This is a genomic window from Aequoribacter fuscus (assembly GCF_009910365.1).
In the GTDB taxonomy this organism is placed as follows: Bacteria; Pseudomonadota; Gammaproteobacteria; order Pseudomonadales; family Halieaceae; genus Aequoribacter; species Aequoribacter fuscus.
On sequence record NZ_CP036423.1, the window covers coordinates 2,762,734 to 2,877,334 of the forward strand.

Consider the following 114,601-nt stretch of genomic DNA (forward strand, 5'->3'; position numbering starts at 1 on the left):
CGCGAGGTCGCCAGTGCCTTTGTATGCGATCTGCGCATTGGCCAGTCTTTGAGACAACACCGAGTTATCCATTTGAATATCTGTTGAACGAACGATGCCCCGCACCTGTATGAATTCGGACCCTTCCGTCATCGAGAGCTGTTTTTCACCTTGCACAACCAAATTTCCGTTCGGAAGCACCTCTGTAACCATTGCGGTTATGACACCTTCCAAAGATGCGTTTTGGGCAGTACTCCCACCACCTTCCGATTTAACGGTCGCCCCATCGCGTTTTAGATAGGGCAGTGCCTTACCGATAAAGCCAGTTTGCGGAAAAAGCTCACTTGGGCCTCTCGTACCGAGCACATTGTTTTCAGAGACTCGCTCGGTCGACAGATTGGTGTTGCGACTCGCCTGTGTGGTTTCGCTGAGCACGATGGTGACGATGTCACCCACATACCATTCTCGCTGTCCCTCAAACAGTGACAGCCCGCTGCGATTATTCAAAATAGAGCCTGTCGCAGGACCCGTCACTACCGGTTGTAAAGGTCGGATAGGTGCGAATTCGTTGTACCTTTCCAAAGATGGCTTAGACGCGCAACCTACGATCAAGCTCAATCCCGCCAACAACATCCAGTATTTCATAATTCCACTCCGCTCTTTACGGGTATTACAGGTTGTTATTCAAGAAACGTAACATCCCGTCAGCTGCTGAGATCGCCTTCGAGTTCACTTCATAGGCCCGCTGCGTTTCGATCATATTGACCATCTCTTCGACAACGTTGACGTTTGAAGCCTCGAGAGAACCTTGCGTGAGCTCTCCTATCCCCGATATGCCAGGAACGCCAACTTCAACCGGTCCGCTGGCGGTAGTCTCACGGTATAGGTTGCGACCGATGGACTGCAGCCCCGCCTCATTGATAAATCGAGCCAACTGTATCTGCCCAAGAGTCACCTTGCCCGCCCCCGCTTCCAACTCTGCATCAACCGTTCCATCTCGCCCAACAGTCAGACTGGCTGAATTAACTGGAACCGTGATGGCAGGCACCATCAGTTGCCCGCTCGCTGTAATCACTTGACCTTGATCATTAAGCTTGAATGAGCCGTCGCGGGTGTAGGCAAATGTGCCATCCGCCTGTTGAATTTGGAAAAAACCACGCCCAGCAATGGCCAAATCGAGCGCGTTCTCAGTTGATATCATGTTTCCTTGTCGGTGAATCTTTTCGGTGGCGATAATCCGCGTTCCAGTACCTAACATCAATCCGGTGGGAGCGATCGTCTGTGCATCTGCTGAAGCACCGGGTTGTCGAACGTTTTGATACAAAAGATCCTCAAAAACGGCACGATCTTTCTTAAATCCAACCGTGTTCACGTTTGCCAGATTGTTCGCGATAACAGTCATTCGCATCTGTTGCGCGGTCAATCCCGTCTTAGCTACCCATAATGAAGCGTCCATGTCGCTCCTCCTTTAATTAATAGACCCTATGCCATCTTGATCATCGATGAACCCGCTTCATCCAAATCTCTCACTTCTTTGATTAACCGGATTCGGCTCTCGAAACTGCGGTTGTAATCAAGCAGTTGTGTCAGCATCTCTGATACATTTACGCTCGATCCTTCGAGGGCACCCGATAAAATCTCGGGTGGCGTTGGTCCTGATTCAAAATCCCCGCCACTACCCGCTTGAGTCGCGGGCTCAAATAACCCGTCAAGTCGTCTTGCCAAAACCGTCGCACTCGCATCTCTCAACATAAGTCGCCCCACTTCCGCTCCAGGAGCTTCGGGTAACTCAGGATCGTAAGCGACAACTGTTCCGTCCGCACCGATCTCTAAATCCTGCCCTAGAGGCACTGAGATCGGGCTACCAGCATCGTCAACTACGAGCTGCCCAGTACCCAGCTCAAGCTGCCCGATCTCGTTGACTCTTAAATCACCTCTTCGAGTGAAAGCAATTTGTTCATTGCTCGCCTGTACCCCCAACACGGTCTGCGCTTGCATAAAAATATCTAGCTTGCGACCAGTTGATTGCATCGGCCCGGCCCTCAAGGAAATAAAGTCTTCAGAGGCAGCCACGGGCTGATAGGTCGTCTCGAAAGCAGTTGACGCCACTTTTACTGATTCCGTCGCGTGCCGGTAACTTTCTTTGAACCCGACTGTTGACACATTAGCCAACATGTTCGTGGTTTGGGCACGTGCTTGATTCACCTGTTTCACACTTGCCATTGCCGTGTACGCGACTTTCATCCTAAATCCCCTTCAGTCTTATCGACCGCTATTAACTACGCATGTTGATAATGGTTGATGTTAAGGTCGAGCTTGTCTCGATTGCCTTAGCATTCGCTTGGAAATTACGTTGCGCCGTGATTAGGTTGACCAATTCTGCAGTCAAATCGACATTCGAACGCTCGGTAGCACCCGCTCGAATTGTGCCGAAGCCGGCTGAGCCAGGCTCACCCTGCCTTGCCTCTCCCGACTCGGAGCTAGCAACAAAACCGCTGTTACCGACTTGCCGAAGCCCTTTCGGAGTAGCGAAGTTAGCTAATATGATCTTACCCAGCGACTTCTGAGAGCCATTAGAGTAGCTGGCCACCACCAGCCCGTCCTCACCGATATTAACACCTACCAAGTCTCCTTCTGGCGCGCCGTTCTGAGATTGCGATAAGACGGCAAATGGGCTGTTGAACTGCGTACTCGCGGCGTAATCTAGATTAATTTGATTACCAGTAATCTCGCTCGATGCCAAAGTGACCCGATTAACGGGAGACACAAGAGTACCGCTAGTGTTGAAGGTTAACTCACCCTTATCCAAGAAAATTGGGCGCCACTGCGGTATGTCGTTTTCATCAAAGTCTTGCTTATCGGTGGTCTCGATCCAAGTACCATTTCGATCTTGAAAAACGTAAAGCGGCGTCGATGCACCCTGTGTATCTGGATCCAGCTCGATATAAGTGGAAGTCTGCCCGAACGCCGAATCCACGTCTTCAAGACCGAAGTCAGCGGACCCCGCAACCTGAAGAAACGAATCATCGGTCGCCGTGGCACCAGTAAATCGGATGACGCCCAGGTCAAAATCCACTTTTACACCTGACACTTGACGGCCGACGTTATCCGCCATTAGGTTGATTTTTTCCTCGACCATATCGGTAAAGTCACCGATCTGGTAATCACCCAAGTCGAGCTCAATCTGCGCCGATATATTGTCGACAATCACAGTAAGATTTCGATTGTCAGCGGTTACAGAGAAGGGCGCATTGGGATCTACGCCCATCTGATTCCCTATGACGATCGCTGGTGTCGAGGCCGTTCCCCGAACAGCGGGTCTGTTAGCTATCGCAGAGGTTTCGGGATCCACTTTGATCGTATTTTCGGCATCTGATAGCGCGCTGTCATACTCGAGCCCAAATAGCTGCAGACCCAATTCATTAGCACTTTTTGTGACTCCATCCGAAGCAGTCAGGATATTGCGCACCGCGATACTAGAAGCGTCACCCGTGGTACCAGAAGAGATGTTGAATTTACCATCAAAATAGGTGATCTGTATGCCATAGCGCTGATCACGTGCTGGCAAAATCAAATCGCCTTTAGGGACTACATTACCCAAGAGTTTGATGGCAAGATCCCTATCGGCCGGAGGCACACTCGGCACCTCGTCTAATTTAGTGCCAGCAACCTTCCCAGTGGTTCCATCCAACTCTAAATCTATAACCGGAATCCCAAAGGCGCTTTCTGCCGTACTCGATGTTACATGCAGCGTTTCTTCACCAGTTTGAGTAATAGTCAGCCCCTTACGAGCCAAGTTGTAAGCAATTTCTATATCAGTGACGCCAGCAGCGTCTAGCCCAGCGTTTAAAGCGAATACCAGCTCCTCATAACTCACTTGCGGGTCTGTGGTGTCGAACACGACGTTACCAAATGCCTGCTGATCTAGTAAAAGTTGGCCAACATCAAGCTCGATTGTGCTCTCGTCATCAAGACCGTAGTTGCGCGTTAGCTGCATTGTGGTGTTCGAGGATGTACCGTCAGCATTAAAGTAGTCCGACATATCAAACTTTCTGCCGTCTCCAAAACGCTCATTGGCGATTCTTGTAAGTTCTGTGGCAATAGTCTGCCCTGACACTGCCCCCATATTTACCGTACCAGCTAAATGCTCCAAGCCCAAAGAAACGTATGATGAACCATCTACGCTGAGGCTCAGCATATCTCGCAACTCGCTCCGACTCGCCGCTGACAAATCGAAACCGCTTTCCCCTCCTGCCAAGGATAGCTGCTGCCGGGTCGTCTCGTTAGCAGATGAAATAGATACCGTCGCGGGAGTGGACTGAATTGCCTCATCGAGCTTATCGAAAGAGTACTTTCGATATACGGTCCCCTGAGTCACTAAGTACTCCGAGCTATTAGTACTATTTTTCTGCAAAAACTCCAGCTCCGATGCGGTCTTGAGCTCACCATACTTATTCACAAAGAACTGATCGCCGCCGCTATCTGTTGCCTGAATGAGCTCCGAATCCACGCGCTGGCCGTCGAGATAAACATGAGTTTGCCATTTGTTCTCGGGCGTATCCGCCGTGGCGTTCTGAGTCTTCACATAATAAATTGTCGCGAGATGCTGTGAACCCGACGCGCCGTAAACGGTAAGTGAGGTTGTGCGGTGATAAGTCTCAGGCTTATTGGGATTAAAGTTTGCGGTTATCGGCTCGACATTCGACGGCAAATTTAGCCCGAGTTCAACCTCCGTCGTCGCGCGAAATTCGGACACTGTCTGGCGAGGAATCGACAGCGCAGAGGGTGGTTGGCTAAAATCTGCTTTATTGGTGGAGTCAACGGGCAAAGACAGCAGCGCCTGCCCAGCTGAGTTGACCATCTGATTCTGCTCATTGAGCATAAAACTCCCATTACGAGTATATACCCGACTGCCGTCAGACGACTGGAGTGGGAAGAAGCCGTCTCCTGTGATCGCTAAGTCTAGGGAGTTTGAAGAAAATTGAACGAAGCCTTGACTAAACTCTTGGCTAATCTCCTTCAAAGCAACCCCTTGTCCAACTACAGCCGATGCTCTTTGAAGTGGTGAGGTCGCAAAAATGTCGCCGAAGCTAGCAGATGATCGCTTAAACCCCGCTGTTGCGGAGTTAGCGATATTGTTGGAGGTCACCGAAAGTTCGGTGGTTGCAGCATTCAAACCTGTTAATGACGTGTAAAAAGACATGAGATAACCCCTATGAGTTCTTAGTTAGAAATTGTTCGTATGCCATCAAGCGACACGGACGAACCGTCGCGCAACTGAAGGTCAAGTTGTTGATTTGAAGGATTCCAAGTGACACTTGCCACTTCATTCAAAACCGATGTGGGGGTCGCAACAAGTTTTCCGTCAATAATGGCGCTCGCCGTAAATCGATATTCGCCCTTCGGCATTTGATTGCCATTGGCGTCAAGACCGGGCCAGCCGAAACGATGTTCGCCCGCGTCGAGCGCACCGATCTCTTCTCGATATACGAGCGAGCCATCTGACCCGCTGTAGACACTGAGTATCAGTGAATCGGCATCATTCGGGAGTGAAACCATTGTCTCTGTGACACCACCGCCGCCGCCCGATCCAACACCTCCATCGATAGCGACTTTTTTCCCCACAAGAGAAGAGCCCGTGAGAAGCGAATCGGTCCGCAAATTTGACACCAAGGTTTCTAACGATGCCTGCATCCCTTTGATGCCCTCGACCGACGAAAACTGGGCCAGCTGCGCGACAAAAGCCTCGTTCTTCATTGGGTCGAGAGGATTTTGGCTCTTAAGTTGCGCTGTGAACAGCTGAAGAAAGGCATCCCTGTCGAGATCGTCTTCTCCATTGTTGTACACAGCATTGCGTTGCTGCGCCATGTAAGACTCAGTGGTCAGAATATTAGGGGTCAACGCTGTCATCGCTCATTTACTCCTTCAGGCCTTTAAAACTTCAAGTGTTCTGGTCATCAGCTGCTTCGCTGTGTTGATGACCTCTACGTTGTTCTGATAGCTCCTTGCAGCCGCTAGCATTTCAACGACCTCTTCCACCTCTTCCACGTTCGACTGATACACATATCCATCTTCATCTGCCAGTGGATTGCTTGGATCATAGAGCTTGCGATGTGGGGAAGGATCATCTTTCACGCCATCGACCAACAGAGAACCCGCAGGTCGCCTGACATTGCCAATTATCTGATCTTCAAGCACCGTTCGGAAAACAACACGCTTGGCCTTGTAGGCATCTTCAGCGGTTGAGGACACGTTAGACGCATTCGCCATGTTACTTGCCGTGGCGTGCAGCCTAGTCGTTTGGCCCGCAAGTGCACTTCCAGCGATGTCAAAAATGTCTGTTAAACCCATCTCTACTCTCCTTTGAGGGCACGTTTAATGCCACTGATTCTTCTTTGCAGAAACTCGAGAGATGCCCTGTACTCGATAGCTGCCTCACCGTATTTGGCTTGCTCAGCAGAGATTTCGACCGTGTTTCCATCTAAACCCGCGTTGTACGGATTGGTGTAGACCAGTCCATCTTGATTCGACAACGCCGTTTTTAAATGCCGTTTGTGAGTGGTCACGAGACTGCCGAAACCCGCCTGCGCTGCGAGAACCTGTTTAAAGTCAACATCTCGCGCCTTGAACCCAGGGGTATCGGCATTAGCGATATTCTTCGCCAAGACTTGGAGTCTCTGCGACTTTAGTACTAAAGCTTGCTCATGCACCCCAAAAATGCTGTTCATTTTGTCAGACCTAAAAGTTTCACACTCGCATTAGAAGCACGGTTCATGCCATAATCAAAAAAACTCAATTAAACAGTTACTTAATCGTTATAATCGCGACTTTAAAGCGGTAAAATTTCGCCGAAGCGGCAAGTTATTTCCGCTGGCGGCCTCTCTTTTGCCGCTCACATTAGCGCCGCAATTCACAGATCCTCTAAACACTTGAGAAAATTTGCTAAGTAAAGCCCAGCCGCCTTAACATAGGCGACACATAAGGAATGAAGACCGCTATGGCAGACGACTGTGTTAATCGGATTAGGGGGCTATTGACGCTAGTGCTGCTGGTCTTGGCAAGCCCTCATCTGCTGGCGACCCAGCTGGATCAAGTCACCCTCAAAAAAGAACTGGAAGAGCAGTTGATTCGGACTGCAGCAGAGCTTACCGGGGCGAAAGCAAGCAACATCGAGGCCCTCATCTGGGATAACCGGCTGAAGATCATAGACTGTGAAGAGGAATACTTAATTACTTTTCCATTCAGCGATGGCGTCACCGCGAAAGTGGTCTGCCCGGAAAACTCTTGGAGCATTTTTACTCGAATTAAGATCCACAATAGCGAGTTCGGGTTCCGCTATTTGCGAAACCTGTCTGAGGGCGACACGCTATCCCGAGGCGATGTCGAGCGCCAAGCGATTAATCATAAACTTAAAGGCGATATGGTGACTCACATCGCGGACGTTATTGGCCGCAGCCTTAAACGATCCGTAAAGGCAAGTAATGTTGTCATGGTCGAGGATTACGAGGAAATTGGCTTTTCAGGTGCAGCAAAAGACGATGATCGCAGTGCAACCGAAACTTATGTTTTAATCTCTAATGGCTCCATAACACGGGGGCAAAGGCTTTCTCCGGAACTTTTCACCCCTACCATACAAACCGAGCAGGCACCAAAAGACGCCCTGCTTCAAGGCGTTGAGGTAAAGCACCTAGAGACTACGCGTGACCTCACTTCGGGTGAGTATCTCCGCAAATCGAATACTAAGCCAACATTGGCAGTGCGAAAAGGCGAGATTCTGACACTATCAATAGTAAGAGGCATGATCTCAATTACAGCGCAAGTGAGGGCCTCTGAAGGAGGCAAGATTGGAGAGGTCATAGAATTAGAAAATATTGATTCGGGAAATCTTGTTCTCGGCATGGTTGTCGATATCGGGAAGGTTGAACTGCTGAACTAATAAGTCTACTGTGTGCTAAAGTTTCAGGGAGTGATGCCGATAATTACTTCAGTGATGAATCGAGGTGGAGATTATGACAAATATCTCAGATGTAATGAGCAGCTTTTCTAAAGCAGCAATGGGGCAGAAGGTAGATAAGCCTCTTAAACAAGACACGCAGGCGCAGGGCACCATGAGTGATGCTCCGCAACAAGCGGTTGTCAAACATGATCAGGTAGACTTCAGTCCACAAGTCAGCAACATTCTTGAGAATGCGTCGTTCGATAGAGCCAAAGTCGAGGCCATAAAAGAAGCTATTCAGAATGGCAACTATCCTTTAGACGCGCGTAAAATAGCGGAAAGTATGGCTGGGCTTGAGAAACTGATCGGTGGATAAGCAATATTGCTATGGCGTCGCTTAAATCAGACCAGAAGGCCATTAGTGAGGCCTTGCACAAAGCTCAAGCTCTGCGCGATATCCTCGAGCAAGAGTTTACCTTTCTGAAGAACAATGAACTCGACGCTTTCGAAAAAATTCAAGTGAGAAAGAGCGATACACTGAACTACTTGACTGAAAACTCACCTGCGATTTATGAAAAAGTCGAACAGACACTCTACGACAGCCTGATCGAAGCCTTCAAAGTTCAGATGAATGAGTGTAAGTCCCTGCACCTTCGCAACGCGCTGCTCGTCGATCGGAAGCTCGCTTCCACACGCAGCGCGCTGGAACTTTTCAAAACACCACATAATCATAGCTTCGGTGAGACTTATGATAAACTCGGTAAATTGTCAAAGTCATCCAAGGTAAAATAGCCGCGATCTAATGCGGTCCCTTGACCACTGCGGTCTTCTTAAAAAGGCTGCTCTCCACGGATCCAGAACACCCACGACAAGACGATCGCTACCGAATGGTAAAGCTCTTCTGGGATTTCCTCATCGATTTCTACTCCCTCTAGTAACGCCGCCAGTTGAGGATTCTCTATTACTGGAATTTGCAGATCTCTCGCCGCTTCGATCAAAATCTCTACGTCATAGCCCGAGGCTTTTGCCATAACGGTCGGCGCTGCTTTACTGCCATACTCTACCGCGTAGGCTCGATCCGATAATCTTGTACCCGACTCCTTTGCCATCGCTATACCTTAAAGTCTAGGGGTTTCTCTACCGTCTTATTCGGCGGAACACGGTCGTACAGAGCATCTTTAGCGCCATCGTAAAGAGTGATTTCTATACTGCGCAAACCGGCACTTTCTAACTCTCTCTGAAGATCGCCACGAACCTGAGTTGCCACAGTGTGGAGACTCTTGTTGGTCAGCCAAATAGAGACACAAATGCCCACTTCCTTCATCAAAGTTAAGCTCACCCAGATCCGGTCATCCGGGTTTATCTCACTATAAAAATCCACCTGCCAATAGGGTCTAGCGTCTTGAGGCGAAGAGTCTTTGTCACTGTGTGAACGCTCTTTCAAAGCCACAATCATATTGAAGGGGATTTGGTTGACAGAGCCTATACTTTCAAACAGTAATTGACCTTGCTGCAGCGCCCGTGTGCTCACTTCTTGGCGAAGCACAAGACTCTCAAACAATTCTCGAACCCGTGATCGTATATTTTTCCCGAGTGCGTCATCTGAACGTATCAAAACGAGAAGCAGTTTGGCCAGCGGATTCTTTGAGTCTGAAGCGAGAACGCCGTTATTTAAAAGAAAATTCTTTATAACCTCTGCAGAGAGCACCGGCGGAGATGACAGATCAGTCGTTCTGACCCATTCTTTCAGACCCGCTAGCGCCGAGGCACCCTCTCTTGGGGCTGACTCAATCGCATGTCTCAACTGGCCCAGAATCGAGGCCAATTGAGCGCTCTGATAGGTATCAACCTTATTCGCTGCGACCATCTCTGGGGATACGCTTGGTGCCAGCAGCCCAGGCGTCAAGGGAACCAAAATCGCCCCGCCCTGAGTAAAACGAACAAGAAAACTAACGGTTCTACCCTGTATTTTCTTGAAGGTATCCGGCAGTTCAAATCTTCGCTGATTAAAAAAGAAAAACTGTCCTGACTTATCGACTTCTACGACAGTTCGGATTGTCTGATGGTTAAGCAGACCCAATTCCTTAGGCACCGGGTCCAGAAGCTTGAGGCTAGGTACACCATCTGAGAACAGCGGAGTTGGACGTATTGCATAGTTGACCATCTCTGGACCAAGCACGTTTGCAATCGCCTATGGATAGCGAACCCAGTCTCGCGAGCTGGTATCACTCTTGGTCTTTGATCCCGGGAAAATATAGTTTCGGAAATCCTGCTCAGACGGGAGTTGTAAATCCTTTCCTGATAGCAACCAGTTTGGATTGCCTCGCGGGAAGGCGTGCGGATTTAAATCGACGATCACATCACTGATCAACACAGGGTTGACATCTACCCCACGAAACTCGCGTGTAACAATAGAACTCAGCGTGTCGCCTTCCTGGACTTTGTAGATGCCATCCACCGCTACTGACCCCTTTTGGGCCGCCTTCATCACCCTGCCGATATCACCTACAAACGCACTGAGACGAGCTATATCACCCTCGCTTAGGGTTTCATTTTTTGGCTCTTGGGCCACCACCGCAATGGGCAGGCATAACCCTATCAACAGGAAACATTTTAGTATTGTATTCACAAATCACCTTTCCATGTCATAACAGACTCGCTTCTTCATAGCAGCGTAGCAAAAATATCTCCAGCAACACCCTTATCTTTTAACAACGTTTTACTAGCGGGGGGAGAGAGTAGCTCAGCAACTGCCACACCACTTTTAACGCTTTTGACTCTCGCAAGATATAAAGATTCAAAATTTATGCTATTGAGCTGACCGTCAATCAGTAACTCACGCTGTCCAACCAAAAGCCAATCGCCTTCGTTAACGCCATCTTCACGCCCACCTTGAACTTGAAACTCGTCCTGGCCATAATTTTTAACGTGAAAAACTCTCGGAAGGCACTGACTTGCATCTAGTGCACGATCGATTTCAGCAAGTGTCCTTCGCAACTTAGAAGTGAGATTTGTATCGACTGCGACCTCGCCAGACTCATAAGACACGGTTGGTGTCGACGCGAGGTAGACCTGCTGCCTCACCAAGTCAGTCGACCTGATCACATCCGCGAAAACGATCTCGATGGTATACTCGTATTTCGGAGGGGTGGGACGCAACTGCTGGTTAAATAGTTCGCTGAGCCCCCCTGAGAAAGATCGGCGTGCCCCTTGATACATTCGCGAACCCCAGGAGTTCGGGCTGATAGCCACTGAAACACTGACTCTGTAATCGGCGCTGTGTCCCGAGGGAGCTCTTAACAATACTTTTTGATACTGCGAAGCAGAGACGTCTATTAACTCACTCTCAGACGCCCTCACCACGCGCATGCCCCGCTCAATCAAGGCCGCTTGCATGCTGCTTGCGACCAGTTCTTCAACAGGAGCAATCACGTGCCTGAGGCTTGCTCCCTCAGTTCTAATGCCTGGTGAATTAATCGACAAACTCACGCTTCTGGGGAGCGGCGCCGAGTTCGCCATCGACCAGACGCCACAAACATCTTCAATCCCAACCGAACCCCAAGACTGATCTGCCCCAGCCCGCATCTCGTCTATGAAAGTTTGAATCTGAATCCCGTTAACCGATTGTTTAGCGCGGTAAAGAGTCGACTGATGTAAAGCACCTTTCTCATCGATATAGGACAAACCTTTGACGACAGCACCTTTCTCAAATGCGACCTCCATCAACTTTGCTTTAAAACCCTCCAGCAAAGCCTTCGCTTCCATCTCTGCCGCTATTGACTCGGAACTCCTGGCATCAAAACTGAGACCTACCAAAAGTGCAGAGACGACTGGAAGCAAAGTGTGCCTTAAATGCATAGCGACTTTACTCGGTGGGTCTAAAAGCAACTTGGTTCAAGTAAAGCAGACGCAAATCATTTACCAAAGCTTTGTCCAAAGCCATTGTTACTTCATACGTTTCGGTACCAACCGGCTCAATACGAACGACCGTGGCACCGTAGATAACACCTTCAACTCGGCTACGAAATGTATCACTCTTCACTGCCATTTGAGATACCGTGACGGTTGAATCGAGGTATTGGCCGTAAACCTGCTCGGTCAGCGACCGATAAGCATCAAGTTTGGCAGCTCTGATGGCAAGCAATCGTCTCTGGGCAGCCATGTCCGAATCCTGAATGTCAATTACGGCATAACCCGTTGCCATCAAGGTGTCTCGCTTCTCTACGATCGGCCGAAGAACAGAATCAAACCCGTTTGGTGAGGTGGTCGTGCAGCCACTGACCAACGCCAAAACACATACCAAAGCGCTTAACTTTCTCATACCACCCATTTGACGCTCCTTATGTAAAAAACTTTACCATCTCTGGTTAAGTATCGTACCTAACTCATAAATCTTTATCAAAAATACTTTGACTAATGCTCGCAAGTGGCACGTATTTTGCTGATACTAGCTTTGAAAATAGACTATTTCATTGGCCTCGCAAAAGAAAGATAGAAGAGACCATAACTAACTGAATTTTGGAGAGTTATTTTGATAGGAATACTGTCAGAATTTCGACAGTCAATCTCGTCAGCGCAAGTGAGTAGTATCGCGATGCCACTCGTGGTTCTATTAATCATTGCATTGTTGATATTGCCGCTACCCACTCTCCTTTTAGATGTCCTTTTTACTGTCAACATCATTGTGGGGTTAATGCTGTTGATGATTGCAATGAATACTAAGCATCCGCTTGAATTCTCTGCGTTTCCCTCAGTCTTGTTAATAGCCACCCTGCTTCGGCTTGGTGTCAATGTCGCATCGACCCGGATCGTTCTCGTCAACGGACACAACGGCACCGATGCCGCCGGATTAGTCATCGAGTCTTTTGGGGAATTTGTTATTGCGGGAAATTATGTGGTCGGTTTCATCATCTTTATGATTTTGATGATCATCAATTTTATCGTGGTCACGAAAGGAGCGGGAAGAGTTTCAGAGGTAACAGCGAGGTTCACTCTGGACGCAATGCCCGGAAAGCAGATGGCTATTGATGCTGACCTCAATGCGGGCATGATTAATCAGGAAGAAGCCAAGAAGCGGCGAGAAGATCTCAGCCAGGAAGCTGATTTTTTTGGTTCAATGGATGGCGCATCGAAGTTTGTTCGCGGAGATGCGGTTGCCGGACTGTTAATACTCGCGATTAATATCATCGGTGGCCTCTTGGTTGGGACAACCCAGCACGATCTGAGCTTGTCAGACGCTGGGCGTATTTATGTGTTACTGACCATCGGAGACGGTCTGGTTGCTCAGATACCCACGCTTCTGTTGTCTTTCGCGACAGCAATATTGGTGACGCGAGTAACGACCGAACAGTCGACCGCAGAGCAAGCCGGCAGCCAAATGGCCAATGAAAATGCTCTTTTCCTTGCTGCAGCCATCATTCTTATTCTTGGGCTGATTCCCGGGATGCCACATGGTATTTTCTTACCATTAGCGGCAATTACTGCTGGTATTGGTTACTACGTTCGTCTGCAGACCCAGCAACAAGATCAAAACAAAAAAGATGTGCAGGCGCAGGTAACCGATGACCTAGAAGCAAAATCGTCTGAACTTTCTTGGGATGATCTGGATCAAGTAGATGTCGTTGGCATCGATATCGGGTACGGCTTAGTTCCGCTTGCGAATACCCAATCGGGGGGGCAATTACTCACTCGGATTAAAGGGGTTCGGAAAAAGTTGTCCGCTGAATTGGGATTCTTAGTTCAACCCATTAGGATCCGAGATAACTTGGATCTCAGACCGGACTCCTATCAGATCATTTTAAATGGGGTTGCTCGAGGAATAGGCGACTTGCGAGTAGGGCGTCTTTTGGCCATTAACTCCGACGGTAATGTGAACACCCTGAAGGGTGAGAACACAGTGGAACCCGCTTTTGGTCTGCCCGCGGTCTGGATAGAAGCCTCTCAAGGCGACCTTGCCCGGGGAATGGGCTTCACTGTCGTAGATGGACCCACGACTATCGCAACACATCTCAGCGTGATACTGAAGGAAAACGCCCACGAGCTTCTTGGGCAAGATGAGACCCAACAACTTCTCGATAAAGTAGCGATCAATTACCCGAAACTCGTGTCTAATTTAATCCCTCACACGGTGCCGCTGTCTACGGTCACCCAAATTCTTCAAAACTTGCTCGCAGAGGGAATACCGGTAAAAGATATGCGATCCATTATCGAGGCACTAACCGTCTCGAAATCGGGAGCCACTGACGCCGATACCCTTACCAGTGAGGTGAGGCCAAAGCTAGGTAGAATGATCGTTCAGCCACTCCTCGATTCAACGGGCACGCTGACAGTAGTGACATTCGCCGGTGACTTAGAGAACATACTCGAAAACAGTTTCCGCCAAAGTAATGGCAACCAGGTGGTTTTGGAGCCTAGTCTAGCCAACTCAGTATTAGACGCGCTGGCAGAGAACGCCACGCAAATACAAGAAAAAGGAGCCACACCCGTTCTGGTGGTTTCACCGCAACTGCGCCAATGGTTAGCGCGCTTTGTTCGGACTCGAGTACGTGACCTACACGTGATATCCTACACAGAAATTCCTGAAGATCAGAAAATTAAAGTGTTTGGTAGTATTGGTGGACTGAATGCTATCGAGGGCAAAAGGGAATAATCCATGGAAATAAAGATTATCGAGTGTGCGATGAGCAACGCTGCCCTGGAAGAGGTGAAGCGACAGTATGGTGCCGACGGTCTTATCGTGAGTAGCATCGCAACAGCGACCAAAAATCTCATTATTTTGGCTGTCGAGAACGTCTCGATGCGCGAACCCCAAAAAACTCAGGAAACTCAGGAAACTCAGGAAACTCAGGAAACTCAGGAAACTCAGGAAACTCAGGAAACTGTGACCACTAAAGTGGATGGCGAACACATCACTACGAATTCAACTCTCACAGACGCCGCGGACGTGCTGCGAGCAGATCACATCGCAGTCAAGCCCGATTTTGAAAGCACAGCAAAGGACAGCTTCAGACAGATATTAGATGAGCTTTCCAGCATTAAATTTGCAGAATCAGAAGTAAGCAATACCGAATCAGAGGGTCTTAAAGAAACAGGCGAGGCTCAAAATGGCCTGCAACCGGCCGAGGAAAACAAGGTAACCGGTGTTAAGTCAGAGAGATCAGATGGCCATTCTCGCGACAATTATAGCGTTGATGAAACGATTTATGCCGCCGCGCTGAATCATACTGAGGTCGAGGTAAAGACGATTATTGATACCAGCGGTGCAGAAAAAGATCGCGATGAACAGTTTGCCCTGTTTAAGGCTTCTATGAGCGTAACCGCACTAGAGTTAACCGCCTTACTGCAGAGTACTGCCGACGAGATACTCAAAGAAACGCAGCCCAAGAGGGATAAAAATGTCCTCGAGTTTAAAGCAAATGTCTGAACACATTGGGTCTAATATTAAGTATATTATGAGAGCTCCCGTTTAAAATGGGCGAGGATTTTTTATGAAAGTGATAGGGGTATCAAGCGGCAAAGGCGGCGTTGGTAAAACTACTGTAGCAGTCAATCTAGCTACCGAACTCGCCAACAGGGGTCTAGGTGTCATGTTGCTTGATGGCGATTTGGGGCTGAGTAACGCCCAAATCCTGCTAGGTACCAGAGTAACGCATACTTACGCGCATGTCTTGGCAGGCGAAAAAAGCATAGAGGAAATCATTGTGTCAACCGCAAGTGGCGTAAAGCTTGTGCCCGGCTCCAGCGGTTCCAAGACACTCTCGAGTTTGTCTAGGTTACAATTGCTGGGGTTAATACATGGCATCTCTAACATTCCTGACTGCGATGTCCTGATCGTTGATACTGCGGCAGGTATTACAGATAACGTCACGGTTCTTTTTTCGGCGTGCGATATCCGCTTAGTCGTTGTGCAAAACGAACCCTCATCAATCGCCGATGCCTACGCCATGATTAAAGTCTTAAAACATGAGTACGATATCACGCAACTCCATCTCCTTCCCTGCCAAATCAGGTCTAAAGAAGAAGCCAAAACAATATACGAGCGTGTCAACAAGGTCACCATGCAATATCTTGATCTCCATCTCCAATATGCTGGTTCATTGCGAAAACAGAATGAGCTGATTTTGGAATCTGCACGCAAAGGGATCCCATTCGTGAACTTGGAACCGAAATCACCCATTGCGACTGATATCAGTGCTATAGCAGATAACTTGATGTCCGATGACAATGGTCATGACTCGGGCTCGATAAAGTTCTTTGTTGAACGACTATCAAAGACCATTTGAGATGGTAAAAGAGTATAAAAACTACTCAGGCGACCCACCATCCCCAGGAGGATCGACCGATCTGGTCCTAGAGCACATAGGCCTTGTCCAGAGGATTGCGATGCATCTGAAGGCACGGCTTCCAGACTATGTCGAATTAGAAGAGCTCGTGCAAATTGGTATGATCGGTCTGTTAGAGGCTTTTAAAAGCTTTGACGAATCCCAAGGAGATGATCTTGCATCCTTCGCAACAAAGAGAATTCGCGGCGCGATTCTAGATGAAGTAAGAAGGCGATCACCTCTGTCACGGCAAGACAACATCCATGCAAAAACCAGAGAAGCGATTATAGATGACCACCTGGCTAGAACGGGTAGACGTCCGTCCGCGGTCGAGATCTCGAGTGAAATGGGTGTAACTTTAGAAGACTACCACCGCTCTGAGATGAAAACACATACCTATCAGTTATCGTCATACGAGGTACTGACGGAAAACGGTTTCGAACAAGCCCATGATGCTGATTCACCAGACGAAGAGATAGAACATTCTCAGACCTTAGGTATTTTAGAGACAAGAATTGGGCAGCTTGAGCAGCGAGATCAGTTAATTCTCTCCCTATATTACGAAAAAGAGCTTAACCTAAAAGAAATCGGTTCGATATTGAACATCAGTGAATCGCGTGTAAGTCAGCTTCTGAGTAAAATCGTGACGCAACTACGTGCGGAAGTTAGACTTTAAGTCAGTGGAGACAGTAAATGGCTTTCTTCAAAAAGTTCAGTAAACCCTCCGCGAAGGAAGTAGCCCTTGCGGATTACGAACGATGCGGCACCCTTGACGATAGCCACACAAGTCACGTATTCCGGACCAGGACTGCACTCAGAGTGCGGGCTAACCTAAACAAAACTTTTATCCAAGGTGCCAAGCGTGAACTGAAGTATCAGGCCGACTTGGTCGCCGCCATAAAGGCAGGCAAGGCAACGCCTGAGCGACCAAAAGTTGAGAGCGGCTATCAGGTAATCAGCTCCTCGGTTGGGAAACTGATAACCTATGTTCCGATTCATCACGCACAAAAAATGTATGATCTCGGTGGCAAGTATCAAACCACAGAGCTAAGTATAGGGCAGGTTTTTGAGGAAGCTGCATCAATAGCGAACGAAGTCACTAATGACTTAAAATTTACGTCAAAAATAGAGCTTCTGGAGTTTCTAAGACAGGAAAGTGACAACGAGGCAGAACCCACATTAAGCTAAGATACTCTATTCGCCACTGAGTGAATCCGAGCCACCGAGGAATCATAATGCAAAATTTTGGAATCGTATTAATCATCTTGCTCGCTCTTTCCGCAGTCATTCTGCTGGTTTATGTTTTAAGCAAACTTTCCGAACTGGAAGCAATCGCAGGGAACATTATCTCATCAAGAAATCAAACCGAGGGTCAATCAGCGACAGCAAGCGAGCAGTCAATCTTCTCTGGATTGCAAGGCCAAGCACTTTGGCAGGCCATCACAGGCGACTCCAGAGATACTGTTCTCAGCAACGCTGATGAAATACTGACTTATCAAATCATCTTGGAAAAACACCTCCGAAAAGTGGCTCTGATGGGCTTTCAAGATGGTCTCAATGGCAGCAGCGCTCGGCCACCACAGAGCGAAATGATGATCTCAATGTTACGCGGCGATGTGCTTTCATGGCTGCCCGCTAGCGCCCTTGCGCAACTTTACACGTCCTCTTACGACGCTGCTAACGTAATGCCTAATGAAGTAAAGCTATTAGCCGAGCAAGTGAGTTACACGATAACATCCGTGTATAACTCAGTTACATTGGACGCAGACGACTTCGTCGATGAAATCTTAGTCCTGCTACGTCTGTTTACTGCACCCGAGTAGTAGACTCTTGTTCAGGCGTAAAAACGATAATTTCTGGCGAATAGCTTGGGCCTGTCGGCTCACTTGCTTCCTCTTCCGCCAACTTGGCCGTTTCGAGCTCAATTTGACGAGCCAGTAATTGCCGTAGGTTGCTCTTTTCAATATCGACCAATGCGGCAACATCTGACCTAAGCGCATTCAAGCTGTTAATTGTGGGCTTAAACTGGTCAATATCTCGCTGAGTGCTGGCAACTTGCTCTTTAAGCTCACTCACCTGATTCAGTAATGCGTCCAACTCAGTAGTATCTTGCGTTTGATTGGCCAGGCTCGTCGTCGCCGTTAACAGCTGTCCACTGAAATCTTCCTGCGACAATCGCAAATTCTCGGCAGTCGCATCTAGCTGACGAAGAATAGACGCTTGCCCCTCATCCAGCATCCCAAGACCTTGCTCAAAACGCGCAAAGCTCTCCAACGCCGAGTTCATATTCACAATCCGCTTCGAAATCGCTAAGGTAGCAGATTCAAGGTTGCCAACTTCACCAGCCAGTCTGCCAGCTGCAACAAAGAGCAAAATCCCTGTTAGGATAATGACCATAATCGCGCCGTATCCGACTCGCTGAGCGATCATCTGCTGACGCATTGTCTGATTCTCTATGTGCTTGATGACCGGCGCTAACCTATCCAGGATCAATGATTCAAAATGCACCCTATCAAACTCTGGAAACTCAGAATTCCGTACACGAGCGCCAGGTGCCGTATCCTTTTCGGATCTGAGGAAGCTAGTGTCTGTATCGCCCCCCGTACGCAAACCACCGCGTTCGGATGAACCTGACTCTTCCCGCACAACGCGCGCTGCCACACCGTCACTTGTGCCTGCTGGCTCATCGACGTCTTGATTCTTTTCGTCACTCATAATTGGTCCTATGCATATCAACAATTAAAGGTAGTATCGGACGACCTCAAAAAATCTGAAAGTCCGAAAGCGTCAACCAGTCCCATATCAAAATAATTTGACGTCTAATAAACAGTACGAAACCTATTACATAATCTAGAAAACGCTTGTCAAACCAGACTATCGAACTGACTGCCAAGATCGCCATTAACACAAGCAGTAGGCTCCATACTCGGCCACTCCTCTTTACTGCAATATCAGCCAATTCGATGCCTTTTTCCACGTCCGTTACGGCCCCTAAAAAATCTTTAGAGAGCTTGCTAAAAAGCACCTGAGCTTTTTCTTGCAAATGAGGCTCGTTAATCTCCTTGATGCTCTCTAGATCGGTTGCGGTCAAGACCGGCAGATAAAGCAGCTGAACTCCTAGATCCGCGACAAAGTCTGAAATTGCGGCCTCAGAAACACTCCGAGTACTCGAAAAAATTAAAACACTGACATTTGCGCCAACGAATGTTTTCAACAGCTTGGTCAGGATGGTCCAGTCTGAGGCAGAGAAACCACGAACCTCTGGAATAATCAGAATATCTCGACTCGTGACTGAGCTGGAGCGAATCGCCTCATCAATAGTCAAAGAGTCCACTGCTTTGTTAAAAGTCTTTAGGAGCTCCTCGGTAACTGCAGGATATAAACGCCGCGGCGTTAAGCCGTCTGTGGCTCTGATTATCTTGTATGAAGCATAACAAATTGCGTCCAGGTAGGTATCCGAGTCGCTGCAAACAATGATATGTCGCCCTTCTCTACAAGCAGAAATTATCTGATCTAGCAGCTCAGGGTCTCCAGAGTGGGGCATTAACACATTCTGAATTTCGATTGACATATCGCTTTCTCTCGTAGAATCGTCAGCTCAGGGAATCAGCTCTTTTCTGGCTCGCCATTTTTATCAAATCTCATACCTAGAGGAACTCTCGGAACCGGTATCTCAGAGTTTACTCCACCTCGATTAAAACTATTGATGTTAAAAATAAAGGCGATGACCTGAGCAACGGCTTCGTATAAAGGCTCTGGAATGTAACCGTTGAGATCTGTCGTGAAAAATAAAGAACGCGCCAATATGGGTGAGGTAAACAGAGGGACTCCTTCCTCTTTGGCTCGCTCTCTAATCTTTTCAGCAATGAAGTCAGACCCCTTGGCAACTAATTTAGGTGGTAGGTCACCGGTTGGATCGTATGCCAGTGCAACTGCAAAGTGCTCTGGGTTAGTGATAACGACATCTGCGTCCGCTATTGCTTCAAGCATTCGCATCGATGCTAATTCTCTCTGCTTCTGTCTGATACGTTGCTTCACTTCCGGGCGGCCATCGGTGTCTTTGGCTTCTTCTTTGACCTCCTGCTTTGTCATTTTCAGCTTCTTATTATACTCTTGCAGCTGATAAGGCGCGTCAATCATTGCAATAATAATTAGGGCGAGAGTCGCCACCAAAAAAGAAAAGACAATAATTGATCCACCGAGTGCTAAGCCCCCCTCAAAGTTCATCAGCGAGGTAAACATTAGCTGTCCTACATAGTTGTCAACCAGCAGATAGGTGAGGCCACCCACTAAGAGGAATTTCCCAATCGTCTTGAAAAAATCGAAGACGACCTTCATGCCAAACATGCGCTTAAGACCGGATAGGGGGTTTAGCTTCGAAGCCTTGGGCGCGATCGCTTTCCAAGAAAAGTTATAGCCCCCCAGCACACCTGACACTAGGAATGAAACCACGAATGCTGCCGCACCCAAAGGGGCTACGACTAAGAGCGCGTCCATGAGACCCTTGCCCACTCTAGACGTCAGACCACTTACATCAAAGACATGTTTTGGATCAAACACGAACGCAGCCGCAAACTGCTCCGATATTTTGATGATCATCGCGCCACCGAAAAGATACATAAAACCCGCGACTGTGATCACCGTTGCTGCGATCGATAGTTCTTGTGATCGAGCTACCTGTCCATCATCTCGAGATTTTTGTATCCGTTTATTGGTTGGCTCCTCCGTCTTCTCCTGGGTACTGTCATTTTCCGCCATTTAAACACCTACCCATATATCTCTTGCAGTTGTGAAGGCCTCAACCCATAACCATTCTATTCTGTGCGCTATATTGGTTAGATTAATAATTAGTAGGGCGAGTCCCGCGAGTATCATCGCGGGAAAGCCCACAGCAAAAATATTCAGGGCCGGAGCCGACCGAGTTACAATCCCAAGGCAAAGGTTGACAAGCAACATGGTCAGCATTATCGGCATCGCTATTAATATCCCACCTAGGAAGACCATTGAAGTCCAAGCCATTACCTTAAGGATAACCGCATCGAGATCAAAGGCCGCTCCAATAGGAACGAACTCAAAGCTCTGAAGTATTAAGAAAAAGAGTAAACTATGCCCCCCAAAACTCATAAAAATCAGGGTCGAAAAGATTATTAAGAAAGAGGAGAGAACAGGGACAGTTCCTGCTGATGGATCCATTATTTGCGCCATACCTAAGCCCATACTCATAGACAAAGCTTGCCCTGCTAGGATAAGTGCTCCGTTCACCACCTGCAATGTAACGGCAATTGCTATTCCCACAAACATTTCCCGCACCAGAATCACCATCCCCTCAGGAGACAATGGATTCAGATTTGGCACCTCGATAAGAGGGTATATCACCCAAGTCAAGACAATTGCTAACACGATGCGGATAGGCAATGACACGACATCAAGCGAGATCAGTGGCGCTGCTATTATCATAGCGGAGATCCGCAACATGGGAATTAAGCCTGTCGCAAGCAAGTTAACAATATCGTCAAAGACAATGTCCATTAGCTCAGAAACATGTACTGCACTCGCTCAAATATGCTCTCATAAAATTCCACCATTGTGGCAAGCTGCCACTCCCCAAATATGGCAAGCGCCAAAGCTATTGCAATTAATTTAGGGATAAAACTGAGCGTCATCTCTTGTATCGAGGTTGCCGCCTGGAGGATACCTATGATCAAACCTACAGCGAGCGCTGTCAAAAGAATAGGAGATGCCACAAGAGCAGCTGTCCAAATGGCACTCCCCCCCAGATTAATGACATCTCCTGCTTCCATATCTACACCCTCATATCTGGGCAAAACTTCCGGCTAGAGACCCAATAAGTAGATTCCACCCATCGACCATCACGAACAGTAATAGCTTGAAAGGGAGAGAAATCATCATTGGCGAGAGCATCATCATACCCATAGACATTAGAATACTGGCAACAACCAAATCGATGACGACAAAGGGAATGTAGAGCATAAACCCAATTGTGAAGGCGCTCTTCAACTCTGACGCGATGAACGCGGGTACTAGGATATTCAGTGGTAAATCATTCGGGGTGTTGTACTGGACGTCATCATTCAGAAGGCTAATAAAGGTTTGAATATCTGACTCTCTTGTTTGCTGCAGCAAAAAGGTCTTGATTGGCACTTGCGCTCTCAGTAATGCGTCTTCAAGCCCGATCTCGCTGTTTACATAGGGTTGAATCGCCTCCTCGTTCACGACAGTAGCTACGGGAGTCATTATGAAAATCGTTAAAAATAAAGCCAGGCCCAGAAGGACTTGATTGGGGGGTGTTTGAGCCGTACCCATGGCTTGTCGCAAAAGCGATAAGACGATGATAATTCTCGTGAAACTGGTCATCATGAGCAGTAATGATGGCAGCAAAGTCAAAATGGTCATCAAGCCCAACAATTGCAGGGTTATTGAGTACTCGGTTTGACCATTTTGCAAGGCGTTAGACGTGACAATCGGTATCGTGCCTTGTGAAAAACTGACATCCGCAAACAAAACAAGCAGCAAGCTTAGACCGGGCTTTATTAAATTTTTCATTTACTCATGTCCTGAAGCGCTTCATCTAAAGTCGAAACGGGTTCTAAGCAAGTCAAAATCGTCATGTTCTCTTTCGTAACACCGATCAACAATCTCTGGTTCTCGATCTCTATCACATAAAGTGAGGCATTGTTTTTTAACATGGTATGTGAGCGCACTTTAACACCCACGTTATCGCGGCGAAAATTTAAGTGAGTTTTGCTGAAGTAGAGTATGACGAGAAGCAGACCGAAAGTAACGAGAATCGCCGTCACCCACCGTGGAATATCCAATTCATACATTGTCGACGAATTACACGTTCTTTATTCTGTCTTCAGAGGGGATTACATTAGTCAATCGGACACCATAGCGCTCGTTTACTAAGACAACCTCTCCTTGAGCCACAACGGTATTATTGACTAGCAAATCTAGAGGCTCTCCAGCGATCCTCTCTAACTCGAGGACACTACCCTGTTTTAACTTGAGTAGGTCCTTAATACGTATTTTAGTTCGACCCACCTCAACGGAAATATTGACCGGAATATTCTGTAATACCTCTGTATTGAACGATGATTCCCGATCAACGGGCTCGTCCTTTAGAACCTCGCTCTCATCAGCCATGTTTATTCATCTCCTATTGGGTTGCGCTCTTCTCGGGCCAAAAATGAGTTAGAGTTCACTATTTTGATTGCAACTTGACCTTTCACGGTACCAACGTCAGCAGCGAAAACAGGGACTCCCTCTATAATCATCTGTGCATCTTCATACTTTTTAAACCACAGCACATCACCGGACCTTAGCGATTGAAATTGATGCAGAGGTATTTCTGTCTCACCGAGAGTTACGACGGCTTCCAGCTCCGCATAGCTAGCGGAGGTCTCTAAGTCATCATGCCAGAGACCGGCATCCCTCGGGGTATCAGTGTCACTCTGAACGCGAGCTCTGAGCTCGTCACGGATCGGTTTTAATGACGCAAAAGGATAAACAATATCGATTCTACCCACTTCCGCTTCGCTTATCTCCACCGACAAATGACAGACAACCACGAGATCTTTTTCATCTGCTATTTGAACAAACTGGGGATTTATCTCTGCACTGACATTCTCACATTCAATCGGCATAATTGGGGCCCATGCTTCTTTCAAAGATGCAAAGATCAGCTCCATCATGATGTTGATGATTCTTGTTTCAGTGGGGGTAAACATTCTTCCTGGCGGCAACCCCGCGATACCGCGTCCGAAACCTCCAAAAAAATTATCAAGCGCCGCGAATACTACATTGGGATCTAAAACAACGAGCGAACTTCCGCGCAAAGGATTAATCCGAATGGTATTTACAGAAAGGGGCGGGGCCAGATCAGACAAATATTTTTCAAAGACTACGGTTTTGACTGCATCAACATGTATCTTTGGACTCGACCTGAGAACTTCTAACAAGCCCAACCGGAAATGACGCGTAAACCGCTCGGTGATCATATCAATGGCACCGAGATTGATACCTATTGTGCGATCCTCGTTAGCGAGATTGTGCGGCGCTAGATATCCTAGCTCTGAAGAAATGTCGTGCGAAACCCCAGAATCCTCAGACTCTAAATCAGATAGCGCCGCCACCTCTTCCTCTGTTAACTGTCTGCTGTCGTCCGCCACAATTCCACCTTATTTCACTGAACCACAAACTCTGTGAAAAATACTTCCTCGACACCACCGAAATCCTCGTATCTCTCAAGGACACTATTGGTTGCCATTTTTAGATCCTCGGCTAACTTTTTGCGAAAGTCATCTTTGGCCAGCTCTGATTCACTGACTTTTCGCAGCACATCGAGCATTTCTGATCTGACTGCAAACGCATGAGTTTCCATATTGGCGATCACTCTATCATCATAATGCGTCATAATCGCGACTTTAACTTGCATCACTTTTCTAGAGTTCAGGATATTCGCTACCAAAGGTGCCTCGATCTCGAGATATGAATTCTTGAACCTCTGTAACTGCGGTGCGTCAATCGACACTTTATCTGGACCGCGCGCCAGCTCCTCGGCTCTGGAACGAGCTTGTTCCGCTTCCTGCTCCAATTGCTGAACTGCTTTCTCGATTTCTTCGTCTTGTTTAGCATCGAAAAAACCCAAGAAGTAAGCAGTGATGCCAACGCTTAGGGCCATCATAAAAATAAAGATGAAAGCGATTAACACATACCTAAGAATCGGCGGTTTTGCTTTAACAACTTCATCTGTGTCTTCATCTGCCATAAACCGCTACCCCCTTCTGTCAAACCCAAAGATCAATATTCAAATTGCTAAAATCAATAACATGACTTTCTGCTACAGCCTCTTCTCCCGTCGTTGCAACCAACTTGTCACCACTTTCCCCTGCCACCTTAGCTGGTCGCCCGGTGCTCGCAGTATCATCTCGCAATGAGCGCTCAGAACCACTCGCCACGTCTAAGCTCGACAAATTCACGCCGCTACTCATCAAAGAATCTCGGAGTCTGTTGATACCTTCGCTCAAGATATCTCTGGTAACACTATTGGCAGAACTTAAAATCGCGTCAAGTTTTCCATCGCGATACTCCATAATCACTTCGATTTTCCCGAGATCACGAGGCTTGAGATCGAATTCTAACTTATAGGTTCCGTCTTGGACTTTCGAAACAAAACGTTGAGCGAGCTCGGCCGAGAACCGCGATAGGAACTGCTCTTTTACAGATGCATTTTGTTGATCTTGCGCCACGAACTGAGTCAGATTTGCGCCTCTCTGGGCCTCAGCCGCGAGCGGACTGACTTGCCCTAGGCCACTCGCGGGCTCCGCATGCATTCCCGAAAGAGGAGTAGCAATGCTGCCCAAATTAATCGCGGTGACCATCTCTGCAGACCTTGCTGGGACTAATATCTCCGTGGGATTAGGTCTGTAAACCGAGGCGCCGGGATCTCTGGATTCAGCATGCTTAGAATACTCAAGAGTCTTAGTGGCTATTGCCGATCTACCCGACTCTTTACTGAGGCGTTCTGAGCGCGACTGCATACTCAGCTGGTAAGCCAACGTGACTTCTGTTCTGCTGGCCTCGTCTCCCTGCCCGATAGACGCAAGACCAGTAGCGATTGGCACCGCTTGACCCGGGGTCTGGTTAGGTGAGACTGACCGTGTAACAGCCACATCAATTCCTGGGTCAACTCGTCTCATATCCCCATCACTGCCAACCGCTATATTTGGTTTGACCGTTACCTCTGGCGCAGACCCAGGGACCCCGCTGCCATATCGCAAGGCGTCGTTGGTGCTGAGGTTTAGAGACATCGCCTCTGGTATCGCAGCGGCCGGAATAGTCGGAGCGCTAGTAGTGCTAAGAGCGCTAAGAGCGCTTGGCGCAGTCATACTGGCTTTAACCGCTACATCTCGTTGTGCCAGCCCAGAAGTTTGCGCCGCTCCAAGAGAGGTGCTGGCATAGCGCAAAGCGTCGTTGGCGCTGAGATTTACAGACATCGCCTCGGGTGTCTCAGCGACTGGCACAGTAGGGGCGCTAGTAGTTCTAAGAGCGCTTGGCGCAGTCATACTGGCGTTAACCGCTACATCTTGTTGTGCTAGCCCGGAAGTTGGCGCCGCTCCAAGAGGGGTGCTGGCATAGCGTAAGGCATCGTTGGTGCTGAGAGTTACAGACATCGCCTCTGGTGCGTCGTCGACAGACATAGCTGCCATGCTGGGAGCTCTCAAGGCGGTCACGCCTGGCTGAAGCGATAAGGCCTGAAATGCTGCGCTACCACTAGATGGCAGAGAGCGCCCGTCAGAAGCCAAAGATTTTGCCGCATCACCGTCAAACAACTGAGATATCGTACTAGACGATAGACCCGCTTCTCGCCCAAAAGCCATTGCTTCTTCAACTGAAGCTTTTTCTCCAATCACAACTAAATCGAAACTATCACCATCTATGACATCTAAGGACACTGATTGCCCAAGTCTGTCAAAAATACCCGATTGAGTCTCTGCTCCGACCTTAACGGCATGATTTGCCGCTGTCGGCAAAGTATTGCCAGATTGGCGGATTTTTTCAGCCGCCAATGTCTCGCCCACGATGCGCTTAAAGTCTGCACCCGTTTGTGCCTGAGGCGACTTAGAATCGCTGATCTCGGTACTTTTCGACCCAGCAGTCAATCCTTTGATCACCGAACCTATTATGGAGTCCACTTGCCTCAATCCTCTTACATTGCATCGACACTGTTATCTATGCACAAAGCGTGCCAGCACTATCGGAGCGGCCGAGCCATGATGATCCTATCATCTAACTCAGCATCTTCTTGACGTCGTAACTTTGCTCTTTCGGAGAGTTCGATCGACTCTACCAACTTCTCATACTTCTTTTTCTCTTTCATTAAGTTGTTCAGTTTTACCGTCAAGCCAGTTAAATCATCTTCTATTACGCTGAGGTCGTCATAACATTGCTGCTTTAGCACACTGAGCCGGGCAAGGAAATCGCGCGAAACCTTCAAACTGTATCCTACATATTCTTTCTGGAGAGCTCTCTCATCATCAATAGCATCAATTGCTTCTTGGAGAGATTTTAACGAGCCATGGACAGAGACCCTCTTTTCTTCACTAGACCGGATTTCCAGTAACAACTCAGACTGAGCGTTAGCAATTTTTGCTATCACGGCAGTCCATTTCTGCATCGCTTATGACTCACCCATTAGGGCCAGAAGACTTTCCGCCGATTCATCCATGCCAGCAGCCAAATCGACCGATTGTCTCGCAAACTTAACCATACTGGAACGCATCCTTACTGCCACATCCAGACTTTCGTCTGCGCCAGATTTGTACGCACCTATGTTTATGATGTCTTTATTTTGCTCGTACAAAGACCAATACCTACGGTATCTCGTTGCCGCGTCAAGCACCTCGTCTGATACTACTTTCGCTGCCAACCGAGAAATAGATCCGTTAAGATCAATCGCTGGATAGTGCCCGGCATCCGCTAACTGCCTTGATAGCATTATTTGCCCGTCTAAGGTCGCTCTCGCTATCTCTACGATAGGGTCCATACCCTCATCATACTCAGCCAAAACCGTGTATATCGAGGAAATACTCCCGGAGCCGGGTCGACCCATCCCTCCGCGCTCCATTAACTTGGGAAGTTCAGTGAACACTGACGGGGGATACCCTTTACTTGTCGGAGGCTCTCCAACTGCGAGTCCAATCTCTCGTTGCGCATGAGCCACACGCGTTAAACTGTCGCAAAGTAGTAAAACATTCTGACCCTTATCTCTAAAATACTCGGCTAAGATATGGCATACCTCTGCCCCTCTTCTACGCATCACTGCAGTTGTATCGGAGGTCGCGAGAACAATAATTGCCTTTCTCAATCCTTCCGGACCAAGCGTATCTTCGATGAACTCACGTGCTTCCCGCCCCCGTTCGCCGATAAGACCGACAATGACAACATCGGCATCCGTATGCTTGGTAATCATAGCCATCAAAGTACTTTTACCGACGCCAGAACCAGCAACTAATCCAATCCTCTGACCCTTTGCCATCGTTAACAAAGCATTTATGACTCGCACACCAACATCAAGTGGCTGATTTATGCTCGCTTTCTCAAGAGGTGGGATTTTTGACCCGGAGAAGTGTGTCGCGTTTCGCGAATCACGTGTTACCTGCTGCGAGTCGATGATTTCTCCGAGAGGATTGATCACACGTCCTAACAGATCATCACTTACGGATAGCCCAACACTTTCAGAAAAAAACCTCACTCGACTCCTACGAGACAGTCCGGTGGTCTCATGATACGGAATCAGCTTAATAGTCTCTTTATCGAAAGACACCACCTCAGCAAGAACTTCTGGATGGCCACCGCTCGGATCATCGATAACACACATCGCTCCCATTCCAGCGACAAAACCCTGACTTTCAATAATATTCCCAGTTACACTGAGGACTAGTGACGACCGCTCAGCGTCTACCGACCTGAGGTCGCGCTTGACCCAACCCATCTCAAAATCAATGCCCATCAGCGACAATCTCCGAGATGCGTTGACTCAATAACGCAGCATCTGCTGTTAGCATTTTTTCCACCACGACCTCGTCGAAGCTAATTCGGATATCACCGATTGACAAAGAGGGATCAACCTTTATCGTGACGCGATCATTAAAATCCAAAGTCAACCCAGACTGCGCGAACCACTCTTCAACCTGGCCATTCAACTCCACAACGACAGGGACCTGCTCTTTAATACAGGCTTCCTCTATCACAGATTTGTAGAAACGACTCAAAAGCGAGTCATCAATCGACAATTTTTCCCGCACAAGGGTCTCTGCGACGAGAGATGTCAGCTCCCCCAATTGTGACCAGAGTGGAGGCATCGCTTCTAGCTTGGCTCGAATATCCTCCAAGACTGACTCGCACCCGTGGAGGTTCTCGGCTTGAAGTGATCGTTCCTCCGCCTCGAGCCGGCGACCCTCCGCGAGACCAGCCAGAAAGCTCGTGCTCTCTAAATCTGAGTCTACAGACAACTGCTTCTCGTCTTCGAGCTCCTGACCTTCGTCTATCTCAGAGTCCGAAAAAATTTCAGCGTCCTCTTCGGATTCAAATTCGAGCACCTGTGAACTCTTGTTTTGCTCAACCCCCGACGGCACTGCGGGCACAATTTCCTCATCAGATGCCAACCCAAGCTCCAAGCTAATATTATCAACAGTCGCTGCTGCGGGTGCCAATGGAGCGATGGAATCCAAATCTGAGAACTGTTGCCAAGCAATCTTTTCAAAGCCACCGTCGGTCTCCGATAGATCGGCCAAAGTGGCGCTGGAAAAGGATTTGGCGCGCTTATTTGCGGCGAGGAGCTCAGTGAGCTGCCATGATACTGCACCACGGTTTGGATCTGGGTTAGACAAAGTCATCACCTCGTCCAGCGAGCACTAATTCACCAGCGTCTGAGAGCTTTCGTGCGAGACGCATGATGGTTTTCTGAGCATCCTCTACATCAGATATGCGCATGGGGCCTTTAGATTCCATATCATCAACGAACATTGCTCTGGCACGCTGAGACATGTTACCGAAGAACTTCTCCTTCACTTCTTCACCTGCACCCTTTAAGGCTACCATCAGCATGTCTTGATCAACATTGCGCATGAGAACCTGTATCGCCTTGTTATCTACCATCGAAAGATTATCGAAGGTGAACATATTATCTTGGATTTTTAACATGATGTCTTCATCGATTGCCGAAAGATCACCCATGATCTTGCTTTCAAGGTCGACTTTTACGAAGTTCATGATCTTGGCCGCCGTTTTGACACCACCAAAACTAGAGGACTTAGCAGATGAATTACTGGAGAACTGCTGTTTCATGATCCGCTCCAATTCTTCCATTGCAGATGGTTGAACAGATTCCAGGTTCGCGACTCGCTGCAAAATCTCGGCTCGCTTTTCGGCCGGTAAGAAATTCAGAACATCAGCAGCAATGTCGTATTCCAAGACCGAGAGAATAATGGCGATGACTTGAGGATGCTCGCCAGAGATCATGTCGGTTATCGCCCTTGGATCCATCCACCTTAAGATCTCTAAGCCCTTACTTGAGGCACCTGGCAAGATTCGACCAAGAACCGTCGATGCTTTGTCTTCCCCCAGTGCTCTCTTAAACACCGTCTCTACATATTCGTTAGTCCCGAGCCCTAAGTTGGTTTGCTTCTTGATTGTTTGCACAAAGTCATCGAGGACGGCATTCACAGATTCTTGCGGGATATCGGCAACAGACATCATGGCAGAACCCAGAGCCTGCACCTCTCTCGGATTGAGATACTTGATAATATCGGAGGCTTGTTGCTCACCCAGCAATAACACAATGATCGCCGCTTGCTCTGTGCTCGTCATAGAAATGAACTCGCTATCAAGAGCCCCTGAAGTGCTTGATTTGTCTGCCATCATCAAATTCCTATTGTATGCCCACTCCCTACTTTAAGCCGGCTTGATCATTTTCTTGAGCACGTTAGCCACTCGTCCCGAGTCTTCGGCCACCAAAAGCCTGATGAGTGCCACTTTATCATCATAGGTGTTGGCAGTATCCAACATATCGGCTGATATCGACGATTTCTTGGGCTTGAGTTTCGCTTTGATTTCTTCGAGCGTCTCCCCTTTTTCAAGAGCTTCTAGTTCTGCCGGGGTGAGCTCTCCATCCTTCATCTTCTCTGCGAGAACGGCTAGGTCATCGACACTTGGTTTGGGCATATAGAATGCCATGATGGGTCTAACGACAAGAAGCAAGAGAAACAGAAACGCAATGACAGTAAATCCGTGCTTACCCCATTCAACGATCCCTTCCTGCTCCCACCATGGCGTAATAATCTCTATCGGAGCATCAATATAAAATGGCGCCGCGGCAATGTTAATGCTATCACCCCTTACGTCGTCAAATGGAAGAGCCCTTATCACGAGCCCCCTAAACCGCTCGATCTCGATGTCCATCTGCTCGTTGATCTGCTGCTCTGAAAACTCTTCCAACCCGACTGAGGTTGCGTTCACATCACCCGCACTGTCTGGTGCCAATCTCCCTTCTAATGGGGTCGAATTGGATGTGGTACCAGCAGCTTGTCGCAACTTTATTAATACTAAATCTCTCAGGGCCGACTCATTAAGCATAATAGCTGCGGTCAACCCTAAAACCCGTCCTGGCTGCTCTTTGACATATCTGACAGCTTTATCTAACTCGTAGTTGCGCGTTGTTTGAGTCCGCTGAGTAGTCTCTAGCCCTGCACCCGCACCAGCTGCCGCGCCGGTGGCCTCTAACTCTGGAGCATCAGGCGCTATGTTAGAAACGCCGCCGGGAATCCCAGCCGCAGCTTGCCCTATAACTTCGTCGTTACTTAATACTTCTGATCTGGTTTTTGGTCCGGTTCCGCTTCGATCAAATTCTTCAAAAGTTGACTCTGTCTCGGTAAAGTCTACATCCACATTGACAATGCTCTTGACATTACCCTCGCCCAAGACCGGCATTATCAAGTCCACAATCCGACCTGACAGCTCCGCTTCCATACGTCTTTCAAAATCGATGTTTTTCTGTGTTCCGAGACTATCGTCGCTGCTATCTGATGACAGTAAGATTCCATAGTTATCAACTACGGTGACATCGGTCGTTGACATGTAGGGAACGCTCGAAGAAACCAGGTGGATGATGGACTGGACCTGTGGCTGCGTCACCACCCGGCCAAAATAGGGTTTCACAACCACCGAAGCTTTAGATGGCATCCGCTCTCGCACGAAAACGCTTTGCTTGTTGACCGCTATGTGGACTCTGGCACTCTCGATGGAATCTATCTGGCTTATCGTTTTTGCGAGCTCTAGCTCCATTGCGTTGTTATATTGGACCTGTTCCATGAACTGGCTTTGCGTCATAGACGCGTTTTCATTCAGCGCGCTATATCCCCCAGCAATGGCAGACCTCGGGAGACCTTGTGAAGCCAAGAACAACTTGGCTTGCTGATATGATCCATCTGGGACTTCTATCATTCCTGACGCGGGATTAATCCTTACCTTGTACTGAGATGCCAGCAGAGCGTCGTATGATGCCTGTCGATCAGGCTCACTCATGCCATTGGATATCGAGCGGTAACCGGTTGAATTTAGCATTGAGCCAAAAATGACAAAAAGGAGTACCGCCAAAAGAACAGAAATCGCGGGCATTGAACGCTTCACGGCAGGCTGCTGGAGCACTCTCCTGACAGTTGGAGCGAGGCCCGTCGCTGTGGTGCTCAGCGCTGTATTTTGGTTCGGCTCCGACGCCGTTTTAGAGGAGCCGGCACCGCCCGCATCATCCTGACCAGAAAGACTAGGGACACCAGCCCCGCCCCGATTCGAGGCGTTGTCGATCATAACAGTTTCCATAATTCACCTGCTCGCATTAAACTGGCATACTCATGATATCTTGGTATGCCTTGAGAACTTTGTTTCTTATTTGAAGAGTTGCTTCAAAAGCAATCGACGCTTTCTGCGTGTCCAGAATAACCTGAGTCAGCGGCATGTCCTCTGAGTACTCGAATGATGCCCTGGTTTCGCTAGCTTGCATCTGCTGCGAATTGACATCCTTGATCACGTCCATGATGCTGTCAGAAAACTTACCCGTTGTAGCGGAAGATTCCAATCCAGAGAAAGCCGCGAGCTCCGAAGATTTTCTGTGCACTTCCTGTGCCTGCTGCAAAAGCCCTAGAACTCCATTGACAGTCTTATCGCTTATCATGAACCAAACCCTCCGATCGCTTCAGATCTCTGCTCTGTAACCATAGATCCAAATTGTTTGAACTTTTGCAACTTATGTCTTAGTGTCCTCGGGCTAATCCCTAGAACAGCCGCCGCCTCTTCCCGAGTACTCGTCTCTTCGATGGCCCTGAGGATCCACTGCTGCTCCAGCTCCTCTTTACTCGCAGACAGGCTTGATACCGAGCCCTGAGGCACGTCTGACGTCGCTTGAAGGCTCGAACTCTCGGGATCTGGGCTCTCGTCAATGAAGCTCACAGAATCGAACACAATATGTTGTGGCTCGATGACAGCGGCAACCGCCAGAACTTTAGCGCGACAAATCACGTTCTCAAGCTCACGAACATTACCAGGCCAACCGTAAGAGATTAGCTTCTGTATCGCTTCCTCCGTGAGTTCGGCAACGCAACCTCCGATCAGTAATGAGGATGCACAGAATAGTGCGATGTTTTTGATATCTTCTGTCCGCTCCCTCAAGCTCGGTATTCTGATGTGGAATGCGTTTATCCGGTAAAACAAATCTTCTCTAAACTTTTTCTGCTTGACCAGCTCATGGAGATCCTGATTAGTAGCAGCGAGCACTCGAACATCGAAGCTGTGCTCCTTGTGCGCTCCCACCCTCGCTGACCGTCGCTCCTGCAACAACCTGAGGAGTTTTGGCTGGACATGAAGAGGAAGCTCACCAACCTCGTCCAAAAAAACAATCCCGCCATCAGCCTCCTCAAATACTCCAGGCTGATCTTTAACAGCACCGGTAAATGCGCCCTTGCAATGCCCAAACAAAAAACTTTCTACTAAGTTTTCAGGAATTGCGGCGCAATTAACCGCGATAAAAGGCTTTCTTGCCCTCGCAGACATTTTGTGGAGAATGGTGGCCACGACTTCCTTCCCTACTCCTGACTCACCCGTGAGCAAGGTAGACACCTCGACCCCTGCAACGCGCTCTATCAGCGCCAACATGCTTTTGCTTTTGGGGTCACTGAAAATCATGGATTTTCGCGTGCCCTCTCTGCTAGATACTGCCCCAATGAGCTGTTGAACTTGAGTAGCCAAAAACAACCACGCATCGGAATCACTGGTATTTTCTGGAATAGGAAATACCCTTTCGCAGCCCATACGACCGAGGAGCAGCGCCAGCTCGATGGCATTCCGCGGAATCAAGAACACACTGCTTTTGAACTCAAGAGACTCAGCGAGTACATAGAGCGATGCCTGAGACTTCATGACCTCATCACCAACGCAGCAGACTGTGCAAGAGGGCTGCATTACTTCACGACTCGAAAGATTATCGAGAGAGACCTCTTCTATTGCGAAGTCGTGGCCTAACGACTCAAAAGCCCCCTTGAGATGACCCGAGAAATCGGAGCCGTTGAACATCTGTAACAATAAACACTTCACTCGAACTTGATCTCGCTATGCATTTTTTTGTTTCCATGCAAATCATGCGCCAATAAACATTAGTGGCTGAAAATTAAGGGAATTTTTGTTTTTACTCTGCTGGGCTAAGCGGCGTGTCGGTTTTCCGACACAAGGAGAATCCTACAAAATTTCATACCTATTGATCTTATCGATCAGCGTCGTCCGGTTGACCTTTAACAGTCGGGAGCACTCTGACACATTGTAATTAACCAGTTTGAGCGCAGACGAGATGAGCCGTTTTTCTATTTCGGTCATCGACTGTTTTAAGCCCTCCGACACATCGAGATCCTCTAAACCAATCCCGATCCACCGATCGAAGTCTTGGAGTGTATGAAGAGAATCTGTTTCACTTTGCGCAGCCGCAGAATCGTAGTCAGCAGCGTTCAAACCGATACTTTCGAGGTCGGGGAGCGCAGAGCCAGATCCGATCGCTGCCACTTCACTAATGATTGATCGCATACCCGGCGGGATAAATTGTTGTGAGATAGATCTAACGTTAATTTTCTGCCCAGGGTAAAAAATCGACAACCTTTGACAGAAGTTTTCTAACTCTCGGACATTGCCCGGCCAATCGTAGGTCATGATTAGTGCACTAGAGTAGGGGCAAAGGCTGATCGGGGGGTGACTAGACGCATACTTATTCGCAAAAAACTCGAAGAGATCGGGGATTTCCTCCTGCCGCTCGCGGAGATCAGCAACGAAAAGAGGCACCACATTTAATCTAAAGAATAAATCTTCTCTAAAAGAGCCTACTTTTATAGCTTCTTCCATATCGAGATGCGTTGCCGATATTATTCGCGAATCTGTCTGTATCTCTTTGTCTGCACCAAGGGGCCTGACCCTCCCATCTTGGATAATACGAAGAAGTTTGACCTGCAATTGCTCAGGCATATCGCCAATTTCATCAAGGAACAGTGTCCCACCATGAGCCTGACGGAATCTGCCTTTATAGTCAGATATTGCGCCCGAAAAAGCACCTCTGACATGTCCGAATAACTCGCTCTCAAGCAGATCGTGTGGTATCGCGGCACAATTCACTGCAACGAACTCACCCGAAGCCGCGCGATCGGACGATCGATGAATATACTGGGCAACAATTTCCTTACCCACCCCAGAGGAACCGCGTATTAAGACCGGCGCATCGGTATTCGCAATCTGAGAAACTAAGCCCTTAAGCTCGAGGGTCTGCGAGGATGAGCCAATCCAACTATTAGACATAAGCACCAATCAAATTTCAGCTTGAGAGTGTTTCGCCGCAATAACGGAATGCAGTGCGGCTAGAACCCCCAAAGTTAACACAAAGGTCCGCATTCCAAAAATGAATAATTAGACTCTCCAAAACCTCCCAAAATTTCCGATCATGCCTATATAGTTTGGTATACCCCCCATGACCTCCTGCCTACCCCTATAGGCTATGGAGTCAAGTGGCACTAATAGTAGCACCACCAATTCTCTTGAACCGCTACCAGCATATGGCAAACCAATGAAAATACGCAATGCTTTTGTTGCTGTGTCTATGAACTGCTAGAGCACCCGGGCACCATCCTTCCCAAAAATTTCAATGTTTCAATACATCATGCTCACGCTGTGTGCACGGTTTTGTCACGCCATCGCCTTTTTCATCGTTCAAACACTAACACCTCAGAAGTCGTAACAATAATTACACAAAACCGTCACGTTAATGACACGCCTCTGAAATAAAAATGTAGCGTAAATGTCACTTTGTAATAAAAGTGACATAATTTAACGATAGGATCCCGCCATCGATAAAGAGACCATAATTATGCGCCGCTCACTCCCACTTGCTCTTGTCCTCGCATCAGCACACACAATCGCCGCCGGTAGTGACGATGTGGATGCACTCAAATCCGAGTTAGATCAACTCAAAGCGCTGGTTATGAAGCTTGAGCAACGCCTTGCCGATGTCGAAGGACAAACAATACCGGTTGAGGATTTGACCGCCTTAACCAAGCTGAACCCCGTCGCCGTAAAATCAGCACAAGAATCACGAGTGACACTGGCGAGCGATTTTCGCCTGCGCTACGAATCTATTGAGAAACAAGGCTCAGATCGGCGTGAGCGCGAGCGCTTGCGTGCGCGCGCGTCGCTCACCTACAAAGGTGATGACTTTACTGGCGTATTCGCGTTAGCCTCGGGTGGCGATAGCCCAACATCAACCAATCAGACCCTAGGCGGTGGCGGCACCAGCAAAGCTCTGCAGCTTGATATGGCGTATGTTATCTACCCCTTAAATGATCAAGTGAACGTGCTTGCGGGCAAAATGAAAAACCCACTGCATCGCCCAGGCAAATACGGTTTGGTGTGGGATTCTGACTACCGTCCAGAGGGTGTGTTTTTGACAACCGAGACGGGTGACTTTGAATTGACCGCCGGCAGCTTTTGGCTCGAGAGCGACAGTAAGAACGGCAATGAACGCGCAGTCTACGCTTTGCAAGGGATGTACAAAGCCCAAGTAGGCGACACGAAGTTAAACCTTGGTTTGGGGTATTTCGAAGCCAATCTCTCTGGCGACAAAGCCTTTTGGTCGGGTGACACCATCAAACTGGGCAACTACCAAGACTGCAGCAATGGATCCTGTGTTTTCACGAACGACTACCACGTCATTGAGGCATTCGCAGAAGCCAACTTTACCAGCAGCGTCAACGGCTTTGCGCACTGGATCGAAAATACCGAAGCGAATAGCGACAACACGGGCTACGTGCTTGGCCTCAATATTGGTAAAGCAAAAAATGCTGGCGACTGGGCTTTTCAGGCCGCTTGGCAGAATCTTGAAAACGAAGCCACGGTCGCACTGCTCACCGATTCAGATTTCGCGGGTGGCGGTACCGGGGGCGAAGGGTCACAGTTAACGCTGAGCTACAAGGCAAGCTCTAGCCTCGCTATTAACCTGTTGTACTCGGATACCGAAAGAACCACCTATATTGACCCAAACCCGCTGGATTACAAGCGCCTGGTTCTAGATTTTTCGATGAAATACTAGCCACAAAAAAGCCCCGATCTTGCGAAAGACCGGGGCTTTTTATGAGTGACCTCTCAGCTTAATTAGCTAAGCGCTATCGACTGAACGTGGTTACCCACATCTTCGGCGTTGTCGGCAATATCGCCAATCCATACCAAGACTTCGTACAAAAACATGGCTTCGACTGGCGACAGGTCTTTCTCTAGCTTAAACAGCTGCGCACGCAAATCGCTTTGCATGGTATCGGTTTGCCGCTCGGCTTCATCGATTCGAGCCAAGGCCGCTTCAACACGCTCTAGGTTGTTTTGTCCGAACCCAGACTTCACGTAGATATCCAGTTGATTAACGGCTTCTTTCGCGTAGCGAACCGCCTCGACGGAAGTTCTTACGAAATCGAGCACCCCAGCGCGCATAGGCTTTGGAAACCGCATTCGACGCCCGACAATAATGCCGGCGATGTCTTTCGCGCAGTTAGCAATTTTGTCTTGCGATGTAATCAGGCGTAACAAATCGGTGCGCGATACCGGCATCATCAAGCGCTTTGGCATATTCTTGCGAAACTCGGCTTTTAATTCATCGGCGCGATGTTCACTGGCTACCACAGTCTTATGAAGCTCTGCGGCTTGCTCCCAGCTTTTGCTGAACTCGGCTTCTAGAAATGGTATCAACGCCTCGGTCGCTTCCAGCGTAGCGGCGATGTGTTGGGTAATGGTTTCGATTGGTGACTTAACCAGCAAATCAGCAATAGGCATTCTAATCGACATTTTTCGCTCCGTACTCTCACGAGTATGATTAAAAAGGTAAGGTTTTTAGGAACCTACAAGCGGTTCTTAGACGCATTGTAACAAAACTGTAAACTAATTGTAATACTTGTCACAAAGGGCAGTATTACCATGATGTTAATTAATATCCGCCGCCACAGCGCAATTGCGCCCTGATTTTTTGGCTTGAAACAGAGCGTCGTCGATCTTAGTGATATTACGATCGATACTCACCACAGGGTTCAACAAACCGAAGCCAAAACTTGCAGTAACCTCAAGGCCGCTACTGAATGTGGCTTCAGAAATCGCTTCACGTAAACTATTAGCCAAGGCCTTCAGTCCACGCTCATCGGCATGCAGCAATCCGCTTCGCTTCAATTGCTTAAAGATTCGCTGCCCCAACTCGTCACTCGTGGCGCCCAATGGGAACAAGTCTAACTGCATCATTTGTTCCGTTACGGCCGCCTCGTACCGCAGAGCCGGCGCGCTTTTTTGCTGAGAGTAACGCGTCAAAATCATGTCTATGACTGCATCGACATTCTCGAGCGCATATTCCCAACCACGGTTCGTGGCCTCAACAAACCGCTGTGTCTGCTCCGGGTTTTGGACCACGGCATTTTGGGTCGCCAGGACACTCACCGCGCTACTCACAAAACCATAATCCGCCGGATCAATCACGTTGTAGGCTACGCCCAAACGATCAAGCTCGTAGAGTTGATTCGAGCGAAAAGCGCTCATGGCATCGACCTTACCCTGGATAAAGTCATCGATACTAAAGGTGTGCTCACGAATATCGGAATTGGTGGAGTTAACGTAAAAGTGATTCAGCAGGAGTGCGAGCGAGCTATAACGAAACTCATCGGTCGTGCCCATAATACGCTTGCCAACCAAATCGCCGGGAGTCCGAATCGACGGGTGGGTTACAAAAATTAAAGGTGATCTCTGAAAGTAGGTGGCTAGCACCACAACCGGCGCAATGTGGCCACCGTGTACCACCAAGTTAGAGTTATGCACCACATAATCCGCATCGCCCTGTATCAGCGACAAAACATTGTCGACCGATGGCTCGTATTCCACCAAGTCGACATCCAATCCGGCCTCTTGATAATAGCCCAGCTCTTTGGCGGCGATGAAGCCTGCGAATTCGAATTGATACTTCCATTCAAGTTGAACGCGAACGTATTGCAAATCGTTTGCAAACACAGTGTTGCAAAAAAACAACAGAACTAGGCTAAGTCTAAACTTCATCGGCGCTCCACGAGATTGAAATAAGTGTAAAACGAAAACTTCTAATTGGCATTAAAATGAACGCCTCAGTAAAAATGCTTACATTAACTTACACTTTAAACACTCCATTAACGCCTGAGACCCCGGTATCAAAAATAGGCGAATTCAGGCAAACTCGACGGCATTGTCTTTGCAGGTTAACTATGAGTGTCGGAATTTTAATACTCGCCGCGGGGCGCAGCCGCCGTATGGGAACCGACAAACGGTTGCTGCCCTGGCGGGAAACGCGGCTACTTGAGCGATCAATACAGCTGTGCCGCGACAGCGGTTTGAGCTACCGTATTGCATTGAGCTGTCGGGAAGACGACGATCTTATCGCGCAAAGATTTGAACCAAATTGTATTCGCATTAAGGAATCAGATCTGGGCTTGGGTCACACACTTGCTCACGCCATTGGCAGCTTACCTCGGTCTTGGAGCGGCGTTATCGTGCATCTCGCTGATATGCCCTTGGTGCAGGTATCGACCTTTCAGACAATTGCGCACGAACTGCAAAAGCACCCGATTGTGATTCCAAGCTATCAACAGCAGTGGGGCAACCCACGCGGTTTTTCGCAATCACTGTGGCCCGAACTGGCGTTACTAAGGGGCGATCAAGGCGCTAAAGACTTAATCAAAAAGCACTCAGATTTGTGCCATGTGTTAGATCTTACCGATGCTGGCGTCTTAGTCGATATCGATACCCAAAAAGACTACCAAACCTGGCAGCATTGACCATCTCTCGTTCTGATTACGCGACGCTTAGACAACTGTGAGCGGACTGACTCATAGCACCGCGCTTAAGCTGGGTGAGCTGAGCCAAGATCGACACCGCAATTTCCATCGGTGTTTTGCTGCCAATATCGATACCCACGGGCGCGTGAATACGCGCAAGTGCCTCTTCACTTAAACCTCTTGCTCGCAACCGTGAGCTGCGATTCGCACTTGTACGTCGTGAACCCAAGGCACCAATAAAGGTATAGGGCATATCTGCAGCGGCAAACAAGGCGTTATCATCGATATCGCGGTCATGGGTCAGGGTAATCAAACTGGTGTGTGAATCGGCGTAGCCGGCGAGCTGATCGATTCCTCTCAACACCTGAACACTCACGTCAGGGCCCCGCCATTCGTCGACCTTATCCTGACGCGGGTCAAGCACAATAATCTGATACTCCATTTGTAGAGCAAGCGCTGACAGGGTCTCAGCCAACTGCCCCGCCCCGATCAACACTAAACGATGCTCTGGACCTAACCGGTGCACACCGCAGGTTTGCTGCCAAGCAACCGCCGGCGAATTCGACATCGAGGTGGTATTCAAGGAGCAGTGGTAAGGCTCAAGTTTGATGGCTCGCTCGACAAAATGTCGAGCCACAAGTGTAGCGTGCAATTCCTGCAGCCAAGGTTCATCACGCGCTCCCAGTGCTTCGACTAACAGCGTTAATTTACCGCCACAGGGCAGCCCATAGCGCTCGTTATCATCGGCATCGACGCCATACTTGGTTAATCTTGCCGTACCTGCGGGAAACTCTCCCAACTGCAAACGCTCGATCAGGCACTCTTCAACACAGCCGCCCGAGACTGACCCTAAAGTCGCCATCTCGCTATACACCATCATCGAGCCTAGAGGTCGCGGCAGCGACCCGGTGATTTCAACAATAGTGACCAGCCAAGCATCAAGCCCCTGGCGAACCGCTTTAAGCGCTGCTCCGATAATCTCCGCTTGTGTGACCAGAAGCTTAAGCGACATTAAAACCCTGCTTCGCAACCGGTAATTCACGCACACGTACACCTACAGCCGCATAAATGGCGTTCGTTATCGCGGGCGCAATGGGCGGCGTACCGGGCTCGCCTGCACCCCCAGTAGGCGCACCGCTGTTGAAGATATCGACCTCAATTATTGGGCTTGTCGCCATGCGAACCGATGGATAATCGTGAAAGTTTGACTGTTTAACCGCACCGCCTTGGATCTCGATGTTACCGCTCAAGGCCGCCGACATGCCGTATAAAATGCCCGATTCCATTTGCGCTCGATAACCATCGGGCGACATGGCAAAACCCGGGTCCGCCACACAAGCGACGCGATGCACTTGTAATCTGCCATCTCGCACCGAGACCTCTGCCACTTGACCCACAATCGACCCAAAACATTCGTGTATCGCGATACCTCGACCATGACCTTCGGGCAGAACCTGCTGCCAGTTAGACAGTTCTTCTAAACGGTTAATAATGGCGAGGTGGCGCGGTTTGTCTTGCAGTAACGCTCGACGAAACTGCAGCGGATCTTGCTTGGCTGCGTGCGCCAACTCGTCAATCATCGACTCGGTAAAGAAAGCGTGCTGCGAGTGATCGACACTGCGCCACGGGCCTGTTGGAATGGGCATTGGCTTTTCAACCGAACCAATCCAGACATTGGGGATGGCGTAAGGGATATGCGGAGCCTCGTGTGGCTCACCTTTGTTCACGAACAGATTACGCCACGCCACAGGCTGACCCTTCGAATCAATCTGTGCTTGAAAACGGCTGCTAAACGCTGGGCGATAAAAGTCGTGCTGCATGTCCTCTTCTCGAGACCACACCAGCTTTATAGGGCTACCCGCCTGCTGCGAAATTTTGGCGGCTTGCACGATGGTATCGTAAAAGGAACGACGCCCAAAACCCCCTCCCATCAGATAATTGTGAATGATGATATTCTCAGCCGGAATACCCAAGGCTTCTGCAACAGCGTGTTTGGCACCCAAGGGGTTTTGACTGCCCACCCAAATTTCGCAGGTGTCACCCACCACCGAGGCCGTCGCATTCATAGGTTCCATACACGCGTGCGCTAAGTACGGTGTTCGATACGTCACATCCAAGATAGAACTGGCGTGCGCTAGCGCAGCATTTGCATCACCAACATTGACTTCGGGCTCTATTTCATCGGACGCCAAAGCGGCATCAATCGCGGACTCGAACTGCTCAAAAATTGCGGCTTGATCTATGCTGCTGTTCTCGTGCTGCGCCCAACGAATATCGACGGCATCTAAGCCCTTTTTGGCATTCCAGTACGAGTCGGCGACCACTGCCACGGCGTCATCCAATGCAACCACCCGCTCGACACCTGCCAGCGTTAGTGCCGAACTTGAATCAAACGAATCGATCACGGCCCCAAATACTGGCGCTGCCTTAATCGTCGCCACCTTCATCCCGGGAACAGATACATCGATCCCGAATATCGCACTGCCGTCGACTTTGGCGGGCAAATCTCGGCGAGGGATGTTCTTACCCATCAAACGATATTGCGATACCTCTTTAAGTTTTGGCGAGTACGGTGGTGTCTTCTCACCCGCTGCAGCCGCGAAGTCTGAGTAAGGCGCGGCGATACTACCGTCACTCTTAAAGATCTGACCTTGATCTGTGCGAAGTTGCTCCACGGGCACATCCCAGACTTCGCTGGCCGCTTCTAGCAGCATTTCCCGCGCAGCAGCACCGGCAATACGCATACCGTATTCACCGGTGGTACGAATACTCATGCTTCCGCCCGTAATTTGCATGTGCATGGCCTTGCCCGCCTGCAGCGTCAGCCCCGTTAGGGTACCCACCAAAATCTCGGGCACCTGCATACCGCCGAATAAGTATCCGTAGCCCAACGCGTAGTTAGCATACTCATCTTCCGCGGGGGCTTCCAAGATGCTGACGTCGTCCCACTTTGCATCCAATTCATCGGCCAACATTTGGGCCAAGACGGTTTGCGCACCCTGCCCCATCTCCGAATGCGGCACGATCACCGTCACGCGATTGGCTGAGTCAATTTTCAGCCAGGTGTTCACCAGTACTTCATCAGGCCCCTCGACGTAGGGGCGAAGCTTATCGTTGCGATTGCCCGGGCGCAGTGCAACGCCCACCACTAATGCGCCCCCACCGATAACACCGGCGGTGATAAACCCTCTGCGCGTCCACTTACCCATTGGCCACCTCCACGGCAGGATCGAACATCTGCACACCAGCGGCTTGTTTTATGGCTGCGCGAATGCGCGAATACATACCGCAGCGACAGATATTCCCCGACATAGCCGTATTAATATCTTCATCACTTGGGTTGGGGTTAGTCTCGAGTAAAGCCACCGCAGATAAGATCTGGCCTGACTGACAGTAGCCACACTGTGGCACCTGCAAATCTAACCAAGCTTGCTGCACAGGATGCAATTGCCCGTCTTGCGCCAAGCCCTCGATCGTCGTGACTTGTGCGCCTTGAGCTGCCGCCACTGGAGTAACGCAGGAACGAATCGGCGCACCATTCAAATGCACCGTGCAAGCGCCGCACTGCGCGATACCACACCCGTATTTGGTCCCCGTTAGGCCGAGCGTATCGCGTATAAACCAAAGTAGCGGCGTATCGGGCGCGACATCCACCGAATACTGCTGTCCATTGATGGTGATTTGCATGAAAGTTCCTTATTCGTCTTTGTGGCTAAACTTGTACCTTGTTACGCCTCACGGAGCAAGATGGACGCTTAGTCCACCTGCAAAAGTATTTAGTCTTGATTTATAGCACAGATCTGGCGACATTAAGCGCCTAAACCATAACGATCCGATATTCGAGTTCTCAGCATGACCGAGTCACAAGTCATTGTGCTTGCGATACCCGTTTTCTTTGCCTTAATCGGCATGGAATTGTTGGTGGGCATTGCGCGCAACAAAAACACATACCGACTTTACGATGCCATGAGTAGCATAAGTGCCGGCATGCTCAGTCAGCTTGTGAATGTTTCTGTCAAAGCACTGGGCTTTGCGGTGTATGCCATGGCCTATCCGTACTTGGCACTGTCGCCCCTGTCGGCCGACGCCTTGTGGGTTTGGGTCGCAGCAATCGTTTTATACGACTTAGCCTATTACTGGAATCATCGCGCGGGCCATCGAATCACCGTATTCTGGGCGGCGCATGCTGTGCACCACCAAAGTGAAGACTACAACTTATCAACGGCCCTGCGGCAAACGAGCACCGGCTGGATGTTTGGCTGGATTTTTTACCTACCCCTTGCGGTGCTGGGCTTTCCACCCGAGGTCGTGGGCGTCGCTGGGTTGATCAACCTACTGTACCAGTATTGGGTGCACACCGAGCACGTCGGCAAGTTAGGTTGGTTCGACCGAGTGTTCTGCTCGCCCTCAAACCACCGTGTGCATCATGCCGTCAATGACGCCTACCTCGACAAAAACTATGGCGGCATTTTGATTCTGTGGGACCGATGTTTTGGAACCTTCCAGGAAGAAGATGAAAACGACCCCTGCCGCTACGGTACGCGCTCGCATTTACACAACTGGAGTCCACTTGCCGCCAACCTGCAAGTCTATCGTGAACGCTTCGCCGAGATGCGCGCAACCCAAGGCGTGGGCAACAAACTGGCATTGTGGTGGAAAGGGCCAGAGTGGCACGCACAATCCAAACCTGCATTTCAGTTTGATATCGACTTTATCAAATACGAACCGGAGGCAACGGGACCACAACAGGCACTTGCTACAGCGAGCTTTGTGCTGTGTTTAATCGCAGTTACCGCGCTACTTTGGTACGCCGAGCAACTTGGCGCTGTCGTGGTGTTAGTGGCGACATTAACGCTTGGTTTAATGATGCATGTGTTTACGCGGTGGCACAAATACCCCAGCACTAATTCAATCACGATAGAAAATCATTCCCAGGTGGAGACGACTTAACGAGACACACCTCGTCTGAAGTTTCGCACCGCATTTGCACTAAGAAATCTAACAGTTGCAGTTACGCTGAATATTGATGCCTGCCGCCACTAGCGGTTAGAGTGAGGCATCGCTGTTAATGATAAAAGGTAAAGCCATGAGCAAGTCCACACCCACTGCCGTAGTCACCGGCGCCGCGAGCGGCATTGGCCGCGCTATCGCCCTACTGGCCGCCGAGCGAGGTCACATCGTTATCGCGGTCGACAAAGATCAACAGGGACTCATGTCGCTCGAACCTGAGCTACAAACTCACAACGCTAAGGCGTTTTGCAGGACCATCGACGTTAGCGATGCCGATCAAATGACGGCTTTAGCAGACGAGGTTTTTGATCGTTTCGGACAGGTCAATTTACTGTTCAATAACGCCGGCATGGTTGTGAACAAGCCCGTCCTTGAGCAAAGCGTGGAAACATGGCAAAACGTCGTGAACGTCAATTTGATGGGCGTTGTTAACGGTCTGTTGGCTTTTGTGCCACGCATGATTCAACAGGGCTCGCGCGCCCACATCGTTAACACCGGGTCAGTGGCGTCATTTATTTCAGGTGCTGGTTTAGGGTCCTATACCGCGACCAAGATGGCGGTGCGCGGCATTACCGAAACCCTACAACAGGAACTCGCAGAAAAAGGCGCTGATATCGGTGTTTCTATACTGTGCCCGGGCCCAGTAGACACCCCCATCTTGGCAGGTTCTGGGTTGATCGCCGACAACCTGGAAAATGGGCCAATTGACGATGCTGGAAAAACCGAAGAGCCTGATTTAATGGAAGCCATCTCGCCAAGACGCTGTGCTGAAATTGTGTTTCGGGGTATCGAGGCGGGCGACTTTGCGATATTCACCCACCCAAGCTATAAGCCAGTTTGCCAGGCGCTCATCAATGCAACGCTTGGCCTATAGCGTATTGCTCAGCTACGCTTGAAAGAGGTCTCCATTTAAATGGGCCATAAGGGCCCTCACACTGTGTTTTTGGCAATTATCAGTAGGCTAAATCACGCTCTGAATCTCGGGTTACTTTATGGCACTAAGGTGTCCATCATTGCACCAAACAAGTGCAAACTGGGGCGCATGACGCACCAATCAAAAGCAAATACGTCAAAATAATCAATGCATATCAGACACTTATAGCAGATTAAAAAACTTTGGAGTATTCTCGAAAAAAATCGACCACAGAGTTCAAATAATGGCGACATCGTCTTGGCAACCCTACCAGCAAGATGAGCACTACGACGAGTTATTGACCAAAACGGGACGCTCACGCGCTGCCGCCAAGCGGGCAGTCCAGTTCTTGCGTAACTCATCTCATGAAGCTCTATTACAACGCCGAGCCGCGGCAGATCTCACCATCAAAGAAATGGGCGTGAGCTTCACCGTCTATAGCGATGGCGAGAATATCGACCGAGCCTGGCCTTTTGATCTGATACCAAGAATTATCCCAACCTCGACTTGGCAGCACGTGTCAAAAGGCTTGGTTCAGCGCAACAAAGCTCTCAACCGTTTTATCGACGACGTCTATAACCGGCAAAAAATATTAAAAGACGGCGTGGTACCCGCTGAGACCGTGCTCGAGTCGCCTAACTTTAAAAAGCCCTGCGTAGGGTTTTCACCCAAGCATGGAGTGTGGGCGAATATATGTGGGTCCGATCTAATTCGAGACCGCGACGGCCAATTCTATGTGCTAGAAGACAACCTACGCGTACCTTCTGGCGTCTCTTACATGCTCGAGAACCGCGAAGTCACCAAACGCGTGTTACCTGAGCTATTCGAACACTACAGCATCCGCCCGGTAGATGATTACCCAGCCAAACTCTTCCGAATGCTGGCATCGCTCTCCCCTCGATCAAGAGCAAAACCCTGCGTCGTTGTACTGACCCCGGGAATATTCAACTCCGCCTATTTCGAACACGCCTACCTGGCACAGGGCATGGGCGCAGAGTTAGTAGAAGGCGCTGACCTATCTGTCGATGACGATGATTTTGTCTACATGCACACCGTCGAAGGACCCGTTAGGGTTGATGTCATTTACCGACGCATTGACGATGACTTCATGGATCCTGAGGCGTTCCGCGAGGATTCCGCACTTGGCGTAGCGGGTCTAACACGTGCCTGGCGGGCCGGCAAAGTCGCAATCGCTAATGCCCCGGGAAGCGGCGTAGCGGACGACAAAGTGGTCTACGCATTTGTGCCCGAGATGATTCGTTATTACTTAAAAGAGGAGCCGTTACTCGCCAGCGTTCCGACTTACCTTTGTATGCATGAACAAGATCGGGAATACGTGCTGAATAACCTGGAAAAACTGGTGGTGAAACCGGCGAATGAGTCAGGCGGTTACGGTCTTATGGTGGGGCCTCACGCCGATACCAAAACCCACCGAAAGTTCGCGAAGTTAATCGAGGACAATCCGCGGAATTATATCGCCCAGCCCACGCTTTCACTGTCTACCGCCCCAACCTTCGTCGATCATACGATTGAGCCAAGGCACCTCGATTTGCGGCCGTTTATCCTTCAAGGGGCGGATACATGGGTCACCCCAGGAGGTCTCACGCGAGTCGCGATGCGTAAAGGCTCGCTTGTGGTCAACAGCTCGCAAGGCGGCGGAAGTAAAGACACCTGGATTGTGGAGGATACCCCATGATCTTACTGTCCCGCGTCGCTGAGCGCTTGTACTGGCTAGCGCGCTATTTAGAACGCGCTCAAGCCACTGCCAGACTCACCAAGTCCTTTACCCACTTAATCATGGATTTACCCATCGGTCAGTCGCCCGAATGGGACGTGTTAATCGAGACCTTCGACGCCCAAGAAGCCTTCAGCCAGCGGTTTAACGCTAACTCTGAAACGAATGTGATGCGCTACTTATTAGCACTGAATGACTCGACCAACAGCATACCTTTTTCAATTTCATGTGCCCGCGAGAACGTCCGAACCACTCGAGGCGTCCTCAGCGATGACGTTTGGGAGCACGTGAACGAACTGCACTTATACGTTCAAGAATATGCAAGTCAGTCGGTCGCCCGACGCAATCGATACGAATTTTTGGAGGAAGTCATCGCACGCACCCAACTGATTTTCAGTGCGTTTCAGCACTCGCTCAATCGTGACCACGTCCATCGTTTTATCACCATGGGTAGGGTCATTGAGCGCGCGGATATGGCGACGCGCATACTCGACACAGGTGCTAAAGCGATTCATCGTTTAGGGAAAAAAGCCCTCGCGGTTGAATCTTTACTGTGGGGTAACGTGTTAGAGTCTCAACTGGCACTGAGCGCTTACCGCAGGAGCTATGGGCCCGTTATTGATCGTGATACGACCGCCACATTTTTGCTTCAGTCTCTTAAATTTCCAAATTCGGTAGCCTTTGGTCTAAATGACATGATTGAACTGCTGGCACCACTCCCTAAAGCACAACCCGCCCTCAGGACTGTTCGAGCCGTTAATAAAGAGTTGGACCGGTTCAAAATAGCCAGTGCGGAAGTGAGTGAACTACACGAGTTTATTGACACGCTACAACTGAGACTGATGGAGATTGACGCGATCATTCAACACACTTGGTTTAATATGAGCCCCGAATGATTCAATCAACTTGCCAGTGTGGCGCCACCCTGTTCTTTGATAGCGAACGCTGTAGCCTGTGTGGCGCGCGCGTGGGCTTTGACCTAAACACCGGACTTGAGAGCCTAAAACCCGATGGTGAGGCATGGCGGTCAAGCGCCGGGCAGCACTACAAACTGTGTCGCAATACAACAGAGTTTGGCGTCTGCAACTGGCTTGTGCCTGAACACGACGTGCAAGATTATTGCCCAGCATGCCGCTTTAATCGAACGGTCCCCGACCAGTCCAAACCTGATAACCGACTGCTGTGGTGGCGAATGGAGCAGGCGAAAAAGCGCATGTTGTTTGGTATCTACCAACTCGGACTGTGGCCCGCCTTAGGTTGGACCAGCGCCGATGGCTTGCTGTTCGACTTTATTGAAGACGGACGCTCTAACTGGGACTTCGCCGAAACCTTTGTCACCACGGGTTTCGCCGGAGGCATTATTACCCTGAATATCCTCGAGGCAAATGATGTGGCCCGCAAGCAAGCGCAAGAGGATATGCAAGAGCGCTATCGCACCCTGCTCGGCCATTTTCGCCACGAAGTTGGGCACTACTTTTGGGGGCGCTTTGCTGAAAATCAGGCCTGGCTAGACCGTTTCAGAGAGCGCTTTAACGACGAGCGAGGCGATTATGGCCAAGCACTAGAGACCTATTACGCCACCGGCGGCGACCCAAAATGGTACCAAAAGTACATCAGTCGCTATGCCTCAGCCCACCCAGTCGAAGATTGGGCCGAAAGCTGGGCGCATTACTTACACATGATGGATGCGCTAGACACAGCGCATAGACAAGGCTTTATCCGCTCGGATCCTTTTGACGCAGACTTTGACACCAAACTCAGGCAATGGCGCAGTCTATCGGTGGCTTTAAACGAGTTGAATCGAGCGGTTGGCCACAACGACGCCTACCCTTTTGTGATCGCCGAACCTATTGCTAAGAAGCTTGAGTTTGTACACGACACGATTGCCGCGGCTAACGAATAGAATGAGCGTTACGAACAATCGTCATCAGCGGCATTTGCGTTAGCAGCACTGCAGGAATCCGTCAGCACAAACGGCCTTACTCGAACACCTCAGCAAGTGAAGGCAGACCGCTGAAGGCGTTAATCAAACTCTCATCCCAAGATTTGCGCAGCCTCACCAAGTAAGGGTGGTTCTCTTCAAGCTTGACGTAGGATGACAAAGGCTCCAGCGAATCCTTGCGGTAAAACCCACATTCAATCGGTGGACCAACCGTCGCGTTAGAACGCATGGTAGAGTCAACCGATACCAAAGCGCAGCGCATGGCGGTGTGTGGCTCGGTTTCACTGCGGATAATACGATCTAAAATCGGCTTGCCGTATTTGGTCTCGCCAATCTGCAAGAACGGATGCTCACCCGAAACAGTAATGTGGTTACCTTCTGGGTAAATCAAATACAACTCAGGGGCATGGTTGCCTATCTGCCCACCAAGAATGAACGTTGCCTCGGCATTAAAACCTGCATTCGGGCCACCGTTGGCGTATTTACTCTGTTCAGCGAGGCAAAGCTTACCCACGTAATCCGCGACTTCCGAAACATAGGCGGCTTGAGTGTAGTTACCTTCAACGCCATTTTCAGCGTCGCGCTGCATCTGTGCCACAACCGCCTGACTGGTCGCCAAATTACCCGCTGTTAGTAAGACAAGCTGACGATCACCAGCGTGCTCAAATCGGTGCATTTTGCTGTACGTACTAACGCGATCTGCGCCCGCGTTAGTGCGCGAATCAGAACAAAATACGAGTCCTTCTTGTAGGGCAATGGCTAAACAGTAAGTCATAAAGTTGATGCGATAATAAGGGCTGACAACGCCAACAAGAATACTGAGGCCCAAAGGAAATTACTACTCCCTGAGCCCCGCTTTTTCATTTATTTACCCTTAGCGATCCCAAGTCACTATCGAAGCTTATAAAGGCCGGTTTTACGCCTAAAGGATGACGCCGGCTAGGTCAATCTTTGGGCAGGTTCAACGATCCTGCGACCAACTTACATTGTGTGTTTATCCAACGCACGCAACCGACGCATGACCTCACCACAATACTCATCGGCCAGAGCTCGCAGCGCAGGATCTTCTATCTTTTTCGCAAGCTGAGCTGGATTGAGTAAAGCAGCGGCACGGTCTAACCATTCGACATTGGCAGTAAGTCCAAAAAACTCAGCGATATCGATCAGAGACTCTTTGGGTGAGGCCATAATGCGCTCAAAGCTCAGCGCCCGGTACTGCTCCTCTGTGAGCTTATCAACTGCTGCCAAGCCAGCGAGGGAGGTATCTCTGACGTTCTCTAAAAACGGCTCAAGTGGGACGGGGTGACGCATAACCGACGCCAGACGCTCAGACATAGGCCTGCGGTTATTCAAATCACTTTCATCCAAATCGGCCCATCGAATACCGTCATCGGTTTGCAAATCCAACATCTCGAAAGTCATAACCCGAAAATGATTGTGCTGCTGCATCGAGAGCGCCACATCCAAGGGGTCTCGGTACAGATACAGAAACTGTGCTTCAGGGAACAGCTCGAGCAAGGGATCAACACAAAAAATAGAGCCCCCACTGCGCTCTATCCAGATTAATTTGCCCGCCTTTTCGCACAACCATTCAAAAATAAAACGGTATTGGTCGGTCAGTAACTGAGTGGGCAGCCGCTTAGCCACAGCGATCAGTTCGTGAAACACAGGTTCAGGGTCGTCGAATAACTGCGATAGAGGAATCAGTAATATCTCTGGAAACACACCGTCTTTGTAACCCTCGGCGGTTTCGGGCAGGTTGTCGGGCCCACCCATGTACATAATTTCGGGCGTACGCAAATGATTCACAATACGCTTATATTCGCCGGCGCCGGCTTTGACCCCACAGTCGAGTAAATCGGCAAAATCCGCGCCCGATATTTCTCGTTGACCCAGCCTGTTGACGATATCCATCGACACCATGAACTCGGACAGAACAGCGACATCTGGGTGTAGATTCATCATTTTTGACAGTATGGTCGAGCCACACCGTCCCGTTCCTACAATAAATCGAGCTTTTTGATACGGCATCGCATAGTCCTTATTGGCCTTGCCTATTATTCTCTAATTTTTTAGCCTGAGCGGTAGTTAATGACCCGCCTCTAAAAACTAATCGCACATCGATGCGCTCTCAAGGACCAAACAGACTAATGGCTAATTCGTTACCCGCTGAAGACACGCTCGCCGTTCACGAACTGCTTGCACGTTACTGCCACGGCATGGACGCCGCACGCGCTGACCTGGTCATCGATTTATTCGCCGACGATGCCGATATGCAAACGCAAGTCGGGAACTCATCGGGAAAGGCGCAGATCAAAGCGTGGATTGACGAGCGCATCGCCCAACGCGACCCCCATTTCCAAGTCGGACATTACCTATTAAACCCCCTGGTACTCGCGATATCAGCATCAGAGGCGAGAGTGCGCAGCATGCTGTTGTATACCAAGCAGAGCCTGGATTTCAGCGCCCCATGTGAGCTAATCGCAACGGGTATTTACGAAGACGTGGTTATCAAAACGGCAAAAGGCTGGAAATTTAAATCTCGTCAATCGACCCTGAATGCGCCTTTAGATGACCGTTACTTTGCATAAGCGGTCGTGACCACTTTTACGACACATTGATGCTTCACCAGAAGCAGGTCTAGATTACGCCTGCTTGTGTCTCATCTTGATAACTGCCACCTACTTGATCCTAAGGCGAAATGATTAAGTCGTAGCCCATCCGTTGCATACACGGCACCATAGCAATATTCTGCTGCCGCGTAATTTCAGCTTCACGGCGGCGTCGGTCACCCAAGGAGGGCTCGCACATTTCAGCGATAGCGTCGTCATCCAAAGACTTTAGGCCACCAAAACCATCATCAACATAAGTGGCCTTCGCCTCGGGTGACTGTCGAATAGCCAGCTCGCATTCACGTCGCTGGGCGTTCTCCTCAAGAATAAACTCTGCGCGCACCTTAACCATGGTCGGAGTTACTTCTTGCTGGCATTGTGCCAAAGTCGAGTCAAGGTCGCGAGCTGAGCTCGATTTTGAGGCCCACGAGGTTTCAACTATAGGCGTCGAGGTACAGCCACAGAGTACCAAGCCCACTAAACTCAATAAAACGCGTCGCTGAGACATAAGACCAAACCCTCCCAGAGCATATTTGGCAGTATTATGATGAAGATTTGCGTGTCTTGCTCGGACCAACGGGAACTGGGCCCGAATCAATAGCTAGTGTTCTACTGCATACGACAAAGTGCAACCCATGTGTCCGGTATGCACCCTTTGATTATTGGTCGGTGTGAGAGGATTTGAACCTCCGACCCCTTGCTCCCGAAGCAAGTGCGCTACCAGGCTGCGCTACACACCGATGTAAAAATCATAGCAAAGCCAATTGGGTAGATCTATCCACCCATCACCATTACCATTAGAGAAACTGTGCTCATTTCAGAGCGGACTGACTGGGGACGCAGACCCAATCGGGATTGGCAAGATTAGACGCAAAAGCAAGCGTTTACGCAAACAACACCCGAGCAAGTAGACTGTCGCCAACTCGACACTTCCACAAGCCGCACCGTGTTACGCTTTACTCTGTTCACAAAACAGAGAATCCACTGTGGCTATTCTTAAGTTTGACCACTTTAATATTCGAGCGCCGCGCGAACTTCTCGATGAGGTAAAGACCTTTTACGAGGAAGTCGTCGGACTGAAGGTAGGCCCACGCCCCAATTTCCCCTTTTTTGGGTACTGGCTTTATGTCGAGAATCAACCGATCTTGCACCTAATGGATTGGGGAGAGGCTCCCCAAAACGATGAGCCTTCGGCTCGCTTTCTAGATCATGTAGCTTTTGCCTGTGATGATTTAGAGGGGTTTATTCAAAAGTTCAAGGGCTTAAAGGTAGACTTTTCGTCGCGCAGTTTCGACTTGCCTGCTGGGGGCAAGCTCACTCAATTGAACATCACCGATCCTTGTGGGACGGGTGTTGAGCTCAACTTCACTCAACCGTAGGTAGCCTTTTATAGAGCATCTAACAAAAGTTATCACTCGCACACAAAGCGATAGCCGACTCACGGATCGCTTACCAATCTAGACAAAAAAAGCCGAGTCGCTGCTCGGCTTCCTAATCACACGACGGTGATTATTTTTTGGTTTTTACCGGCCTTGCCAACAACTTGATATCCGCCGAGCGTGGATGAATTTCTTCCCAAAGTCGCTCGTAGTTGGTGGTTTTAATCTTCCATTCACCATCCACTTTAACGTAGGTATCTTCGTAAATAGCCGAGCCCATGACCGTGGTGTTTTCTTCTAAGTTAATGAAGATATCCTGCAGATACCAAAGGCCAGTGGCATTGTCGCCATCCACACTGATCTCGGGATGGTGCCCATTGTGCATTCCGAACTTTTCTTCAGTAAACGAGTACGCATAAAACTTTAAGAGCTTATCGCGACCCTGCACGTCGATATCGTAATGACCCCCAATAAAATGCGCAGTCGCGTCCTCGGTAAATACCGATTCCAAACCTTCCTGGTTACCCGTATCCAAAAAACGGAAGTAACGCGCCTTTAACTGCTTAATCAGCTCGATGGCTTCTAGGTCTAACATACTTAATCCTTGTAGTTATTGATGTGCTTGGCGGCTTGATACGCCATCGTCATCGCGGGGCCCAAGGTCGCGCCCGGACCAGGGTAAGTCGGCAACAAGGCCGCAGAGGCATTACCCACAGCGTATAAACCTTCAATAACGCCACCTGCTTCGGCTTTCACTTGTGCATCAACGGTTGTATCCAATCCCCCCAAGGTACCGAAGTCGCCCGCGTCAATGCGCATTGCATAATAAGGCGCTTCATCGATAGTCGCCAAACAGGGGTTGGGCTTAATCGCAGGGTCGGCGTAGTAACGGTCGTAGGCGGAATCACCACGTCCAAACTCTTCGTCTTTGCCGGTAACGGCATAGTGGTTCATTTTTTTAATGGTTTCTTCCAGACCGTCGGGGTCAATGCCGAGCTTCTCCGCCAACTCGCGAATGGTATTGGCTTTCGCCACCAAGCCCGTATCGAACCATTTTTTCGGTATAGTCCAGTCAGGCTTCATGGCCGACGTCATCAGGGGGCCGGCAATGTAGGTGCGGCGGAACCGCGCATCAAAGACGTGGTAAGCCGGTGCACAGGGATTATCATCGGTGTGCGCCTTAAAAAGCTCTTTCTGGAAAGCCATATAGTTCTGTGATTCGTTGGCAAAACGCTTACCCGCTTTATTCACCACACAAGAGCCGGGGAACGACTTTTCCATAATGCTCAAGCGAGGCTGAGGCTCGTCAGGTACACAAACGGTGGTCGTCCACCACGCGCCGTTAATCAATCGCGTCTTAGCGCCAACATTTAAACCCGCCTGTAAAGCATCGCCCTGGTTAGTTTCTGCACCAGCACTCCACTCTTTGTTGGTGGGCGCGGGTAGATACTGCTCACGAAGTGCTTGGTTTTTCTCAAAGCCACCCGAGGCAAGAATCACACCTTTGGTCGCCTGCACGCGCAGAGTCTTGCCATTTTGCTCGATAACTGCACCTACAACTCGGTGATCCTCGACGATTAACTCTTTAAACGCCGTATTCAGTTCGATCGGAATATTGCGCTGTTTCGCTGCCAAAAATAGACGACCCACGCCCGCTGAGCCACAGCACAAGCGACGCGAGATTTTCGTGCGCAAACGCCAAGGAATGTCGATGGCGTAGTCCCACAACATTTTCATGAGCACTTTTATCCAACCCGGCATTTGCACCATCAAGACCTGAGCCTCGACTTGGGTAAAATGGATCAAACCAAACATACGCATCATGTGGTGGGTGTAACGCAATTTTTTGTAATCGCTCCCTAGCTCCGAAGCCATAAACGGCGCGGGCTCGAGTGAACGGTGCCCTTCTTTTGCGCCGGGTAAATTCGTGTAATAGTCGGGGTAATGGTCGAGCGACTCATAACGAACGGGCGTGCGATCGTGCAAAAATCGCAGCATTTTGGGGCCGTTCTCGAGGTAGTTATCAATCAACTCCGGCGGGACATCCTCGCCTTCCAACGTTTGGCGTAAATACTCGCGTGCTTCCTCGATCGAATCCTGAGCGCCAGCTTCCTGAGCGTAATGGCTGCAAGGAATCCAAATGCCACCGCCGGAGGAGGAGCTGGTCCCACCGACCTCGTTGGCTTTTTCAATGACCAACACATCTTTGGTGCCCATTTCGTAGTTGCACACAGCTGCGGTTAATCCGCCGTTGCCCGTGCCTACCACTAACAATTCAACTGATCGATCCCAAACTTGCTCTGACATCTTCTCCCTCACTCAGCTGTTCGTCGCGTGCTGTACGCTATTCATGGTTATTATGAGAAAACGGCCGTGGCCATTGTCTAGTAAGTAATGTTACGGGTGCTGACTCGATACCGAGACGATTTCGCCCGTCATATAGCTCGAATAATCCGACGCTAAGAACATCATCACGTTCGCCACTTCCCACACCTCAGCGGCACGCCCAAAAGCTTCTTTTTCGGCCAGTTTCTCTAACAATTCTGGCGGTGTGGTTTTCTTTAAAAAGGCATGTAACGCAATACTTGGCGATACTGCATTAATTCGTACGCCAAACTCAGCTGCTTCCATCGCCGCACAGCGCGTCAATGCCATGACGCCCGCCTTTGCCGCCGCGTAATGGCATTGCTCTTTTTGTGCACGCCATCCCAGTACAGAGGCGTTGTTCACAATCACACCCGCACCGCGAGTTTGCATGACCCGCATCATCGCGCGCGTCATGCGCATGGTGCCGGTCAGCGTAATATCCAACACCCGATCCCACTCTTCGTCGGTCATATCCACCAACAGCTTCGTACCACCAAGGCCGGCATTGTTGATCAGCACATCTACACCGCCAGTGGCGTCTTCAGCGTGCTGTATTAGCGCCTGGACATCGTCTTCGACGGTGACGTTACACAACTTCCCTGAGACGGTGCACTCGGGGTTTATTGCCTGCAGAGTTTCAACCGCTTGTGCCAAACGACCTTCATGAACATCACTGATAACCAGAGCCCGAGCGCCCTCTTCTACCGACTTTTGTGCGGCGGCAAAGCCAATACCAGCGCCGGCTGCGGCAGTTATCAGTACCGATTTACCGGCCAGTAGATTGTGGCCAGGGACGTAGTTTGGAATGGTTGTAGACATAGGTATACCTTATTAAGCCGTACCGCGGGGCTCGCGGGGCATACCCAGAGCGCGCTCAGCAATCAAGTTACGTTGAATTTGGTTGGTGCCACCGTAAATCGTGTCAGCACGAGTGAACAAAAAGAGTGACTGCAGTCTATTCAACTCATAAGGCGCTTCTAGCAACAACTCGCTATCGGGCCCGAGCACGTCCATAGCCAACTTACCCAAATTACGATGCCAAGACGCCCAGTACAATTTGTAAATCATGGCCTCTTTCTGCAGCGAACCGTCTTCTCCACCCGACATCATGCGCATACTGTTGTAACGCATGATTCTGAGACCGATGTGTGCATCCGCCAACCTCTGCCGAATGGATGGGTCATTCGCAGCGCCATTTTCTTTGGCGATTTTTACGATCTCATCCAGCTCTGACTGGAACAGCATTTGTTGGCCCAGGGTCGATACACCGCGCTCAAAACCAAGCAGAGCCATCGCAACACGCCAGCCATCACCCGGCGCACCCACAATATCTCCCGCCGAACACACAGCGTCATCGAAAAAGACTTCGTTAAACTCGGCCGTGCCCGTCAACTGCACAATGGGACGGATTGTGACACCCGGCTGGTCCATATCCACCAAGAAAAAGCCCAACCCTTTTTGACCTGTGCTCGCGGGGTCAGTGCGGGCAACGACAAAGCAAAACTGGGACTCATGCGCTAAGGAGGTCCATACTTTTTGGCCATTCAAGACCCATTGATTTGAAGCTTCATCAAATTGCGCCTTGGTTTTAACGTTGGCCAAATCCGAACCCGCACTCGGCTCCGAGTAGCCTTGGCACCACAAATCTTTACCCGCGCGGATACCCGGCAGGTACTTTTCTTTCTGCTCGGCAGTGCCGTAGGCAATCAAAGTTGGGCCTACCAAGGTCTCGCCGATATGTCCCATACGCCCGGGGCCGCCAGCGCGCGCATACTCTTCGTTAAAGATCACTTGCTGCTCGATACTGCAGCCACGTCCACCGAATTCTTTAGGCCAGCCAATAGCGGTCCAGCCACCCTCGGCAAGTTTCTGTTCCCAAGCTTTGCGCTCAGCGACAAAGCTATGCTCATCGCCAGGGCCACCACGAAAACGGATCGGCTCGAATTCACCACATAGGTTAGCGGCCAGCCAACCAGCCACTTCTTGTCTAAACTGCTCGTCTTCGGCACTGAAGGTTAATTTCATTTCAGCACTCCCCTGCCAGTAACATCTGTGCAATGCGCTCGCGGTGCTCGGCACCGGCGCCCAAGAAGGTCTCGGTCGACTTCGCTCGTTTAAAATAGAGCTGTATGTCGTACTCTTCGGTAATACCCACCCCACCAAACAGCTGAATACCGCAACCAGACACAAAGAAAAATGCATCGCTACAATACGCTTTGGTCATGCTAGCTGCTTCCGCTAACTGCGCTGCGTCATACCGACCCTGTAGCCATTCATCAATCGCACAGGCAGCGTAATACACGATCGAACGCGAGGCCTCCACTTTTAACATCATATCGGCGCACTTGTGCTTAACCGCTTGGAAGGAGGCAATCGTGCGCCCGAACTGAACACGCTCTTGCAGGTAATCGACCGTCATGTCCAAGCTTGCTTGCGCGCCACCTAACTGGTCAGCCGACACAAAAATCGACAGAACATCCACCAACTGGGTCAAAGCCTGGCCTGCGTTACCAGGGCAACCCAAACTTGCGTTCGCGGCGACTTGAACCTTATCAAGTGTGACCTCGGCTAAAGGTCGAGTTTGATCCATCGTCGGCACGCGCTTGCGGCTCACACCCTCGGCCTTAGCATCCACTAAGAATAAACCAACACCTTGCGAACCCTCGGAACCCGCGGCACGCGCTGCAACCAACAGGATATCGGCGCTGTGACCATGGCTGACAAAGCGGTAGGTACCCGACAACTCATAGCCGGAATCGATGGGACTCGCCGTCGCCGTCACTGCAGCGGTCGACCAGTGTCGGGCACGATCGATCACCGCTACGGTTGCGCTCTCGCCTGACATCAACCGCGCAAAATACTCGGCCTGCTGGTCTTCGCTGCCCCATTTAAGCAAGGCAGTAATGACCGCCGCAGTATCGGCAAATGGGGCATTGAACAAACGCATACCCATACGCTCAAGTATGCCTACCAACTCGACAAATCCAAGACCCAAGCCGTCATGTGCTTCTGGTATCAGAATTGCCTGCCAGTACATTTCCTGGCACAAGCGCTCCCAAACCTTTGAGTCATAGCCCAAATCGGTCTGCATAGCTTCTCGAACTGCAGGTGCAGTCGATACCTCTGACAAGAAGGCGTCAGCGGTATCAAAGATCATGATCTGCTCTTCGGTAAACGCAAATTCCATGGCGCGATTAGGCTCCCCAGATTTTTTGTGCGGGCACTTCGGTCTTCAACAATTGATCGATGGCGTCACCAACTTCCGCTGGTGCCCAACGGCTACCTTTATCGACACCTTGCGTCGTGCGCCAACCGTCGGCAATACACAAACGCCCACCTTCAGCCTCAAGTACACGACCCGTAAAGTGACCTGATGCTTCCGAACACAGCCATGTCACCAAGGACGATACGTTCTCTGGTGCAAACGAATCAAAGCTACCATCTTCAGGCGCTGCCATACGCGCTGCCATTTCAGGCACCGCGGTGGTCATACCGGTACGTGCGACCGGTGCAATGGCGTTAGCGGTAATACCGTAGCGCGCCAATTCAGCGGCTTGGTTCAGCGTCAATGCTGCAATGCCCGCTTTGGCCGCTGCATAATTTGATTGACCGATCGATCCCTGAAGACCTGCGCCTGAGGTGGTATTCACGATGCGTCCTGAGACCGGCTCGCCCGTTTTGGACAGGTGACGCCAATACTGTACCGCGTGTGACGTAATGCAAAAGTGGCCCTTTAAATGGACCGCCATGATGGTATCCCATTCTTGCTCGGTCATAGAGGCAAACATGCGATCGCGGTTCACGCCCGCGTTATTCACCACACCGTGCAGGCCACCAAAGATCTCGATAGCTTGCGATACCGCACGCTGACTGTCGGCATAATTGGTAATATCCGAATCGTTAATCGCGGCGCGGCCACCGGCAGCTTCAATTTCATCGACAACGCGCTGCGCGGCCTCTAAGTTAATGTCGTTCACGATGACGCATGCACCCTCTGACGCCAGCACTCGTGCATGAGCCGCACCCAAACCACCGCCCGCACCGGTGACAATGACCACTCTATCTTGGCAAATACCTGTCATTTTCCTACCTTATAACTTTTCTAAAATGGTTACGTTGGCTTGGCCGCCACCTTCGCACATGGTTTGCAAGCCGTACCTCACGTTGCGACGCTCCATCTCATGCAAGAGCGTTGTCATCAATTTTGTGCCGGTCGCACCCAGTGGGTGACCCAGAGCAATAGCACCACCATTGACGTTAGTTTGTTCGTGCGAATAGCCAGTGTCTTGAAGCCACGCCATCGGAACCGAAGCAAAGGCCTCGTTGATCTCAACCAAGCCGATATCGTTTAAAGACATGCCCGACTTTTTCATCGCGTATTCTGTGGCAGGAATAGGTGCGGTTAACATCCAAATAGGATCAGCAGCGCGGACACTCATGTGCGCAATACGTGCGCGCGGTGTCAGGTTATAGCGTTTCAAAGCGGCTTCTGAGACAACCAAGACGGCGGATGAAGCATCGCAGGTCTGGCTCGAGACACCCGCGGTGATGGTGCCGCCTTCCATTAAGGCTGCAAGCTCAGCCATTTTCTCGAGCGAGGTTTCTCGCATCGTTTCGTCGTACTTTACATCGCCAAACGGCACAATTTCGCGATCGAAATAACCCGCCTGAGTAGCAGCAATACCTCGACGATGCGATTCAAGTGCAAACTCTTCCATCGCTTGACGGCTAATATTCCACTTATCGGCGATCATTTGCGCCGAGTTAAACTGAGATACAGGCACATCGCCATAACGTGCCTGCCAACCCGTGCTGCCTGAAAACGGGTTATCAAAACCCAGGGGCTGAGCCGCTAACATAGCGGACGATATTGGAATCGACGACATGGTTTGCACACCACCCGCCACAACCACGTCCATGGTGCCTGACATAATCGCTTGCGCCGCAAAATGCACGGCTTGCTGCGAGCTACCACACTGACGATCGACAGTAGTACCCGGGACTTCATCCGACAAACCGGCCGCCAGCCAGCAGGTGCGGGCAATATCGCCAGCCAATGGGCCAATGGTGTCGACACAACCAAAGATGACATCGTCATATTCGTTATCAGGAATACCGTTACGCTCGACAATAGCCTTAAGCACATGAGCACCTAAGTCGGCGCCATGAACCTGTGCAAGAGAGCCGCGGCGACGCCCAGTGGGTGACCGCACAGCATCGACGATGTAGGCTTGAGGTGTAGACATAATTCGTTCCTTTTAGGCGGCAGCGCTGTCGGTGTTGTCGATATAGCGCTTACCAAATGTAAATTCAGGTCCTAGCAGTGCATTAGGCTGCAGCAGCCATTCGTGAATACGGTTCTTGTGGAAACCCGCATCGCCCCATTCTTTCGCTAAAGCCCAAGCGCGTTTCACCCAAATGTGCAAATCGCACTCCCAGGTATAACCCATGGCACCATGTACTTGAGTGGCATTACGTGCACTCAACTCGGCTGCAGCACCGGCCGCTGTTTTAGCGTGGCTAACCGCCCAATCAGCGCGCTGGGGCGCAACCCCTACCGTGTAGGCGGCGCGGTAAACAGCGGGTTTTGCAAATTCAATTTGTACCGCACAGTCGGCCATCAGGTGCTTAACAGCTTGATTGGTGCCAATCGCCTTGCCAAACTGTTCACGCGTCGAGGCGTAATCGACAGCCTGCTGGACCATGGCTTGCGCCAAACCCAACAATTGCGCTGCTGCGGCCAATGCGCCTCGGTTCAAGGTGGCTCGCTGGAGTCCAGCCCCAACCTCGCCATCGGCGACTCGGGTTTTGCGCGAGGGCGTCCAATCAATTTTCTGCAAACGACGGCTGGGATCGACGCTTTTTAATGCGGTAAATTTAAGCTCTGATTTCGGCACCAAATGCACGTCATTGCCGTTGGTCAACAACATCCAGTCTTTTTGCTGCGCAAAATTGCTGTAAGGGTTAATAATATGCGCGCAGCCTACGCGGGCTTCGCCGGCCGCAACCGCACTTAACAGTTCTTGCACCTGATCGGTGTTAATCCCCAAGTGAAGCAGGTCGGCTAATAAACCACCGGCAACGACCGCGTCTTCGACAATCGATTCGGGCAGCGCCGCTTTGCCGCAAGCCTCTGCTAATAACACAAAATCCACCAAGTCCATGCCCAAACCGCCGCACGACTCGGGCACAAGCAACGAGCTCATCCCCATTTCGTTCAGCATGGTCAGCATATCGGCGTTTTCGCCAGAGTCGCTCGTCCAACGCTCGCGAATCGAGGTCGTAGTGACCTCGTTTTCAAGCATCGATTGCACCGAGTCGCGGAAGGCCAGTTGATCGTCTGTAAATGTAAAATCCATAGTTCCTACCCGACCTTATTTACGTGGCATTCCGAGCATGCGCTCAGCAATGATATTACGTTGAATCTCGTTGGTACCCGCATAGATGGGGCCAGATTGACTGAATAAGAAGCCATCGAGCCAGGTGCCAAGCTCTGCGTGATCCTCTGCGGTTTCCGGCTCGACCTCGGCACGCGCACCGAGCAAACTCAACGCGGTTTCATGAATGCGAATATCCAATTCCGACCAGAAAATTTTGTTACACGAAGACTCAGCGCCAATGTGACCACCCGCGACTAAACGCGAAGCGGTTTGATACGTAGACAAGGCGTACGCCTCAGCATCCATGTAACAGCGCACGACCGAATCTTCGATTGAAAGATCCAGAATGTCGTTTCGACGCTTGCGATACAGTTCGACTAATTTGCGTGAAGCCTGCTGAAAGCGCGCCGGCGAGCGCAGCATCAAGCCGCGCTCAAAACCCGCGGTTGACATGGCAATTTGCCAGCCCTGATTTTCACCCCCAAGCAAGTTAAAATCGGACACGCGCACGTTATCAAAAAAGATTTCGGCAAAACCGGGCAATCCGTTTAACTGCTCGATGGGACGTACCGTAACCCCGGGAGCATCCAGTGGCACCAAGATGAACGATAAACCGTGGTGCCGGCTCGACTCAGGATCGGTGCGAAACAAACCGAAAGCATAATCAGCAAATACCGCGCGCGTAGACCATATTTTCTGACCGTTAATGACGAACTCATCCCCGTCACGATCGGCTCGACAGCGAATTGCCGCCATATCGGAACCCGCGTTGGGCTCAGACCAAGCCTGCGCCCAGATCTCTTCGCCGCTGGCCATAGCACTGATAAAGCGTTCTTTTTGAGCGTCGGTGCCATACTCCATTAGAGTCGGCCCCAACAAAAAAATACCGTTTTGGTTAACGCGTAATGGCGCGCCGGCGCGGTAATACTCTTCTTCAAAGATCAGCCACTCGATCAAATCGCAGGCTCGACCACCGTATTCTTTGGGCCACGTCACCATACCCCAGTTACCAGCGGCCAGTGTTTTTTCCCATTGACGGTGCTGCTCGAAACCTTCCGCGGTATCGAACGAGGTCAACTTTTTGGCGGGCACATGTGCCGCCAACCAAGCACGAACCTCTTCTCTGAACTGAGTTTGGCTTGGCGTATACAGTAAATCCATCCCCAACGACCTCGTGCTTAATCTTCTTTCTTGTTTTCGCGGGCCATCGCTTTCGCGTCATAGCCACCCAGTTTGTCACCCGACACCAAGTCGTTGTGCGCGTGAGTAAAATGATGCCACGCAAACACTGCATCCATACCGGTACGCTTACCTTGCAAATCTTCAATGTGATTAATGGCTTGTTTGGTCAGCGCCAAGCCCAAGCGCGGCATAGCACCGACCTTGTGGGCTAAGGCTTTGACGTCATCCGCCAACGTTTCACGCGTTGAGATACGATTGACCATACCCATTTGATAGGCGCGCTCAGCCGACATTTTCTCGCCAGTGAACAAAAACTCTTTTGCAATGCGAGGGTGCAACTCGAAGGGGTGTGCAAAATACTCCACGCCGGGAATACCCATGCGCACGACGGGATCCGAGAAGAACGCGTCATCAGTCGCAACAATCAGGTCACAGACCCAAGCAAGCATCAAACCACCCGCAATACACGCACCTTGCACTGCGGCAATCGTGGGTTTGGGAATTTCGCGCCAGCGGCGACACATGCCCAAATACGCTTCAGCCTCACGAACATACAGGTACTCGCCACCCTCTTTATTCGAGTGGTCGTACCACATTGTCACGCGCTCTTGCGGTAGGTGCACATCGCGCCCGGGCGTACCGATATCGTGCCCAGCCGAGAAATGCTTGCCCTCGCCACGCAACACAATCACTTTGACATCGTCGTCGGCCACCGCCTTACGAAACGCGGCATCCAACTCGTAAGTCATTTTGCCATTCTGCGCATTGTTGTACTCAGGCCGCGCCATGGTCACATACGCAATGCCTTCTTCGACTTCGTATTTGACTGTGGGGGCGTCGTAATTGAACTCGGGTTTATCCGACATGATGTCTCCTGCCTTAGCCTCGGCGTTCGCCGGGCGGGTTATCTTTTAGCTGCTTAGCGCGCGCATTCATCGGGTCGAGCTCAGCAATAATAGCAAGTTGCTCAACCGTAGGCGCTGGCGTCACACCAAGATTATCGACCACAGCCAACTCAAAGCCCGTATTGTCACGGACTTCTTGCTCGGTCACACCAGGATGCAAGCTCACAATACGCATTTGATGATTTGGACCATTAAAATCCATCACGCACAAATCGGTGATGACGGTGCGCACGTCGATATCATCTAAGCTGTAGCCCTTCGGTAGACGATCGGGGTTATATCCGATAGAACCCACCACATCACACTCACCCTCAACGAACACGCGAGTCGAATGTTTGGGCACAAAAAACGAGTTGCCATGTGATATGGAGTTGCCAGGAAAGCCGCGAACGCCTAGCAGTTGCACTTTGGGTTGCTGATACGTGCCGCCCAAGGCTGAGATGTTCGCCTGTCCAAAGCGGTCAATCTGACTGGGACCCACCATGGCGTGACGCTTGCCACTCCAAACGTTATCAAAGACCGCCCGAAAACCCAGCCAAGTCTCGTTGGCCTGACCCGCATGGCTTTTCATGCCTGACACCGGGTTAGGTTTAGACAGCAAAAACGACTGGCTGTCCGTCATCATCAAATCAGGATTGGTTGTACTCATCGCTAAACTCGCGGCCAAGCGAGGCAACAGGCCAATACCCGTTGCCAACACTTCACCTTCGTTATCAAACACCCGCGAGGCGGCAACGACCATCAGTTCTGCCAAGCTGTAGCTTGAGGCTACTTCACTCATTGTCTTACTCCTTAATACGCGGGCAAAGGCAGCGCTTTGATGGCTTCCAAGCCACCCACAGCTGCTTGATAATCTTGTTCGGTTTTGCCGCGCACATGCGCATCGACGTAGGCATCAAACTCACCCGCACCTACCGCTTCGCCGTACGCTTTAAAATGCTTAACATCAAAGCCGTACAGAGGGTCAGACGAGCTAGGGTGCGCTCCACCGGGAATGTGCACCACAGACTGAGTGTGACAACGCTCCCAGAACACCGATCGCGCGACGGCCGGGTCGGCAAAATGTTCCGTTGGCACGACTTCATCACACGACACGATGGTGTGCTTTGCCGCGCGTGCGAACAAGTCATCCATATAAACATCGGGGCTTGCAATTTCGCACACGCCACGCACATCACAACGGGTCGCGTGGATCAGTGCTACATCCATATTCAGAGCCGGCATTGCCACCCACTCTTTGTCGTCGTAAGGGCTATCGATAACCTTCAGTTCAGGGTTGCGCGCGACCACGTCTGTACCGAGGCCGACATTAGTCGGGATGAACGGAATGCGCCAAGAGGCGGCGCGCAAACCCTGCAGCATCATGCCTTCATCGATTTCTAGCACCTCTATGGCGCCGCTTTGGCGTGCAACCCTGAAGCCGGGTTCTAATGGCATAAAATCCAAAGACACAAACGCAAAGATAACTTTTTTAACCTTGCCGCTCGCACACAACATGCCGACATCAGCACCGCCATACGCAACAACCGTAAGGTCGGTGACATCCGAGCGCATCAACTCGCGCACTAAGGCCATTGGCTTGCGGCGAGGACCCCAGCCCCCGATCCCAATGGTCATACCGCTTTTTATCGAGGCAATGGCCTCTGCGGCTGTTTGCAATTTATTCATAAAGCACAGCGTCTACTATTCGAAGAATGAGAGGATCATTATGGTTCTCCAGCCCCTATGCCTCATCATCCATGTAGACTATGACAATACCTGAGGACTACATTAGGGTCTGCGTTCTAGAAACTTGGAATCTATTTCAGTGCCAAACTCCTCACCAAGCACCACTATCGAGCTTATTTATCGAGCCGCCGAGCTTTATCAAGACCGTCCGTTCATAGAAGAAAACGGCACACAACTTAGCTTCTCGGAATTCAAGCAAGCCTGCATTGAAACCGCCGCAGGCCTGAAACAGCTCGGGTTTAAACCTGGCGACCGAGCCGCGATATGGGCGCCCAACATTTCTGAGTGGGTCATTGCAGCGTTCGGGACGCATTTTGCGGGCGGTCAAATCGTAACGCTCAATACGCGATACAAAGGTGAGGAAGCGGCGGCTATTTTAAACGACAGCCAGGCGTCGACACTGTTTGTCATGGGGCAATTCTTAGGCAATGATTATCTGGGAATGATCGCCAACCTAGCGCTGCCGCACCTGAAACACCGCGTTCAATTACGAGGCGAAGCAGAACCGTCAGCCACCCAACATTGGGATGAACTGCAAAACACAGGACGCGCATGGATCGCCGAGCACGGCAAGGAAGCCATCGAGCAAGAAGCGCTGTCGATATCCGGTGAGGCGATTTCCGACATCATGTTCACGTCAGGCACCACCGGTCGCGCCAAGGGCGTGCTCTGTGGTCACCAACAAAACGTTCAGGCTTTTGCGACGTTTTCTGAAATCCTCGGACTCGACGATACCGATCGGTATCTCATTATTAATCCCTTTTTTCACAGCTTTGGCTTTAAAGCAGGCCTGCTGGCTTGTCTTAGTCGAGGTTGCACGGTATTACCCGAGGCCGTATTCGATGTGGACAAAATCCTAGAGCGCATCGACAACGAAAATATCACTGTCATGCCAGGACCACCGACGATATTTCAATCAATTTTAGCCCACCCCAATCGCAGCAAGTACTCACTTGCAAGCCTGACAAAATGCACAACAGGCGCGGCGGTAATTCCCACCGAGCTCATCATTGCCATGCGTGATGAGTTAAAAATTTCCACTATTATTACCGCCTATGGCTTGTCCGAGAGCTGCGGCTTGGCGACCATGTGTCGACAGGGTGATGCACCGGATACCATCGCGAAAACATCGGGGCGCGCCATTCCCGCCGTCGAAGTACGCTGCATTGACGAACAAGGCAACGAGGTCGCAGTGGGTGAGCAAGGTGAAATCGTGATTCGAGGCTTTAATGTCATGCAGGGCTATTTGGACAACCCAGAGGCTACCGCAGAGACCATCGACGCAGAGGGCTGGCTCCACACCGGCGATGTAGGCCGAATGGACGAAGAGGGCAACCTGACGATTACCGATCGCTTAAAAGATATGTACATTAGCGGTGGCTTCAACTGCTACCCCGCCGAAATTGAATCGACCCTCTTACGCCATGCGGACGTCGTGCAAGCCGCTGTTATTGGCTATCCTGATGAACGCATGGGAGAAGTTGGCTGGGCGTTCGTGACCTTGAGGCAAAACGCATCAGCTAACGCAGAAGACATTGGCGCTTGGGCGCGAAATAACATGGCGAATTACAAAGCCCCGAGAAAAGTCATCGTCGTCGATGCGCTGCCACTGAACGCATCAGGTAAAGTACTCAAACCCACTCTGCGCCAAGAGGCGTTGGCTGGGAAGTTCAAATAAGGAGAGGCATAATGGCCATTAAGAGCTTGGGTTACATCGGAGTCAATTCTACGGATCTATCGCAATGGCGAACCTTTGCTTGTGACGTCATGGGACTGGAAGATGTCAGCGCGCATTTGTCGTGCAACGAAAACACCGCGTTGTTCAAAATGGATGACCACCCATACCGCCTGATCGTGAATAAAAGTGATACCGATCAATTTGCTTTTTGCGGCTGGGAAACCAACAGCGAGGCGGGTCTGCGAGAAGTTGCCGATGCTCTCACGGCTGCAGGTGTCGCTGTCACATGGGCAGATGCCGACCATATCGCCGAGCGCCGCGTCACGCAACTGTTGAGCTTCACAGACCCCTCGGGTACACGACACGAAGTGTTCTACGGCGTAATTTCTGATTTCAAACGCTTAAATTCGCCCGCGGGCGTTAGCCACTTTGTGACTGGATCTCAGGGCCTTGGACATGTCGTACTGCCCGCACCCAACTTTGATGAAACCTCATCATTCTTCACCGAGGTTTTAGGCTTTGGCCTGTCCGATTTGATGAAAATCAAGTTTACGCCAGATCCGGCAGAACCCGAAAAACGCCTGTGGTTTATGCACTGCAATGAGCGACACCACAGCCTAGGCTTATTCGAAATGCCCTTGCCCGCAGGCTGCGTCCACGTCATGGTCGAGGTACCCAACGTCGATGAAGTTGGCCTTGGCAACGATCGACGCATCGCCGCTGGCGTTAAGCTAACGGGCACTTTGGGACGGCACGCTAACGACCACATGGTGTCGTTTTACATGCGCAGCCCAGCGGGCTTTGATATCGAATACGGCGCCGAAGGCCGCACCGTAGACGACTGGGACAACTACCCTGTATTCCAAAGCACTGTTGCCAGTTTTTGGGGCCACGATTTCAGCGTAGGCCATGAGGACTAGTCCAGGCTAAAACCAGTTAATTCATTCGGGGTATGCACCAGGCAGGCAACTTTGCCAACATCAGTTCATGCACAAGGCATACCCCAGCGAGGAGAACACAATGACCTATTTAGTACCAGATTCTACGATCGCCTTGATCGAAGCCAAAGCGCCCGAGGCTCGTAAAAACCGCGTAATGTCACACGAAGTCGTGCAAGCATTAAAAGACTGCGGCTTTTTTAAGATGTTTTTGCCCAAAAAGTGGGGAGGCTTAGAGTGCCGTCCGCAAGAATTTTTCCGAGAGCAAATCCGTATTGCCGAGGCGGACATGAGCCATGCCTGGGCCAGCGGCATTATTGCCATTCACGCCTACCAAATTGCGATGATGGATCACAAAGCACAAGAGACGGTGTACGGCGAAGATCCAAATACTCTCGTGAGCAGCTCTTATAATCCCGTAGGTGCAAAAGTCGAGCAAGTGGAAGGCGGCTGCATGGTGTCGGGTCGCTGGGGTTGGAGCTCTGGCTCTGAGCACTGCACGTGGGCACTGTTAGGCGGCATCGTCGCAAACGAGGGCTATCGCACCTTCCTAATTCCTCGCACGCAGTACGTTATCGAAGACACCTGGAATGTGATGGGCTTGCAAGCGACGGGCTCTAACGATGTGGTCATAGAAGAGCCGATCTTCGTGCCCGATCATATGAGCCACAAGCGCGACGATGGTTTTAACTGCATACATGAACAAGACAGTGCCATTTATGATTTGTCTTGGGCGCAAGGCTTTGTTCGAGTGGTCAATACTCCCGCGATCGGCGCTCTGAAAAAGGCACTGAAGATCTTCATCGAAACGCGCTCAGGCGGTTTTAAAACCACCACCGACATGACCAAATTCGCCGCCGACGTCGAAATTCAAGAGCGTGTTGCGAAAGTGAAGAATATTATCTCTGAACTTGAAGCGGTGCTGTTCAGCAACTTCGACAAAATGGAAGCGGCCAACTGGAAACCAAGCATCGACGACCGCATCCTGTATCGCTACCAAGCCAGCCTTGTGATTCCAAAAGCTATTGAAGCCATGGACTTGCTGTACGATGCAGCGGGAGGCCGTTCGGTCTTCAACGGCCACCCCATGATGGAGCTGTGGCATGACATCCATATCGCGCGCTGCCACGTGGCCAATAACCCAACGCCATTTGCGCGCAACCTAGGCAGCACGCAGCTGGGCATGGAAAACACGGATATCTTTATTTAGGAATTCTATGACCAACACAGTATCGGGGCGCTACCTAGAAGTTTCTAGCCGCGTCACCATTCACTACACCGATCACCCTGCTCAAAATACCGAGCGGGGTGTTGTCGTTTTTGTTCACGGTAGCGGGCCAGGCGCAAGTGGTTGGAGCAACTTCAAATTCAACGTTGCTGCCTTCCAAGAAGCAGGTTTTAGATGCATCGTATTTGACCAACCGGGATACGGACTCACCTCCAAACCAACCGATGTCGATCACACCCTTGATTTTTTCGTCGAAAACCTCGTGGGTTTACTCGATGGCCTAAACATCGACAAAATCACCTTGGTGGGTAATTCTTTAGGTGGGGCCGTCTCTCTGGGAATGGCCTTAGCTCACCCCCAACGCGTCGAAAAACTCATCTTGATGGCGCCCGGTGGCATTGAAGAAAGAGAGACCTATTTTCAGTGCGTTGGCATTCAAGAAATGGTGAAGTTCCCGATGGGATCACCAGAGTTCACTCGTGATGTGTTGGCCGAGCTGCTGACGTTGCTCGTTCATGACCCCAAGCATGTCACCGACGAACTCGTGCAAGAGCGCTGGGAGACTCTGCAAATTCAAAATCCGCATGTGCTCGCCACTATGGCTATTCCTAACGTAACCGACCAGTTGCATAAAATCGACTGCCCGGTGGCGGTATTTTGGGGTACAGACGACAAATTTTGCCCAGCCACCGGCACGCAAACGATCTTGGACAACTGCCCCAACGTGCAAGCCCACCTGCTGAATAATTGCGGGCACTGGGTGATGGTTGAATACGCCGAGTTCTTTAATCGCACTTGCATCGATTTTTTAACTCACGAGTAAAACTATGGCACTTAGCGAACAACAGCGAGAAGCCTTGGGCTTAGAGCTCTATCAAGCCTTGCGGGGCGAATATACGATTGAACCCTTCACCGATCGGTTCGACAATATCGAGATTGAAGACGCCTATTACATATCGCAAGCGATGCTGCAACCGCGACTCGAGGATGACGGCGAAACGATCACTGGCAAAAAGATCGGTGTCACTTCGGCCGCTGTACAAAACATGTTGGGCGTATTTCAGCCTGACTTCGGGTTTTTAACCGACGCTATGGCTTACGATGACGGCGCGACCATCCCCGTTAAAGGTAATCTAATTCAGCCTCGAGCTGAAGGCGAAATTGCCTTTGTTCTAAAACAGGATCTTCAGGGGCCTGGCGTCACAGAGGAGCAGGTACTTGCCGCGACCGACTACATCACGCCGTGCTTTGAAATCGTAGACTCTCGCATTCACAACTGGCAAATCAAAATTCAAGATACGGTCGCCGACAACGCCTCATGCGGTGTGTACGTGCTTGGTAAAGACAAAATCGACCCCACGGGTGTGGCACTGGATAAGCTAAAAGTCGTTGTGACCAAGAACGGCGAGTTTTTGAGCGAGGGCGAAGGCTCCGCAGTACAGGGCAACCCGCTAACTGCTGTGGCGTGGCTGGCAAATACGCTTGGTGAATTCGGCATTGTCTTAAAGGCTGGCGAAGCCATCTTATCCGGATCACTAGTACCGCTTGAGAGCGCCGCATCGGGCGATACGTTTGAGATGACTATGACCGGCGACGGCATCGAACCGAGCACCGTCAGCTGCCAGTTTGGCGATTAAGACGAAACTCGATCTAACTATTAGGGAAAGCGTCACCTGTCGTTAACACGCGTGAATCCGTTTAACGCGACGCAAAAAGGGAAACTGACTATGACCAAAAAATTCAAGGCCGCCATTATCGGCCCTGGCAATATAGGCACCGACTTGTTAATGAAGTGCCTGCGCAGCGATGTGATCGAGCCCGTTTGGATGGTGGGTATTGAAGAATCTGCAGGCATCAAGCGTGCACGCGAATACGGTTTACGCGTGAGTACCGATGGCGTCGACGGACTGGTAGCGGCGTTTAACGAAGCACCCGTAGACTTCGCGTTTGACGCGACCTCCGCCTATGTTCACGCCGAAAACTCGCGCAAGTTAAACAAGCTGGGCGTCATGATGATCGACCTGACACCGGCCGCAATTGGCCCCTACTGTGTCCCACCGGTAAACCTCGATGCAATTATGGCCGACACCCCCAAAGACAACGTGAACATGGTCACGTGCGGCGGGCAAGCAACCATCCCATTAGTTGCCTCTGTTAGCCGTGTGCAGCCTGTAAGCTACGCAGAAATTGTCGCAACTGTTGCCTCGAAATCTGTGGGTATGGGCACGCGCGATAACATCGATGAGTTTACCCGCACCACCTCAGCAGCGATCGCCCAAGTTGGCGGCGCAGACGAAGGCAAAGCGATTATTATTATCAACCCCGCCGAACCACCGCTCATCATGCGTGACACCGTGCATTGCTTAACGAAAGAGCCAGCAGATGCCGAAGCCATTACCGCTTCGGTGAAAGATATGATTAAAGAAGTTCAAACCTATGTTCCCGGCTATCGCCTGCTGAACGACCCAATCATCGATGGCAATCGCGTTACGATCACAGTCGAGGTCGAAGGCTTGGGGGATTTCTTGCCTAAGTACGCGGGCAACCTAGATATTATGACGGCGGCTGGCCTAAAAACGGCAGAAATGATTGCACGCCGCAAACTGGCTGCAGGATAAGAGGTGAGTATGAATATTCAAGGACGTAAGGTTACGCTTCACGACATGTCATTGCGCGACGGCATGCACCCGCAGCGCCATCAAATTTCAGTCGATCAAATGGTCGATATCGCTAAAGCCTTGGACGCAGCCAAGGTCCCCCTAATCGAGGTAACTCACGGAGACGGTCTAGGGGGCGCATCCGTTAACTACGGCTTCCCTGCTCACACCGATCAAGAGTACATCACCGCCGTTGTGAATGCGGTCAGTACCAGCAAAGTGTCCGCTCTGTTACTACCAGGAATTGGTACGGTAGATCACCTGCGTATGGCAGCGGATTGTGGTATTTCGACCATTCGCGTCGCGACACACTGTACCGAGGCTAACGTCTCGCGCCAGCATATCAATCTCGGCCGCGACATGGGTTTAGATACCGTGGGTTTTTTGATGATGGCTCACATGATTTCACCCGAAGAAATTTTAGAGCAAGCAAAACTCATGGAGTCTTACGGCGCCAACTGCATCTACTGCACTGACTCTGCGGGCTACATGTTGCCCGATGACGTGACCGAGCGCATTGCACTGCTGCGTGCAGAGCTCGCACCCGAAACCGAGATCGGCTTTCACGGCCACCACAACATGGCAATGGGGGTCGCTAACTCATTGGCTGCGATCGAGGCGGGCGCCAACCGGATCGACGGTTCTGCCGCCGGCTTAGGCGCCGGCGCCGGCAACACACCATTGGAAGCGATGGCGGCCGTGTTGGACCGCATGGGCGCAGAAACCGGTATCGATATCTTCAAGCTCATGGATGCAGCAGAAGATCATGTATTACCCATTATGGATGAACCCGTACGCTTAAGCCGTGACTCACTCGTGCTCGGTTACGCCGGCGCCTATTCGTCGTTCTTGCTGTTCGCCAAACGCGCACAGGCAAAATATGGCGTACCCTCACATGAAATTCTTCTAGAAATGGCCAATCGTAAAACCGTTGGCGGTCAAGAAGATTTGATCGAAGACATCGCCATGGAAATGGCCAGACAACGCGGCTAAGCGACTTTGCATCGAGCGCTAGCCTCACTGGCGTTCGATATTTCTTGGGCGCTCGCGAAAAATAGTGTCTAATGATGCTCGTGGTCACCCGTGAATCGAGGGTTTATAACACCAATGAATACGCCTGACATCGAAGCGTTTTCGAAACTGATCGGTTGCCTGTACGACGGCCATATCGAGGAAGATCCGTATAACAATTTCCTTTATGGTGTGCGGCAAACCATCGACGCAACCTTTGCGTCTATTACCATGCGCGAACCTACCGGCGACGATGGCGGTTTACTCTTTGTGTCGTGCGATAAGCTCCAAAAAACCTTAATCGACGATCACACCAACCCCTATACCGACCGTTACTATACCGCCAACCTGATGACCAACTTGCCGTGGGGGCAGGTGATCACCTTGAACGAGTGCTACCCCTACAGCTCGCTCGAAGAAACCGAGCTTTACCGCTTTTGCATGGTACCGCTCGACATATACCACATGATTGGCATGGATCTGCGTAACGCCAACGGCCAACGCTTTAGCGTGCGATTTGCGCGACCTAAATCCGCGGATAATTTTGGTCCCGAGGAACGCGAGTTTTTAACGCTATTATCACCTCACATTCAACGCGCCGTTGCCAACGGCATGCAGCTGATTCAATTAGACAATGAGCGCAAGCTTTATTCTAAAACCATCTCCAAACAGTCGATCGGCATTATTACGCTGGATGAGCGAGGCAAAGTCATCACCCGCAATGCCGTAGCGGATGAACTGATCCGCGAGAAAGACGGCATTCACATCGTGAACGACCACATTCACCTCGACAGCCAAGCCGCCAGAACCAAGTTAAACGGCTACATTGAGGAAGTTGTGCAAGCGCAACGGGCCCAAGCCCCGGCGCCGGTGAACGCTCTCTCCGTAGATCGCCCCTCGGGTAAAGCCGATCTCGAAATCCTAATCAAACCGATGATGATCGATAAGACCGTAGAACCTGGGCACACGCCGCATATGATCGTATTTATTAACGGTCCGGAAAAGCGCTACGACATCGATATTCGTTTGCTCATGTCGCTTTACGGTCTAACGCGGGCCGAAGCCATGCTTGCCAAGCATTTGGCGGAAGGTGCCAACCTAGACCAGGCTGCGGGTGATTTGGGGATTGCACGCAACACGGCCAGGGCGCAGCTACGCTCAATTTTTGCCAAGACCGGTGTGTCACAACAATCCATGCTGGTCAGCCTGATCTTAAAAAGTCTGGTCACCTTCTCTTAAGACACAAAAAAGCCCACAGAAAGTGGGCTTTGACAATTCCCCAAGACTTTAGCTTCGCGTATTTTCTGGACCCCAGAATGCGCGCATTAGAACCACTTTGCCTTCGTCGTTAAATTTAAAAACGTCAATGATATCCATGTACATCGGTGCATCGCCAGCCCCTATCGTAATTTGGAAGGGGAACGCGACCTCATTGGCAGCCACACGAATCGGACCCGATAACTCTGCGCCCTTGATGTTTGCCAGCACACCACCGTAAAACTGCGTTATGGCTTCGCGCCCCGAAACGATATCGCTACCGATTGGGTCTTCAATTTGGGCATCGTCAGCGTACAAATCAACAATAACGCTGACGTCTTCGCCGGTCAGACCGTCCATATACTGCTGTACTGCTGCTGCGGCTTTTGCGTAATCCATTAATCGTGCTCCTTAGTCCATGAATGGAAGGCCGTCATCAATCGCGTGATTGGCCTCAGCGGGTAGAGTAACGCCAGGAATCTGATGGAACCCGTTCAGTTCTTGCTGAATCGTTGCTGCCGTCTCAGCATCGACATAGAACTGCGAATACCACTTACGGCCAATTTTGAACGGCCCATCGGTCTTCAGCGCCATAGGTTTAATCGCAGGCTGTTTATAGCGCCAAATCTGGAAATCAGTCGCAAAAGCTTCCAGGGCACCAGCTTGAGTTTGCTTCGCAATCTCAATATCTTCCGCCGTAGGCTGACTTGAGGATGCTTTGACTAAACACGCATGCCATGCCTTAATTCGGCCATCGTCGACTGGGGTATTTGCAATGAGCTCGTATTGAACGGTGTCACCCCAGACTTGTTTTGACAGCAAGATGCCAGGCCCTGTGTACCAAGTCGTGGTATACAGCATCACGCCACCGTAGAGCTGCATAGGCCCACCCTGGCGCTGAATATAAATGTGCCCTTTTGCTTCATTCTCAAAATACTGACATGGCGCTCCATGAGTTGGCCCCAAATGGCGCATGTCGGACATGTTGTCCAAGACTTCTTGTGGGTGAATATCCAGCTCACCCAGGTGATCTAACTGCCAGCGAATCCACTGTGGGTTGTCCCACTCTTTCAAGAAAGGTGCGTCATAAGAGGGCTCTGCTCCGTCTTCATCAAACCAGACCATAATACAGCCCATGTTGTCGACCACGGGGTAAGAGCGAATAGACGCCGACTTAGGGCAAGGACCGTCGTGGTAAGGAATGTCATCTACGTCACCAGCAGAGTTATAACGCCAGCCGTGGTAAGGGCACCGGATCGAATCCCCTTCAATTTGCAGACCGTTCTTGACGATCATTGCCGAATCGCTGGCGGTTAAATGAGTACCCATGTGCTTGCAGTATGCATCCAAAACCACTGGGTTACCTGATTCCCCACGATATAAGGCCAGATCTCGTCCGAAGAATCGAATCGCCATAGGCCCTTTATCGAGTTCTGAACTCTCGGCGACGATAAACCAACCTGTCGGGAAAGTTTTGGGACCGAGTCCGTAATCCGCTGCTTTTGCCATTTGATCTCTCCTTATTCTTCGAACTTCGCGTCGCGCTTTTCAACGAAGGCTGCACGCGCCTCATTTGAATCGTCATGCGTATAGGCCTCAAGGGTAAAACCTTGTTCCCAACGATACTTGGCTTCTAAACTACCATCTTCAATACCGGTCAGAGCTTCTTTGGCGAGTTGGATCATAATTGAGCTTTTCGCCGCAATTTGACCGGCTATTTCCATTGCCGTAGCGCGCAGCGCCGAGTGCGCCACTACCCGTTCGACAGCACCGAGTCGATAAGCCTCTTGCGCGTCAATAAACTGCCCAGTGAAGTACATGTAGCGAACCTTCTGGACTGGGAACATGCGCTGCAGGTGAGCACCACCGCCCATCGCCCCTCGATCCACTTCAGGCACCCCAAACCGCGCGCACTCAGACGCAACAATAATGTCGGCTGCGCCAGCAATACCAATGCCGCCACCCAAGACAAAGCCATGAAGCGCGACAATAACGGGTTTAGGGTTTAAATGAATAGACTCGAAGGTGTCGTAGTTACCTTTGTTGACCGGTACGATTTTACGCGAGTCGGCGTCCAGCTCTTTGATATCAACGCCTGCGCAAAAGCCTCGGCCTTCCGAGCGAATAACAATCACTGAGACCTCGTCGTTAGTACCTAACGCCTTTATCTCGGCGGCAATACTCGCCCACTCAGCCGAATTAAAGGCGTTCACGGGTGGTTTATCGAACACCAGCTCCGCAATGCCGTTCTCTATTGTTACTCCAAAAGCCATAGGTATTCCTTTTATTCTGGCGAGTTTAAGGCATTTAAACGCGTTAAAGTTTGATCTGCCTCAGTCATTAAGCGTTCTATTAAAGCCTGCACTGTTGGCAGTTCATCAATGAGGCCGGCGACTTGACCGCTGGGCAATATACCGTCTTGCGGATGGCCTTTAACCATGGCTTCTTGAATCATCATGGGTGCGTTAGCCGCCATCATGGTTTGCCCCAAGGTTAAATCTGTGTTTTTTTGCATGGCGATCGCGGAACGCAACATTCCAAACAGCGAGACCCCAGTCAGTTTGGTAAACGCCAAGCCATTTTTGATGGCAAGCAGTAGCATCTGCAATCCCGACGCCTTTTCGAGTCGCGCAAGCAAAGGGTTTAAGATCATACGTTGAGGTAGGCCGTCGAGCTTGGTGCTGGTGATGATTTGCTCGGGTGGCGCTTTTAAATATTCAGCCTTGGTCACCTCCGGTACGGGCGATTCTTGGGTCAGTAAAAACCGAGTTCCCATGGCAATACCACAAGCGCCCTGCGCGAGAGCGGCAATGAGATCACTACCGCGACTAAAACCACCCGCAGCAACGACCGGCACATCAACCGCCTGGCATACCTGCTTTAACAAAATAGAGGTTGCCACTGAGCCAGTATGACCGCCACCTTCGCCGCCTTGCACAACAACAATATCCGCACCGAACTCCACCGCTTTGACCGCGTGCTTTAAAGCGCCAACGGTGGGCATGCACAACACACCGGCATCTTTAAGACGCTTTACCGCCGCAGAGGAAGGCGAGCGGCTGTAACTGACAGCGCGCACCTTGTGCTCGATACACAAATCGATGATCTGTTCTGCGTGAGGCACGTACATGTGGAAATTCACGCCAAACGGTTTGTCGGTCAAGCGTTTGATTTCAAGGATGCCCGCCTCGATTTCCTCTAGGGTCATCACGGCGCCCGCTAAAAAGCCAAAGCCGCCCGCATTTGCAGTAGCGGCGACCAAGGCTGGATCTGCCACCCAACCCATCGCTGTTTGTACAATGGGGTACTGACACCCCAAGCGCTCTGTTAACGCAGTTTTCATACTTTCACCTAGGCAGTGATCTGGCGCTTTTCGCAGACCATCATTACGAGGTCTGAATTAGAGCGTGTTTCCACACTGCTTGTATAGGTTTGGACGTAATGCAAGTGGACGATACCTAGACCGTCAAAACATTTGCCCCGCAATGTTTTATCCAGAATACTTCATGCCAGTGTTAAACACCCACAATAACAGCACATCAAACCCAGAAGGTTAACGACATGACGGAATTTAGTGCACCACACCACACCGCCGTAGCGCAACTCACAGGACCTGGAGCGCCGTTTGAAGTTGTCGAGCACATAATCGACGGCATTAGCTATAAAGCCTATAAAAACGCAGAAAAATCATTGGCCAGTGTGATTGCGCCCGGGCGCCAGCATGGCGAAAAGCTGTATCTGCAATACATGGGCGAGGATTACTCTTTCGCCGACTTTTTCGCTGCATCCGATCGCTTTGCGGTAGCGCTGAAAAGAGATTACGGCATCGGCAAAGGCGACCATGTCGCTATTGCTATGCGCAACCGCCCAGAATGGCTTATGGCCTTTGTCGCCATTATTAATTTAGGCGCAGTAGCCGTGCCACTCAATAGCTGGGGGCGTTCGGAAGAGCTGCAACAAGGCCTAACGGATGGCGGTGCCAAACTCGTCGTTTGTGATGCCGACCGCCTACGATTTATTCGCAGCGCTGGTAATAACTTACAGGCTGTAGTCGTTGAACCCGACGCCAAAGATGACACCAGCGAACTGTTCTGGCCACTGGTCGAGTCAGCCAATGTCGAGGACTTTCAAGTTGTAGACGTTGAACCCGATGATCCGGCCATCTTGTTATTCACGTCGGGCACTTCGGGACGCCCAAAAGGCGCCATGTTCAGTCAGATGAACTGTGCCCAATCATTGATGAACGTAGAATTTATTGGTGCGGCAACCTACATGACCAATACCGACACCATGAACGCCCTGCTGGCCAACCCCATGCACCCCAAAACCTTATTTTCCGTGCCACTATTTCATATCAGCGGCTTATTCTCGCAGTCGCTCATTAGCCTGCGGCATGGACGTGGACTGTACATGATGTACAAGTGGGACCCCAAAGAAGCGGCCCGCATTGTCAAAGAAGAAGGTATCACGGTATTAATGGGTGCTTCAGCGATGCTGCTTGACCTGCTGACCCACGACGACTTTCAAGACGCCGACACCTCAAATATCTCCAACATTAGCGCTGGCGGCGGCGCCACACCCAGCAAACTGAGCGAGCTGTACAGCAGTAAAACAGCCTCGGCAATGCCGGGGGCTGGATGGGGCCTGACCGAAACGGGCGGCAGTGGCGCTGCGTTCACGGGCTATATGGCTAACGCTCGACCCGGCGCTAGCGGCTTCCCGAGCCCCATTATCGATTTTAAATTTTGCGATGAGGATGGCGCTGAAGTAGCCGATGGTGAGCCTGGCGAGATCTGGATCAAGTCAGCCGCCTGCATCCATCGTTATTACAGTGGCGCCAAAGACGGCAGCGATTTTGAACAAGGTTGGTTCAAAACAGGTGATGTCGGCTACTTCAACGAAGACGGCCTGCTGTACATCTGCGATCGCGTGAAAGACATGATCATTCGCGGCGGCGAAAACATCTATCCCGTCGAAGTCGAGAACTGCCTGATCCAATTCCCGGGCTGTGCAGAAGCAGCCGTTGTGGCCATTGACAGCGACCGCTTTGGGGAAGAACCTGCAGCGGTGGTTCGCTTCAAAGAGGGCCATGATCACATCACCGAAGCCGATGTTATTCGCTACTGCAAAGAGCACTTAGCCGCTTTCAAGGTACCGGTGCAGGTTGTATTCACCACCGAGCCTATGCCGCGAACAGCCACTGAAAAGCTCATCAAAGCACAAATCAAACGCACCTACTTTGCATGAGTGTCGCCGCCCTAACAGTCAGCAAACCCGCGCACGAAACGAGCTTGGGCCACCAAGCTCGCAAGGCGCTTGCGACCCGAGAGCGCATCCTTCAAGCCGTTGTTGAACTCATCAACGAGTCTGGATTTTCGGGCGCCACCTCTGGTCAAATCGCCCGCAGAGCAGGTATTACTTGGGGGGCGGTTCAGCATCACTTTGGCACGAAAGACGACATTCTTTTGGCCATCATAGAGCGGTCACAGCAGGTGTATCTAGACCAGCTTCAGTCAGCACAACTGGCCAAAGGACCTTTAAGTCAGCGCATCGATCACTTTGTTGACGCCGTCTGGGAGCACTATCGCAGTGACCTATATTTTGCTTTTTCGGAGATTATGCGAGCCTCGCGAATGAGTGCTATCGGACCATCGCTCAGCGCCTTTTCCATTAGCGAAGAGCAAGAAAAACACATCCAAATTATGGCTTCCATGTTTGCCGATTACGCCATACCAAGCCAACGATTAAAAGAATGCTTCCGATTTGTGCATCGGTTTTTGGCCGGCTTTGCCTTAGACCGAATTATGGAACCATCGGCACCTTACGAAACCATCCATATCAAACGCCTAAAAGACGAACTACTGCAGCTAGTATCCGACAAAGGTTCAGACACTGGCGATTACCACACAACAGGAGGGCTCAAATGAGCGACCTAAATACCTTCCGCGAAGAAACACGCGCCTGGCTCTTGGACAACTGCCCCGAGTCGCAGCGACAACCCATTGTCAAAGACGAACAGATTTGGGGGGGGCGCAAGCGCGAGTTCCCATCAGCCGATGCACAAAAGTGGTTTGAAGCTATGGCTGACCGCGGTTGGACAGCACCGACTTGGCCAAAAGAATACGGTGGTGGCGGTCTCAGCCCAGACGAAGCAAAAATACTGCAGCAAGAAATGGCGCGACTGGGCTGTCGCCCCGCGCTCTACGAAATCGGCATTTGGATGTTTGGTCCCGCATTATTAGCCTTTGGCACCGAAGAGCAGAAGCTCGAGCATATTCCCAAAATCGTGCGCGGTGAAATTCGCTGGGCGCAGGGTTATTCAGAACCCTCGGCAGGCTCCGATTTGGCGAGTCTCAAAACGAAGGCAGAAGATTGTGGCGATCATTTCTTGGTCAACGGCACCAAGATTTGGACCACCAACGCCCACAAAGCCGACTGGATTTTCTGTTTGGTGCGAACTAACCCGGATGCTCCCAAGCAGCAAGGCATTAGCTTCTTGCTGATCGACATGGAGAGCGAAGGCGTCTCGGTCAGCCCTATCGAACTCATCAGCGGCGAATCGGAATTCTGCCAAACCTTTTTCGACAACGTCAAAGTACCCAAAGCCAACCTGGTCGGTGAATTAAACAAAGGGTGGGACGTCGCCAAGGAGCTGCTGAAACATGAGCGCGCCATGATGTCGTCGATGGAATCGATGACCGAGAAGGAAGAATTCAGCTTAGTCGATCTTGCCAAACAAACGCTCGGAGCGGATGCGAAAGGCGCGCTGAACAACCCCGAAGTGCGTACCAAGATCGCGGCTTTAGATATGGAAATGCAGGCATTTGCCCAGTTAAACGAACGCATGTTCTACCAGCACAAGGCCAAACAAAGCGACCCTCGTTTGCCGCTATTACTTAAACACATCGGCACGAAACAGTTGCAGCGCAAAGATGAGCTCTTACTGGAAATACTGGGCAACAAGTCTTTGAGTTGGGAATCTGCGGCATCGAGCCACACCGAGCACACAGTAACTCGCAATTGGGCTTTTGATAAAGCGCACACCATTGCCGGTGGCACCTCAGAAATTCAACTTAATATTATTGCTAAACGTGCGTTAGGCATGGCGTCTTAACAGGAAGCTATTCAGATGATTTTTAATGAAGAACAAAGCATGTTGCAGGACACCGTCCGAGCATTTGTACAAGAGCACGCGCCGGTTGCGGACTTACGCGCAGTAAGAGCTAATGCGAGTGGCCCGTCTTACAACCTTGAACTTTGGAATCAGTTGGTCGAATTGGGATTGCCCGCTGTCGCTCTGCCTGAAGACGATGGCGGCCTGGGTTTTGGCTACATGGGCCTACTGGCAGTACTGTTGGAAACGGGCAAAACCATTATGGCAAGCCCACTGGTATCGAGCGTCGCCGCCGCCACCTCGTTGATTCAGCTTGCGGGCACCGACGATCAAAAATCACGTTGGTTACCGCAACTGACCTCTGGTGAAATGACTGCTACCGTTGCCGTACAAGAAGGTCGCCATTACTCCCTGCCCGCAGTAGACACACAACTCATTGATGGGCAGCTCAACGGCAGCAAGTCGATGGTGATGGACCTACCCGAGGCCGACCTCCTGATCGTCATCGCAAAAACTGCTGAGGGCAAACTCGCAGCTGCAGTGTTAGAGTCGAGTAAGGCCGAATTTGACGCGCAGCGTTATTCGCTGATGGATGGACGGAAATACAGCGACCTCACGTTTACGCAAACGAACGTTCTACCGAATAATGTCTTGGGTGAAGGTGTTGATCGAACCGCCGAGATCGAGCAAGCATTAGATATCGCGACTGTTGCAACCGCTGCTGAGATGGTTGGCGGAGCAGAAAGTTTGATTGAGCGAACCGTTCAGCACCTCAACGATCGCGAACAGTTCGACGTTAAACTTGCGACTTTCCAAGCACTTCAGCATCGCTGCGCCGAAATGTATTGCCAATTGGAGCTGGTAAAAAGCGCCGTCTTCAGTGCTTTCGCTCGACTGGATCGCGGCAAAGACATTCACAAGGCCGCGAGCCAAGTTAAAGCATTGGCTAACGATTACTACCAGCATATCAGTAACGAAGCAGTGCAAATGCACGGCGGCATGGGGGTAACCGATGAGCTGGATGTCGGGCTGTATCTGAAGCGCTCACGTGTCTGCAACCAATTGTTTGGGGATGCAGCTTATCATCGCCAACGCTATGCCTCAGCGCTGGGTTTGTAAATGATTAGCGTACGATGCTTAATTTTTGATACCGAGTGCTCCCGGGATTCGCTGCTGAGCACCCTTCAACCGATCTTGCCAAGGCTCTCTGAGACAACTCAAGTGCGTCTGCTTATTGACGACAAGGACTCTGCGGTTGCGGCCGGATACCAGCAATGTGCTAAGGCGCCTCTACCAACGGCGTGCGTCTGCCTGGATGATCTCGAAGAGAGCGAGGCGCACACACTCAAAGTTGAACTTGAGTCCCTGTTTGAACGAGCTCGGGCCACGGTGTTCGAGACGCAGTTGGTGCTACAACCCGACTGGCAAATAGGGCAACGTACGCCGGGCACCGTGCAACTGTGCACGTTTCAACAAAAGCGCGACATTAGCCGCGCAGAGTTCATTGCGATCTGGCGAGACAGCCACACACAAATCGCGATCGACACGCAAAGTACTTTTGGCTACTTCCAAAACCTGGCGCTAGAGGGTCAAGACAGTGGCTTTGACGCGCTGGTTGAGGAGCACTTTCCGATAGAGGCCGCCACGTCGCCCGAGGCATTTTTCGATGCCGTCGGGGACCCAGCTAAGCTTAAACACAACATCGACTGCATGATGGAAAGCTGCGCTCGATTTATTCAACAAGACACGATTAACGTCATTCACTTAAGCGAATACAAAATACACTAGGAGCACATCATGACAGATGGATTGGCAGGAAAAGTCGCTTTAATCACCGGCGCAGGGCAAGGTATAGGGCAAGGCATCGCATTTTCGCTCGCAAAACGCGGCGTCAAAGTGGTCGCCGTCGGACGGACTCTGTCCAAATGTGAAAATACCGTTGCGCAAATCAAAGAACGCTTCGGTCAAGAAGCTCTTGCGATCGAGTGTGACATTAGCAATCTTGATCAGCTGCCCGGTGTCGTGGAGCAAACTGTGAATACGTTTGGGCGCTTGGATATTTTAGTCAACAACGCCGTGAGTGCGACCATCAAGCCACTGATTGCGTTAGAGCTTGAAGAAATCAATCGGGCGATGGTCACAGGTCCAACGGCGACTTTGTTAATGATGCAGGCGGCCTACCCTCACTTAAAAACCAACGGCGGTTCTATTATCAACATGGCAAGCTCTGCGGCAAAACGCTGGGACATGACCAATTACGGCTTATATGCAGCGGAAAAAGAAGCCATACGCGCACTAACCCGCACAGCCGCCAGCGAATGGGGTCAATACAACATCCGAGCGAACTGTATACTACCCCATGCCAAATCGCCCGCTCTGGCCTGGTGGACAGAAAACCGTCCCGAAGAAGCGGCCGCGTTTGTAAAAACCATTCCAATGGGCCGGATTGGTGAGTGCGAAGACGATATTGGTGAATTTGTTGCGATGCTCTGCTCTGACCAAAGCCGTTATGTCAGCGGCCAGAGTATCGCCGTAGACGGCGGCCAGGCTTACATGGGCTAACCGCTGCTGATGATTTAGAGGCGTAAGACCTGACACCTCTTCATCAAGCACCAACAAAAAAGCCACAGCCCGCGAGGGTTGTGGCTTTTTAACCGTAATGCCGTCCAACCAAGGCTGAACGGCAACTCGGTATCACTCGACCAAAAACTGACCGTACCAGCGGCGGAACTTCGCAAACGGACCGTCGCCGTCGCATAACAATGGTCGCTCGTAATACTTTTTACGATCCCAAATAACGCGGTCTTCTTCCATTTGCTGGTGAATGTTGGCGATCAAAGCGCGGCCCATTTTGCCTATCGGGCCGTCAACATCCTCACGGCGCTGATAAAAGGCGTAATGAGCACGGGTGATCTCGGAAGTGACTGGGCTCACCGTCGCCACCAAGATTGTCTCGATCAGGCCTTTGAATCGGACAACACTTAAGCCCGGACCGATGTTCTCATTCTCGATTGAACCTTCGATTTCACCGCGCGGTGTCGGCTGACGCGTTTTCAGAAAGCCGCGACGAGTATGACCATCAAAGCTTAATTCTTCGGCGTCAGGAATATCGTTCGTGCCATGCACATACATAAAGTGTGCAGGGTCAACAGCGTTCTCCCCCATCTCTTGCATGTGGGTGCCAATCTCCCACTCGTGGATGATCGGCTCAGCCCAATCATCTGGATTCTCTGCAAGCTCAGGCACCAACTCCGGCTCAAATAAGGGCTCAATGTCGTGCGGGTGATACCACACAATGATCGAACCGTTCATTTCACGTACACGCCACGCTTTCAATACGGCCTCACCACGCGCCACTTTTGGCGGCATATTGGTGGCATAGGGGATGTGCGTGCACTGACCTTCACCGTTAAACTGCCAACCGTGGAAGGGGCAGGCAATGCTGTCGCCGATGACTTTTGCGCCTTTACCCATTTGCTCGCGGATACCATAACCTAGGTGTGCACCCATGTGTGGGCAGTAAGCATCAACGACTTTCGCCTCACCTGACTCTGTTCTAAAAATGACCAGATCTTGGTCAAAATAGAAGACGGGTTTTGACTCACCAGGGCCAATGTCTTTTGAAAAAGCCACATGGTACCAGCCATAAGGCATGGGGAGCGGAATACCGACCGTGCGTTTTGCGTTACTTACACTCATGATTTTCTCCTTTCTTATTTAACGGCGCCGCCGCCGTCAACGGATAACAACTGACCGGTAATGAACGAGGCTCGATCCGAGCACAAGAACACCACCGCCTCGGCAATTTCATTGGGCTCGCCAATACGACCCATCACCGCAGAGCGTTTCAGACCTTCTGCGATCTTGGGCTGCTCTTCGAAATATTTTTCTACGCCGGGAGTACGAATCACACCAGGGGACACCGCATTGATGCGAATTCCCTGAGCGCCATATTCCGCTGCCGAACTCTTGGTCAGGATATTCACGCCACTTTTCGCGGCTGCATAGGCCGTATTGAAAGGCTGACCTTTCAAGGACGAGTTGGATGAAATATTGACGATACTACCTTTACCCGCCGCCAACATGACTTCAAGCTCATATTTCATGCAGAGCCAGGTGTTGGTTAAACACATGGTCAAGGTATCGTCGAAGACTTTACGCTCAAATTGATGAATCGGGCCGGCGCCGCGACTCAGCGCCGCGCTATTACACGCGATATCCAAACCACCAAACTCGGTAACAGCCGTGTTCACCATAGCTTTTACTGCGTCTTCGTCACTCACATCCGCGATAGATATGACCGCCTCACCGCCAGCCGCTTTGATTAACTCAACGGTTTCTTGCGCGGTCTCGGCGTTAAAATCAGCGACAACCACTTTCGCGCCCTCGCGCGCGAAGGCTTCAGCGATGGCACGACCGATGCCGCCACCGGCGCCGGTCACTAAGCCAATTTTATTTTCGAGTAGACCCATACTTCATTCCTATTAGTCTAAAAGACGCAAAATATTTTACTCTGGTATAATTTTTAACCATAGTATAACTTTCTGCTTAAGTTGCAAGACTTGAATCATAGTACAAAGGGACGACACCACAATGGCAAACGCAGTCCAACTGCCCTTGCGTGAACGCAAGAAGCTTGACACTCGCCGCCGTATTTTTGAGGTTGCCAGCCATTTATTTGTGGATTTGGGCGTCCAAGATACGACGATCGAGGCCATCGCCAAAGCGGCCAATGTCTCGAAACCAACCTTTTTTAATTATTTCTCTGGCAAACAGGAAGTTTTACGCGAGCTCATGACGCGTATGGACGAAGAATTCGTCAGTTATATCCTGCATTCTGTAGCGACTGGGCACTCGACTCAACAACGCTTGCAGCTACTGATGACCCAATCTGGACAGCATATTCAGCGTCGGCCCGACATGACAAAGTTACTGTTAATTGAGGGTATGAGTGATTTAGGTTGCCCGACAGTAGAAACATCGAGAATGTCGATATTGAACGACGCCATGGCAACCTTAGTCCAGCGGGGGCGGCGCGAAGGCGATATCGACACGAAATTCTCGATCGAGTTACAAGTACAAATTTTAGTGGGCGGTTATTTATACGGATTGCTGAACTGGCTGTCTGGCGACCTAAAGGAGCTGGACAAAACGCTTCAAGAAACCGCTTTATTTTTGGCCGAGGCTTTAGCGCCACGATAAGGAAACGAGTAAGACTATGATATTAGATGCCTTTAAGTTAACAGGTAAGATCGCCTTGATCACCGGCGCCGGTAAAGGAATTGGCGAGGGCATTACGCTCGCCTTCGCCGAGATGGGCGCCCATGTTATTTGCGTAGCTCGCAGCCAAGACGACCTCGAGAAAGTCGCTGCTAACGCGCGTGAGTTTGGCGTCGAAGCAACCGCGATCTCTTGCGACGTAACGAAAGAAGAGCAGCTTCAGGCCTTGGTCGACCAAGTAACCGAGCGCTACGGCAAACTCGATATTCTTGTTAATAATGCTGGCGCTCCAGGCAAGGGCTACGGCCCTATGACAGAGGTAACCAAATCGCGCTTTGAACATACTCTCGGGATCAACTTAACCTCGGTTTACGCGCTGACTCAGATGTGCCTTCCTTTGCTGAAGGCCGCTGAATCCGCAACGGTTGTGAACGTAAGCTCAGCCTTGGCGTGGATGGTTGATCGCAACTTTGCGGCTTATGCCGCCGCGAAAGCGGGTGTGAACCAATTAACACGCGTCATGGCCTACGAATTGGCCCCAAACATCCGCGTCAACGGCATAGCGCCCGGGGCAGTAGATACGCCAGCAACCAACTTTATTAAGCAAAACGACGCCATGCACAAAGCGACCACGCGCTGGATCCCCTTAAACCGTATGGGCGACCCCAAAGATATCGCTTTGGGTGCGCTGTATTTGGCTTCACCCGCCAGCGGCTTTATCACAGGCAAAATTATTGATATCGATGGCGGTATGGCAGCACTGCCGGGTAGCGCCATCGAAACCACTTTGGCAATGAATCCCTAACAATAAGGAATACACCATGAAACATTATGCAATGACAGGTGGCGCCACCGGAATTGGCGCAGCAACCAAAGCTAAGCTCTTAGCGAATGGTCACAAAGTGACCGTGGTCGACATCAAAGATGCGGACATTATTGCTGACCTTGGCAACCCTGAGTCACGCGCTGACGCACTGGCCGCATTGCAGGCCGCGGGTCCATTCGACGGTGTTATTACCTGCGCGGGTGTCGCTTCGCACTTCCCCGACACCGCCGCGATCATCTCGATTAACTACTACGGCACCGTTGAGTTGCTAAACGGACTTAAAGACCACTTAAATCCGGGCGCGCGCGTGGTCGCGATAGCGTCTAATTCCGCACCCATGTGCACCAACGAAGAACTCGTTAGCGCCATGCTGAACGGTTCTGAAAGCGAAGCGCGAACAATTGCCACCGAATGCGACGGACAAACATGCTACGCCGGCAGCAAACAAGCGGTTGCGCGCTGGGTTAAGCATGTGGCGCCGGAGTGGGCACGATCAGGTGTTGGTATCAATGCCATCGCACCGGGTTATATCGAAACCCCAATGACTAAGGCGGTAGCGGAAAGTGCCCAATACGCCGATGCTATCAAGCAATTTTTGGCCTCTATTCCAATGCAACGCGCGGGCCAACCCGATGACATCGCTAACCTCATCGACTTTTTATTAAGTGACGCGGCAAGCTTTATTGGCGGCTCATTAATTTATTGCGACGGCGCACATGATGCGATGTTACGGCCAGACGCCTACTAAACAATATCGCTTTACCACAAAGCCATTCTCGAGAGGGAGTGGCTTTTTACGAGGATCATGAGAATGAACAAGACATCCCTCGCGCGACTAAAACGCCTCACTAACCTTGCCGCCACACTGACGCTATCGGCATTTTGCGTCTCAGCACTCGCCTCGGATAAACGCGAGTACACCGAGGACCGCGAAGCCTGCAGTCAATACAGCGCCACCAAACGCCCACTCTTTGGTGATCTTCACATCCACAGCCGCTTGTCCTTTGACTCTTACCTATCGAGCCAGCGTAACGGACCTGACGAAGTCTACGACTACGCTAAAGGCCTCCCCATTACCGTGCCCGGAGCAGATGGCGAACAAACCGTGATCGCCCAAATCGATCGCCCTCTCGATTTTGCGGGACTTACAGACCACGGAGAGTTTTTGGGGCAAGTAGCAGCCTGTCAAAATCCAGATACGCTGCTCGGCAAGGTCTGGCCCATGTGCATGATGTCGCGCTCGCAAAATTTGTGGGTACAGTTAATCGCAGCGAGCTGGTGGACGCGTCTGGGCGGGCAGAATGCAGTAGAACCCACCCCTTCGTCCATTTGCCTATTCGAAGACTGTGACTCTAAGCAGATCAGTGTCTGGCAGGAAGTCCAAGCTGCAGCGGAGCGGCACTACGATCGCAGCGCAAATTGCGAATTCACCAGCTTCGTGGGCTACGAATACACCGACGCGGTGAATCAAAAAAACCTGCATCGCAACGTCATTTTCCGTAATAGCAAGGTGACCGAGGCACCCATTTCAACCTACGAAACACAAAAATCGCTGCTGTCGCTTTGGCAGCAATTGGATGAACAGTGTATTCAAGGCACCGAGGGGTGCGACGTACTGGCTATTCCGCATAATTCCAATCTTTCGGGTGGCCTGATGTTTCAGGACCCCAAGTCGCCCGAAGAGCTACGATTACGCCGCAGTATGGAACCGTTGGTGGAACTGGTGCAGCACAAAGGGGCATCAGAATGCCGTTACGATCGCCTCGCAGGTCGCGGCGTCGACACCACCGACGAACTGTGTGACTTTGAGCAAATCCCCGGAGACAACTTACACATGCTCGGCACGGTTGAAGGTGAAATGCGTAGCGAAGACGGCGCCTTGGTCGACATAGACAACTTCGCACCTCGCAATATGATTCGTAATGTATTGAAAGACGGTGTGGCCTTGCGATCAGAGCTCGGCGAGAACCCCTTCCAATTTGGTTTTATTGGTAGCACTGATACGCACAGTGCGACCGCAGGCGGTGCACAAGAAAAGGGCTACGTCGGGCACCTTGGACGTCGTGATTCTGAGTATCGCAACGTGCAGGACCATTTTGTCTCTAACCCTGGCGGCCATGCTGTCGTGTGGGCGGAAGAGAACTCACGCGATGCCATCTTTGAAGCCATGCGCCGCCGCGAAACCTATGCCACCTCGGGCACCCGTCCCATCGTCCGATTCTTCGGAGGTGACTACCCAGCAGACGCCTGTACCGCCGTTAACCGGGCCGAACTCGGCTATGACAACGGTGTACCTATGGGCGGTGTTATTGAATCTGCGGCGCTAGACGGTCCTGCGCGCTTTTTGGTGTACGCCCAAAAAGACGCCGGCACGGCAACACACCCCGGCTATGATTTACAGCGAATTCAAATCATCAAAGGCTGGGCCGACGCTGAGGGCAAAACTCATGAGCAAGTCTTTGAAGTCGCCGGCAACCCCAACAACGGCGCGAGCGTCGACCCTGACTCCTGCGCCGCGGTGGGCACGGGCTACAGCGAGCTTTGCACGGTGTGGGAAGATCCAAACTATAACGCCGACGAGAACGCGTTCTACTACGCGCGAGTGATCGAAAACCCCTCGTGTCGCTGGAGCACACTGCAGTGCATGGACGCCGGCGTAAACCCGTTCTCGGATCAATGTGAAGAGCAATCCCTAGCCGCGTCGGCCAAAGCGCGAGAAAAACAAGGGGCTACCGGCGAGGTCTACAAAAACTGCTGTCGTAGCGCAGAAAACGAGGCTTTTTATAGCCCCGTCATCCAAGAGCGAGCGTGGACTTCACCTATTTGGATTCAGTCTGCTCTTTAGCGAGGTGCAAGAAGACGGGGACTTCACCACCCCCGTCAACCTCTAACGCAGCACCCGAAATATAAGACGCCTGCTCAGAGGCTAAAAACACCACCGCTTTTGCCACATCTTCAGGTTCTGCCATGCGCTTTAACGGCAACATATTCGCCACCCGATCGAAGCCCGCCTGACCACCGTAATGGTCTACCGCGGCCTCGGTGCGCACCAAACCCACCACGATAGCGTTAACCCGAATCTTGGGGCCCCACTCCATCGCCAGTGATCGCGTTGCACTCAGCAAACCCGCTTTTGCCGCACCGTATACCGTCGTGTAAGGTGAGGGACGCACCCCGCTCACGCTGGCGATATTAACGATACTGCAACCCTCGCGCTGTGACATCACAGCGTGCACCTGCTGTGAAAAGGTCAACGGTGCAGTCAAGTTAAGAGCCAGTAATTTATCCGTTAAACGCGGACTGGCGGTAGCAAACTCGACTTCAGGGCTACCCCCAGCATTGTTGACCAAGACGTCCACACCGCCAAATGCGGCGACAGCGGCATCAATCACAGCTTGCGACTGCTCAGGGTCACGAATGTCTGCAGCCACAAACAGAGCTTCTTTGCCATCAACGGCAATTGCTATCTCGGGCACACGACGACCACAAGCCACCACATTCGCCCCTTGACTCAAAAAGGCTTGGCAAATGGCGCGCCCGATATAACCGGCACCGCCCGTCACAATGACTGTTTTACTGGCAAACTGGCTCATATAACTCACAAATAGGGAGGGTGGATAGTGGAGGTGTTGTCTACACTCAGCGCAATACCGTTTACGTGGCGCGAATCGTCTGAGGCCAAGAAGAAAATCACGTTAGCCACATCTTCTGCTTGGCATATAAATGGCGCTGAATTTTTATACTGATCGGGATCATGACTGTTAGCCTGCCCCGCAATCTCGCGCACCATATCCGTGTTAATACCATCTGGGTGAATCGAGTTACAGCGTACTTTATTCGCCCGCTGTTTACACAAAACAGCAGTGCTCATGGTCAAGCCGCGCACCGCGGACTTTGAGGCCGTATACGCACAGAAGTCGGGCACACCCATCAAGGCAGATGACGAGCTCATATTAATAATCGAACCGCCACCGGCTTTCTCAAGCAGTGGCAACATGTACTTAATGGCCAAAAACACGCCATCACTATTGACCGACATCAATCGTCGCCAGCCTTCAAGCGACTCCATATCGATGTTACCGTACTGCAAAATCGCCGCGTTGTTCACCAAAATATTCAGATTGGCACCATCGGCTTCCAAAGTCGCCACCACACGCTGCCAATCGGCCTCCTCGGCAACGTTTTGCTGAATAAACGTTGCGCCAATCTCCGCCGCCGTGGCTTCGCCGCGATCAGCCACCACATCGGTAATGTACACCTTGGCGCCCTCAGCTATGAAACGCTCGGCCGCCGCGCGCCCCACGCCTCGCGAACCACCCGTAATTAAAGCTGTTTTATTTTTTAGTCTCATGCTGACCCCTCCATCAATGGTGCGAACATTCTAACGGTAAAGTTATATCCTTAGCTTAAGTCAGATGGACTAAGCAGTCGTAAGATTGCCGATTTCGCTTCGTGCTAGAGTTCGAATTTACACAGGAGTATTACATGAGCACTTACATTGTTGAATCGCCCGCTGAACTTTTGAACCTAGTCGGCACCACGCTCGGCCCCAGTGAACCTCTGGTTATTGAACAAGAACGCATCAACCAATTCGCGGACGCCACCGGCGACCATCAGTGGATTCACGTTGACCCTGAAAAAGCCAAAGACGGCCCCTTCGGCACCACCATTGCGCACGGCTACTTAACCCTCTCGCTGGCCAACTGGTTCCTGCCCCAGCTACTGCAAGTCAACAATGTATCAATGGGCGTGAACTATGGCGCCGAGAGCATTCGCTTCCCATCGACTGTGCCGGTTAACAGCACCATCCGCGCTACCGGCGAAATTACGTCCGCTGAAGAAGCCAAAGGCGGCGTAAAAGTCGTTGTGCGCATCACCATCACGGTAGAAGGCGCTGAGCGTCCCGCGTGTATCGTCGATACGATCAGTATTTTTTATCCCTGATGCGCGAGCCAGGTTGCCACTGAGTTTTGAAAATACGCGAGCGCTAGCCGAGCGGCTGCGGCCTGTTTCGCGCGGAACGTCACGCGACAGGACGTCGCGTGCGTAGCGAGCCACGGATGGCCTTGCAGCGGTCCGCAAGAAATTGGCTGAGACGTGAAGGCGGATCGTTAAACGCTCAAGCCTAACAACTCGTTAATCGAGCTTAAACACCGTGCGTGCATTCGCACGTAAGAACTTCGGCCATACTTCGTCGCGGAACGGCACGTTTGGCATATCGCTGAAGATACGCTCCAGCGACAAGCCCATGGGGAAATAGCCGGCGTACATCACTTTATCAGCACCGCGGGTATTCGCGTAATGGATAATGTCTTTGGGGTAATGCTTGGGCGCAAACGCGCTGGTCATGTAGTACAGGTTGGGATACTTAAGCATCAGCTTCCATGCCAGATCGGTCCACGGCTCGCCACCGTGGCGCATCACGACTTTCAGCTCAGGAAAGAACCAGCAAATTTCGTCGAGATGCTCGACCTTCTGAGGCTCCATTGGGATCCGTGGCCCTGGCACACCAACACAGGTACAAAAAGGAATGTCTAAGTCTACGCACGCGACAAAAATGGGGTACCACTTTTTGTCCGACAGCGAAACTTGTGGGCATAAACCCGACGGGAACGCTGTGACCGCTTTCAGATCGTATTTTTCTTTTAAGCGACGAATTTTACGAACTTCTTCCATACCCTTGTTAGGATTGCATTCGTAGCTGGCAATAAAACGGTCGGGATGCTCGAGAACCGCTTTGTTCTGAAGCGTGTATTGATCCTCATCGACACCGATCATCGCTTTTTCAATGCCAAACTCATCCATTTTTTGAATCGTATAGGCGATGTAGTCATCCTGAACGCCAGTTCTGGGGATGTCTTTAAACATATATTGCGCCGGCATTTTGAACATCTCACGACTTTGTTCGTCCATCAACAAAGGCTTGATGAAGTCGTAGTAGTCCGACGTATCGTTGTTCGGAATCGCCATCATCAAATCGATGATCCCAATGTTTTCTGGCATTGCCATGGTGAATCTCCTTACGTGAATTTGGTGTAACCTATTACGCGCTCATTGGTGAGTAATCGGTAAATCCTTCGGCTTCTCCGCCATAAAGTGTTTTCATATCTATGCGTGCAAGCTCAGCGCCTGCTTGGAAGCGCGCCGGCAAATCCGGGTTCGCAATAAACGGACGACCAAAGCTAACTGCGTCGACCCGCCCATCGGCAATAGCTTCGTTGGCTTCTTCTGCACTGTAGCTATCGTTAGCGATGACATAACCTTTAAAGTTCTCGCGAGCTAACGCTAGCGAATCTAGGCCCGTCGAGTTCATGCGAATCACGTGCAGGTAAGCCAAGTTGTAGTAATTAAGACCTTGCATTAGGGCCGCAAAGGTTTCTTTTGGATCATCGTCATGCAAATCATTGAACGGGTTCGCTGGGCAAATACGCACCCCGACGCGGTCGTGGCCGACGGCTAAAGAAATTGCCGCAACCGTTTCTAAAACAAAACGCAGCCTATTGGCGAGACTGCCGCCGTAGTTATCTTCACGCTGATTCGTACCGGTGGATAAAAACTGAGCTGGCAAATACCCCGAGGTACAGTGTAGCTCGACGCCCGCAAAACCGGCCTGAATCGCCAGGATTGCCGAGTTCACATACTGCGCCTGCACCTCTTTGATTTCGTCAAGCGTCATGGCTTCGGGTTCTGGCATGGGCTGCATACCATTTGGGGTAAATATCTTATCCTTGCAGGCTATGGCCGAAGGTGCCAAAAAGCGGGCCCCTGGCGCTTTGTTGTCAGGGTGACCCACGCGGCCGCAGTGCATAAGCTGCGCCACCATTTGCCCACCCTCGGCTTTCACCGCGGCGGTTACCTTGGACCACGCCTCAGCATGCTCGGGCAAAAACAGGCCGGGCGTACGGTTGTAACCTTTTCCATCGAGCGATGGATGCACACCCTCGCTAATAATAAGGCCAGCACTCGCACGCTGACGGTAGTAATCGACGTGCAAGTCAGTGACCAAATCGTCGTCGGTCGCGCGACTGCGCGTCATTGGCGCCATGATAATCCGATTAGGAAGTTCGATAGCACCCAAAGTGATGGGCGAAAATAAAGCGTCTAAAGTCATAGGGGTCCTTAACGCGTGCGGATTTTAGGGTTGCCTTGCTGGCCCCGCATCGTCTTTAAAAATTGCTCGTAGGGCGCTGGCGCTGCAACAGAGGGTAGCTCATCTGAGGGCTCTTTATCCCAGAAAGCTTTCCAAGTTGGGAACAAATCGTGGTACGCACCTTCGTACGGGTCGCGATCGGGCCAGCGCATTTTGTTGTCGCCCACTGGGGGTTTATTCAGGTCGACAGCATACCAGTAGCAGGGCAAGCGACGCGCGAAGTACCAGCGTCCATCGATTCGCTCGTAGTGGTCCCAGTAAATCATTTGCATAATGACCCACTCGATGTCGCCGTTCTCGGTAGGTGTTTCGTGCTCGTTTTTAGAATACACCACGCCCACCGCATGATCGGGGTCTTCAAATTCGATAATGTGGTTGCCAATATGGTGAGACGTACCCGTAAACTGCTCTCGCAGTGTTTGATCCATCCATTGCTTAAAGTAAGCGCGGCCCACTTTGTCTTTGCCGACGCGCACATTTTCAGGGAATAGGTTCACCATGGCGTCAAGGTCACGCATATCTAACGACAGCGAGTATTTAGCCGCCAGTTGACGAATCTCGTCTAAAGACTCTAAGCGGTCCAGCCTTCTCAAAATTTCTGCATCTGACATTGAATAATCCTTAAGACTTGGCAATATGAAGACCAGCAACGCGACCACTGAACGAAGCATCGCCCACCGAACTCCCCGAAGCGTAGCCGTCACCGCGCCGCGGCACACCGCAGGCCGTGCGACCCGCTGCGTACAAACCAGGGATCACTTCACCACCAGCGGTAAGCACTTGTCCATCCACCGTCGTATCAAGACCACCGAGAGTAAAGTAGGGATAGAAGGTGCCGTTGCCTGGGGTGCAATCCAACGCAACCAAGGGCGGCTCGAGAGGTTTCAACCACGCGGCATCTTTATGGAACAGCGGGTCCTGTCCTTCTTTGGCAAAACGGTTGAAGGTCTCGATGCAGTTTTGCAGCTGACCCTCGGGCAGATTAAGCTCTGCTGCGAGTTCATCAACGGTTTCGCCTGTGCCACCAATAGGAGAGCCTAAATAAGACTGTGTCTCGTACCCCTCGTAATCCTCTACATTCATCACGAAGTAAACAGGACCGCCGACTTGACGCAAACAGGCAGCACCCACTCGACCGTGGTAGGCGTCTTCGTTAATAAATCGCTGCCCCTGAGCATTGACTAAGATACCGTAGGTCAATGTCGCAGGGGGGTAGTAAGGCAGACTCACAAAGCCTTCGTGCATGTTAATGACCGCACCGCCCACACTCATGCCCATTTGAATGCCCGACCCCGTATCGTTAGGGTTACCAATGGGCACACTGGCTTTCAACAGCTCAGGCGCATACTGCTTGACCATGTCTTCATTCATCACAAAGCCACCACAGCACAACATCACACCCTGTGTGGCCTCAACGAACTTTTCTTGCATATCTTGACGAATAACGGCGCCACAGACACGGGTAACGCCGTCTTCGGTACTGACAATCAGCTTAAGAACGCGAGTTTCAAAACGCTGTTCAATACCGCGCTTGGCGACCGCCTCCGCCATAATCTTCATAAAAAGCGGACCGCCGTTGTCACCCTCGACGTACAAATTATGACCACGCGGTGCCGCAGGAATGTGATCTTTAAACGGCCAGGCTTTTTCGCTACCGGTAAACAACAAACAATCGTCGGTTAGAGCCATCATGGCGCGGCCCGGGTACTCCGAATCTTTGAACGGCACGCCCTGCTCGACCAACCAGTCAAAGTGTTCGACACTTTCATCACAGTAACGGCGAGTTTTCTCGGCACTCGCCTGCGGGGCGTTCGACATCATCAAATAGTCGTACATAGCATCTGCAGTGTCTTCATAGCCCACCGCTTTTTGAACCCTCGTGCCGCCGCCTAAATACAGCTCGGCAGATGACAAGGCTGTCGAGCCTCCAGCGTCTGACGCCGCCTCGACAATCATCACTTTTGCGCCACTGTCATGCGCCGCTATGGCCGAGCACGCACCGGCTGCGCCAAAACCCACCACAAGCACATCCACTTGAGCATCCCAATGCTCGACCTCGCTTCGCTGTAGAGGCTTAAACTTACTGCTCACGATACAACCTTCCCTAATCTTGTTTTCATTTTATGGGCCAACCTTATAAGTTTTACCCCCTACACACAGCCCCCATTTGGACGATGGGTAGCACATGCTGTGAAACCATAGTCCGAATGTGTGTTAACGAGACCCACCATAGTGCGGTAGCCTACGCACCAACAATTACAATAGACAGGGTAGTAAGGCTATGCAGTGGTATACCGGAAATACGTTCTACGACACGCTTCTCATCGTCGGGTTTTTGTACGCTCTCATGATCTTCGTCAGCAGCCTGTATGGGACGGCTGCCTATGGCGGTCGCTTCGGCGGCGGTGGCGCTAAATCCAAAGGGTTTAAACTGGGATCCAAACCAGGCTGGATTTTGATGGAACTCCCGGGGCTTATCGTCTTCCCGATCGTGTTCTTCATGGGCGAAAACTCGGACCAAATTGTCCCACTGTTCTTCTTAGCGATTTGGATGTTCCATTACACCAACCGCGCGCTGGTCACTCCCTTGCTGATGCGTACGGCACCCGGCGCTAGTCAAACCTTTGCGTTTAACGTGGTCGTTGCCGGCTGGATAACGCTGTTCATGCACGGTTACTTCAATGCCGAATATATCGCCAATATCGGCACGCAGTACACCACCGAGTGGTTCAGCGATCCGCGCTTCATCATCGGTATCGCGATCTACGCGTTTGGCTTTACCCTGAACGTCTACTCAGACACCATCTTGCGCAACCTGCGCTCGAAGAAGCCGGACCCCAGCGAACCGCGCTACAAAATCCCTTACGGTGGCTTCTTTAAGTGGGTCAGCTGCCCACAATACTTAGGCGAAATCCTGTCATTCACGGGCTTTGCCATTATGACCTGGAACTTAGGCGCTGTGTTTGTATTGGCGATTACCGTCGGCAACTTGGCACCACGCGCTATGGTGACTCACAAGTGGTTCCTGAAAAACTTCGACGATTACCCCAAAGAGCGTAAGGCGCTGATTCCTTACATCTGGTAATACGGTTTACTCGATTGTGCGAAGGCCGCTTTTTGAAGTGACCCCCAATAGTTGGACATTCCAATTACTGGGGGTCTTTTTATGTCCAAACACAATAGAGCTTTTAAGTTAAAGCTCGCCAAACTTGCTCAATCTATCCCTTCCAGGGAGGTGGGCAAGCGCTATGGGGTAGCATCCAGCCTCGTTCGATACTGGTCGCAGGTATACAGCATAAATGGTGCTGATAGTTTTAAGCACCCACATCAACCGTATTCACTTAAATTTAAAGCCCACGTACTGACAACGATGACGGTGAATGGCTGGTCTCTAAGCTATACCAGTGCCCACTTTGATTTGTCGAGTCAGGGCATATTATTTCAATGGCACAAGCTTTATGCTCAGGAAGGACTATCTCGCCTCACTCCCCGGAAAAATAGCAGGCCTAACATGACTGAGCACTCTACAACGCTTAAACCCTCAGCAGAAATGACTGAAAAAGAACTCAGAGAGGAATTGGATTATTTGCGGGCGGAGAATGCAGTCTTAAAAAAGTTAGAAGCCTTGGCTCAGGCCAGAAAGAAAAAAGCAAAGAAAAGACCCTAGTGGTCGATGAGCTCAAGGCGCAATATGGCTTACAGAATTTGCTGAAGGCGACGCGGTTAGCTAAAAGCGTGTATTACTATCATCGTAATGCACTAAAAAAGCCGTGTAGCGACAGTGAATTAAAATCACAAATAACTAGCATCTACCATAAGCACAAAGGGCGGTATGGCTATCGAAGGATAACCTGCGCACTGAGGGCGATGGGGCTGGTCATCAACCATAAACGCGTGCAGCGCCTGATGGCGGTCTTAGGTCTCAAGTCGAAGGTAAGGCCGAAACGTTACAGGTCTTACAGGGGCGATGTAGGAAGCATCGCAGAGAACGTACTTAATCGTGATTTTACCGCACAAAGACCCAACCAAAAATGGGTTACTGATGTGACGGAATTCAAAGTGAATAACCAGAAGGTTTATTTATCGCCGGTGATTGACTTGTTCAACCAGGAGGTAGTGAGCTACGAGGTGCGTAAGTCTCTCGCATTACCCTTGGTAACCGATATGCTGAGACGTGCAACACGCAAGCTGGAGGCACATGAAAAACCAATTGTTCATTCTGACCAAGGGTGGCAGTACCAAAATAGGCTGTATAAGCGTCACCTTGACGAGAACGGCTTAAAACAGAGCATGTCGAGAAAAGGCAATTGTTTAGACAATGCCGTTGCAGAGAACTTCTTCGGCATATTAAAAAGCGAAATGTATCACGGTGAGGTCTTCAACAGCGCAGACGAACTGATTGAAAGCATTAAGGAATACATCGACTATTACAACAACGAACGCATTAAGCTGAAACTAAAAGGCCTGAGTCCGATACAATATCGAAATCAGGCCTTGGTCGCCGCTTAGAAATGAGTCCAACTTTATGGGGTCACTTCATTTTGCGGCCTTTTTGTTATGTTTTTAAGAAGCAGGCCCAATTGACCCAGAGTGGGCGATAAGCTGAAACGCGAAGGCGAAAAGTTAACTCCTTCACCTGCAGCGAGTATTAAACTGCAGCCTTACACCGCACACCCGGTTCGGGCACAGGATTGGGGGCACCGGCAAAACACTGGGCATTGGCCATCCACAGGTTGGCGTTGTCGCCAATAACCTGCAAGTCGGTATCGACGACATTGCGTGTTTGCGTTACCACTTGCGCAAAAGCCACTGCAGAACCTTGAATACAGTTGTCGTCTTGCGGATCGCCATAGTTCCAGACATCACCCGAGGGTGCGGTCAAACTTACGTAAGGCATTGGGTCAGGCACATCGAGTTTACGATTCACAAAGGTCCAACCGTAGGTGTTAACACCCAAGACCACAATGTTACGAATACGGTCTTGATCAGCACGATCAATGCCGAGCGCATCGTATATGGCTTGCGCGTGCGACCAGGTCTCCATTTGGCGCGCAGTAATGGATGAGCGCGCGCTCATCGAAGGCCCAACCCATGCCACTCGCTGTGAGGGATCGGCTTGCTCAAAAGCCCGCGCGGTAGCCAAGTACATGTGTTTCCAAGCAGCGATGAGCTCGCCAGCCGTCAGGTTTGCAAAGTACTCGCGCTCGTAAGACTTGAGATCTTTACCGCTAAAAATATGGGCGCCAACGGGTTTGAAAAAGTCATCAAAGCCCGCGGCATCGGTTAACGATAAAAGTGCAGCTTCGTTCCAAAAATGCAAATGCTGAATGATGTCGGCAATGCTCCATTGTTTAAAGGCGGTCGCGGTCGCCAAAGCCTCCTCTGACAAACCTGACACCAGCGCAAATACGTCCTCGCTCTCTGCTAAAAAATCTTTGGCTTGCTGCACTGTGATCTCCTTATTCTTCGGTCGGCTCAATCACCACCAGCACATCACCGGCGGCAACCTGCTGATTCGCTTTGCCGCCAATAACCGTGACTGTACCATCAATCGGCGCGGTAATGCCGTGCTGCATCTTCATGGCTTCGAGTACCACCAACCGGTCACCTTTGCTCACCGAGGCACCAACTTCGACATCCACGCTCAGCAGCAAACCGTGCATGGGTGCGGTAATGGTGCCACTACCTGCTTCTTCACCTGCGCTTGGGGGCAAGATGGCCTTATTGACCAATACATCGGTACGAGATGCACTGGCAATGTGAATCGTCGCATCATCCGTTGCAACAAAATGCAGCGGCATGCGCACACCATTAACGACCAGCACCGCGTGTTCAGAAGCCATGCTCAGCACCTGAATCTGATACGTAGCTTCGCCGACTTGAGCGATATAGGCATTAGAGCCCTGACTCGTCAAAGTCACTGTGCTGAGCTCTTCACCCACTTCGTAGCTATAAACACTGCTTGTTCTGCCCGTTGACGACCATTCAAGCAATTCGGGGGCAATGCCCAAGCTCTTGGTCGCCGCTGTTTCCCGCCCCAGGCGGTGCTGTAAGCAAGCAGCAAGCACCAAGGATTCCTCGGACACCGCGGGCTTCGTCGGTTGATCACCATAACAGTCAGCAATAAACGCCGTGGTCGCCTCGCCCTTTGCAAATTCAGGCTGCTCCAACAAATCGATCAAAAAGTCGCGGTTATTCGGCAAACCTAATAAAGCCGTTTCCTGCAATCCTCTGACCAACTGCTGACGCGCATCCTCTCGAGTTTTACCGTAGGCCATGATCTTAGCGACCATGGAATCGTAAAAAGGCGATACCGCGTCACCGCTGGCAACCCCTGAATCCACTCGAAAACCGGGTACACTGGGCGTTGCGAACAAATGAATCGGACCCGTGCTGGGCAAAAAACCTGCGTAAGGATCTTCGGCGTACAAACGCACTTCAATCGCATGCCCATTCAGCTGGATTTGATCTTGCGTTAGGGGCAGGGTTTCGCCGCGCGCCACTCGTAACTGCCACTCGACCAAGTCTAAGCCTGTCACCAATTCCGTCACGGGATGTTCAACTTGCAGGCGAGTGTTCATCTCTAAAAAGTAGAATTCACCCGACTGATCCAACAAAAACTCAACCGTACCTGCACCCACGTAATTCACTGCTTTGGCTGCCCCAATGGCAGCCTCGCCCATGGCAGCACGCAGGTCGTCGGTCATCACTGGGCACGGCGATTCTTCGATCACTTTTTGGTGACGGCGCTGCACCGAGCAATCGCGCTCACCCAAGTGCACAGTATTGCCGAACTCGTCGGCAAACACCTGAATTTCGACATGGCGCGGTCGAATAATCGCTTTCTCGATAATCAGTTCACTGGAGCCAAAGGCATTTTGCGCTTCGGAGTGCGCCATGTGTATCGCGCTTTCCAGTTCAGATTCTTGATGCACTAAACGCATACCCCGACCACCACCGCCAGCCGCGGCTTTCACCATGACAGGCATGCCAATCGCTTTAGCGGCACTCGTGAGGCGCTCAATGGACTGATCTTCGTCTTGATAGCCCGGCACACAAGGTACGCCGGCTTCTAGCATCGCCCGCTTTGCTCTGGCTTTGTCGCCCATTACATCAATAGCCACAGTCGGCGGCCCAACAAACAGAATACCGGCCTCGGCGCAGGCTTTCGCAAAGCCTGCATTTTCAGATAAGAAGCCATAGCCGGGGTGAACCGCGTCGGCACCCATGCGCTTAGCGACGTCCAAAATAACATCGGCACGCAAATACGAAGACCCAACCGGTCCGGCACCAATACACACAGCTTGATCAGCGGCTCGTACGTGAGCCGCATTGGCATCAGCCTCAGAATAGACAGCAATGGTACGGATGCCCATTTCGCGAGCGGTTTTCATAACACGAATCGCGATTTCGCCGCGGTTTGCTATCAATAAAGTTGATAAACGTTTCATAAATTATCCTTAAGGCTCCTGCGCCCACTTGGGAGCACGCTTCTCTAAGAAAGAGCTCACTCCTTCTTTGCCTTCATCACTTTTTAGACGCTTGGTGAAGTTTCGGCCCGCAACATCGGCCACTTCGTTGGGCACGATGTAGGGCAACTCCAAAATCAGTTCCTTGGTTGCGGCAATTGCACCAGGGGCGCACTTGAGTACATCACGGCGCACCTTTGTTTCGTGGGCTTCTAAGCTCGCCACATCATCGGCCACAAAATCGGCCAAGCCAAGATTACCGGCCTCGGTGCCATCGAAACGCGCCGCGGTTAACATTAGGCGACGACCTTTGGCGTAACCGAGTTTTTGCATCACAAAACGCGCAATCTGCGCCGGTGAAATGCCGATCATGGTTTCACTAAAGGCAAACTTGGCACTGCTTTGGCAAATCGCCACGTCGCAGCAGCACACAATCCCCAGCCCACCTGCAATCGCTGCACCTTCAACCAGAGCAACGGTCACCTGAGGCATGGTATTTAGGCGGTTCAGCAAGTAGGCAATGCTTTTACTCATTTCGATGACATCGTCGTCTGGGGCCTCAGCAAACTTGCGAAAGCTTTTTAGATCACCCCCAGCCGAGAACACCCCGCCTTTGCCCCGTAGCGTAACACCTCGTACCGTGCGATCGTCAGCCACCGCATTTAATACCGCCAAGGTTTCTGCCACGCGCTGATCGGTCAGGGCATTACGGTTTTCAATGCCATCAAACCAAATCGTAAGCCAGCCATTTTTCTGTTCCAGTTGAATCGATTCTGTTATTGGGAAACTCATACCACCCCCTACATACGGCCAACGCCAAAGGCGTTCGGGTGAAGGGTACGAGCGCGACTTTCAAGGCAAGTCTCCAACACAAAAGCGAGGACTTTGCGGGTATCACGCGGGTCGATCACACCGTGGTCTAGTACTTGACCGGAAGTGTAAAAGGCATCCTCTTGGCGATCGAATACGGCCTGTATGCGAGCTTCCTGCTGGGCAATAGCTTCGCGATCGGGCTCTAAACCTTTGCGCTGCGCCGCCACTTCGGCTACCTGCGACATCGTCTTGGCCGCCGACTGACCCGCCATCACACCCGTTCTGGCGCTAGGCCAAGCAAACAGAAAATCGGGCTCGTAGGCCCAACCGCACATACCGTAGTTACCGGCACCAAAGCTCGCACCGATGTACAGCGTGATTTTAGGTACGCGGATGTTTGAAACCGCTTGTACCATTTTCGCGCCGTGCTTGATCATACCGGCCTGTTCATACTGGGTACCGACCATGTATCCGGTGGTATTGTTTAAGAAAATCACGGGCAAGTTGCTTTGGTCGCAAAGCTGCAAAAACTGAGCAGCCTTGGTGGCACCATTCGGATCAATAGGGCCGTTGTTGGCCAGAATACCGCAGGCGATACCGGTGATAGATGCGAAACAACAGACGGTCGATGGCCCGTAACGCGGCTTGAAATCCTCGACTTCCGAACCATCAACAACGCGAGCCAGCACCTCATGTACGTCGTAAGGCACTTTGTGGTCAACCGGAATAGCACCGGCGAGTTCCTCGGGATCATGCTTGGGCGGCTGATAGGCTTGTCGAGGAATCGCGCTGGCACCCTTATTCCAATTTAGCCGCTTGACCACGTCACGCGCTTTCAATAGCCCGTGTGCGTCGTTATCGACAAGGTACTCCACGACACCCGATACCGAGGAGTGCATTTCGGCACCCCCCAATTCGCGTTCATCGGCCTCTTCACCCGTTGCGGCTTTGACGAGTGCCGCGCCGCCAAGAGCCGCTAAGCCGTTTTCTTTGACGCCAATCACGTGATCAGCCATGCCGGGCATGTAAGCACCACCGGCCGTTGATGCGCCGTGCAACACCACAATGTTGGGGATACCCATGGCTGACAATTGCGCCATATTGCGGAACACCGCGCCAAATACCGCCCAAGTGCTGACCTCGTAATTCATTAGGTTCGCACCGGCACTTTCCACCATGTGAATCAGTGGCAACTTTTGGCGTTTACAAATCTCTTGCACGGCCAAATGGACCGCGCCAGTTTTGGGTGTTACCGCACCTGCAGCAATACCCGAGTCGTCGGCCCAGACCATGCAACGCACGCCCTGCACGAAACCAATGCCGATAATGACCGACGCACCGGGCACACTGGTCTCTGGGTTAGTATCGCCAACCATATAATTGGCTAAAGAGTGCAAGCGCAAAAAGGGCATGCCGGGGTCAAGCACCCGCTCTACACGCTGGAAGGGTGGGATTTGCCCGCGCTTTTCAAATACTGGCGCGCGTTTATTACTCGCATCCATCGCGCGCGCTTCAAGTGCACGCAGTTTGTCTACAAAAGCCAGCATCTCGGTACGATTTTTTTCGTACTCATCACTACCGACAATGACTCGCGTTTCAATCACGGCCATGTTTAATCCTCCAATAGTCCAGCGGGAATAGCCACCGGGGTTTGTAACAAAATTTGAGCGTAGGTTTTACCTTGCGGGTCGTTGCGTAAACTCGCCACACCGCCACCACCTAAGACATCATCGATTAAAAAGTTTAAAGCCGAAATTCCTGGCAAGTAGTAACGCGCGACAGCGCCAGAGCCCATAAAGTGAGCCAAACGCTCACTCACGCAGGCTTCAGTTAGAGTCGCAGCGATCCAAGGTAAATAACTGGCCTTACGCGCAATGACGCCGATATTTGCCTTGTTGCCCTTGTCGCCAGAGCGCCCCCAGGCTAATCGCTCTAACGGCACTTGCACGGTCGCGACATCAGAATCTACAGCGGGCACTTCAGGTGCAACGCTGCGGCTTTGAGTGCTAAGGCTAGAACCTGAATCTGTGAACGCTTGCCGCTGAATTCCATCATCAAGTTCGATGGCAACCGTGTTGCGATCACGCAAAAACGAGAACAAGCGAATGACTGGCGAGGGTTTGGGCCGTGTTCCCGCAAAGCCTGCAAGACCCGCAGGCGCCGCCAAACCCACACCGGACAGCTCTTTCAATAGCAGCATCAAAGCACGTTTGTCTTGATGTTTTGCGGCCACTTTAACGGCGACTTCGCGGGTCTCTGACTCTAAAGCGTAAGCGCCAAAATGTGAGCCATCGCCCACCACCTCAATCAACACTTCATCAAAGTCAGGCGCTTTCATAGTGGTTAATTTAGCGCGCGCCCTAGCGACTGCACTTTCACCAAAACTGCGGGCGCGCCGCGAAGCACTCGCACCCACATAAAACCAAATACCTCCCAGGCGCCAGCCGTCCGCCCATGTCATTGATACTTTGAGCTGCTCGGGCACGCCGGCACCTTTAGCGCCCTCGACTCTAACGCGCTCGGCGTCGAGTTGAGTGACGTCCACGTGGGTAAAATCGCAAATCACATCGGGTAAGTGATAGGCAGAAGGGTCGCCAATTTCATACAATAATTGCTCGCAAACGGTGCCCACTGAGATCAAGCCACCCGTATCTTTAGGCTTACTGATGTCGCAAGAGCCATCGGCAAATACGGTAGCAATGGGATAACCCACGTCGACCAATGAGTCAGCAACCCCATGCCAATCGGTGAAATTACCACCCGTAGCCTGCGGGCCACACTCAATCAAATGCCCAGCTAACGACGCGCCGGCTAAACAATCTAGATCAGATGCCGTCCAACCAAATTCGTGAATACACGCGCCGAGAGTCACAGCCGAATCAACGCAGCGCCCCGTAATCACAATATCGGCACCTAGGCCCAAGGCTTCGGCAATGGGGAACGCGCCTAAATACGCATTGATACTGGCGATCTTCTCAACTGGCGGAAAGGGCTCACCACTGAACATCTCCGTTACGCCCAAAGTAGCCAATTCGTCTTTCTGGTGGATGAGGTCATCACCGAGAACGACGGCGACCTTTAACTCCAGTCCCTGCGAATCGATGATATCGCGGAGTGCTTGGGCACAGGCTAAGGGGTTCACCCCGCCCGCATTCGATACTATTTTTACACCTTGCTCGGCAATTTGCGTCAAATGAGGCGCCATCACAGCGTGCACGAAGTCGGTGGCATAACCCAAGGATTCATCGGTGCTGCGAGCACGCGCCATAATCGACATCGTGATTTCCGCGAGATAATCAAACACGATGTAATCGAGATCACCCTCACGCAAAAACTGAGGCAAAGCCATATCGGACTCACCCCAATAGCCACTCGCCCCACCGATACGAACAGATGGTTTACTCATGTGTTGTCCCGTCATTGACAAGCTCCAACTTTGGGCTTGCGCTTTTTATGAATCTGACTCAATATAAATGAGCCTAAATCATTAAATATTTTTAGGCAAGAGAAACAAGGCGTATCTTCATGGCAAAACCAGCAGCAACAAGCACTCGACGCGAAAAAATGGAAGCAAAAGAACGCACCATTCTGGACGCTGCACGCATCGAGTTCAGCGAGCGCGGGTTCGAGAACGCCAAGATGAGCGCGATAGCAAAGCGCGCAGAAGTCGCCGAAGGCACCGTGTATTTGTACTACCGCAACAAGAAAGAACTGCTCGACGCCGTTGTCGCTCAATTTTGGCAAGTGCTGACACAGGGTGCCCGCAAGGCGACACAGGCTCATGAGGACACCCTAGATAAGCTCAAGGCATTAGCAGACTTTCACTTGCGCGAACTCGTCAAAGACTTCGATTTTGTGGGTTTTACCGTGCGGACGCGCGAGACAGGTACCTTAGACTCACCCAGTCTCAACCCCATTCGCGGCTACGTTGCGGTATTTGATGAGCTTTTCCGACAAGGTGTTGATCGCGGCATCTTTCAGGAGACAACGCCTTTGTGGGTTATCCGCGACTTGTTCTACGGCACGCTCGAGTATTCCTCTAGAACACTGCATTTACACAAAAATCGGGATGCGGAAGCTGTGACTCAGCACTTAACTGAGGTGTTTATGAGCCTGTACGGCAACGCGAAAGCGGTTCACAACGATACCAGCTTGCAGGGTATTGAAGCGCGACTAGCGAGTATTGAGGCTAAGCTCGACGCTCGTCGCTAACTGAACAACAGATAGTGACCGCTGCAAGAAACTTAGTAAATTCCCGACCACTTCGCGATCATTTGGCTCAGAACACTGAACCCGACAGTGACGCCGATCAACAAAAGCATCATTCGAAAAGGCTTAAACGGTTTGCGCTCGACCGAGTTGACACCGCGGCTGCAAAACTCATCAACTTTAGCTTGGTCCTCGGGGTACAACCTTGGCTCATCATTCGAAGACGTCGTTTGAGAGTCGCTCATATTAGTGAACCTCAGAGTGATTAATGGGCGAAGTGTAAGAACATCTTCGCCCAATTTCCAGTGCTGCTGTGATCTTAAGAGACCGCGAACAGTGCCTCGGGCATTTGCATTAGCGGCTCTGCGCCACCTTCGATCGCGAGCTTGTGCCCCTGAGCTCGAGGCAGTAAACGCTTAAAGTAGAACTCCGCGGTCATTAACTTAGCACGCATAAAGTCTGCATCGGCCGCTCGGGCTGGGTCGTCAAGTAGGCGTGCCGCGGTGCTGGCAAGCTGCGCCCAGAAGTAGGCTAACACAACGTAACCGCTATACATCAAGTAATCTACCGAGGCAGCGCCGGCTTCGTCAGCGTTGTGCATCGCTTTTTCACCGATACTGAGCGATAACGTTAACCACTCGTCCTTTAACGCGCTAACCGTACTGATGTAGCCGGCGACTTGCTCGGGGTGTGCACCTTGGCAAAATTCATCCATGATCGCAGTGAAGTCCATCAGTAATTTACCACCACTACCCAAGACTTTACGGCCGATCAAGTCCATTGCTTGAACACCCGTAGTACCCTCATATAAAAGCGCAATACGTGCATCTCGTACGATTTGCTCCATGCCCCACTCACGGATATAACCGTGCCCGCCTAAGACCTGAACACCGTGGTTCGCCGCCTCAAAACCCAACTCGGTCACAAAAGCTTTGGCAATCGGGGTTAACAGCGCCATGAGGTTATCGGCTTGTTTAGCTTGCTCTTCGTTGCCAGCGCGAATAATGTCGCCTTGCAAAGCCAAAAAGAATAAAAATGCTCGGCTTCCCTCGGCGATGGCGCGCTGTGTTAGCAGCATGCGGCGAACGTCAGGGTGCACTAGGATTGGATCTGCTGGACCGTCGGGATTTTTGGGGCCCGTTAATGAGCGCATTGCGAGACGCTCACGGGCGTAACTAAAGGCGCCTTGATACGCCAACTCAGCGTGACACAAACCTTGTACTGCGGTGCCTAAGCGTGCGGCGTTCATAAAAGTAAACATACAGTTAAGACCGCGATTCTCAGGCCCAATTAAGTAACCCTTGGCGCCATCAAAATTCATCACGCAGGTGGCAGAAGCTTTAATGCCCATTTTCGATTCGATCGAAGCACAGTTAAGCGCGTTTCGGCCCCCCAAGGTACCGTCTTCATTCACGTTGACCTTAGGCACTACGAACAGCGAAATGCCCTTGGTGCCCTCGGGCGCACCCTCTATGCGTGCAATAACGATGTGGACGATATTTTCAGCCATATCGTGCTCGCCCGCGCTAATAAAGATCTTTGTCCCGTGTAGCGAAAAGCTACCATCGTCGTTTCTGACTGCTTTGGTGCGAAGCAAGCCCAAATCGGTACCGCAGTGCGGTTCGGTGAGGCACATGGTGCCCGTCCACTCGCCAGAGACCAGACGCGTTAAGTAGCGTTGTTTTTGCTCTTCGCTGCCGTGCTCTTCCAAGGTTTTGATGGCGCCGTGGCTCAAGCCGGGGTACATCGACCAAGCCCAGTTTGCGGTTCCAGTCAGCTCGCTCATGCATAAACCCAAGGTATTGGGCATTCCCTGACCGCCGTACTCAACATCCGCGGCTAACGAAGGCCAACCGCCCTCGACGTACTGGGCGTACGCTTGAGCAAACCCTGCGGGGGTTTTGACGCCCTCGGGGGTCCATTGGCAACCCTCTTCGTCACCCGACTCGTTGAGAGGTGCAAGCACGTCTTCACAGAATTTTGCGCCTTGCTCCAGAATTGCATCGATCAAGTCGGGGCTCACTTCCTCAAATTCCGGTAAAGAGGCGTACACATCATCAACGCCTAAAACATCGTGAAGGACAAATTGTAGATCTCGGGTGGGCGCTTTGTAGGTAGGCATGTTGGTTTCCTCGACTCTATGTTAACAGCGGCAACATTTTGCCGACGACGCCATTATAGTCAAGTTAATTGGGCTTTAAATGGCACTAATCACGAATCACCACCGCCGACAGCCCGCGCTCGATTGATGAAGCTTGAACACTAAAGATCGACTCCGACACCAGAAACACACGTACCGTGTGGCAATCTACATTGAGTTAACCACAAGGACCCCCTCATGCGTATTCAGCAACACGCTAATTGGCTACTCAATACTCTGTTACCCAAAATATGCCGACTGTGTCAGCAACATTCGGATACCGATCACACGCTTTGCACGTTCTGCAGAGACAGCCTTGTACAGAACTCACCTGCGTGTGTGCGATGCGGAGAATATTTGCCCGCCTCTGTGACACACGGCTGCCCCTACTGCACGCCGGGGCGATTTGCCTTCGACGCCTGCCACGCACCTTGGCAATACAGCGAAGGTTTACGCTACCTAATTCATCGATGGAAATTTGTTCAAACCACCAACCTGACGTCGGCTCTGGCAGACTTACTGCTTGAGGGACTCCCAACCGATCACTCCATCGACAGACTAATACCCATGCCCTTGCATTGGCGTAGAACCTGGCAACGTGGATACAACCAATGTGCATTATTGGCTGAATATGTGTCGAGAGAGCTCGCCATTGAGGTAAGCAATGCGCTCAGCTGCAGTATGTACCAAGCGCCGCAGCATAAAACCCCCCATCGACAAGCTCGAGAACTATCGGATAAACACTTTCGTTGCGGGCAAAACTTAGAGGGCTTACGCTTAGCCCTAATCGATGATGTAATGACAACCGGCCAAACGGCCCACCGCGCGGCTCAGTGCTTAAAACAGGCCGGCGCGGAATACGTCACAATTTGGTGTATCGCTAAAACACCTAAACCAGGAGCCCCATGCGCCGGTACTGCTTCAAACTCTTATGCTGTGCATTGAGCGCACTTGCGCTATCTGCAAACGCTTCCAATCTGCGGGTTGCTGTGGCATCGAACTTTGTCCCGGTACTTGAAGCGTTAATGGAAACCGTGCCACCCCCCGATAAAGTCACAATCATCTCGGGTGCCACGGGAGCTCTTAGCAACCAAATTCTGATGGGTGCCCCGTTCGATGTGCTGCTAGCGGCCGATAAAGACCGACCGACAACACTTGCGAACGAGAAGCAGCTAACGCCCCCTATCTGCTATGCCCAAGGACAACTCGTACTCATGGGCGCGCAATCTCTTGCAGACCTTAACGTAGGTGGACGTATTGCAATCGCCAATCCGCTGACCGCGCCTTATGGCCGAGCCGCCAAAGAAGTGCTGCAACGCGTCAATATTCCTACCTTGCAGGTCATTCAGGGTAACAACGCACAGCAAGCCTATCAATTTAAAGCCAGTGGTAACGTAATGTTTGCCTTAGTGCCGGCCTCATTGGCTGAGGGTTTCGCGATTCCGAGCGATTGGTACAGCCCAATTGAGCAGTTCGCCGTCTCAGTAAGACCCGCAGGGCACACCAACCACCAAAGCGCCGAAGCGTTTTTGTTGTGGCTATCGAATGACGAGGTACAATCACGCTTACGCCAATATGGTTATAGCCGCTGCCAACATGACTCTTGATGTACTGACCATAACGCTCAAGCTAGCCTCAGTAACAACCCTGATTCTGCTGTTGTTGTCCCCCCCTATTGCTTGGTGGTTGAGCCGAGGGCACTCATGGTCGCGATCGATCGTTGAGGCTATCGTAGCGCTTCCCCTAGTGCTGCCCCCGACCGTACTGGGATTTTACCTGTTGATTTTTTTTGCCCCCAACACTGCACTCGGTCAGTTCTGGCAGGCACTTACCGGCTCACCGTTGAGTTTTAGCTTTTCCGCACTGGTCATTGGCTCAGTCATTTACTCTATACCCTTTGTCGTCCAACCCCTACAAAGCGCCTTTCAACAAATTCCCATTGGCATTTTAGAGTCGGCGGCGTCGCTAGGGGCCACCTCTATTGATCGCTTCTTCAGTATCGTGGTGCCTATGTGTAAGCGAAGTTTCATTACCGCGGGCTGCCTAGGCTTTGCGCATACGGTTGGCGAGTTTGGCGTGGTACTTATGATTGGCGGGAATATTCCGGGCGAAACCCAAGTGCTATCAATCGCCTTGTTCGACTCAGTCGAGCGCCTCAACTTTGCCGAAGCCCATGCCGTTGCCGGCGGCCTGTTGGTATTTTCTCTGGCTGTATTGATTAGCCTCTATCGCCTAAACCCTGCCAATACGCATTCTTCGTGGGTAAGCCGATGATGACCAGCACCAAGCCTTACACAAAGCGCAGCCAGGCTGAGTTCGACCGATGAGCTTAGTGTTTAGAGCCCGCAATAGTATGGTTTCTGCCGCGGTGGAGTTGACGCTCAAAAATCATACATGCACGGTAATTTTTGGGCCCAGTGGCAGCGGCAAGACCAGTCTACTGCGCGCGATCGCCGGACTTCAAAGTCCACTGGAAGTTACCCAGCTGACTGTCGATGAACGCGATGTGCGTCAGTTGCCCTCACATCAACGCCCCGTCGTACTGAGCGCCCAGAATGCTGCGCTGTTCCCACACTTCACCGCGCATCAAAATCTCGTGTATGGCCTAACAAGACGGCAAGGAAACATCTCTGACGTGCAGCACGTGGTCGAGGGCTTAGGCATCGGCCCCTTGCTGGAACGAATGCCCGCGAGCTTATCCGGCGGCGAGGCACAACGAGTGGCATTAGGGCGGGCCTTGCTGGCCAACCCATCATGGTTGCTCCTGGACGAGCCCCTGACGAATCTGGATCAGAACGCCCGCAAGCAAATCGTCAAATTTTTGAGCGAATGGCGCAAGCAGCGGCAGATTAGCGTCATTTACGTTACTCATGATATTACAGAAGCGTTAGCGTTGGCCGACCAAGTCATTACTTTGGCAAACGGGGAGGTCATAAAATCGGGGCGCCCCGACGTGTTATTGGGCTACGAAGATTCGCAACAAGACCTGAGCAGCGTTTTGTCCGCGCACCTAACGCACCACTACAAAGACGATAAGTTAAGCGAACTGCTGCTCGAGGGACATCGTTTACTCGTACCCGAGGTCACAACACACGACGAAACCAAACCGCTTTACCTTCAAATTGCGGCAAAAGATGTCAGCCTGGCTTTGGAGCGCCCTGAGCGGAGTAGTATCTTGAACTTGCTCCCCTGCACCATTGGTGCCATTGATCTTAGCAGTGAAGCGAGCGCCACCATTACGCTCAATCTAGGTGCTCAGCAGTTACTCGCTAAAATCACGCGCCGCTCGGTGCGCGAACTCGACTTACAGGTCGGGCAAGAAGTATGGGCCCAAGTCAAAGGCATTTCGCTACAGACCTAAGATTTTTTACGGCCGGCTGGATAAATAGTGTCGAGCAACCATTGCCACGTGGTGTTGTCTTTTAGCACGGCCCGATCAATGCCATCAAAAAAGTCGATAACGCCTTGCGGATCACGAAAATGATCCATCCTTGTGACCATCTCGCGCTCGGGATCTAGTTGCTTTACGATTTTCGCAGGGTTGCCCGCCACCACGACATTGGCGGGTACCGATTGCGTCACAACCGCACCGGCACCAACCACAGAGTTGTCGCCTATCGTCACGCCTTTCAGAATAGTCGCATGATCGCCAATCCAGACGTTGTTGCCAATGCGAACCGGTCGAGGCTCGGGATCGCGAGCGTTACGATCGTACAGCGTGTGCCAATCGGAATCAGTCACATAGGCGCCGTTCGCCATCATCACGCCATCACCAATACGTATCTCATCGCTCGCGCTGATTCGCACACCAGGCGACAACAATGCGGCATCGCCTATGATGAGAGTCCCCAGACCCGCATCGCGCCCCCATACGCCCAACTCGACGCGGTGCGAGGGCTCGCCGATCGCCGTCAAACTGTGGCCAATATGAATGTTTGGCCCCGAAATTTTCACATACCAAGGTTTCATGACGGTGTGGTACGGCCCCAGTGAGGCACATTCGGGTCGCAAAAAATATTCGGTGTACCAATGACGAAACTGCAAATGCAGCTTTTTTAGCCAATACGGTCGGTTGTCTTGCTTCACGCTTACCTCAAATCTCAGGGGCTTATTAACACCGTCGCTCGACGAATTGCGCTATGATGACAGCGACCATTCATGAGGTGCAAGTGTAAGCCGTGACCAATCTCGGAAACTCCAAACCCGTATCGAGCAACCAAAGCGCAGTGCATGAGAATCTCGAAGCGATTGTGACGAAGCACCTTTACACAACCGACCGCACGCCCATACCCGACTTTGTGCACGACAGTTTCGAGCTGATGAGGAAAACTCTGAGCCAAACGGGTTTACCGCTCTGGCTCGATTCATTTTGCGGCACGGGTATCAGCACCCGAAAATTGGCTGAACAAAACCCCAATTTTTGTGTTATCGGCGTCGATCAGTCTGAACAGCGCCTAAAAGCCGAACCACCTACTGAGTTGACCAATTGTCTGCTGATTCGCAGCGACTGCGATGCACTTTGGCGACTCATGGCCCAGCACAACATCCAAGCGCAGCGTCACACGCTGTTCTACC

General features: G+C 51.1%; 117 protein-coding genes and 1 tRNA gene (2 of these 118 running past the window's edge). 46 read left to right on the forward strand and 72 right to left on the reverse strand.

All coding sequences use genetic code 11. From position 1 onward, the window contains the following. The 7 genes in view from EYZ66_RS12590 to flgB are tightly spaced (at most 31 nt apart) and all read right to left on the reverse strand, a layout consistent with a single transcriptional unit that may run on beyond the window. On the reverse strand, positions 1–624 hold the 5' portion of the coding sequence (locus EYZ66_RS12590; protein WP_009577233.1) for a flagellar basal body L-ring protein FlgH. Its footprint begins 57 nt before the window's first position; only the first 624 of its 681 coding nucleotides appear in the window; its start codon is at positions 622–624; its stop codon lies off the left edge, out of view. 25 nt (positions 625–649) lie between these two features. Next, entirely contained in the window at positions 650–1,435 is a 786-nt protein-coding gene (flgG, locus tag EYZ66_RS12595) for a flagellar basal-body rod protein FlgG (RefSeq protein ID WP_009577234.1), read from the reverse strand. Between the two features lie 26 nt (positions 1,436–1,461). Beyond that, a complete protein-coding gene (locus EYZ66_RS12600; protein ID WP_009577235.1) occupies positions 1,462–2,223 on the reverse strand; it encodes a flagellar basal body rod C-terminal domain-containing protein in 762 nt (253 codons plus the stop codon). Between the two features lie 31 nt (positions 2,224–2,254). Beyond that, entirely contained in the window at positions 2,255–5,182 is a 2,928-nt protein-coding gene (locus EYZ66_RS12605; RefSeq protein WP_160195696.1) for a flagellar hook-basal body complex protein, read from the reverse strand. Positions 5,183–5,202: 20 nt separating this feature from the next. Further along, positions 5,203–5,889, reverse strand: coding sequence for a flagellar hook assembly protein FlgD (locus EYZ66_RS12610; RefSeq protein WP_009577237.1), 687 nt, complete (start codon positions 5,887–5,889; stop codon positions 5,203–5,205). A gap of 15 nt (positions 5,890–5,904) precedes the next feature. Next, on the reverse strand, positions 5,905–6,330 hold the full coding sequence (gene flgC / locus EYZ66_RS12615; RefSeq protein WP_009577238.1) for a flagellar basal body rod protein FlgC: 426 nt from the start codon (positions 6,328–6,330) through the stop codon (positions 5,905–5,907). A gap of 2 nt (positions 6,331–6,332) precedes the next feature. Next, the gene (gene flgB, locus EYZ66_RS12620; protein ID WP_009577239.1) at positions 6,333–6,707 is read right to left on the reverse strand and encodes a flagellar basal body rod protein FlgB; all 375 of its coding nucleotides are present in this window, start codon (positions 6,705–6,707) and stop codon (positions 6,333–6,335) included. A gap of 314 nt (positions 6,708–7,021) precedes the next feature. Between flgB and flgA the strand changes: the two genes are divergently transcribed. The 3 genes from flgA to flgN all read left to right on the forward strand — a co-directional run bounded on the left by flgA (position 7,022) and on the right by flgN (position 8,707). Further along, positions 7,022–7,915 carry a flagellar basal body P-ring formation chaperone FlgA gene (gene flgA / locus EYZ66_RS12625; RefSeq protein WP_235714750.1) on the forward strand — a complete coding sequence of 298 codons (894 nt, stop codon included), beginning with the start codon at positions 7,022–7,024 and terminating at the stop codon, positions 7,913–7,915. A gap of 73 nt (positions 7,916–7,988) precedes the next feature. Continuing rightward, entirely contained in the window at positions 7,989–8,291 is a 303-nt protein-coding gene (gene flgM / locus EYZ66_RS12630; RefSeq protein WP_009577241.1) for a flagellar biosynthesis anti-sigma factor FlgM, read from the forward strand. Positions 8,292–8,302: 11 nt separating this feature from the next. Then, complete coding sequence (flgN, locus tag EYZ66_RS12635) at positions 8,303–8,707, forward strand: flagellar export chaperone FlgN (protein ID WP_009577242.1); 405 nt, start codon at positions 8,303–8,305, stop codon at positions 8,705–8,707. A gap of 38 nt (positions 8,708–8,745) precedes the next feature. Here flgN and EYZ66_RS12640 read toward each other — a convergent pair whose 3' ends face one another. The 5 genes from EYZ66_RS12640 to EYZ66_RS12660 form a co-directional block, all read right to left on the reverse strand. Further along, complete coding sequence (locus tag EYZ66_RS12640) at positions 8,746–9,024, reverse strand: EscU/YscU/HrcU family type III secretion system export apparatus switch protein (protein WP_009577243.1); 279 nt, start codon at positions 9,022–9,024, stop codon at positions 8,746–8,748. A gap of 2 nt (positions 9,025–9,026) precedes the next feature. Then, on the reverse strand, positions 9,027–10,094 hold the full coding sequence (locus EYZ66_RS12645) for a hypothetical protein (RefSeq protein ID WP_009577244.1): 1,068 nt from the start codon (positions 10,092–10,094) through the stop codon (positions 9,027–9,029). Between the two features lie 12 nt (positions 10,095–10,106). Next, complete coding sequence (locus EYZ66_RS12650; protein ID WP_160195697.1) at positions 10,107–10,544, reverse strand: type IV pilus assembly protein FimV; 438 nt, start codon at positions 10,542–10,544, stop codon at positions 10,107–10,109. Between the two features lie 35 nt (positions 10,545–10,579). Then, a complete protein-coding gene (locus tag EYZ66_RS12655; RefSeq protein ID WP_040816648.1) occupies positions 10,580–11,680 on the reverse strand; it encodes a hypothetical protein in 1,101 nt (366 codons plus the stop codon). Between the two features lie 100 nt (positions 11,681–11,780). After that, a complete protein-coding gene (locus tag EYZ66_RS12660) occupies positions 11,781–12,245 on the reverse strand; it encodes an LPP20 family lipoprotein (RefSeq protein ID WP_009575817.1) in 465 nt (154 codons plus the stop codon). 201 nt (positions 12,246–12,446) lie between these two features. On the opposite strand from EYZ66_RS12660, the gene flhA reads away from it, so the two are divergent. The 6 genes from flhA (at position 12,447) to EYZ66_RS12690 (ending at position 18,059) form a co-directional block, all read left to right on the forward strand. Further along, positions 12,447–14,564, forward strand: coding sequence for a flagellar biosynthesis protein FlhA (flhA, locus tag EYZ66_RS12665; RefSeq protein WP_235714731.1), 2,118 nt, complete (start codon positions 12,447–12,449; stop codon positions 14,562–14,564). A gap of 3 nt (positions 14,565–14,567) precedes the next feature. Further along, positions 14,568–15,338 (forward strand): hypothetical protein, encoded by a 771-nt coding sequence (locus EYZ66_RS12670; RefSeq protein ID WP_160195698.1) that lies wholly within the window; start codon positions 14,568–14,570, stop codon positions 15,336–15,338. Between the two features lie 64 nt (positions 15,339–15,402). Next, entirely contained in the window at positions 15,403–16,197 is a 795-nt protein-coding gene (locus EYZ66_RS12675) for a MinD/ParA family ATP-binding protein (protein ID WP_009577009.1), read from the forward strand. After that, positions 16,172–16,912 (forward strand): sigma-70 family RNA polymerase sigma factor, encoded by a 741-nt coding sequence (locus EYZ66_RS12680; protein WP_139042633.1) that lies wholly within the window; start codon positions 16,172–16,174, stop codon positions 16,910–16,912. The genes EYZ66_RS12675 and EYZ66_RS12680 overlap by 26 nt, the downstream gene beginning before the upstream one ends. Before the next feature lie 17 nt (positions 16,913–16,929). Beyond that, on the forward strand, positions 16,930–17,424 hold the full coding sequence (locus tag EYZ66_RS12685) for a hypothetical protein (RefSeq protein WP_040817609.1): 495 nt from the start codon (positions 16,930–16,932) through the stop codon (positions 17,422–17,424). Positions 17,425–17,471: 47 nt separating this feature from the next. After that, the gene (locus tag EYZ66_RS12690; protein ID WP_009577012.1) at positions 17,472–18,059 is read left to right on the forward strand and encodes a hypothetical protein; all 588 of its coding nucleotides are present in this window, start codon (positions 17,472–17,474) and stop codon (positions 18,057–18,059) included. On the opposite strand, the gene EYZ66_RS12695 is transcribed toward EYZ66_RS12690, so the two are convergent. The 19 genes from EYZ66_RS12695 to EYZ66_RS12785 all read right to left on the reverse strand — a co-directional run bounded on the left by EYZ66_RS12695 (position 18,043) and on the right by EYZ66_RS12785 (position 35,640). Continuing rightward, entirely contained in the window at positions 18,043–18,951 is a 909-nt protein-coding gene (locus EYZ66_RS12695; RefSeq protein ID WP_009577013.1) for a BAR domain-containing protein, read from the reverse strand. The two genes, EYZ66_RS12690 and EYZ66_RS12695, sit on opposite strands and share 17 nt — an antisense overlap. Positions 18,952–18,997: 46 nt before the next feature. After that, positions 18,998–19,807, reverse strand: a complete 810-nt coding sequence (locus EYZ66_RS12700) for a hypothetical protein (RefSeq protein ID WP_009577014.1) — start codon at positions 19,805–19,807, stop codon at positions 18,998–19,000. Between the two features lie 35 nt (positions 19,808–19,842). Continuing rightward, complete coding sequence (gene flhB / locus EYZ66_RS12705; protein ID WP_009577015.1) at positions 19,843–20,994, reverse strand: flagellar biosynthesis protein FlhB; 1,152 nt, start codon at positions 20,992–20,994, stop codon at positions 19,843–19,845. Next, on the reverse strand, positions 20,995–21,765 hold the full coding sequence (gene fliR, locus EYZ66_RS12710) for a flagellar biosynthetic protein FliR (protein WP_040817612.1): 771 nt from the start codon (positions 21,763–21,765) through the stop codon (positions 20,995–20,997). Beyond that, positions 21,765–22,037 carry a flagellar biosynthesis protein FliQ gene (gene fliQ, locus EYZ66_RS12715; protein ID WP_040817615.1) on the reverse strand — a complete coding sequence of 91 codons (273 nt, stop codon included), beginning with the start codon at positions 22,035–22,037 and terminating at the stop codon, positions 21,765–21,767. Before fliQ ends, fliR begins: the two co-directional genes overlap by 1 nt. Positions 22,038–22,047: 10 nt before the next feature. Further along, positions 22,048–22,800: a flagellar type III secretion system pore protein FliP gene (fliP, locus tag EYZ66_RS12720; protein WP_009577018.1), complete on the reverse strand. Its 753-nt coding sequence runs from the start codon at positions 22,798–22,800 to the stop codon at positions 22,048–22,050. Beyond that, positions 22,797–23,081: a flagellar biosynthetic protein FliO gene (locus tag EYZ66_RS14415; RefSeq protein ID WP_040817618.1), complete on the reverse strand. Its 285-nt coding sequence runs from the start codon at positions 23,079–23,081 to the stop codon at positions 22,797–22,799. Before EYZ66_RS14415 ends, fliP begins: the two co-directional genes overlap by 4 nt. A 10-nt stretch (positions 23,082–23,091) precedes the next feature. Further along, on the reverse strand, positions 23,092–23,400 hold the full coding sequence (fliN, locus tag EYZ66_RS12730) for a flagellar motor switch protein FliN (protein ID WP_009577020.1): 309 nt from the start codon (positions 23,398–23,400) through the stop codon (positions 23,092–23,094). Positions 23,401–23,402: 2 nt separating this feature from the next. Further along, positions 23,403–24,425 (reverse strand): flagellar motor switch protein FliM, encoded by a 1,023-nt coding sequence (gene fliM, locus EYZ66_RS12735; protein WP_009577021.1) that lies wholly within the window; start codon positions 24,423–24,425, stop codon positions 23,403–23,405. Positions 24,426–24,439: 14 nt separating this feature from the next. Further along, complete coding sequence (locus EYZ66_RS12740) at positions 24,440–25,024, reverse strand: flagellar basal body-associated FliL family protein (protein WP_009577022.1); 585 nt, start codon at positions 25,022–25,024, stop codon at positions 24,440–24,442. A gap of 19 nt (positions 25,025–25,043) precedes the next feature. Next, on the reverse strand, positions 25,044–26,951 hold the full coding sequence (locus EYZ66_RS12745; protein WP_160195699.1) for a flagellar hook-length control protein FliK: 1,908 nt from the start codon (positions 26,949–26,951) through the stop codon (positions 25,044–25,046). 59 nt (positions 26,952–27,010) lie between these two features. Then, positions 27,011–27,433: a hypothetical protein gene (locus EYZ66_RS12750; protein WP_040816812.1), complete on the reverse strand. Its 423-nt coding sequence runs from the start codon at positions 27,431–27,433 to the stop codon at positions 27,011–27,013. 3 nt (positions 27,434–27,436) lie between these two features. Continuing rightward, positions 27,437–28,768 carry a FliI/YscN family ATPase gene (locus tag EYZ66_RS12755; RefSeq protein ID WP_009576174.1) on the reverse strand — a complete coding sequence of 444 codons (1,332 nt, stop codon included), beginning with the start codon at positions 28,766–28,768 and terminating at the stop codon, positions 27,437–27,439. Continuing rightward, entirely contained in the window at positions 28,758–29,648 is an 891-nt protein-coding gene (locus EYZ66_RS12760; protein WP_009576173.1) for a hypothetical protein, read from the reverse strand. Before EYZ66_RS12760 ends, EYZ66_RS12755 begins: the two co-directional genes overlap by 11 nt. Further along, positions 29,641–30,627, reverse strand: coding sequence for a flagellar motor switch protein FliG (gene fliG / locus EYZ66_RS12765; RefSeq protein ID WP_216088971.1), 987 nt, complete (start codon positions 30,625–30,627; stop codon positions 29,641–29,643). The genes EYZ66_RS12760 and fliG overlap by 8 nt, the downstream gene beginning before the upstream one ends. 84 nt (positions 30,628–30,711) lie before the next feature. Then, complete coding sequence (fliF, locus tag EYZ66_RS12770) at positions 30,712–32,634, reverse strand: flagellar basal-body MS-ring/collar protein FliF (RefSeq protein WP_009576171.1); 1,923 nt, start codon at positions 32,632–32,634, stop codon at positions 30,712–30,714. A 16-nt stretch (positions 32,635–32,650) separates the two neighbouring features. Then, the gene (gene fliE, locus EYZ66_RS12775; protein ID WP_050793420.1) at positions 32,651–32,986 is read right to left on the reverse strand and encodes a flagellar hook-basal body complex protein FliE; all 336 of its coding nucleotides are present in this window, start codon (positions 32,984–32,986) and stop codon (positions 32,651–32,653) included. Beyond that, the gene (locus tag EYZ66_RS12780) at positions 32,983–34,227 is read right to left on the reverse strand and encodes a sigma-54 interaction domain-containing protein (RefSeq protein ID WP_160195700.1); all 1,245 of its coding nucleotides are present in this window, start codon (positions 34,225–34,227) and stop codon (positions 32,983–32,985) included. Before EYZ66_RS12780 ends, fliE begins: the two co-directional genes overlap by 4 nt. 315 nt (positions 34,228–34,542) lie before the next feature. Continuing rightward, a complete protein-coding gene (locus tag EYZ66_RS12785) occupies positions 34,543–35,640 on the reverse strand; it encodes a sigma-54 interaction domain-containing protein (protein ID WP_009576168.1) in 1,098 nt (365 codons plus the stop codon). 565 nt (positions 35,641–36,205) lie between these two features. On the opposite strand from EYZ66_RS12785, the gene EYZ66_RS12790 reads away from it, so the two are divergent. Then, positions 36,206–37,423, forward strand: a complete 1,218-nt coding sequence (locus tag EYZ66_RS12790) for a putative porin (RefSeq protein WP_009576167.1) — start codon at positions 36,206–36,208, stop codon at positions 37,421–37,423. A gap of 62 nt (positions 37,424–37,485) precedes the next feature. On the opposite strand, the gene EYZ66_RS12795 is transcribed toward EYZ66_RS12790, so the two are convergent. Together EYZ66_RS12795 and EYZ66_RS12800 are read right to left on the reverse strand one after the other, a co-directional pair. Beyond that, entirely contained in the window at positions 37,486–38,166 is a 681-nt protein-coding gene (locus tag EYZ66_RS12795; RefSeq protein ID WP_009576166.1) for a TIGR00153 family protein, read from the reverse strand. Positions 38,167–38,301: 135 nt separating this feature from the next. Then, a complete protein-coding gene (locus EYZ66_RS12800; protein ID WP_009576165.1) occupies positions 38,302–39,411 on the reverse strand; it encodes an ABC transporter substrate-binding protein in 1,110 nt (369 codons plus the stop codon). 182 nt (positions 39,412–39,593) lie between these two features. Here EYZ66_RS12800 and EYZ66_RS12805 point away from each other — a divergent pair, with 182 nt between their 5' ends. Next, positions 39,594–40,163 (forward strand): nucleotidyltransferase family protein, encoded by a 570-nt coding sequence (locus tag EYZ66_RS12805; RefSeq protein WP_040816808.1) that lies wholly within the window; start codon positions 39,594–39,596, stop codon positions 40,161–40,163. A gap of 16 nt (positions 40,164–40,179) precedes the next feature. On the opposite strand, the gene EYZ66_RS12810 is transcribed toward EYZ66_RS12805, so the two are convergent. The 3 genes from EYZ66_RS12810 to EYZ66_RS12820 are packed head-to-tail and all read right to left on the reverse strand — an operon-like array spanning position 40,180 to position 43,850. Next, positions 40,180–41,175: an XdhC family protein gene (locus EYZ66_RS12810; protein WP_009576163.1), complete on the reverse strand. Its 996-nt coding sequence runs from the start codon at positions 41,173–41,175 to the stop codon at positions 40,180–40,182. Further along, the gene (locus EYZ66_RS12815; protein ID WP_009576162.1) at positions 41,165–43,372 is read right to left on the reverse strand and encodes a xanthine dehydrogenase family protein molybdopterin-binding subunit; all 2,208 of its coding nucleotides are present in this window, start codon (positions 43,370–43,372) and stop codon (positions 41,165–41,167) included. Before EYZ66_RS12815 ends, EYZ66_RS12810 begins: the two co-directional genes overlap by 11 nt. After that, positions 43,365–43,850 (reverse strand): (2Fe-2S)-binding protein, encoded by a 486-nt coding sequence (locus EYZ66_RS12820; RefSeq protein WP_009576161.1) that lies wholly within the window; start codon positions 43,848–43,850, stop codon positions 43,365–43,367. Before EYZ66_RS12820 ends, EYZ66_RS12815 begins: the two co-directional genes overlap by 8 nt. A gap of 165 nt (positions 43,851–44,015) precedes the next feature. Here EYZ66_RS12820 and EYZ66_RS12825 point away from each other — a divergent pair, with 165 nt between their 5' ends. The 5 genes from EYZ66_RS12825 (at position 44,016) to EYZ66_RS12845 (ending at position 49,724) form a co-directional block, all read left to right on the forward strand. Continuing rightward, complete coding sequence (locus EYZ66_RS12825; protein ID WP_009576160.1) at positions 44,016–45,113, forward strand: sterol desaturase family protein; 1,098 nt, start codon at positions 44,016–44,018, stop codon at positions 45,111–45,113. Between the two features lie 136 nt (positions 45,114–45,249). Continuing rightward, positions 45,250–46,047 carry an SDR family NAD(P)-dependent oxidoreductase gene (locus EYZ66_RS12830; RefSeq protein WP_158027007.1) on the forward strand — a complete coding sequence of 266 codons (798 nt, stop codon included), beginning with the start codon at positions 45,250–45,252 and terminating at the stop codon, positions 46,045–46,047. A gap of 283 nt (positions 46,048–46,330) precedes the next feature. Beyond that, positions 46,331–47,782, forward strand: coding sequence for a circularly permuted type 2 ATP-grasp protein (locus tag EYZ66_RS12835; RefSeq protein WP_009576157.1), 1,452 nt, complete (start codon positions 46,331–46,333; stop codon positions 47,780–47,782). Next, on the forward strand, positions 47,779–48,717 hold the full coding sequence (locus EYZ66_RS12840; protein ID WP_009576156.1) for an alpha-E domain-containing protein: 939 nt from the start codon (positions 47,779–47,781) through the stop codon (positions 48,715–48,717). Before EYZ66_RS12835 ends, EYZ66_RS12840 begins: the two co-directional genes overlap by 4 nt. After that, a complete protein-coding gene (locus EYZ66_RS12845; protein ID WP_040816807.1) occupies positions 48,714–49,724 on the forward strand; it encodes a zinc-binding metallopeptidase family protein in 1,011 nt (336 codons plus the stop codon). Before EYZ66_RS12840 ends, EYZ66_RS12845 begins: the two co-directional genes overlap by 4 nt. A gap of 76 nt (positions 49,725–49,800) precedes the next feature. On the opposite strand, the gene EYZ66_RS12850 is transcribed toward EYZ66_RS12845, so the two are convergent. Continuing rightward, entirely contained in the window at positions 49,801–50,592 is a 792-nt protein-coding gene (locus tag EYZ66_RS12850; protein WP_009576154.1) for an Ntn hydrolase family protein, read from the reverse strand. Positions 50,593–50,744: 152 nt separating this feature from the next. Beyond that, positions 50,745–51,794 (reverse strand): sulfotransferase, encoded by a 1,050-nt coding sequence (locus EYZ66_RS12855; RefSeq protein WP_009576153.1) that lies wholly within the window; start codon positions 51,792–51,794, stop codon positions 50,745–50,747. Between the two features lie 119 nt (positions 51,795–51,913). On the opposite strand from EYZ66_RS12855, the gene EYZ66_RS12860 reads away from it, so the two are divergent. Then, positions 51,914–52,354, forward strand: a complete 441-nt coding sequence (locus EYZ66_RS12860) for a nuclear transport factor 2 family protein (RefSeq protein ID WP_009576787.1) — start codon at positions 51,914–51,916, stop codon at positions 52,352–52,354. Positions 52,355–52,454: 100 nt separating this feature from the next. Here the strand turns inward: EYZ66_RS12860 and EYZ66_RS12865 are convergent, their stop codons facing one another. After that, positions 52,455–52,883 (reverse strand): hypothetical protein, encoded by a 429-nt coding sequence (locus EYZ66_RS12865; RefSeq protein ID WP_040817295.1) that lies wholly within the window; start codon positions 52,881–52,883, stop codon positions 52,455–52,457. A 155-nt stretch (positions 52,884–53,038) separates the two neighbouring features. Then, positions 53,039–53,115, reverse strand: a tRNA-Pro gene (locus EYZ66_RS12870). Between the two features lie 246 nt (positions 53,116–53,361). On the opposite strand from EYZ66_RS12870, the gene EYZ66_RS12875 reads away from it, so the two are divergent. Next, the gene (locus tag EYZ66_RS12875) at positions 53,362–53,754 is read left to right on the forward strand and encodes a VOC family protein (protein WP_009576789.1); all 393 of its coding nucleotides are present in this window, start codon (positions 53,362–53,364) and stop codon (positions 53,752–53,754) included. Between the two features lie 130 nt (positions 53,755–53,884). Here the strand turns inward: EYZ66_RS12875 and EYZ66_RS12880 are convergent, their stop codons facing one another. The 12 genes from EYZ66_RS12880 to EYZ66_RS12935 all read right to left on the reverse strand — a co-directional run bounded on the left by EYZ66_RS12880 (position 53,885) and on the right by EYZ66_RS12935 (position 66,256). Continuing rightward, complete coding sequence (locus EYZ66_RS12880; protein WP_009576790.1) at positions 53,885–54,349, reverse strand: nuclear transport factor 2 family protein; 465 nt, start codon at positions 54,347–54,349, stop codon at positions 53,885–53,887. 2 nt (positions 54,350–54,351) lie between these two features. Beyond that, positions 54,352–56,061 carry an FAD-binding protein gene (locus tag EYZ66_RS12885; RefSeq protein WP_009576791.1) on the reverse strand — a complete coding sequence of 570 codons (1,710 nt, stop codon included), beginning with the start codon at positions 56,059–56,061 and terminating at the stop codon, positions 54,352–54,354. A 90-nt stretch (positions 56,062–56,151) separates the two neighbouring features. Beyond that, positions 56,152–56,940, reverse strand: coding sequence for an SDR family oxidoreductase (locus tag EYZ66_RS12890; protein WP_009576792.1), 789 nt, complete (start codon positions 56,938–56,940; stop codon positions 56,152–56,154). A gap of 12 nt (positions 56,941–56,952) precedes the next feature. Further along, a complete protein-coding gene (locus EYZ66_RS12895; RefSeq protein ID WP_009576793.1) occupies positions 56,953–58,146 on the reverse strand; it encodes an acyl-CoA dehydrogenase family protein in 1,194 nt (397 codons plus the stop codon). 1 nt (position 58,147) lies between these two features. Continuing rightward, the gene (locus EYZ66_RS12900) at positions 58,148–59,308 is read right to left on the reverse strand and encodes an acyl-CoA dehydrogenase family protein (protein WP_009576794.1); all 1,161 of its coding nucleotides are present in this window, start codon (positions 59,306–59,308) and stop codon (positions 58,148–58,150) included. 7 nt (positions 59,309–59,315) lie between these two features. Then, positions 59,316–60,203: an SDR family oxidoreductase gene (locus EYZ66_RS12905; protein WP_040817298.1), complete on the reverse strand. Its 888-nt coding sequence runs from the start codon at positions 60,201–60,203 to the stop codon at positions 59,316–59,318. A 9-nt stretch (positions 60,204–60,212) separates the two neighbouring features. After that, positions 60,213–61,367, reverse strand: a complete 1,155-nt coding sequence (locus EYZ66_RS12910; protein ID WP_009576796.1) for an acetyl-CoA C-acetyltransferase — start codon at positions 61,365–61,367, stop codon at positions 60,213–60,215. Between the two features lie 12 nt (positions 61,368–61,379). Then, positions 61,380–62,480, reverse strand: coding sequence for an acyl-CoA dehydrogenase family protein (locus EYZ66_RS12915; protein WP_009576797.1), 1,101 nt, complete (start codon positions 62,478–62,480; stop codon positions 61,380–61,382). A 15-nt stretch (positions 62,481–62,495) separates the two neighbouring features. Next, the gene (locus EYZ66_RS12920) at positions 62,496–63,662 is read right to left on the reverse strand and encodes an acyl-CoA dehydrogenase family protein (RefSeq protein WP_009576798.1); all 1,167 of its coding nucleotides are present in this window, start codon (positions 63,660–63,662) and stop codon (positions 62,496–62,498) included. A 17-nt stretch (positions 63,663–63,679) separates the two neighbouring features. Beyond that, the gene (locus EYZ66_RS12925; protein WP_009576799.1) at positions 63,680–64,549 is read right to left on the reverse strand and encodes an enoyl-CoA hydratase; all 870 of its coding nucleotides are present in this window, start codon (positions 64,547–64,549) and stop codon (positions 63,680–63,682) included. 13 nt (positions 64,550–64,562) lie between these two features. Then, entirely contained in the window at positions 64,563–65,369 is an 807-nt protein-coding gene (locus tag EYZ66_RS12930; protein ID WP_009576800.1) for a CoA-transferase subunit beta, read from the reverse strand. 11 nt (positions 65,370–65,380) lie between these two features. After that, a complete protein-coding gene (locus tag EYZ66_RS12935; protein WP_009576801.1) occupies positions 65,381–66,256 on the reverse strand; it encodes a CoA transferase subunit A in 876 nt (291 codons plus the stop codon). 139 nt (positions 66,257–66,395) lie between these two features. Here EYZ66_RS12935 and EYZ66_RS12940 point away from each other — a divergent pair, with 139 nt between their 5' ends. From EYZ66_RS12940 to EYZ66_RS12975, 8 genes are all read left to right on the forward strand, one after another. Then, the gene (locus tag EYZ66_RS12940) at positions 66,396–67,994 is read left to right on the forward strand and encodes a FadD3 family acyl-CoA ligase (protein WP_009576802.1); all 1,599 of its coding nucleotides are present in this window, start codon (positions 66,396–66,398) and stop codon (positions 67,992–67,994) included. A gap of 11 nt (positions 67,995–68,005) precedes the next feature. Then, a complete protein-coding gene (locus EYZ66_RS12945; protein WP_009576803.1) occupies positions 68,006–68,914 on the forward strand; it encodes a VOC family protein in 909 nt (302 codons plus the stop codon). A gap of 100 nt (positions 68,915–69,014) precedes the next feature. Beyond that, positions 69,015–70,142: an acyl-CoA dehydrogenase family protein gene (locus EYZ66_RS12950; RefSeq protein WP_009576804.1), complete on the forward strand. Its 1,128-nt coding sequence runs from the start codon at positions 69,015–69,017 to the stop codon at positions 70,140–70,142. Positions 70,143–70,149: 7 nt separating this feature from the next. Continuing rightward, on the forward strand, positions 70,150–70,983 hold the full coding sequence (locus EYZ66_RS12955) for an alpha/beta fold hydrolase (protein ID WP_009576805.1): 834 nt from the start codon (positions 70,150–70,152) through the stop codon (positions 70,981–70,983). Between the two features lie 4 nt (positions 70,984–70,987). Next, positions 70,988–71,797 carry a fumarylacetoacetate hydrolase family protein gene (locus EYZ66_RS12960; protein WP_009576806.1) on the forward strand — a complete coding sequence of 270 codons (810 nt, stop codon included), beginning with the start codon at positions 70,988–70,990 and terminating at the stop codon, positions 71,795–71,797. A gap of 90 nt (positions 71,798–71,887) precedes the next feature. Continuing rightward, positions 71,888–72,778: an acetaldehyde dehydrogenase (acetylating) gene (locus EYZ66_RS12965; protein ID WP_009576807.1), complete on the forward strand. Its 891-nt coding sequence runs from the start codon at positions 71,888–71,890 to the stop codon at positions 72,776–72,778. Positions 72,779–72,787: 9 nt separating this feature from the next. Continuing rightward, entirely contained in the window at positions 72,788–73,810 is a 1,023-nt protein-coding gene (gene dmpG / locus EYZ66_RS12970; protein ID WP_009576808.1) for a 4-hydroxy-2-oxovalerate aldolase, read from the forward strand. Positions 73,811–73,924: 114 nt separating this feature from the next. Continuing rightward, positions 73,925–75,067 carry a helix-turn-helix transcriptional regulator gene (locus tag EYZ66_RS12975; RefSeq protein ID WP_009576809.1) on the forward strand — a complete coding sequence of 381 codons (1,143 nt, stop codon included), beginning with the start codon at positions 73,925–73,927 and terminating at the stop codon, positions 75,065–75,067. A 48-nt stretch (positions 75,068–75,115) separates the two neighbouring features. Here EYZ66_RS12975 and EYZ66_RS12980 read toward each other — a convergent pair whose 3' ends face one another. From EYZ66_RS12980 to EYZ66_RS12995, 4 genes are read right to left on the reverse strand one after another with little or no spacing between them, the layout of a single operon-like run. Next, the gene (locus EYZ66_RS12980) at positions 75,116–75,484 is read right to left on the reverse strand and encodes a nuclear transport factor 2 family protein (protein ID WP_009576810.1); all 369 of its coding nucleotides are present in this window, start codon (positions 75,482–75,484) and stop codon (positions 75,116–75,118) included. Positions 75,485–75,496: 12 nt separating this feature from the next. Further along, a complete protein-coding gene (locus EYZ66_RS12985) occupies positions 75,497–76,594 on the reverse strand; it encodes an aromatic ring-hydroxylating dioxygenase subunit alpha (RefSeq protein WP_009576811.1) in 1,098 nt (365 codons plus the stop codon). Positions 76,595–76,605: 11 nt separating this feature from the next. Continuing rightward, positions 76,606–77,358 carry an enoyl-CoA hydratase family protein gene (locus EYZ66_RS12990; protein ID WP_009576812.1) on the reverse strand — a complete coding sequence of 251 codons (753 nt, stop codon included), beginning with the start codon at positions 77,356–77,358 and terminating at the stop codon, positions 76,606–76,608. Between the two features lie 11 nt (positions 77,359–77,369). Further along, positions 77,370–78,428, reverse strand: a complete 1,059-nt coding sequence (locus tag EYZ66_RS12995; RefSeq protein ID WP_009576813.1) for an NAD(P)H-dependent flavin oxidoreductase — start codon at positions 78,426–78,428, stop codon at positions 77,370–77,372. 218 nt (positions 78,429–78,646) lie between these two features. Between EYZ66_RS12995 and EYZ66_RS13000 the strand changes: the two genes are divergently transcribed. The 6 genes from EYZ66_RS13000 to EYZ66_RS13025 are packed head-to-tail and all read left to right on the forward strand — an operon-like array spanning position 78,647 to position 84,761. Beyond that, entirely contained in the window at positions 78,647–80,332 is a 1,686-nt protein-coding gene (locus EYZ66_RS13000) for a class I adenylate-forming enzyme family protein (protein WP_009576814.1), read from the forward strand. After that, a complete protein-coding gene (locus EYZ66_RS13005) occupies positions 80,329–81,012 on the forward strand; it encodes a TetR/AcrR family transcriptional regulator (protein WP_009576815.1) in 684 nt (227 codons plus the stop codon). Before EYZ66_RS13000 ends, EYZ66_RS13005 begins: the two co-directional genes overlap by 4 nt. Beyond that, on the forward strand, positions 81,009–82,199 hold the full coding sequence (locus EYZ66_RS13010) for an acyl-CoA dehydrogenase family protein (protein ID WP_009576816.1): 1,191 nt from the start codon (positions 81,009–81,011) through the stop codon (positions 82,197–82,199). Before EYZ66_RS13005 ends, EYZ66_RS13010 begins: the two co-directional genes overlap by 4 nt. Positions 82,200–82,214: 15 nt before the next feature. Beyond that, the gene (locus tag EYZ66_RS13015) at positions 82,215–83,318 is read left to right on the forward strand and encodes an acyl-CoA dehydrogenase family protein (RefSeq protein ID WP_009576817.1); all 1,104 of its coding nucleotides are present in this window, start codon (positions 82,215–82,217) and stop codon (positions 83,316–83,318) included. Continuing rightward, entirely contained in the window at positions 83,319–83,987 is a 669-nt protein-coding gene (locus tag EYZ66_RS13020) for an EthD domain-containing protein (protein ID WP_050793463.1), read from the forward strand. It begins immediately after the preceding gene. Between the two features lie 9 nt (positions 83,988–83,996). After that, entirely contained in the window at positions 83,997–84,761 is a 765-nt protein-coding gene (locus tag EYZ66_RS13025; RefSeq protein ID WP_009576819.1) for an SDR family NAD(P)-dependent oxidoreductase, read from the forward strand. Between the two features lie 132 nt (positions 84,762–84,893). Here EYZ66_RS13025 and EYZ66_RS13030 read toward each other — a convergent pair whose 3' ends face one another. Next, positions 84,894–85,898, reverse strand: coding sequence for a Rieske 2Fe-2S domain-containing protein (locus EYZ66_RS13030; RefSeq protein WP_009576820.1), 1,005 nt, complete (start codon positions 85,896–85,898; stop codon positions 84,894–84,896). Positions 85,899–85,912: 14 nt separating this feature from the next. Then, entirely contained in the window at positions 85,913–86,671 is a 759-nt protein-coding gene (locus EYZ66_RS13035; RefSeq protein ID WP_009576821.1) for an SDR family NAD(P)-dependent oxidoreductase, read from the reverse strand. Positions 86,672–86,792: 121 nt separating this feature from the next. Between EYZ66_RS13035 and EYZ66_RS13040 the strand changes: the two genes are divergently transcribed. From EYZ66_RS13040 to EYZ66_RS13055, 4 genes are all read left to right on the forward strand, one after another. Next, positions 86,793–87,401: a TetR/AcrR family transcriptional regulator gene (locus EYZ66_RS13040; RefSeq protein WP_009576822.1), complete on the forward strand. Its 609-nt coding sequence runs from the start codon at positions 86,793–86,795 to the stop codon at positions 87,399–87,401. A 16-nt stretch (positions 87,402–87,417) separates the two neighbouring features. Continuing rightward, positions 87,418–88,224, forward strand: a complete 807-nt coding sequence (locus EYZ66_RS13045; protein WP_009576823.1) for an SDR family NAD(P)-dependent oxidoreductase — start codon at positions 87,418–87,420, stop codon at positions 88,222–88,224. A 16-nt stretch (positions 88,225–88,240) separates the two neighbouring features. Then, positions 88,241–88,993 (forward strand): SDR family oxidoreductase, encoded by a 753-nt coding sequence (locus tag EYZ66_RS13050; protein WP_009576824.1) that lies wholly within the window; start codon positions 88,241–88,243, stop codon positions 88,991–88,993. A 63-nt stretch (positions 88,994–89,056) separates the two neighbouring features. Continuing rightward, positions 89,057–91,090, forward strand: coding sequence for a DUF3604 domain-containing protein (locus tag EYZ66_RS13055; RefSeq protein WP_009576825.1), 2,034 nt, complete (start codon positions 89,057–89,059; stop codon positions 91,088–91,090). Here the strand turns inward: EYZ66_RS13055 and EYZ66_RS13060 are convergent. Together EYZ66_RS13060 and EYZ66_RS13065 are read right to left on the reverse strand one after the other, a co-directional pair. Further along, a complete protein-coding gene (locus EYZ66_RS13060) occupies positions 91,065–91,838 on the reverse strand; it encodes an SDR family oxidoreductase (RefSeq protein WP_009576826.1) in 774 nt (257 codons plus the stop codon). The two genes, EYZ66_RS13055 and EYZ66_RS13060, sit on opposite strands and share 26 nt — an antisense overlap. A gap of 5 nt (positions 91,839–91,843) precedes the next feature. Beyond that, entirely contained in the window at positions 91,844–92,596 is a 753-nt protein-coding gene (locus tag EYZ66_RS13065) for an SDR family oxidoreductase (protein WP_009576827.1), read from the reverse strand. 134 nt (positions 92,597–92,730) lie between these two features. Between EYZ66_RS13065 and EYZ66_RS13070 the strand changes: the two genes are divergently transcribed. Beyond that, positions 92,731–93,189, forward strand: a complete 459-nt coding sequence (locus EYZ66_RS13070; RefSeq protein ID WP_009576828.1) for a MaoC family dehydratase — start codon at positions 92,731–92,733, stop codon at positions 93,187–93,189. A gap of 192 nt (positions 93,190–93,381) precedes the next feature. Here EYZ66_RS13070 and EYZ66_RS13075 read toward each other — a convergent pair whose 3' ends face one another. The 4 genes from EYZ66_RS13075 to EYZ66_RS13090 are packed head-to-tail and all read right to left on the reverse strand — an operon-like array spanning position 93,382 to position 97,486. Continuing rightward, positions 93,382–94,254 carry an amidohydrolase family protein gene (locus EYZ66_RS13075; protein WP_009576882.1) on the reverse strand — a complete coding sequence of 291 codons (873 nt, stop codon included), beginning with the start codon at positions 94,252–94,254 and terminating at the stop codon, positions 93,382–93,384. A gap of 34 nt (positions 94,255–94,288) precedes the next feature. After that, positions 94,289–95,356 (reverse strand): alkene reductase, encoded by a 1,068-nt coding sequence (locus EYZ66_RS13080; RefSeq protein WP_009576881.1) that lies wholly within the window; start codon positions 95,354–95,356, stop codon positions 94,289–94,291. An 8-nt stretch (positions 95,357–95,364) separates the two neighbouring features. Further along, the gene (locus EYZ66_RS13085; protein WP_160195701.1) at positions 95,365–96,006 is read right to left on the reverse strand and encodes a nuclear transport factor 2 family protein; all 642 of its coding nucleotides are present in this window, start codon (positions 96,004–96,006) and stop codon (positions 95,365–95,367) included. A 10-nt stretch (positions 96,007–96,016) separates the two neighbouring features. Then, the gene (locus tag EYZ66_RS13090) at positions 96,017–97,486 is read right to left on the reverse strand and encodes an FAD-dependent oxidoreductase (protein WP_009576878.1); all 1,470 of its coding nucleotides are present in this window, start codon (positions 97,484–97,486) and stop codon (positions 96,017–96,019) included. A 190-nt stretch (positions 97,487–97,676) separates the two neighbouring features. Here EYZ66_RS13090 and EYZ66_RS13095 point away from each other — a divergent pair, with 190 nt between their 5' ends. The 3 genes from EYZ66_RS13095 to EYZ66_RS13105 all read left to right on the forward strand — a co-directional run bounded on the left by EYZ66_RS13095 (position 97,677) and on the right by EYZ66_RS13105 (position 99,904). Further along, positions 97,677–98,480 (forward strand): methyltransferase, encoded by an 804-nt coding sequence (locus tag EYZ66_RS13095; RefSeq protein ID WP_009576877.1) that lies wholly within the window; start codon positions 97,677–97,679, stop codon positions 98,478–98,480. Between the two features lie 81 nt (positions 98,481–98,561). Next, a complete protein-coding gene (locus EYZ66_RS13100) occupies positions 98,562–99,062 on the forward strand; it encodes a transposase (protein WP_040817814.1) in 501 nt (166 codons plus the stop codon). Beyond that, entirely contained in the window at positions 99,062–99,904 is an 843-nt protein-coding gene (locus tag EYZ66_RS13105) for an IS3 family transposase (protein WP_009577128.1), read from the forward strand. Before EYZ66_RS13100 ends, EYZ66_RS13105 begins: the two co-directional genes overlap by 1 nt. Before the next feature lie 139 nt (positions 99,905–100,043). On the opposite strand, the gene EYZ66_RS13110 is transcribed toward EYZ66_RS13105, so the two are convergent. From EYZ66_RS13110 to EYZ66_RS13130, 5 genes are read right to left on the reverse strand one after another with little or no spacing between them, the layout of a single operon-like run. Further along, a complete protein-coding gene (locus EYZ66_RS13110) occupies positions 100,044–100,844 on the reverse strand; it encodes a TIGR03084 family metal-binding protein (protein WP_009575045.1) in 801 nt (266 codons plus the stop codon). 10 nt (positions 100,845–100,854) lie between these two features. Then, complete coding sequence (locus tag EYZ66_RS13115) at positions 100,855–102,846, reverse strand: acetyl/propionyl/methylcrotonyl-CoA carboxylase subunit alpha (RefSeq protein WP_009575041.1); 1,992 nt, start codon at positions 102,844–102,846, stop codon at positions 100,855–100,857. 9 nt (positions 102,847–102,855) lie between these two features. Then, positions 102,856–103,656, reverse strand: a complete 801-nt coding sequence (locus EYZ66_RS13120; RefSeq protein WP_009575039.1) for an enoyl-CoA hydratase/isomerase family protein — start codon at positions 103,654–103,656, stop codon at positions 102,856–102,858. Between the two features lie 8 nt (positions 103,657–103,664). After that, positions 103,665–105,287: an acyl-CoA carboxylase subunit beta gene (locus tag EYZ66_RS13125; RefSeq protein ID WP_009575037.1), complete on the reverse strand. Its 1,623-nt coding sequence runs from the start codon at positions 105,285–105,287 to the stop codon at positions 103,665–103,667. 2 nt (positions 105,288–105,289) lie between these two features. Then, positions 105,290–107,083, reverse strand: coding sequence for an acyclic terpene utilization AtuA family protein (locus EYZ66_RS13130; RefSeq protein ID WP_050793379.1), 1,794 nt, complete (start codon positions 107,081–107,083; stop codon positions 105,290–105,292). 119 nt (positions 107,084–107,202) lie between these two features. On the opposite strand from EYZ66_RS13130, the gene EYZ66_RS13135 reads away from it, so the two are divergent. Beyond that, complete coding sequence (locus EYZ66_RS13135) at positions 107,203–107,889, forward strand: TetR/AcrR family transcriptional regulator (protein ID WP_009575034.1); 687 nt, start codon at positions 107,203–107,205, stop codon at positions 107,887–107,889. A 32-nt stretch (positions 107,890–107,921) separates the two neighbouring features. Here the strand turns inward: EYZ66_RS13135 and EYZ66_RS13140 are convergent, their stop codons facing one another. Further along, on the reverse strand, positions 107,922–108,131 hold the full coding sequence (locus tag EYZ66_RS13140) for a DUF3094 family protein (protein ID WP_040816155.1): 210 nt from the start codon (positions 108,129–108,131) through the stop codon (positions 107,922–107,924). A 74-nt stretch (positions 108,132–108,205) separates the two neighbouring features. Beyond that, entirely contained in the window at positions 108,206–110,008 is a 1,803-nt protein-coding gene (locus EYZ66_RS13145) for an acyl-CoA dehydrogenase C-terminal domain-containing protein (RefSeq protein ID WP_009575031.1), read from the reverse strand. Between the two features lie 216 nt (positions 110,009–110,224). Between EYZ66_RS13145 and EYZ66_RS13150 the strand changes: the two genes are divergently transcribed. The 4 genes from EYZ66_RS13150 to modC are packed head-to-tail and all read left to right on the forward strand — an operon-like array spanning position 110,225 to position 113,387. Next, positions 110,225–110,971: a ComF family protein gene (locus tag EYZ66_RS13150; RefSeq protein WP_139042546.1), complete on the forward strand. Its 747-nt coding sequence runs from the start codon at positions 110,225–110,227 to the stop codon at positions 110,969–110,971. Positions 110,972–111,015: 44 nt separating this feature from the next. Next, a complete protein-coding gene (gene modA, locus EYZ66_RS13155) occupies positions 111,016–111,633 on the forward strand; it encodes a molybdate ABC transporter substrate-binding protein (RefSeq protein ID WP_009575030.1) in 618 nt (205 codons plus the stop codon). Continuing rightward, positions 111,602–112,300 (forward strand): molybdate ABC transporter permease subunit, encoded by a 699-nt coding sequence (gene modB / locus EYZ66_RS13160; protein ID WP_009575029.1) that lies wholly within the window; start codon positions 111,602–111,604, stop codon positions 112,298–112,300. Before modA ends, modB begins: the two co-directional genes overlap by 32 nt. A gap of 49 nt (positions 112,301–112,349) precedes the next feature. Beyond that, positions 112,350–113,387: a molybdenum ABC transporter ATP-binding protein gene (gene modC / locus EYZ66_RS13165; protein WP_009575028.1), complete on the forward strand. Its 1,038-nt coding sequence runs from the start codon at positions 112,350–112,352 to the stop codon at positions 113,385–113,387. Here modC and EYZ66_RS13170 read toward each other — a convergent pair. Next, the gene (locus EYZ66_RS13170) at positions 113,384–114,112 is read right to left on the reverse strand and encodes an acyltransferase (protein WP_009575027.1); all 729 of its coding nucleotides are present in this window, start codon (positions 114,110–114,112) and stop codon (positions 113,384–113,386) included. The genes modC and EYZ66_RS13170 overlap by 4 nt on opposite strands. Positions 114,113–114,204: 92 nt before the next feature. Here EYZ66_RS13170 and trmB point away from each other — a divergent pair, with 92 nt between their 5' ends. Continuing rightward, positions 114,205–114,601, forward strand: the 5' portion of a protein-coding gene (gene trmB, locus EYZ66_RS13175) for a tRNA (guanine(46)-N(7))-methyltransferase TrmB (protein WP_009575025.1). The gene runs 266 nt beyond the window's last position; 397 of the gene's 663 nt are visible here — the first part of the coding sequence; its start codon is at positions 114,205–114,207; the stop codon falls past the right edge of the window.

What these genes read in the sequence shown, in the direction of transcription:
- EYZ66_RS12920 (WP_009576798.1), bottom strand. Translation starts at nt 63,662, where the DNA reads ATGGATTTACTGTATACGCCAAGCCAAACTCAGTTCAGAGAAGAGGTT.
- fliP (WP_009577018.1), bottom strand. Translation starts at nt 22,800, where the DNA reads ATGAAAAATTTAATAAAGCCCGGTCTAAGCTTGCTGCTTGTTTTGTTT.
- EYZ66_RS12810 (WP_009576163.1), bottom strand. Translation starts at nt 41,175, where the DNA reads ATGTCGCTTAAGCTTCTGGTCACACAAGCGGAGATTATCGGAGCAGCG.
- EYZ66_RS12790 (WP_009576167.1), top strand. Translation starts at nt 36,206, where the DNA reads ATGCGCCGCTCACTCCCACTTGCTCTTGTCCTCGCATCAGCACACACA.
- EYZ66_RS12895 (WP_009576793.1), bottom strand. Translation starts at nt 58,146, where the DNA reads ATGAAATTAACCTTCAGTGCCGAAGACGAGCAGTTTAGACAAGAAGTG.
- EYZ66_RS13040 (WP_009576822.1), top strand. Translation starts at nt 86,793, where the DNA reads ATGGCAAACGCAGTCCAACTGCCCTTGCGTGAACGCAAGAAGCTTGAC.
- EYZ66_RS12785 (WP_009576168.1), bottom strand. Translation starts at nt 35,640, where the DNA reads ATGTCTAATAGTTGGATTGGCTCATCCTCGCAGACCCTCGAGCTTAAG.
- EYZ66_RS12825 (WP_009576160.1), top strand. Translation starts at nt 44,016, where the DNA reads ATGACCGAGTCACAAGTCATTGTGCTTGCGATACCCGTTTTCTTTGCC.
- EYZ66_RS12685 (WP_040817609.1), top strand. Translation starts at nt 16,930, where the DNA reads ATGGCTTTCTTCAAAAAGTTCAGTAAACCCTCCGCGAAGGAAGTAGCC.
- EYZ66_RS13145 (WP_009575031.1), bottom strand. Translation starts at nt 110,008, where the DNA reads ATGCCTACCTACAAAGCGCCCACCCGAGATCTACAATTTGTCCTTCAC.
- EYZ66_RS13050 (WP_009576824.1), top strand. Translation starts at nt 88,241, where the DNA reads ATGAAACATTATGCAATGACAGGTGGCGCCACCGGAATTGGCGCAGCA.
- EYZ66_RS12670 (WP_160195698.1), top strand. Translation starts at nt 14,568, where the DNA reads ATGGAAATAAAGATTATCGAGTGTGCGATGAGCAACGCTGCCCTGGAA.
- EYZ66_RS12925 (WP_009576799.1), bottom strand. Translation starts at nt 64,549, where the DNA reads ATGTCGGATAAACCCGAGTTCAATTACGACGCCCCCACAGTCAAATAC.
- EYZ66_RS13010 (WP_009576816.1), top strand. Translation starts at nt 81,009, where the DNA reads ATGAGCGACCTAAATACCTTCCGCGAAGAAACACGCGCCTGGCTCTTG.
- EYZ66_RS12695 (WP_009577013.1), bottom strand. Translation starts at nt 18,951, where the DNA reads ATGAGTGACGAAAAGAATCAAGACGTCGATGAGCCAGCAGGCACAAGT.
- EYZ66_RS12900 (WP_009576794.1), bottom strand. Translation starts at nt 59,308, where the DNA reads ATGGAATTTGCGTTTACCGAAGAGCAGATCATGATCTTTGATACCGCT.
- flgN (WP_009577242.1), top strand. Translation starts at nt 8,303, where the DNA reads ATGGCGTCGCTTAAATCAGACCAGAAGGCCATTAGTGAGGCCTTGCAC.
- flgB (WP_009577239.1), bottom strand. Translation starts at nt 6,707, where the DNA reads ATGAACAGCATTTTTGGGGTGCATGAGCAAGCTTTAGTACTAAAGTCG.
- EYZ66_RS12805 (WP_040816808.1), top strand. Translation starts at nt 39,594, where the DNA reads ATGAGTGTCGGAATTTTAATACTCGCCGCGGGGCGCAGCCGCCGTATG.
- EYZ66_RS13080 (WP_009576881.1), bottom strand. Translation starts at nt 95,356, where the DNA reads ATGACTTTAGACGCTTTATTTTCGCCCATCACTTTGGGTGCTATCGAA.
- EYZ66_RS12960 (WP_009576806.1), top strand. Translation starts at nt 70,988, where the DNA reads ATGGCACTTAGCGAACAACAGCGAGAAGCCTTGGGCTTAGAGCTCTAT.
- EYZ66_RS12640 (WP_009577243.1), bottom strand. Translation starts at nt 9,024, where the DNA reads ATGGCAAAGGAGTCGGGTACAAGATTATCGGATCGAGCCTACGCGGTA.
- EYZ66_RS12600 (WP_009577235.1), bottom strand. Translation starts at nt 2,223, where the DNA reads ATGAAAGTCGCGTACACGGCAATGGCAAGTGTGAAACAGGTGAATCAA.
- EYZ66_RS13150 (WP_139042546.1), top strand. Translation starts at nt 110,225, where the DNA reads ATGCGTATTCAGCAACACGCTAATTGGCTACTCAATACTCTGTTACCC.
- EYZ66_RS12955 (WP_009576805.1), top strand. Translation starts at nt 70,150, where the DNA reads ATGACCAACACAGTATCGGGGCGCTACCTAGAAGTTTCTAGCCGCGTC.
- flgM (WP_009577241.1), top strand. Translation starts at nt 7,989, where the DNA reads ATGACAAATATCTCAGATGTAATGAGCAGCTTTTCTAAAGCAGCAATG.
- EYZ66_RS12605 (WP_160195696.1), bottom strand. Translation starts at nt 5,182, where the DNA reads ATGTCTTTTTACACGTCATTAACAGGTTTGAATGCTGCAACCACCGAA.
- EYZ66_RS12690 (WP_009577012.1), top strand. Translation starts at nt 17,472, where the DNA reads ATGCAAAATTTTGGAATCGTATTAATCATCTTGCTCGCTCTTTCCGCA.
- EYZ66_RS12800 (WP_009576165.1), bottom strand. Translation starts at nt 39,411, where the DNA reads ATGAAGTTTAGACTTAGCCTAGTTCTGTTGTTTTTTTGCAACACTGTG.
- EYZ66_RS12930 (WP_009576800.1), bottom strand. Translation starts at nt 65,369, where the DNA reads ATGAGTGAAGTAGCCTCAAGCTACAGCTTGGCAGAACTGATGGTCGTT.
- EYZ66_RS12780 (WP_160195700.1), bottom strand. Translation starts at nt 34,227, where the DNA reads ATGAAGTCTCAGGCATCGCTCTATGTACTCGCTGAGTCTCTTGAGTTC.
- fliF (WP_009576171.1), bottom strand. Translation starts at nt 32,634, where the DNA reads ATGGAAACTGTTATGATCGACAACGCCTCGAATCGGGGCGGGGCTGGT.
- EYZ66_RS12835 (WP_009576157.1), top strand. Translation starts at nt 46,331, where the DNA reads ATGGCGACATCGTCTTGGCAACCCTACCAGCAAGATGAGCACTACGAC.
- EYZ66_RS12990 (WP_009576812.1), bottom strand. Translation starts at nt 77,358, where the DNA reads ATGGCTTTTGGAGTAACAATAGAGAACGGCATTGCGGAGCTGGTGTTC.
- flgG (WP_009577234.1), bottom strand. Translation starts at nt 1,435, where the DNA reads ATGGACGCTTCATTATGGGTAGCTAAGACGGGATTGACCGCGCAACAG.
- EYZ66_RS13035 (WP_009576821.1), bottom strand. Translation starts at nt 86,671, where the DNA reads ATGGGTCTACTCGAAAATAAAATTGGCTTAGTGACCGGCGCCGGTGGC.
- EYZ66_RS12995 (WP_009576813.1), bottom strand. Translation starts at nt 78,428, where the DNA reads ATGAAAACTGCGTTAACAGAGCGCTTGGGGTGTCAGTACCCCATTGTA.
- EYZ66_RS13005 (WP_009576815.1), top strand. Translation starts at nt 80,329, where the DNA reads ATGAGTGTCGCCGCCCTAACAGTCAGCAAACCCGCGCACGAAACGAGC.
- flgC (WP_009577238.1), bottom strand. Translation starts at nt 6,330, where the DNA reads ATGGGTTTAACAGACATTTTTGACATCGCTGGAAGTGCACTTGCGGGC.
- EYZ66_RS12830 (WP_158027007.1), top strand. Translation starts at nt 45,250, where the DNA reads ATGAGCAAGTCCACACCCACTGCCGTAGTCACCGGCGCCGCGAGCGGC.
- EYZ66_RS12860 (WP_009576787.1), top strand. Translation starts at nt 51,914, where the DNA reads ATGGCTAATTCGTTACCCGCTGAAGACACGCTCGCCGTTCACGAACTG.
- EYZ66_RS12880 (WP_009576790.1), bottom strand. Translation starts at nt 54,349, where the DNA reads ATGTTAGACCTAGAAGCCATCGAGCTGATTAAGCAGTTAAAGGCGCGT.
- EYZ66_RS13135 (WP_009575034.1), top strand. Translation starts at nt 107,203, where the DNA reads ATGGCAAAACCAGCAGCAACAAGCACTCGACGCGAAAAAATGGAAGCA.
- EYZ66_RS12655 (WP_040816648.1), bottom strand. Translation starts at nt 11,680, where the DNA reads ATGGAAGCGAAGGCTTTGCTGGAGGGTTTTAAAGCAAAGTTGATGGAG.
- EYZ66_RS13065 (WP_009576827.1), bottom strand. Translation starts at nt 92,596, where the DNA reads ATGAGACTAAAAAATAAAACAGCTTTAATTACGGGTGGTTCGCGAGGC.
- EYZ66_RS12610 (WP_009577237.1), bottom strand. Translation starts at nt 5,889, where the DNA reads ATGACAGCGTTGACCCCTAATATTCTGACCACTGAGTCTTACATGGCG.
- EYZ66_RS12975 (WP_009576809.1), top strand. Translation starts at nt 73,925, where the DNA reads ATGAATACGCCTGACATCGAAGCGTTTTCGAAACTGATCGGTTGCCTG.
- EYZ66_RS12985 (WP_009576811.1), bottom strand. Translation starts at nt 76,594, where the DNA reads ATGGCAAAAGCAGCGGATTACGGACTCGGTCCCAAAACTTTCCCGACA.
- EYZ66_RS12865 (WP_040817295.1), bottom strand. Translation starts at nt 52,883, where the DNA reads ATGTCTCAGCGACGCGTTTTATTGAGTTTAGTGGGCTTGGTACTCTGT.
- EYZ66_RS12910 (WP_009576796.1), bottom strand. Translation starts at nt 61,367, where the DNA reads ATGTCTACACCTCAAGCCTACATCGTCGATGCTGTGCGGTCACCCACT.
- EYZ66_RS12755 (WP_009576174.1), bottom strand. Translation starts at nt 28,768, where the DNA reads ATGGGCATTGATTTTGAGATGGGTTGGGTCAAGCGCGACCTCAGGTCG.
- EYZ66_RS13100 (WP_040817814.1), top strand. Translation starts at nt 98,562, where the DNA reads ATGTCCAAACACAATAGAGCTTTTAAGTTAAAGCTCGCCAAACTTGCT.
- EYZ66_RS12935 (WP_009576801.1), bottom strand. Translation starts at nt 66,256, where the DNA reads ATGAATAAATTGCAAACAGCCGCAGAGGCCATTGCCTCGATAAAAAGC.
- EYZ66_RS12915 (WP_009576797.1), bottom strand. Translation starts at nt 62,480, where the DNA reads ATGGATTTTACATTTACAGACGATCAACTGGCCTTCCGCGACTCGGTG.
- EYZ66_RS14415 (WP_040817618.1), bottom strand. Translation starts at nt 23,081, where the DNA reads ATGTATGAATTGGATATTCCACGGTGGGTGACGGCGATTCTCGTTACT.
- EYZ66_RS13020 (WP_050793463.1), top strand. Translation starts at nt 83,319, where the DNA reads ATGATTAGCGTACGATGCTTAATTTTTGATACCGAGTGCTCCCGGGAT.
- EYZ66_RS12815 (WP_009576162.1), bottom strand. Translation starts at nt 43,372, where the DNA reads ATGGGTAAGTGGACGCGCAGAGGGTTTATCACCGCCGGTGTTATCGGT.
- EYZ66_RS13030 (WP_009576820.1), bottom strand. Translation starts at nt 85,898, where the DNA reads ATGAGTGTAAGTAACGCAAAACGCACGGTCGGTATTCCGCTCCCCATG.
- fliE (WP_050793420.1), bottom strand. Translation starts at nt 32,986, where the DNA reads ATGATAAGCGATAAGACTGTCAATGGAGTTCTAGGGCTTTTGCAGCAG.
- modC (WP_009575028.1), top strand. Translation starts at nt 112,350, where the DNA reads ATGAGCTTAGTGTTTAGAGCCCGCAATAGTATGGTTTCTGCCGCGGTG.
- EYZ66_RS13000 (WP_009576814.1), top strand. Translation starts at nt 78,647, where the DNA reads ATGACGGAATTTAGTGCACCACACCACACCGCCGTAGCGCAACTCACA.
- EYZ66_RS12980 (WP_009576810.1), bottom strand. Translation starts at nt 75,484, where the DNA reads ATGGATTACGCAAAAGCCGCAGCAGCAGTACAGCAGTATATGGACGGT.
- flhB (WP_009577015.1), bottom strand. Translation starts at nt 20,994, where the DNA reads ATGGCGGAAAATGACAGTACCCAGGAGAAGACGGAGGAGCCAACCAAT.
- fliR (WP_040817612.1), bottom strand. Translation starts at nt 21,765, where the DNA reads ATGGACATTGTCTTTGACGATATTGTTAACTTGCTTGCGACAGGCTTA.
- EYZ66_RS12945 (WP_009576803.1), top strand. Translation starts at nt 68,006, where the DNA reads ATGGCCATTAAGAGCTTGGGTTACATCGGAGTCAATTCTACGGATCTA.
- EYZ66_RS13055 (WP_009576825.1), top strand. Translation starts at nt 89,057, where the DNA reads ATGAACAAGACATCCCTCGCGCGACTAAAACGCCTCACTAACCTTGCC.
- EYZ66_RS12700 (WP_009577014.1), bottom strand. Translation starts at nt 19,807, where the DNA reads ATGTCAATCGAAATTCAGAATGTGTTAATGCCCCACTCTGGAGACCCT.
- EYZ66_RS13115 (WP_009575041.1), bottom strand. Translation starts at nt 102,846, where the DNA reads ATGAAACGTTTATCAACTTTATTGATAGCAAACCGCGGCGAAATCGCG.
- EYZ66_RS13070 (WP_009576828.1), top strand. Translation starts at nt 92,731, where the DNA reads ATGAGCACTTACATTGTTGAATCGCCCGCTGAACTTTTGAACCTAGTC.
- EYZ66_RS12675 (WP_009577009.1), top strand. Translation starts at nt 15,403, where the DNA reads ATGAAAGTGATAGGGGTATCAAGCGGCAAAGGCGGCGTTGGTAAAACT.
- EYZ66_RS13015 (WP_009576817.1), top strand. Translation starts at nt 82,215, where the DNA reads ATGATTTTTAATGAAGAACAAAGCATGTTGCAGGACACCGTCCGAGCA.
- EYZ66_RS12795 (WP_009576166.1), bottom strand. Translation starts at nt 38,166, where the DNA reads ATGTCGATTAGAATGCCTATTGCTGATTTGCTGGTTAAGTCACCAATC.
- EYZ66_RS12845 (WP_040816807.1), top strand. Translation starts at nt 48,714, where the DNA reads ATGATTCAATCAACTTGCCAGTGTGGCGCCACCCTGTTCTTTGATAGC.
- EYZ66_RS12740 (WP_009577022.1), bottom strand. Translation starts at nt 25,024, where the DNA reads ATGGCAGATGAAGACACAGATGAAGTTGTTAAAGCAAAACCGCCGATT.
- EYZ66_RS12750 (WP_040816812.1), bottom strand. Translation starts at nt 27,433, where the DNA reads ATGCAGAAATGGACTGCCGTGATAGCAAAAATTGCTAACGCTCAGTCT.
- EYZ66_RS12950 (WP_009576804.1), top strand. Translation starts at nt 69,015, where the DNA reads ATGACCTATTTAGTACCAGATTCTACGATCGCCTTGATCGAAGCCAAA.
- EYZ66_RS13125 (WP_009575037.1), bottom strand. Translation starts at nt 105,287, where the DNA reads ATGGCCGTGATTGAAACGCGAGTCATTGTCGGTAGTGATGAGTACGAA.
- EYZ66_RS12890 (WP_009576792.1), bottom strand. Translation starts at nt 56,940, where the DNA reads ATGTCTACAACCATTCCAAACTACGTCCCTGGCCACAATCTACTGGCC.
- EYZ66_RS12820 (WP_009576161.1), bottom strand. Translation starts at nt 43,850, where the DNA reads ATGCAAATCACCATCAATGGACAGCAGTATTCGGTGGATGTCGCGCCC.
- fliQ (WP_040817615.1), bottom strand. Translation starts at nt 22,037, where the DNA reads ATGGAAGCAGGAGATGTCATTAATCTGGGGGGGAGTGCCATTTGGACA.
- dmpG (WP_009576808.1), top strand. Translation starts at nt 72,788, where the DNA reads ATGAATATTCAAGGACGTAAGGTTACGCTTCACGACATGTCATTGCGC.
- EYZ66_RS12840 (WP_009576156.1), top strand. Translation starts at nt 47,779, where the DNA reads ATGATCTTACTGTCCCGCGTCGCTGAGCGCTTGTACTGGCTAGCGCGC.
- EYZ66_RS13045 (WP_009576823.1), top strand. Translation starts at nt 87,418, where the DNA reads ATGATATTAGATGCCTTTAAGTTAACAGGTAAGATCGCCTTGATCACC.
- EYZ66_RS13075 (WP_009576882.1), bottom strand. Translation starts at nt 94,254, where the DNA reads ATGGCAATGCCAGAAAACATTGGGATCATCGATTTGATGATGGCGATT.
- EYZ66_RS13130 (WP_050793379.1), bottom strand. Translation starts at nt 107,083, where the DNA reads ATGAGTAAACCATCTGTTCGTATCGGTGGGGCGAGTGGCTATTGGGGT.
- EYZ66_RS12855 (WP_009576153.1), bottom strand. Translation starts at nt 51,794, where the DNA reads ATGCCGTATCAAAAAGCTCGATTTATTGTAGGAACGGGACGGTGTGGC.
- EYZ66_RS13060 (WP_009576826.1), bottom strand. Translation starts at nt 91,838, where the DNA reads ATGAGCCAGTTTGCCAGTAAAACAGTCATTGTGACGGGCGGTGCCGGT.
- EYZ66_RS12885 (WP_009576791.1), bottom strand. Translation starts at nt 56,061, where the DNA reads ATGTCAGAGCAAGTTTGGGATCGATCAGTTGAATTGTTAGTGGTAGGC.
- EYZ66_RS13025 (WP_009576819.1), top strand. Translation starts at nt 83,997, where the DNA reads ATGACAGATGGATTGGCAGGAAAAGTCGCTTTAATCACCGGCGCAGGG.
- EYZ66_RS13140 (WP_040816155.1), bottom strand. Translation starts at nt 108,131, where the DNA reads ATGAGCGACTCTCAAACGACGTCTTCGAATGATGAGCCAAGGTTGTAC.
- fliN (WP_009577020.1), bottom strand. Translation starts at nt 23,400, where the DNA reads ATGGCTGATGAGAGCGAGGTTCTAAAGGACGAGCCCGTTGATCGGGAA.
- EYZ66_RS12965 (WP_009576807.1), top strand. Translation starts at nt 71,888, where the DNA reads ATGACCAAAAAATTCAAGGCCGCCATTATCGGCCCTGGCAATATAGGC.
- fliG (WP_216088971.1), bottom strand. Translation starts at nt 30,627, where the DNA reads ATGACGAGCACAGAGCAAGCGGCGATCATTGTGTTATTGCTGGGTGAG.
- modB (WP_009575029.1), top strand. Translation starts at nt 111,602, where the DNA reads ATGGTTATAGCCGCTGCCAACATGACTCTTGATGTACTGACCATAACG.
- EYZ66_RS13095 (WP_009576877.1), top strand. Translation starts at nt 97,677, where the DNA reads ATGCAGTGGTATACCGGAAATACGTTCTACGACACGCTTCTCATCGTC.
- EYZ66_RS12905 (WP_040817298.1), bottom strand. Translation starts at nt 60,203, where the DNA reads ATGACAGGTATTTGCCAAGATAGAGTGGTCATTGTCACCGGTGCGGGC.
- EYZ66_RS13120 (WP_009575039.1), bottom strand. Translation starts at nt 103,656, where the DNA reads ATGAGTTTCCCAATAACAGAATCGATTCAACTGGAACAGAAAAATGGC.
- EYZ66_RS13085 (WP_160195701.1), bottom strand. Translation starts at nt 96,006, where the DNA reads ATGTCAGATGCAGAAATTTTGAGAAGGCTGGACCGCTTAGAGTCTTTA.
- EYZ66_RS12660 (WP_009575817.1), bottom strand. Translation starts at nt 12,245, where the DNA reads ATGGGTGGTATGAGAAAGTTAAGCGCTTTGGTATGTGTTTTGGCGTTG.